Source organism: Kosakonia pseudosacchari, assembly GCF_900184035.1.
In the GTDB taxonomy this organism is placed as follows: Bacteria; Pseudomonadota; Gammaproteobacteria; order Enterobacterales; family Enterobacteriaceae; genus Kosakonia; species Kosakonia pseudosacchari.
Genome location: NZ_FXWP01000011.1, coordinates 172,692 through 277,458, shown reverse-complemented (window position 1 = coordinate 277,458; position 104,767 = coordinate 172,692). Strand labels below are relative to the sequence as shown.

102 protein-coding genes and 3 tRNA genes are annotated in these 104,767 nt (G+C 54.6%); 37 read left to right on the top strand and 68 right to left on the bottom strand.

Annotated elements, in window-relative coordinates:
- Nucleotides 1-196: 196 nt before the first annotated feature.
- The 5 genes from BN2591_RS09915 to BN2591_RS09895 all read right to left on the bottom strand — a co-directional run bounded on the left by BN2591_RS09915 (nt 197) and on the right by BN2591_RS09895 (nt 4,213).
- Nucleotides 197-1,150: a transketolase family protein gene (locus BN2591_RS09915; protein ID WP_086871054.1), complete on the bottom strand. Its 954-nt coding sequence runs from the start codon at nt 1,148-1,150 to the stop codon at nt 197-199.
- Nucleotides 1,143-1,976 carry a transketolase gene (locus tag BN2591_RS09910; protein WP_086871052.1) on the bottom strand — a complete coding sequence of 278 codons (834 nt, stop codon included), beginning with the start codon at nt 1,974-1,976 and terminating at the stop codon, nt 1,143-1,145. Before BN2591_RS09910 ends, BN2591_RS09915 begins: the two co-directional genes overlap by 8 nt.
- Entirely contained in the window at nt 1,973-3,364 is a 1,392-nt protein-coding gene (locus BN2591_RS09905) for a PTS ascorbate transporter subunit IIC (RefSeq protein ID WP_086871050.1), read from the bottom strand. Before BN2591_RS09905 ends, BN2591_RS09910 begins: the two co-directional genes overlap by 4 nt.
- 52 nt (nt 3,365-3,416) lie before the next feature.
- On the bottom strand, nt 3,417-3,689 hold the full coding sequence (locus BN2591_RS09900) for a PTS sugar transporter subunit IIB (RefSeq protein WP_020454540.1): 273 nt from the start codon (nt 3,687-3,689) through the stop codon (nt 3,417-3,419).
- Nucleotides 3,690-3,769: 80 nt separating this feature from the next.
- Entirely contained in the window at nt 3,770-4,213 is a 444-nt protein-coding gene (locus BN2591_RS09895) for a PTS sugar transporter subunit IIA (RefSeq protein WP_086871048.1), read from the bottom strand.
- A gap of 234 nt (nt 4,214-4,447) precedes the next feature.
- Between BN2591_RS09895 and BN2591_RS09890 the strand changes: the two genes are divergently transcribed.
- Complete coding sequence (locus BN2591_RS09890) at nt 4,448-5,467, top strand: LacI family DNA-binding transcriptional regulator (protein WP_086871046.1); 1,020 nt, start codon at nt 4,448-4,450, stop codon at nt 5,465-5,467.
- Here the strand turns inward: BN2591_RS09890 and yfcD are convergent, their stop codons facing one another.
- Genes yfcD through yfcF form a run of 3 tightly spaced genes read right to left on the bottom strand, consistent with a single transcriptional unit; the run spans nt 5,468 to nt 7,319 of the window.
- On the bottom strand, nt 5,468-6,013 hold the full coding sequence (gene yfcD, locus BN2591_RS09885) for an NUDIX hydrolase YfcD (RefSeq protein ID WP_086871044.1): 546 nt from the start codon (nt 6,011-6,013) through the stop codon (nt 5,468-5,470).
- Nucleotides 6,014-6,067: 54 nt separating this feature from the next.
- Entirely contained in the window at nt 6,068-6,619 is a 552-nt protein-coding gene (yfcE, locus tag BN2591_RS09880; protein WP_143468243.1) for a phosphodiesterase, read from the bottom strand.
- 55 nt (nt 6,620-6,674) lie between these two features.
- On the bottom strand, nt 6,675-7,319 hold the full coding sequence (gene yfcF / locus BN2591_RS09875; protein ID WP_086871040.1) for a glutathione transferase: 645 nt from the start codon (nt 7,317-7,319) through the stop codon (nt 6,675-6,677).
- Between the two features lie 138 nt (nt 7,320-7,457).
- Here yfcF and yfcG point away from each other — a divergent pair, with 138 nt between their 5' ends.
- The 4 genes from yfcG to BN2591_RS09855 all read left to right on the top strand — a co-directional run bounded on the left by yfcG (nt 7,458) and on the right by BN2591_RS09855 (nt 10,282).
- Entirely contained in the window at nt 7,458-8,087 is a 630-nt protein-coding gene (yfcG, locus tag BN2591_RS09870) for a GSH-dependent disulfide bond oxidoreductase (RefSeq protein ID WP_086871038.1), read from the top strand.
- A gap of 120 nt (nt 8,088-8,207) precedes the next feature.
- Nucleotides 8,208-9,104: a TIGR01777 family oxidoreductase gene (locus BN2591_RS09865; RefSeq protein ID WP_086871036.1), complete on the top strand. Its 897-nt coding sequence runs from the start codon at nt 8,208-8,210 to the stop codon at nt 9,102-9,104.
- Between the two features lie 68 nt (nt 9,105-9,172).
- Nucleotides 9,173-9,664 carry a GNAT family N-acetyltransferase gene (locus BN2591_RS09860; protein ID WP_086871034.1) on the top strand — a complete coding sequence of 164 codons (492 nt, stop codon included), beginning with the start codon at nt 9,173-9,175 and terminating at the stop codon, nt 9,662-9,664.
- Between the two features lie 51 nt (nt 9,665-9,715).
- Complete coding sequence (locus BN2591_RS09855) at nt 9,716-10,282, top strand: hypothetical protein (protein ID WP_086871032.1); 567 nt, start codon at nt 9,716-9,718, stop codon at nt 10,280-10,282.
- 6 nt (nt 10,283-10,288) lie between these two features.
- Here BN2591_RS09855 and hisP read toward each other — a convergent pair whose 3' ends face one another.
- From hisP to pdxB, 15 genes are all read right to left on the bottom strand, one after another.
- Complete coding sequence (hisP, locus tag BN2591_RS09850; protein WP_086871029.1) at nt 10,289-11,062, bottom strand: histidine ABC transporter ATP-binding protein HisP; 774 nt, start codon at nt 11,060-11,062, stop codon at nt 10,289-10,291.
- Between the two features lie 7 nt (nt 11,063-11,069).
- Nucleotides 11,070-11,786 (bottom strand): ABC transporter permease, encoded by a 717-nt coding sequence (locus tag BN2591_RS09845; RefSeq protein ID WP_086871026.1) that lies wholly within the window; start codon nt 11,784-11,786, stop codon nt 11,070-11,072.
- On the bottom strand, nt 11,783-12,469 hold the full coding sequence (locus tag BN2591_RS09840; protein WP_086871024.1) for a histidine ABC transporter permease HisQ: 687 nt from the start codon (nt 12,467-12,469) through the stop codon (nt 11,783-11,785). The genes BN2591_RS09845 and BN2591_RS09840 overlap by 4 nt, the downstream gene beginning before the upstream one ends.
- Nucleotides 12,470-12,552: 83 nt before the next feature.
- The gene (hisJ, locus tag BN2591_RS09835; RefSeq protein WP_017458619.1) at nt 12,553-13,335 is read right to left on the bottom strand and encodes a histidine ABC transporter substrate-binding protein HisJ; all 783 of its coding nucleotides are present in this window, start codon (nt 13,333-13,335) and stop codon (nt 12,553-12,555) included.
- 265 nt (nt 13,336-13,600) lie between these two features.
- Nucleotides 13,601-14,383: a lysine/arginine/ornithine ABC transporter substrate-binding protein ArgT gene (gene argT / locus BN2591_RS09830; protein WP_017458620.1), complete on the bottom strand. Its 783-nt coding sequence runs from the start codon at nt 14,381-14,383 to the stop codon at nt 13,601-13,603.
- 272 nt (nt 14,384-14,655) lie between these two features.
- Complete coding sequence (locus tag BN2591_RS09825) at nt 14,656-15,237, bottom strand: UbiX family flavin prenyltransferase (RefSeq protein ID WP_086871022.1); 582 nt, start codon at nt 15,235-15,237, stop codon at nt 14,656-14,658.
- 92 nt (nt 15,238-15,329) lie between these two features.
- Entirely contained in the window at nt 15,330-16,847 is a 1,518-nt protein-coding gene (gene purF, locus BN2591_RS09820; RefSeq protein WP_017458622.1) for an amidophosphoribosyltransferase, read from the bottom strand.
- 180 nt (nt 16,848-17,027) lie between these two features.
- Nucleotides 17,028-17,516, bottom strand: coding sequence for a colicin V production protein (cvpA, locus tag BN2591_RS09815; protein ID WP_017458623.1), 489 nt, complete (start codon nt 17,514-17,516; stop codon nt 17,028-17,030).
- A 210-nt stretch (nt 17,517-17,726) separates the two neighbouring features.
- A complete protein-coding gene (gene dedD, locus BN2591_RS09810; RefSeq protein WP_086871020.1) occupies nt 17,727-18,422 on the bottom strand; it encodes a cell division protein DedD in 696 nt (231 codons plus the stop codon).
- The gene (gene folC / locus BN2591_RS09805; RefSeq protein WP_086871018.1) at nt 18,412-19,683 is read right to left on the bottom strand and encodes a bifunctional tetrahydrofolate synthase/dihydrofolate synthase; all 1,272 of its coding nucleotides are present in this window, start codon (nt 19,681-19,683) and stop codon (nt 18,412-18,414) included. The genes dedD and folC overlap by 11 nt, the downstream gene beginning before the upstream one ends.
- Nucleotides 19,684-19,753: 70 nt before the next feature.
- Nucleotides 19,754-20,668 carry an acetyl-CoA carboxylase, carboxyltransferase subunit beta gene (accD, locus tag BN2591_RS09800; RefSeq protein ID WP_086871016.1) on the bottom strand — a complete coding sequence of 305 codons (915 nt, stop codon included), beginning with the start codon at nt 20,666-20,668 and terminating at the stop codon, nt 19,754-19,756.
- 103 nt (nt 20,669-20,771) lie between these two features.
- Complete coding sequence (locus BN2591_RS09795; RefSeq protein ID WP_086871014.1) at nt 20,772-21,431, bottom strand: DedA family protein; 660 nt, start codon at nt 21,429-21,431, stop codon at nt 20,772-20,774.
- A 27-nt stretch (nt 21,432-21,458) separates the two neighbouring features.
- On the bottom strand, nt 21,459-22,271 hold the full coding sequence (gene truA / locus BN2591_RS09790; RefSeq protein WP_086871012.1) for a tRNA pseudouridine(38-40) synthase TruA: 813 nt from the start codon (nt 22,269-22,271) through the stop codon (nt 21,459-21,461).
- Complete coding sequence (locus BN2591_RS09785) at nt 22,271-23,284, bottom strand: aspartate-semialdehyde dehydrogenase (RefSeq protein ID WP_086871010.1); 1,014 nt, start codon at nt 23,282-23,284, stop codon at nt 22,271-22,273. The genes truA and BN2591_RS09785 overlap by 1 nt, the downstream gene beginning before the upstream one ends.
- Nucleotides 23,285-23,348: 64 nt before the next feature.
- Nucleotides 23,349-24,485: a 4-phosphoerythronate dehydrogenase PdxB gene (gene pdxB, locus BN2591_RS09780; protein WP_086871008.1), complete on the bottom strand. Its 1,137-nt coding sequence runs from the start codon at nt 24,483-24,485 to the stop codon at nt 23,349-23,351.
- Nucleotides 24,486-24,596: 111 nt separating this feature from the next.
- On the opposite strand from pdxB, the gene flk reads away from it, so the two are divergent.
- Nucleotides 24,597-25,604 carry a flagella biosynthesis regulator Flk gene (gene flk, locus BN2591_RS09775; protein WP_208616140.1) on the top strand — a complete coding sequence of 336 codons (1,008 nt, stop codon included), beginning with the start codon at nt 24,597-24,599 and terminating at the stop codon, nt 25,602-25,604.
- 31 nt (nt 25,605-25,635) lie between these two features.
- Here flk and BN2591_RS09770 read toward each other — a convergent pair whose 3' ends face one another.
- From BN2591_RS09770 to fabB, 3 genes are all read right to left on the bottom strand, one after another.
- Nucleotides 25,636-27,066, bottom strand: a complete 1,431-nt coding sequence (locus BN2591_RS09770; RefSeq protein WP_086871004.1) for a 6-phospho-beta-glucosidase — start codon at nt 27,064-27,066, stop codon at nt 25,636-25,638.
- Nucleotides 27,067-27,186: 120 nt separating this feature from the next.
- Nucleotides 27,187-28,368 carry an MFS transporter gene (locus BN2591_RS09765; RefSeq protein WP_086871002.1) on the bottom strand — a complete coding sequence of 394 codons (1,182 nt, stop codon included), beginning with the start codon at nt 28,366-28,368 and terminating at the stop codon, nt 27,187-27,189.
- Nucleotides 28,369-28,731: 363 nt separating this feature from the next.
- Nucleotides 28,732-29,946 (bottom strand): beta-ketoacyl-ACP synthase I, encoded by a 1,215-nt coding sequence (gene fabB / locus BN2591_RS09760; RefSeq protein WP_086871000.1) that lies wholly within the window; start codon nt 29,944-29,946, stop codon nt 28,732-28,734.
- A gap of 156 nt (nt 29,947-30,102) precedes the next feature.
- Here fabB and mnmC point away from each other — a divergent pair, with 156 nt between their 5' ends.
- Entirely contained in the window at nt 30,103-32,103 is a 2,001-nt protein-coding gene (mnmC, locus tag BN2591_RS09755) for a bifunctional tRNA (5-methylaminomethyl-2-thiouridine)(34)-methyltransferase MnmC2/FAD-dependent 5-carboxymethylaminomethyl-2-thiouridine(34) oxidoreductase MnmC1 (RefSeq protein WP_208616139.1), read from the top strand.
- 43 nt (nt 32,104-32,146) lie between these two features.
- On the opposite strand, the gene BN2591_RS09750 is transcribed toward mnmC, so the two are convergent.
- Genes BN2591_RS09750 through prmB form a run of 6 tightly spaced genes read right to left on the bottom strand, consistent with a single transcriptional unit; the run spans nt 32,147 to nt 36,683 of the window.
- On the bottom strand, nt 32,147-32,425 hold the full coding sequence (locus tag BN2591_RS09750; protein ID WP_020454568.1) for a YfcL family protein: 279 nt from the start codon (nt 32,423-32,425) through the stop codon (nt 32,147-32,149).
- Between the two features lie 27 nt (nt 32,426-32,452).
- Nucleotides 32,453-32,992, bottom strand: a complete 540-nt coding sequence (locus tag BN2591_RS09745) for an elongation factor P hydroxylase (protein WP_086870995.1) — start codon at nt 32,990-32,992, stop codon at nt 32,453-32,455.
- Nucleotides 32,989-33,801, bottom strand: a complete 813-nt coding sequence (locus BN2591_RS09740; RefSeq protein WP_086870993.1) for a sulfite exporter TauE/SafE family protein — start codon at nt 33,799-33,801, stop codon at nt 32,989-32,991. Before BN2591_RS09740 ends, BN2591_RS09745 begins: the two co-directional genes overlap by 4 nt.
- Nucleotides 33,801-34,625 (bottom strand): penicillin-insensitive murein endopeptidase, encoded by an 825-nt coding sequence (gene mepA, locus BN2591_RS09735; RefSeq protein ID WP_086870991.1) that lies wholly within the window; start codon nt 34,623-34,625, stop codon nt 33,801-33,803. Before mepA ends, BN2591_RS09740 begins: the two co-directional genes overlap by 1 nt.
- A 2-nt stretch (nt 34,626-34,627) precedes the next feature.
- Nucleotides 34,628-35,713, bottom strand: coding sequence for a chorismate synthase (aroC, locus tag BN2591_RS09730; RefSeq protein WP_086870989.1), 1,086 nt, complete (start codon nt 35,711-35,713; stop codon nt 34,628-34,630).
- A gap of 37 nt (nt 35,714-35,750) precedes the next feature.
- Nucleotides 35,751-36,683: a 50S ribosomal protein L3 N(5)-glutamine methyltransferase gene (gene prmB / locus BN2591_RS09725; RefSeq protein ID WP_086871076.1), complete on the bottom strand. Its 933-nt coding sequence runs from the start codon at nt 36,681-36,683 to the stop codon at nt 35,751-35,753.
- A gap of 166 nt (nt 36,684-36,849) precedes the next feature.
- Here prmB and smrB point away from each other — a divergent pair, with 166 nt between their 5' ends.
- Nucleotides 36,850-37,401 (top strand): endonuclease SmrB, encoded by a 552-nt coding sequence (gene smrB / locus BN2591_RS09720; protein ID WP_045513070.1) that lies wholly within the window; start codon nt 36,850-36,852, stop codon nt 37,399-37,401.
- 57 nt (nt 37,402-37,458) lie between these two features.
- Here the strand turns inward: smrB and sixA are convergent, their stop codons facing one another.
- The 4 genes from sixA to BN2591_RS09700 form a co-directional block, all read right to left on the bottom strand.
- Nucleotides 37,459-37,944, bottom strand: a complete 486-nt coding sequence (sixA, locus tag BN2591_RS09715; protein ID WP_086870987.1) for a phosphohistidine phosphatase SixA — start codon at nt 37,942-37,944, stop codon at nt 37,459-37,461.
- A 209-nt stretch (nt 37,945-38,153) separates the two neighbouring features.
- Nucleotides 38,154-40,301, bottom strand: coding sequence for a fatty acid oxidation complex subunit alpha FadJ (gene fadJ / locus BN2591_RS09710; RefSeq protein ID WP_086870985.1), 2,148 nt, complete (start codon nt 40,299-40,301; stop codon nt 38,154-38,156).
- Complete coding sequence (fadI, locus tag BN2591_RS09705) at nt 40,301-41,608, bottom strand: acetyl-CoA C-acyltransferase FadI (protein WP_086870982.1); 1,308 nt, start codon at nt 41,606-41,608, stop codon at nt 40,301-40,303. The genes fadJ and fadI overlap by 1 nt, the downstream gene beginning before the upstream one ends.
- A 162-nt stretch (nt 41,609-41,770) precedes the next feature.
- Complete coding sequence (locus BN2591_RS09700; protein ID WP_017458646.1) at nt 41,771-42,055, bottom strand: YfcZ/YiiS family protein; 285 nt, start codon at nt 42,053-42,055, stop codon at nt 41,771-41,773.
- A 378-nt stretch (nt 42,056-42,433) separates the two neighbouring features.
- On the opposite strand from BN2591_RS09700, the gene fadL reads away from it, so the two are divergent.
- A complete protein-coding gene (gene fadL, locus BN2591_RS09690; protein ID WP_086870977.1) occupies nt 42,434-43,795 on the top strand; it encodes a long-chain fatty acid transporter FadL in 1,362 nt (453 codons plus the stop codon).
- A gap of 58 nt (nt 43,796-43,853) precedes the next feature.
- Here the strand turns inward: fadL and mlaA are convergent, their stop codons facing one another.
- Complete coding sequence (gene mlaA, locus BN2591_RS09685; RefSeq protein WP_086870974.1) at nt 43,854-44,609, bottom strand: phospholipid-binding lipoprotein MlaA; 756 nt, start codon at nt 44,607-44,609, stop codon at nt 43,854-43,856.
- 306 nt (nt 44,610-44,915) lie between these two features.
- On the opposite strand from mlaA, the gene BN2591_RS09680 reads away from it, so the two are divergent.
- Both BN2591_RS09680 and BN2591_RS09675 read left to right on the top strand, forming a co-directional pair.
- A complete protein-coding gene (locus BN2591_RS09680; protein ID WP_086871074.1) occupies nt 44,916-45,857 on the top strand; it encodes a formate/nitrite transporter family protein in 942 nt (313 codons plus the stop codon).
- Nucleotides 45,858-45,932: 75 nt separating this feature from the next.
- Nucleotides 45,933-46,007 (top strand) — tRNA-Arg (locus BN2591_RS09675).
- 18 nt (nt 46,008-46,025) lie between these two features.
- On the opposite strand, the gene hutH is transcribed toward BN2591_RS09675, so the two are convergent.
- From hutH to hutI, 5 genes are all read right to left on the bottom strand, one after another.
- Nucleotides 46,026-47,552 carry a histidine ammonia-lyase gene (gene hutH / locus BN2591_RS09670; RefSeq protein WP_086870972.1) on the bottom strand — a complete coding sequence of 509 codons (1,527 nt, stop codon included), beginning with the start codon at nt 47,550-47,552 and terminating at the stop codon, nt 46,026-46,028.
- Complete coding sequence (gene hutU, locus BN2591_RS09665) at nt 47,549-49,240, bottom strand: urocanate hydratase (RefSeq protein WP_086870970.1); 1,692 nt, start codon at nt 49,238-49,240, stop codon at nt 47,549-47,551. The genes hutH and hutU overlap by 4 nt, the downstream gene beginning before the upstream one ends.
- A gap of 144 nt (nt 49,241-49,384) precedes the next feature.
- The gene (locus tag BN2591_RS09660) at nt 49,385-50,122 is read right to left on the bottom strand and encodes a histidine utilization repressor (RefSeq protein ID WP_086870968.1); all 738 of its coding nucleotides are present in this window, start codon (nt 50,120-50,122) and stop codon (nt 49,385-49,387) included.
- Nucleotides 50,123-50,191: 69 nt separating this feature from the next.
- On the bottom strand, nt 50,192-51,151 hold the full coding sequence (gene hutG, locus BN2591_RS09655; RefSeq protein ID WP_086870966.1) for a formimidoylglutamase: 960 nt from the start codon (nt 51,149-51,151) through the stop codon (nt 50,192-50,194).
- Nucleotides 51,148-52,374, bottom strand: a complete 1,227-nt coding sequence (gene hutI / locus BN2591_RS09650; protein WP_086870965.1) for an imidazolonepropionase — start codon at nt 52,372-52,374, stop codon at nt 51,148-51,150. Before hutI ends, hutG begins: the two co-directional genes overlap by 4 nt.
- A gap of 503 nt (nt 52,375-52,877) precedes the next feature.
- Between hutI and ypdK the strand changes: the two genes are divergently transcribed.
- Nucleotides 52,878-52,949 carry a membrane protein YpdK gene (ypdK, locus tag BN2591_RS09645; protein ID WP_099458783.1) on the top strand — a complete coding sequence of 24 codons (72 nt, stop codon included), beginning with the start codon at nt 52,878-52,880 and terminating at the stop codon, nt 52,947-52,949.
- An 86-nt stretch (nt 52,950-53,035) separates the two neighbouring features.
- On the opposite strand, the gene alaC is transcribed toward ypdK, so the two are convergent.
- Nucleotides 53,036-54,277, bottom strand: coding sequence for an alanine transaminase (gene alaC / locus BN2591_RS09640; RefSeq protein WP_086870963.1), 1,242 nt, complete (start codon nt 54,275-54,277; stop codon nt 53,036-53,038).
- 390 nt (nt 54,278-54,667) lie between these two features.
- On the opposite strand from alaC, the gene BN2591_RS09635 reads away from it, so the two are divergent.
- Both BN2591_RS09635 and BN2591_RS09630 read left to right on the top strand, forming a co-directional pair.
- Entirely contained in the window at nt 54,668-56,353 is a 1,686-nt protein-coding gene (locus BN2591_RS09635) for a sensor histidine kinase (RefSeq protein WP_071925212.1), read from the top strand.
- Nucleotides 56,354-56,365: 12 nt separating this feature from the next.
- Nucleotides 56,366-57,094, top strand: a complete 729-nt coding sequence (locus tag BN2591_RS09630; protein WP_086870961.1) for a LytR/AlgR family response regulator transcription factor — start codon at nt 56,366-56,368, stop codon at nt 57,092-57,094.
- Here BN2591_RS09630 and glk read toward each other — a convergent pair.
- A complete protein-coding gene (gene glk / locus BN2591_RS09625; RefSeq protein ID WP_020454598.1) occupies nt 57,091-58,056 on the bottom strand; it encodes a glucokinase in 966 nt (321 codons plus the stop codon). The genes BN2591_RS09630 and glk overlap by 4 nt on opposite strands.
- Nucleotides 58,057-58,235: 179 nt before the next feature.
- Here glk and BN2591_RS09620 point away from each other — a divergent pair, with 179 nt between their 5' ends.
- Nucleotides 58,236-59,471 (top strand): ion channel protein, encoded by a 1,236-nt coding sequence (locus tag BN2591_RS09620; protein ID WP_086870959.1) that lies wholly within the window; start codon nt 58,236-58,238, stop codon nt 59,469-59,471.
- On the opposite strand, the gene BN2591_RS09615 is transcribed toward BN2591_RS09620, so the two are convergent.
- Nucleotides 59,472-61,130, bottom strand: a complete 1,659-nt coding sequence (locus BN2591_RS09615) for an alpha-keto acid decarboxylase family protein (RefSeq protein ID WP_086870957.1) — start codon at nt 61,128-61,130, stop codon at nt 59,472-59,474.
- A gap of 173 nt (nt 61,131-61,303) precedes the next feature.
- Here BN2591_RS09615 and mgrA point away from each other — a divergent pair, with 173 nt between their 5' ends.
- Nucleotides 61,304-62,302, top strand: a complete 999-nt coding sequence (gene mgrA, locus BN2591_RS09610) for an L-glyceraldehyde 3-phosphate reductase (RefSeq protein ID WP_086870955.1) — start codon at nt 61,304-61,306, stop codon at nt 62,300-62,302.
- Nucleotides 62,303-62,425: 123 nt separating this feature from the next.
- On the top strand, nt 62,426-62,743 hold the full coding sequence (locus BN2591_RS09605) for a DUF2502 domain-containing protein (RefSeq protein ID WP_086870954.1): 318 nt from the start codon (nt 62,426-62,428) through the stop codon (nt 62,741-62,743).
- 40 nt (nt 62,744-62,783) lie between these two features.
- On the opposite strand, the gene BN2591_RS09600 is transcribed toward BN2591_RS09605, so the two are convergent.
- Nucleotides 62,784-64,022, bottom strand: coding sequence for an Nramp family divalent metal transporter (locus BN2591_RS09600; protein WP_086870952.1), 1,239 nt, complete (start codon nt 64,020-64,022; stop codon nt 62,784-62,786).
- A 353-nt stretch (nt 64,023-64,375) separates the two neighbouring features.
- Between BN2591_RS09600 and BN2591_RS09595 the strand changes: the two genes are divergently transcribed.
- On the top strand, nt 64,376-65,563 hold the full coding sequence (locus BN2591_RS09595; protein WP_020454603.1) for a NupC/NupG family nucleoside CNT transporter: 1,188 nt from the start codon (nt 64,376-64,378) through the stop codon (nt 65,561-65,563).
- 40 nt (nt 65,564-65,603) lie between these two features.
- On the opposite strand, the gene BN2591_RS09590 is transcribed toward BN2591_RS09595, so the two are convergent.
- From BN2591_RS09590 to BN2591_RS09580, 3 genes are all read right to left on the bottom strand, one after another.
- Nucleotides 65,604-67,799 carry an EAL domain-containing protein gene (locus BN2591_RS09590; protein WP_086870950.1) on the bottom strand — a complete coding sequence of 732 codons (2,196 nt, stop codon included), beginning with the start codon at nt 67,797-67,799 and terminating at the stop codon, nt 65,604-65,606.
- A 209-nt stretch (nt 67,800-68,008) separates the two neighbouring features.
- Nucleotides 68,009-68,084: transfer RNA gene (locus BN2591_RS09585), tRNA-Ala, on the bottom strand.
- Between the two features lie 40 nt (nt 68,085-68,124).
- Nucleotides 68,125-68,200: transfer RNA gene (locus BN2591_RS09580), tRNA-Ala, on the bottom strand.
- Between the two features lie 220 nt (nt 68,201-68,420).
- Between BN2591_RS09580 and BN2591_RS09575 the strand changes: the two genes are divergently transcribed.
- Together BN2591_RS09575 and BN2591_RS09570 are read left to right on the top strand one after the other, a co-directional pair.
- A complete protein-coding gene (locus BN2591_RS09575) occupies nt 68,421-68,780 on the top strand; it encodes a YfeC-like transcriptional regulator (protein WP_086870949.1) in 360 nt (119 codons plus the stop codon).
- A 1-nt stretch (nt 68,781) separates the two neighbouring features.
- Nucleotides 68,782-69,174, top strand: a complete 393-nt coding sequence (locus tag BN2591_RS09570; RefSeq protein ID WP_086870947.1) for a YfeC-like transcriptional regulator — start codon at nt 68,782-68,784, stop codon at nt 69,172-69,174.
- Nucleotides 69,175-69,214: 40 nt separating this feature from the next.
- Here the strand turns inward: BN2591_RS09570 and BN2591_RS09565 are convergent, their stop codons facing one another.
- Nucleotides 69,215-69,556: a RamA family antibiotic efflux transcriptional regulator gene (locus tag BN2591_RS09565; RefSeq protein WP_086870945.1), complete on the bottom strand. Its 342-nt coding sequence runs from the start codon at nt 69,554-69,556 to the stop codon at nt 69,215-69,217.
- Between the two features lie 38 nt (nt 69,557-69,594).
- Nucleotides 69,595-70,710 carry an MBL fold metallo-hydrolase gene (locus BN2591_RS09560; RefSeq protein WP_162494946.1) on the bottom strand — a complete coding sequence of 372 codons (1,116 nt, stop codon included), beginning with the start codon at nt 70,708-70,710 and terminating at the stop codon, nt 69,595-69,597.
- 176 nt (nt 70,711-70,886) lie between these two features.
- Between BN2591_RS09560 and BN2591_RS09555 the strand changes: the two genes are divergently transcribed.
- Both BN2591_RS09555 and BN2591_RS09550 read left to right on the top strand, forming a co-directional pair.
- Complete coding sequence (locus BN2591_RS09555) at nt 70,887-71,477, top strand: TetR/AcrR family transcriptional regulator (RefSeq protein ID WP_045513910.1); 591 nt, start codon at nt 70,887-70,889, stop codon at nt 71,475-71,477.
- Nucleotides 71,467-71,832 (top strand): MmcQ/YjbR family DNA-binding protein, encoded by a 366-nt coding sequence (locus BN2591_RS09550; protein WP_086870942.1) that lies wholly within the window; start codon nt 71,467-71,469, stop codon nt 71,830-71,832. Before BN2591_RS09555 ends, BN2591_RS09550 begins: the two co-directional genes overlap by 11 nt.
- Here the strand turns inward: BN2591_RS09550 and BN2591_RS09545 are convergent.
- Entirely contained in the window at nt 71,829-72,701 is an 873-nt protein-coding gene (locus BN2591_RS09545; protein WP_086871071.1) for a helix-turn-helix transcriptional regulator, read from the bottom strand. The two genes, BN2591_RS09550 and BN2591_RS09545, sit on opposite strands and share 4 nt — an antisense overlap.
- 108 nt (nt 72,702-72,809) lie before the next feature.
- Here BN2591_RS09545 and BN2591_RS09540 point away from each other — a divergent pair, with 108 nt between their 5' ends.
- Nucleotides 72,810-74,234, top strand: coding sequence for an MFS transporter (locus BN2591_RS09540; protein WP_086870941.1), 1,425 nt, complete (start codon nt 72,810-72,812; stop codon nt 74,232-74,234).
- Between the two features lie 66 nt (nt 74,235-74,300).
- Nucleotides 74,301-75,098, top strand: coding sequence for a PhzF family phenazine biosynthesis protein (locus tag BN2591_RS09535; protein WP_086870939.1), 798 nt, complete (start codon nt 74,301-74,303; stop codon nt 75,096-75,098).
- Here the strand turns inward: BN2591_RS09535 and BN2591_RS09530 are convergent.
- The 4 genes from BN2591_RS09530 to BN2591_RS09515 all read right to left on the bottom strand — a co-directional run bounded on the left by BN2591_RS09530 (nt 75,087) and on the right by BN2591_RS09515 (nt 79,405).
- A complete protein-coding gene (locus tag BN2591_RS09530) occupies nt 75,087-75,956 on the bottom strand; it encodes a DMT family transporter (protein ID WP_086870937.1) in 870 nt (289 codons plus the stop codon). The genes BN2591_RS09535 and BN2591_RS09530 overlap by 12 nt on opposite strands.
- A gap of 74 nt (nt 75,957-76,030) precedes the next feature.
- Entirely contained in the window at nt 76,031-77,011 is a 981-nt protein-coding gene (locus BN2591_RS09525) for a LacI family DNA-binding transcriptional regulator (RefSeq protein ID WP_086870935.1), read from the bottom strand.
- 117 nt (nt 77,012-77,128) lie between these two features.
- Nucleotides 77,129-78,526: a phenylalanine transporter gene (pheP, locus tag BN2591_RS09520; protein ID WP_086871069.1), complete on the bottom strand. Its 1,398-nt coding sequence runs from the start codon at nt 78,524-78,526 to the stop codon at nt 77,129-77,131.
- A 108-nt stretch (nt 78,527-78,634) separates the two neighbouring features.
- On the bottom strand, nt 78,635-79,405 hold the full coding sequence (locus BN2591_RS09515) for a DeoR/GlpR family DNA-binding transcription regulator (RefSeq protein WP_086870934.1): 771 nt from the start codon (nt 79,403-79,405) through the stop codon (nt 78,635-78,637).
- 97 nt (nt 79,406-79,502) lie between these two features.
- Here BN2591_RS09515 and BN2591_RS09510 point away from each other — a divergent pair, with 97 nt between their 5' ends.
- Nucleotides 79,503-79,889, top strand: a complete 387-nt coding sequence (locus tag BN2591_RS09510; protein WP_086870932.1) for a VOC family protein — start codon at nt 79,503-79,505, stop codon at nt 79,887-79,889.
- 38 nt (nt 79,890-79,927) lie between these two features.
- On the opposite strand, the gene BN2591_RS09505 is transcribed toward BN2591_RS09510, so the two are convergent.
- Nucleotides 79,928-81,868 (bottom strand): methyl-accepting chemotaxis protein, encoded by a 1,941-nt coding sequence (locus tag BN2591_RS09505; RefSeq protein WP_065370421.1) that lies wholly within the window; start codon nt 81,866-81,868, stop codon nt 79,928-79,930.
- A gap of 303 nt (nt 81,869-82,171) precedes the next feature.
- A complete protein-coding gene (locus BN2591_RS09500; RefSeq protein WP_017458690.1) occupies nt 82,172-82,432 on the bottom strand; it encodes a DUF2534 family protein in 261 nt (86 codons plus the stop codon).
- Nucleotides 82,433-82,590: 158 nt separating this feature from the next.
- Here BN2591_RS09500 and BN2591_RS09495 point away from each other — a divergent pair, with 158 nt between their 5' ends.
- Complete coding sequence (locus BN2591_RS09495; protein WP_017458691.1) at nt 82,591-83,064, top strand: NUDIX hydrolase; 474 nt, start codon at nt 82,591-82,593, stop codon at nt 83,062-83,064.
- Between the two features lie 122 nt (nt 83,065-83,186).
- On the top strand, nt 83,187-84,605 hold the full coding sequence (locus BN2591_RS09490; RefSeq protein ID WP_086870930.1) for a glutamine synthetase family protein: 1,419 nt from the start codon (nt 83,187-83,189) through the stop codon (nt 84,603-84,605).
- Nucleotides 84,606-84,616: 11 nt separating this feature from the next.
- Here the strand turns inward: BN2591_RS09490 and BN2591_RS09485 are convergent, their stop codons facing one another.
- On the bottom strand, nt 84,617-85,147 hold the full coding sequence (locus BN2591_RS09485; protein WP_086870927.1) for a GNAT family N-acetyltransferase: 531 nt from the start codon (nt 85,145-85,147) through the stop codon (nt 84,617-84,619).
- Nucleotides 85,148-85,243: 96 nt separating this feature from the next.
- Here BN2591_RS09485 and BN2591_RS09480 point away from each other — a divergent pair, with 96 nt between their 5' ends.
- On the top strand, nt 85,244-86,140 hold the full coding sequence (locus BN2591_RS09480) for a LysR family transcriptional regulator (RefSeq protein ID WP_086870925.1): 897 nt from the start codon (nt 85,244-85,246) through the stop codon (nt 86,138-86,140).
- A gap of 8 nt (nt 86,141-86,148) precedes the next feature.
- Here the strand turns inward: BN2591_RS09480 and BN2591_RS09475 are convergent, their stop codons facing one another.
- From BN2591_RS09475 to BN2591_RS24720, 4 genes are all read right to left on the bottom strand, one after another.
- Nucleotides 86,149-88,362 (bottom strand): TonB-dependent receptor, encoded by a 2,214-nt coding sequence (locus tag BN2591_RS09475; protein ID WP_086870923.1) that lies wholly within the window; start codon nt 88,360-88,362, stop codon nt 86,149-86,151.
- A 50-nt stretch (nt 88,363-88,412) separates the two neighbouring features.
- The gene (locus tag BN2591_RS09470; RefSeq protein WP_086870921.1) at nt 88,413-89,498 is read right to left on the bottom strand and encodes a YncE family protein; all 1,086 of its coding nucleotides are present in this window, start codon (nt 89,496-89,498) and stop codon (nt 88,413-88,415) included.
- A gap of 459 nt (nt 89,499-89,957) precedes the next feature.
- The gene (locus BN2591_RS24725) at nt 89,958-90,128 is read right to left on the bottom strand and encodes a hypothetical protein (protein WP_244172995.1); all 171 of its coding nucleotides are present in this window, start codon (nt 90,126-90,128) and stop codon (nt 89,958-89,960) included.
- Nucleotides 90,129-90,203: 75 nt separating this feature from the next.
- Nucleotides 90,204-90,344: a hypothetical protein gene (locus BN2591_RS24720; RefSeq protein WP_244172994.1), complete on the bottom strand. Its 141-nt coding sequence runs from the start codon at nt 90,342-90,344 to the stop codon at nt 90,204-90,206.
- Nucleotides 90,345-90,861: 517 nt separating this feature from the next.
- Between BN2591_RS24720 and BN2591_RS09455 the strand changes: the two genes are divergently transcribed.
- Genes BN2591_RS09455 through BN2591_RS09440 form a run of 4 tightly spaced genes read left to right on the top strand, consistent with a single transcriptional unit; the run spans nt 90,862 to nt 93,827 of the window.
- The gene (locus tag BN2591_RS09455; protein ID WP_086870918.1) at nt 90,862-92,070 is read left to right on the top strand and encodes a SpoIIE family protein phosphatase; all 1,209 of its coding nucleotides are present in this window, start codon (nt 90,862-90,864) and stop codon (nt 92,068-92,070) included.
- A 5-nt stretch (nt 92,071-92,075) separates the two neighbouring features.
- Entirely contained in the window at nt 92,076-92,657 is a 582-nt protein-coding gene (locus BN2591_RS09450) for a SiaB family protein kinase (protein ID WP_244172993.1), read from the top strand.
- The gene (locus BN2591_RS09445; RefSeq protein WP_086870914.1) at nt 92,650-93,066 is read left to right on the top strand and encodes a DUF1987 domain-containing protein; all 417 of its coding nucleotides are present in this window, start codon (nt 92,650-92,652) and stop codon (nt 93,064-93,066) included. The genes BN2591_RS09450 and BN2591_RS09445 overlap by 8 nt, the downstream gene beginning before the upstream one ends.
- Nucleotides 93,060-93,827, top strand: a complete 768-nt coding sequence (locus BN2591_RS09440) for a GGDEF domain-containing protein (RefSeq protein WP_086870912.1) — start codon at nt 93,060-93,062, stop codon at nt 93,825-93,827. The genes BN2591_RS09445 and BN2591_RS09440 overlap by 7 nt, the downstream gene beginning before the upstream one ends.
- A gap of 186 nt (nt 93,828-94,013) precedes the next feature.
- Here the strand turns inward: BN2591_RS09440 and BN2591_RS09435 are convergent, their stop codons facing one another.
- Genes BN2591_RS09435 through BN2591_RS09420 form a run of 4 tightly spaced genes read right to left on the bottom strand, consistent with a single transcriptional unit; the run spans nt 94,014 to nt 96,983 of the window.
- Nucleotides 94,014-94,775 (bottom strand): amino acid ABC transporter ATP-binding protein, encoded by a 762-nt coding sequence (locus BN2591_RS09435; RefSeq protein WP_017458705.1) that lies wholly within the window; start codon nt 94,773-94,775, stop codon nt 94,014-94,016.
- Nucleotides 94,768-95,433: an amino acid ABC transporter permease gene (locus tag BN2591_RS09430; RefSeq protein ID WP_086870910.1), complete on the bottom strand. Its 666-nt coding sequence runs from the start codon at nt 95,431-95,433 to the stop codon at nt 94,768-94,770. Before BN2591_RS09430 ends, BN2591_RS09435 begins: the two co-directional genes overlap by 8 nt.
- A gap of 14 nt (nt 95,434-95,447) precedes the next feature.
- Nucleotides 95,448-96,089, bottom strand: a complete 642-nt coding sequence (locus tag BN2591_RS09425; protein WP_017458707.1) for an amino acid ABC transporter permease — start codon at nt 96,087-96,089, stop codon at nt 95,448-95,450.
- Nucleotides 96,090-96,134: 45 nt separating this feature from the next.
- Nucleotides 96,135-96,983 carry a transporter substrate-binding domain-containing protein gene (locus BN2591_RS09420; RefSeq protein ID WP_020454636.1) on the bottom strand — a complete coding sequence of 283 codons (849 nt, stop codon included), beginning with the start codon at nt 96,981-96,983 and terminating at the stop codon, nt 96,135-96,137.
- 232 nt (nt 96,984-97,215) lie between these two features.
- Between BN2591_RS09420 and pdxR the strand changes: the two genes are divergently transcribed.
- The 5 genes from pdxR (at nt 97,216) to BN2591_RS09395 (ending at nt 103,252) form a co-directional block, all read left to right on the top strand.
- Nucleotides 97,216-98,679: a MocR-like pyridoxine biosynthesis transcription factor PdxR gene (gene pdxR / locus BN2591_RS09415; protein ID WP_086871067.1), complete on the top strand. Its 1,464-nt coding sequence runs from the start codon at nt 97,216-97,218 to the stop codon at nt 98,677-98,679.
- 85 nt (nt 98,680-98,764) lie between these two features.
- Nucleotides 98,765-99,883: a YbdK family carboxylate-amine ligase gene (locus BN2591_RS09410; RefSeq protein ID WP_086870907.1), complete on the top strand. Its 1,119-nt coding sequence runs from the start codon at nt 98,765-98,767 to the stop codon at nt 99,881-99,883.
- A gap of 214 nt (nt 99,884-100,097) precedes the next feature.
- Entirely contained in the window at nt 100,098-102,005 is a 1,908-nt protein-coding gene (locus BN2591_RS09405; protein ID WP_208616138.1) for a methyl-accepting chemotaxis protein, read from the top strand.
- A gap of 73 nt (nt 102,006-102,078) precedes the next feature.
- A complete protein-coding gene (locus BN2591_RS09400; RefSeq protein WP_086870905.1) occupies nt 102,079-102,321 on the top strand; it encodes a DUF1158 family protein in 243 nt (80 codons plus the stop codon).
- A gap of 331 nt (nt 102,322-102,652) precedes the next feature.
- Nucleotides 102,653-103,252, top strand: a complete 600-nt coding sequence (locus BN2591_RS09395) for a nitroreductase family protein (RefSeq protein ID WP_086870903.1) — start codon at nt 102,653-102,655, stop codon at nt 103,250-103,252.
- Between the two features lie 93 nt (nt 103,253-103,345).
- Here BN2591_RS09395 and gltX read toward each other — a convergent pair whose 3' ends face one another.
- Complete coding sequence (gene gltX / locus BN2591_RS09390; RefSeq protein WP_086870901.1) at nt 103,346-104,761, bottom strand: glutamate--tRNA ligase; 1,416 nt, start codon at nt 104,759-104,761, stop codon at nt 103,346-103,348.
- Nucleotides 104,762-104,767 lie beyond the last annotated feature (6 nt).

Sequence of the window (104,767 nt, the reverse complement as noted above, 5' to 3'; positions counted from 1 at the left end):
CCCATCGGGCCCCCCTTTTGATTTCTTGTTGAACTTTTGCAGTTGCCAGACCGCAAGCTGTTTTAACAAATCAAAAGGGGTTTTAATAACTGGCTTAAAGCTGAAAGCTTTCCGGAACCCCCAGCCTAGCTGGGGGTTTTCTATAGACAACAAAAAGGCGACCTGATGGTCGCCTTTTTTATTTATCCCCGCTTATTCACAGTAGCTCCCGAGCCGCCGCCACGATGTCATTCGCCGTTAGCCCATACTCTTGTTGCAGAAAATCCTGTGTTCCCACCTGACCATAGCGCTCTTTCACACCGACACGACGCATTGGCACCGGGCAAGTTTCCACTAACACTTCAGCCACGGCAGAGCCCAGTCCGTTATGAATGCTGTGGTTCTCACAGGTAACAATCCGCCTGGTCTTTTCTGCGTAGTTCTTCACCAGCGCACGATCGATAGGTTTTAAGGTAAACATATCGATCACCGCCGCGCTAATGCCCTCCTGCGCCAGTTGCTGCGAGGCGGTCAGCGCTTCTGCCACCATAATGCCGTTAGCGATTAACGTAATGTCTGTCCCCTCGCGCAGGACATTACCTTTACCGATCGTAAACCGCGATCCCGGCTGGTAGATAGTGGGGGCCTGTTTGCGAATGGTGCGCACCCAGTAAAAGCCTTCCAGATCTGCCAGTTGATGCAGAATATCGGAGAACATCACCGCATCTGTCACCTCCAGCACGACCGAATGCGCCAGCCCGCGCACAATCCCCATATCCTCAAATGACATATGCGTCCCGCCGTTATGGCACGCGGTGACACCCGCATCGGAAGCGATGACCTTCACATTGTTGCGCTGGTAATCTAGCGCCATAAACAACTGGTCGAAACAGCGTCGGCTGGCAAAGGCGGTGAATGTATGCACAAACGGTTTACGTCCGGTCAGTGAAAGCCCCGCTGCCGTGCCGATCACATTGGCTTCCATGATGCCGCAATTTATCACCTGTTGCGGATACTTTTTATGGACACCATCCATCGCCATTGAGCTCATCAAATCGGCTTCCAGAGCAATAATGTTACTGCCCGACTCGATCTGCTCACTGATAAAACCGGCATAAACTTTACGCATCTCAATGCTGTCTTTGCCGCCCGGTTCAGCCACCTTAATCATGCGTCGCCTCCAGTTGTTCGATGGTATCGTTTAGCGCCTGCCTCATCTCATCCGTCAGGCGTAAATGGTGCGAATTGCTGAGATTCTCAAGGTACGGTACCCCCTGCCCTTTAATGCTGTCGAGGATAACCAGCCGCGGTCTGGCATCCGCTGGCGGAACAGGCTTCACCACATCCAGAAGCGCAGCAATATCGTTCCCCTTCACCGTGCAAACATCAAAGCCGAAGGCGCGAAATTTCCCTTCCAGATCGAAGGCGCAAATAATTTCATCCAGTTCGCCATCCAGCTGTTGCTTGTTCCAGTCGACAAACACCGTCAGATTGTTGAGCCGATGATGGGCAATAAACTGGAATGCTTCCCAGCACTGCCCTTCATTCAGTTCTCCATCGCCAACGATGCAAAACACGCGATTAGACCTGCCCGCCAGCTTATGGCCCAGCGCTATTCCGCCCGCGATAGAAATGCCCTGACCAAGTGATCCTGTCGTGGCATCTACACCGCGGGTTTTTAAGCGATCCGGATGGCTTGGCAATCGGGTACCATTTTCGTTGAGCGTCATCAGCGCTTCCTGCGGGAAAAAACCTTTCAGTGCCAACGTACTATACAGTGCCGGGCCTGCATGGCCTTTCGAGAGCACAAAGTAGTCGCGTTCCGGCCAGTCGGGGTCAGACGGATCAACTCGCATGACCTCGCCATACAGCACCGCGAGGGTTTCCACCACCGACATGCTGCCACCATAATGACCAAAGCCGAGATGCGTTAAGGCCTTGAGCGTGGCGACACGAATGTCCCGTGCAAATTGTGTTATTTCTGCAAATGTGCTCATGACTTCGCTCCATTCTTTTCATCTGCATCGCTCGCAGTCGTCTTGCTTTTCGACATCACATTCCAGATCACTAATGCGATGAACAGCGCCACCACCACGCCGGTAATGACCATCGGTGACAGATAACGCGCCAGATTGCCCAGCACAATGCCAATAAAGCCAAAGTCAGCATCGGAGAAAGTGGTATTGGCAAAGCCGAGCGCACCCAGTACTGGCAGCAGCAATACCGGCAGGAAAGTGATCAGCAAACCATTGGCGAAGGCACCGATCATCGCGCCACGTCGACCGCCGGTAGCGTTACCAAACACACCCGCCGTCGCACCGGTGAAGAAGTGCGGCACCACGCCTGGCAGAATCAGCACCAGCTTCATCTGGCCGAGCAGGAACAGCCCCACCAGTCCGCCGAGAAAGCTGAACAAGAAACCGACCAATACCGCGTTTGGCGCATAGGGATAAACCACCGGGCAATCCAGCGCCGGGCGGGCGTTTGGTACCAGTTTTTCGGAAAAGCCGGTAAACGCCGGAACAATTTCCGCCAGGATCAAGCGAACACCTTGCAGGATAATGAACACACCCGCGGCAAAGGTGATGGCCTGAATAATCGCGTAGACGAGGAAGTTCTGCCCGGCGCTCAGTTGGCTTTCAACATATTCGCGTCCGGCGCAAACGGCGAGGATCACGTAAATAATGATCATCGTCAGCGAGATAGAGATGGAGCTGTCACGCAGGAAGCTCAGGTTTTTCGGCAGGTTCATCTCCTCAGTTGAACGTGATCCCTTCCCGCATTTACTCCCAATCCAACCTGATAAGACGTAGCCCAGCGTACCAAAATGACCAAAGGCGATATCATCATTGCCGGTGATCCGCTTCATGTAACGCTGTGCAATCGCCGGGAAAAACGCCATCACCAGGCCCAGGATCAGCGAACCGGTAAACACCAAACCGACACCTTCAAACCCGGCAACGGTAAGGATCACGCCAATCATACAGGCCATATAAAAGGTATGATGCCCGGTCAAAAATATATATTTCAGACGGGTAAAACGCGCCACAATAATATTCGCCACCATGCCGAACGCCATGATCAGCGCTGTTGACGCACCATATTTTTCAAGCGCAATAGAAACAATCGCTTCGTTATTAGGAATAATCCCCTGAATATTAAAAGCATGCTCAAACATGCCGCCCAATGGATTTAACGAGCCGACGAGTACTGTCGCACCACCGCCGAGTACGATAAAACCAAGAATGGTTTTAACCGTGCCTTTTACAACGTCAGAAAAAGATTTTTTCTGCGCGACCAGGCCAATCAGCGCAATTAACCCCACCAGTACAGAGGGGACTTTCAAAATATCAACAACAAAATTGAGCGTTTCAAGGATAAACATATCCACCTCGCTTTATGCATGTCGCACCATGGTGCACTGCATCCGGTTGATGTTAACGGCTGGCGAAGAAAGCGCTGATTTTCGCTTCCAGTTCATTGATATCAATAATATTATTAAGTACCACCAACTGGTTTTCCGGCACGCTGGCGCTGGCGGCGATATCTTTTGCCATCACAAACACATCGGCGGCACCTGGTGTGGCGGAAGAGAGGTCGGAATGCTCAACTTCCGCTTCAATATTTAATTTTTTAAGTACTTTTTTAATATTCATTTCGACCATAAAACTACTTCCCAGGCCGGATCCGCAAATTGCCATTATTTTCATTGTATTTACCTTTTTTGAGTAGAGTACGACCGCATCGCCCATAGCAGGCAATGTCTCATCACTGGTGAAAAAAATAAAAATCAGAAGCGTTGAATAATGTTTTTAATTTCCTCCAGAGTATTTGCACGATGTAATTGCGCCATATCTTCATCGCTGGAGAATAACTCTGCCAGCGCGGCGATCATCTCGACATGGCTGTGTTTATCTGGTGCGGCCAGCATAATAATGATGTCAACCGGATCGGATTCTTCAGATCCAAAATTCACTCCGCGAGACAATTTTAATAATGACAGGCCTAATCCTTTCGCCCCTTCCTCTGGTCTGGCATGCGGCATGGCAAGTCCTGGTGCCAGCACATAATACGGACCCAATTTTTGGTGCTGCGCGACAATGGCTGTCACATACTCCGGCGTAATGGTGCCAGACGCGAGCAGCGGCCTGGCGCAGATTTCCAGCGCTTGCGGCCAGTCTTCGACGTTTTCAAGCATCTGAATGGTCTTCTCGTTAAGCCATTGGTTTAACACTTCGCACTCCTTATCGGGGATGAGATGGGCAAACTTTATGCAACTCAGCAGCGCTTATCCGTGATGGTAGTCTCAAAGATAGCGCTACCAACAAGAATGATCGAAAATTGTGATAGCGCTATCAGATATGAAAACGCAGAGGAATTCGCAGAAAAAGCAGGGATTTCCGGCGTATACTCCCTTGAGATGACTCATAACTCAGCGCCTGAGCTATCAGGGCTGTCAGGAAACGGAATGACAATAACCCGAAAACGTCGGAGCACAGGAAAAGTCACTCTTGCCGATGTGGCGCAACTGGCGGGCGTCGGCACCATGACTGTCTCACGGGCATTACGTACCCCAGAGCAGGTCTCAGATAAATTGCGCGAGAAGATAGAAGCCGCGGTACAGGAACTGGGATACATGCCCAACCTGGCAGCCAGCGCGCTGGCTTCCGCCTCATCGTGGACGATCGCCATGGTGGTGCCAAGCCTTGCCGAATCCGGCTGCTCGGAAATGTTCGCCGGTTTGCAGCAGGTTTTACAGCCTGCTGGCTATCAAATCATGCTCGCCGAATCACAACACCGGCTGGAGCAGGAGGAGAAGCTGCTGGAAACCCTGCTCGCCTCCAATCTGGCCGCGGCAATTTTACTCAGCGTCGAACATAGCGACACGGTACGCCACTGGCTGAAAAACGCCTCCATACCGGTGATCGAAATTGGTGCGGTGCGTGCCGATCCGATAGATATGAATATCGGTATTGATAACGTTGCGGCGATGTTCGAACTGACGCAAATGTTGGTTCAGCGCGGTTATCAAAATATCGGTTTATTGTGCGCCAACCAGGAACAGTGGATTTTCCAGCAACATTTGCAGGGCTGGTATAAAGCGATGCTGCGACATCATCTGTCACCGAACCGGGTGATCAACGCCGCCGCCCCCCCTGTCTTTTCAACGGGCGCGGCACAATTGCCGGAGTTTCTGCTGGCGTGGCCGGAACTGGACGCACTGGTATGTGTCTCGGATGAGCTGGCTTGCGGCGCGCTATATGAGTGTCAACGGCGCAGAATTAAGGTTCCGGATGATTTAGCGATTGTCGGCTTCGGCGACAGCGATGTCAGCCGGGTATGTGTGCCGCCTTTAACGACAATTTCCGTGCCGCATCGTAAGATTGGTATTGAAGCAGGACGCGCACTGCTGGCGCGCCTGAATGATGAAACCTGGGAGAACAAAACGCCGATTGCACCGACGTTTTGCTTGCGTGATAGCTGCTAGTTATTCCGTTTCCTGCGCTATTTCCACGTCATTGCTGGCATTGCGCGTCATCCACAACGCCAGCGCTTTCAGCGAATCACTCGTAAACTCGTCACAGCGGGCGGTGATCTCTTCCGGCGTCATCCAGCAGACTTCGCTAACTTCTTCTTCCTGCAACGCGAACGGCCCATGAGAAACACAGCTGAACAGCCCGCCCCAGACCCGACAGTGTTCATCTTCAAAGTAAAACTGACCATGTTCGGCAAACGGCACCCCGGCGATGCCTAACTCTTCTTCCGCTTCGCGGCGCGCGGAATCCAGCAGGTTTTCCCCTGCCTGCACCACACCACCAGCGGTGGCATCCAGCATACCGGGCATAAAATCTTTGATCTCTGTGCGACGCTGCACCAGCACTTTGCCCATCCCATCATGCACCACAATGTAGGTTGCGCGGTGACGCAGACATTGCGCCCGCATTTGCTGCCGGCTGGCCTGCGCTATCACCTCATTGTCTTCATTGACAATATCCACCCACTCCATGCCTGCAAAATGACTCTGTTCCACCATCGGGAAATCTTCTCTTTAGGGCGCTCTGTTGGCGCGTTTCGGTTGAAAGGTAACTTACGGATTAATCGTGACCTGCGCAATAACCCGCTGATCATTAAGTGTGATAACGCGCAATACGTTCTCTTCCAGCATGCCGTAGCTGGCCGCGAACCCACCTTTTGGGATACTGACCGAACCGGGGTTAAAGTGGAAAATCTCGCCCCGTTTTTCGGCAACCGGAATATGGGTATGACCATAGATCAGCACATCGCCCGCCGCCAGCGACGGCTCGTTATCCGTGCCAAAGAGATGACCGTGCGTCAAAAACAGGCGGCGTTCAGGCAGTAAAACCTGCTGCCAGGGCGCAGTAATCGGGAACTTCAGCAGCATCTGATCCACTTCACTGTCGCAGTTGCCGCGCACGGCAATAATCCGGCTGGCCTGGTCGTTCAAACGGTCCGCAGCCTGCGCAGGCTTGTAGCCTTCAGGTAAGGCATTGCGCGGGCCGTGATTCAGCACATCGCCAAGGATCACCAACCAGCGGGCATCACTTTGCGCGAACAGTTCCAGTACGCGTTCCGTCGCGGGCAACGACCCATGAATATCCGATGCAAACATCAGTTTCATCACTGCACCTCATGTGGAAGAAAACGCCCCATAATAACGGAAGTTGCCGGGCTAATCAGCCCGCGCGCTTAGCGGAAAGTGCAACAAAGCGCTGGACCGATGAGCGTTGCCACTGGAAGGTAGCGTAATCCGCCAGCCGCTCCGGCACGTTGTCGCCGTTCAACACCAGCCGGTTCAACATCAACGCCAGGTCAACATCGGCGATACACCATTCGCCAAACAGATTCGGTTTATCGTGCGCCAGCAGCTCACCGGCAATCGCGAACAGCTTAGCGGCGCTCGCCTGCCCGGCAGCACTGAGCGGCGCTTTTTTGGCTCCGGCAAAGACCACCGTTGTCGAACGCTCTTCGCGAATAGGCATTAAATCGCTACGTAGCCAGGCCTGAATTTGCCGGGCGCGCGCGCGTTTTTGCAGATCCAGCGGATAAATACGCTCCCACTCCGGCGGGGCGAAGCGCTCCTCCAGATATTCATCAATCGCCGTGGATTCACTGAGCTCAAACCCTTCAATCTCCAGCACCGGCACACGTTGCGTCAGGCTAAAACCCGGCCAGCCAGGCGCAAGTTGGGCACCACTGTCAAGATCGACGGTTTTCAGGGTAAAGGGCAGCCCTTTTTCATGTAGTGCGACATAGGCCGACAGCACATACGGGGAAAAATACTCTGCGTCAGACCATAAGGTGATAGCCGGTTCGCTCATAACATCCTCGTTCAGTAGTTGGGATTTTTTTCAAAATATAACGTCCTGTGCGCCCTGTCACTTGATGAAAGTTCACGCATCAGAGGTAACACCTATACTCAAACTCAGACGTTTCTTTTCCGCATAACGGGAGCTTTGATGATAGACCTCTATTTTGCGCCCACACCAAACGGTCATAAAATAACGCTTTTTCTGGAAGAGGCGGAGCTGGAATATCGCCTGATCCGTGTTGATATCAGCAAGGGCGATCAGTTTCGCCCCGACTTTCTGACCATCTCTCCTAACAACAAAATTCCGGCCATTGTCGACCATCTGCCCGCCGATGGCGGCGCGCCGCTTAGCATATTCGAATCCGGCGCCATCCTGCTTTATCTGGCAGAAAAAACAGGAAAATTACTCAGCGGCGAGCTCCGCGAACGCCATCTTACGCTGCAATGGCTGTTCTGGCAGGTCGGCGGGCTGGGGCCGATGCTCGGGCAGAATCACCACTTTAACCACTTTGCGCCGCAGCCGGTGCCCTACGCTATTGAGCGCTACCAGGTAGAAACCCAGCGTTTATATCAGGTGCTGAATAAGCGTCTTGAACGCGTACCGTGGCTGGCAGGCGAGCACTACAGTATTGCCGATATTGCCGCCTGGCCGTGGATCAATGCCCATTCGCGCCAGCGCGTCGAGCTGGAAGATTATCCGGCGGTATTTAACTGGTTTGAGCGTATTCGTACACGTCCGGCAACCGAACGGGCGTTGCAGAAGGCACAACAAGTGTAAGTGTCGCGGATAACCTCTTCACATTGCTGAAAAATTTGATGCAAAATGTGCCCGCCATCGCATGCGGGTTTTGCTGAGTCACATATGCTGAGGAAAGGCATACACATCCTGGAGGGAAGCATGAAGATACTGATTACCGGCGGAACTGGTTTGATTGGTCGTCATCTGATCCCCCGCCTGCTGGAGCTAAAACACAGTGTGACTGTGGTAACGCGCAACCCCGCCAAAGCACAACAGTTGCTTGACGCGCGCGTCAGCCTGTTAAAAGGGCTAAATGAGCTGAATAACCTGAATGATGTTGATGCGGTAATCAATCTGGCCGGTGAGCCCATTGCCGATAAGCGCTGGAGCGAGGAACAAAAACAGCGCCTGTGCAATAGCCGCTGGCAGATAACCCAGCGGATTGTCGATCTGATCAACGCCAGTGACACACCGCCGCAGGTGCTGATTTCTGGTTCAGCCGCTGGTTACTATGGCGATCTCGGTGAAGTAGTCGTTACAGAAGAAGAGCCGCCACACAACGAATTTACCCATAAGCTGTGCGCCCGCTGGGAGCAAATCGCCTGTGAAGCGCAAAGCGATCGCACCCGGGTTTGCCTGCTGCGCACCGGTGTGGTGCTCGCACCGAAAGGTGGCATTCTCGCTAAGCTGCTGCCGCTGTTTCGTCTTGGCCTCGGCGGCCCGATTGGCGATGGTCGCCAATATCTGGCGTGGATCCATATTGATGATATGGTCAACGGCATTCTCTGGCTGCTGGATAACGACCTGCGCGGGCCGTTCAATATGGTTTCCCCCTATCCGGTCCGTAATGAGCAGTTCTCCCACACGCTCGGGCATGTGCTGCACCGTCCGGCCATTATGCGTGCTCCGGCATTTGCGGTGCGCCTGATGATGGGCGAATCCTCTGTGCTGGTGCTGGGTGGTCAACGCGCGCTGCCAAAACGTCTCGAAGCCGCCGGTTTTGCCTTCCGCTGGTACGATCTGGAAGAGGCGCTAGGGGATGTGGTTCCCTCCTAATTTTCGTGGCATCCGTATGTCGTTGGCGGTGGTAAGCTAAAGCGCCTTACCACCGCAAAGGCGATTTCATGACGTTGTACACGCCCCGCTTTACGCTCTCTTCATTTCAGGAATCTGACTGGCCGTTTTTTCTGCATCTGCGTTCAAACGACAGCGTGATGCGCTATATGGCCGAAATCGCCTCCCGGGCGCAAATCCGAACCCTGTTTGACGATCGCCTGCGGGACAGCAACGCCTTTATCATTCGCGATCAACACAGCGCGGTTGGCGATATCGGCCTGCGTATCAGCCAGCATAACCCGCATGAAGCCGATGTTGGTTATTCGGTTGCGCCTGCAGCCCAGGGACGTGGCATCGCCTCCGAAGCACTGCAAACGCTCTGTGATTATGTCTTTTCGCAGGGCAACGTAAATGCGCTTAATGCGTGGGTGCTGGCGGACAATCAGGGTTCAGTACGGGTGCTGGAAAAGAGCGGCTTTACCCGCGTACAGGTGCTGGAAAAAGTTTATCTGCTCCATGGCGAGTATTATGACGACTGGGTTTACCGGCGGGAAAAATAAGGCTTACACGCAGCGCTGACAGGCACGTTAAAAGAGAGGAATAGTGAAGGGATGAAATCCGGCAAAATGCGCTTTTGGCTTTATGTGGTGCTGTTCGCCGCCTGGATTATCTGGATACTTTTTGCCAGCAGACTCAGCCATAAGGTCTACCTGCAAGCGGGCGCGCCTGACACGCTGGTGATGCTGGCGATTGCCGTACTGGTGAGTTTATTAACAACCTGGCACAGCCGGAAAAAAGTCACCCGCAACAAAACCCGGCTGCTGACATTTTTGGGCCTCGTTTTGTTCACAGCAATGACGTTGTGGAATGTGCCGGAAGCCTGGGTGCGCTATAGCGCAAACCAGATGGTGCGCAGTGAAGTGGCTTTCTCGATTGGTCATCCTGGCCCGCCGGTCAGTAAGAGTAAGCACTGTGAAGCAGGGTTACGTTTCTATGACGAGTGGCTTCAACGCCCGATTGAGCTGTGCACGCGCGACGTCATCGTTCCGCCAGGCGCACAGACGGTGCAACTGGAAAAACGCGTCAGCGCCAGAGGTGCCGTGTTTACTCACTATCGTTTTCTCTCCGCGAACGGCATCCCGCAGGGATGGTGGCCTGTCTCGCCACCTTCCCGCTAAGATGTTTTATTTCAGCGAACCTTTAAGGAACTGCTGCAAACGCGGGCTTTTCGGATTGCCGAATACTTCATCCGGTGTGCCTTCCTCTTCAATCTTGCCCTGATGCAGGAAGATCACGTGGGTGGAAACATGGCGGGCAAACCCCATTTCGTGAGTCACCACCACCATCGTTTTTCCCTCTTCCGCCAGCTGTTGCATGATGCGCAGCACTTCGCCCACCAGTTCCGGATCCAGCGCCGAAGTGGGCTCATCAAACAGCAACACTTCCGGCTCCATCGCCAGCGCACGCGCGATAGAAACACGCTGCTGTTGGCCACCGGATAAATGTACCGGGTATTTCTGCTGCTGCATCGTATCAATGCCGACCTTCGCCAGGTATTTCACCGCTCGCTCGCGGGCCTCCTGCTTGCTCAAGCCGAGCACCTGAATGGGCGCCTCCATGACGTTTTCTAATACCGTCATATGGCTCCACAAATTGAAATGCTGGAACACCATCGTCAGGCGGGTACGCAGCAGACGCAGCTGGTTTTTGTCGGCCACTTTTAACTGGCCGTCTTTGTCGCGCACCAGATTGATATTCTGCCCGTTAACCACAATCGAGCCTTCACTCGGTTTTTCGAGAAAGTTAATGCAGCGCAGAAACGTACTTTTACCGGAGCCGGAGGAGCCGATGATGCTAATCACATCACCTGCGTTCGCCTGCAGCGACACCCCTTTCAGCACTTCATGCTCGCCGTAGCGCTTGTGTAGATCGATAACGTTTAATTTATTCTCAGACATCGTGTTCTCAGTGCGTCGAAGAAGGTTTCATATGCTGCAGCCAGCGCTTTTCCGCTTTGCGAAAGAGGCTTATCAGCACATAAGAGATAATCAGATACAGCACTGCGGCAAGACCAAACGCGGTAAACGGCTGGTAGGTCGCAGAGTTAATATCGCGAGCAATTTTCAACAAATCCGGCACGGTGGCAGTGAACGCCAGCGCCGTGGAGTGCAGCATCAAAATCACCTCGTTGCTATAAGCGGGCAGCGCGATGCGCAACGCCGAGGGCAGGATAATGCTGCGATACATTTTGAATGAGGAGAAACCATAGGCGCGCGCCGCTTCAATTTCACCGTGCGGCACAGAGCGGATCGCCCCGGCGAAAATCTCTGTTGTATAGGCGCAGGTGTTGAGCGTGAGCGCCAGCACCGTACAGTTAAGGCCACTGCGGAAAAAGGCGTTCAGCAACTCGGTGCCTTTCACCACTTCCAGCGTGTACATACCGGAGTAGAACACCAGCAACTGCACATACAGCGGCGTGCCGCGAAACACATAGGTGAATAACCAAATCGGAAAGCAGATAAATTTATTGCTGGAAACACGTCCGATAGCCAGAAAAATCGCCATCACGCCGCCCATTACCACCGAGGAGATCAGCAACCACAGCGTGATCGCCACGCCGGTCAGGCGATAACCATCGCTCCACAGCAGGGATTTCCAGTACTCCTGAATAATCTCGATCACAGGTCAGCCCTCTTCACACCCACCGAGTAGCGACGTTCGAGCAGAAGCAGTACGCCATTGGAAGCCGTTGTAAAAATGAGATAAATAACGCCGCAGACAATCGCGAAATAGAACGGCTCCCAGGTGCTTTTCCCGGCGAGCTGCGTGGCTTTGACCACATCTTCCAGCCCCAGCAGCGACACCAGCGCAGTGGCTTTGAGGATCACCTGCCAGTTATTGCCAATGCCCGGCAGCGCATAACGCATCATCGCCGGGAACAGAATGCGGAGGAAAGTCTGGCGACCGGTAAAACCGAAGGCGGTTGCGGCTTCAATGTGCCCCTTCGGCACCGCCATATAAGCACCGCGGAAGGTTTCCGTAAAATAGGCGCCGTAGATAAAGCCGAGCGTGATGATACCCGCCACCATCGGATCAATATCCAGCTGCTCCATGCCCAACGCATCGGTAATGCCATTGAGCGCAATTTGCAGGCCGTAAAAAATAAGCAGCATCAGCACCAGATCCGGCACACCGCGAATAAGCGTGGTATAGCCTTCAAAGATCAGTGCGAGAAGCCGGTTTTTCGAGAGCTTCGCGCCCGCGCCCGCAAGGCCAATCAGCACTGCCAGCACCACGGAGCTGAGAGCCAGCTCCAGCGTGACCAGCGCGCCTTGTAAAATGACTTGAGAAAACCCGTACAGCATGCAGCCAGTCCTGTCGTGTGTGGTGTTGCCGTGTCTCTTCCCCTCCCACAGCGGGAGGGGCCGCACGTTAATCACGCGTGGTATTAACCACCGTAAACATCAAAATCAAAGTATTTCTTCGCCAGCTTTTCGTAAGTCCCGTCAGCACGCATCTCTGCAAAGGCTTTATTCAGCGCGTCGCGCAGTTCGGTATCACCTTTACGCACGCCCATACCGGTACCGACGCCAAACAGTTTTTCGTCTTTGATGGAAGGACCACCAAATTTATAGGCTTTGCCTTGCGGGGTTTTCAGGAAACCTTCGCTGGCAGCCACTTCATCCTGAAACGCCGCGTCGATACGGCCCGCAGTCAGGTCGGAGTAAATATTGTCCTGCCCCTGATAGGAGACAATTTCTACGCCTTTCGGCGCCCAATGGACGTTGCCGTAGGTTTCCTGCGTGGTGCCTTGCAGCACGCCAATGCGTTTGCCTTTCAGTTTGTCCAGCTCCGGCTGAACATCAGAATCTTTCGCCACCACCAGGCGGGAATCCGCCGCGTAGAGCTTGTCGGTAAAATCAATTTCCTGCTGACGTTTTTCCGTTATAGAGAGCGACGACATAATGGCGTCGATTTTTTTCGCTTTCAGCGACGGGATCAGCGCGTCGAGTGGGTTTTCGATAAACACACATTGCGTATTAATGCGTTTACAGAGCTCTTTTGCCAGATCGATATCAAAACCCACTAATTCCCCCTGCGCATTCTTCGATTCGAAAGGCGCATAGGTGGGATCGGTACCGATACGTAATTTTTGTGGAATGGCGGCAAACACGTTGGAAACGCTGGAGAAAGCGAGCACCAGAGAAAGAGATAACACCAGTTTTTTCATCATTATCCTCAACAGACTGTCTTCCCTAAGGGAATTCTCATCACAATACGGTGCCGCTATCGTGCCACTTTATGCCCCGTTAAGGCAAAAAATTATGGCTGTACAATGGCTTTAATTTGCATTCTGGATGCTTAACTATGCACTTACGCACCACCACGGAGCATTAAATGCACCATTCCGGAGCATCCACCGTATCTCTGCACCATGCCGATATCCCGGCATGGCGCAGGTTTCCCTTTTGACCCGCCCAGCGTGTCAGCCAGTCTTAATCGCCGTAGACGTTAAAGTCGAAGTATTTCTTGGCGAGTTTGTCGTAGGTGCCGTCTTTGCGCAGTTCGGCAAACGCTTTGTCGAAGGCGGCTTTCAGCTCGGTATCATCTTTGCGCAAGCCGATACCGGTGCCATCACCGAAGTATTTTTTGTCTTTTACTGACGGGCCAGCAAACGCAAAATCTTTCCCGGCGGGCTGTTTCAGGAAGCCTTCGCTGGCGGCGACTTCATCCTGGAACGCGGCGTCCAGACGACCTGCGGCGAGGTCAGAATAAATCAGATCCTGGTTCTGATAAGCCACAACATCGATGCCTTTGCTGCGCCAGTTGTCGTTGGCGTAACCTTCCTGCGTCGAGCCTTGCAGGACGCCAACATGCTTGCCTTTCAGTGACTCCAGCGTCGGTTGAATCGGCGAGCCTTTGGCGGCAATCAGGCGGGAATCTGCGGCGTAGAGCTTGTCAGAGAAGGCGATCTCCTGCTGACGTTTTTCGGTAATCGACAGAGAAGAGATGATGGCATCGATTTTCTTCGCTTTCAGGGATGGGATCAGCGCGTCAAAATCGCTGCCTACCCAGGTGCATTTCACATGTATGCGCTTGCACATTTCATTGCCAAGATCGATATCAAAACCCACGAAATTCCCTTTCGCATCTTTCGATGAGAACGGCGCGTAGGTCGCATCCGTACCGATGCGTACCGTCTGGGGAAGCGCTGCATAAACGCTGGCCGTCGCCGACAGGCCCAGCAGTAAAGACAGAGCGAGAACCGTCTTCTTCATACATTACCCTCAAGTGTTCTGTTTTTATTTTGTATTACGTTGTGTTGTGTGTTGCTGACAGTTACCTTGCACGTCTTATGCCACTTTCCCGGGTGTTAAAAAACACCGCGTTAAATATGTTAATAAAACGTTGCAAACTTGCTTAATGATGAAAGATAGCAGCTCTGCTGAACGAACCGCAGTGCTAACGCAGCGAAAAGAGGATTAAATGTTGAGGATATGATCGCGCTTGCAGAATTGCCCCAAAAAAGCGCATGACGGTAAGCCGCGCACTATTTTGCGACATCGCTCCCTTGCCAGCGGGTAAAAAGGTCGTGCGGTAATTCAATATCGAACTGATCCAGCACGCGGTTGACGGTCTGATCAACCACCTCCTGCAAACTTTGCGGGCGATGATAAAACGCCGGAACCGGCGGCATAATTACCGCGCCTAGTTCCGCCGCTTGCGTCATCAAACGCAGGTGCCCAAGATGCAACGGCGTTTCACGCACGCACAACACCAACGGTCTGCGCTCTTTGAGCACCACGTCCGCCGCACGCGTCAGCAGACTGTCGGTATAACTGTGCACAATGCCGGAAAGGGTTTTAATCGAGCACGGCAAAATCACCATGCCTGTGGTTTTAAACGAACCGGAAGAGATGCTGGCAGCGATATCGCGTGCGTCGTGCACCACGTTCGCCAGCGACTGCACATCGCGCAGTGAGTAGTCGGTTTCCAGAGAGAGGGTCTGGCGGGCGGCCTGACTCATGACCAGATGGGTTTCTACTTCCGCCACGTCACGCAGCACCTGTAGCAGGCGCACGCCGTAGATAGCACCGCTGGCGCCAGAGATCCCCACAATGAGTCGTTTCATGATTGTTGCCCCTTTTTACACGCACGAACTTTGCCTGATTATAGAGGGCGTTGCAACAGATTGCGCCCCTCAGAGCGAGGGGCGCAGGAGGATCAACCTTCGTTATGCATCTCTAAACTTTCCACTTCGTTCTGAAGCTGCACCGCTTTGGCATCATCATTACGCAGGGAGTCGAGATAATCGAGGTACTGCTGATCGACGTCTTTGGTGACGTAGACACCGTTAAATACTGAGCATTCAAACTGCTGAATATCCGGGTTCTCGGCGCGCACCGCATCGATCAAATCGTTAAGATCCTGGAAAATCAGCCCGTCAGCACCAATTATCTGGCGGATTTCGTCCACTTCACGACCGTGCGCAATCAGCTCATTTGCCGTTGGCATATCAATACCATAGACGTTCGGGAAACGAATTTCCGGGGCGGCAGAAGCGAGATACACCTTCTTCGCACCCGCTTCACGCGCCATCTCGATAATCTGCTCAGAAGTGGTGCCACGTACGATAGAGTCATCCACCAGCAACACGTTCTTATCGCGGAACTCGGCGCGGTTGGCGTTCAGTTTGCGGCGCACAGACTTACGGCGCAACTGTTGGCCCGGCATGATAAAGGTGCGGCCAACATAACGGTTTTTCACAAAACCCTGGCGGTATGGTTTGCCGAGAATACGGGCAATTTCCAGTGCGATATCGCAGGAGGTTTCCGGAATCGGAATCACCACGTCGATATCCAGATCTTCCCACTCGCGAGCAATTTTTTCGCCAAGCTTGGTGCCCATGTTGACACGCGCGCTGTAGACGGAAATTTTGTCGATGAACGAGTCCGGGCGCGCAAAGTAAACGTACTCGAACAGGCACGGGTTGCTGACCGGGTTGTCCGCGCACTGACGGCTGAACAACTGGCCTTTTTCAGTGATATACACCGCTTCGCCCGGCGCGATATCACGCAGGAATTCGAAGCCCAGCGTATCAAGCGCCACGCTTTCAGAGGCGACCATATATTCGGTGCGGCCATCGCCAATCTCACGCTTACCCAGTACCAGCGGGCGAATGCCATTCGGGTCGCGGAACGCAACCATGCCGTGACCGATGATCATCGCCACACAAGCGTACGCACCGCGGATCTGGCGGTTGGTGGCGGCAATGGCGGCAAAAATGTTGTCTGCTTCCAGCGGATAGTGGCGGAAGTTATCCAGCTCGCTGGCAAAGATATTGAGCAGGATTTCAGAATCAGAAGTGGTGTTTATGTGGCGACGCTTCTCTTCGAACAGCTTTTTACGTAGTTCGTGCGCGTTGGTCAGATTGCCGTTATGCGCAAGCGTAATGCCGTACGGGGAGTTAACGTAAAAAGGCTGCGCTTCTGAAGCGCTGGAGCTGCCCGCCGTGGGATAACGTACGTGACCAATACCCATATTGCCCTGCATACGCTGCATATGGCGGGCTTCAAATACATCACTCACCATGCCGTTCGCTTTACGCAGACGGAAACAGTTATTGGCATCAATAGTGATGATGCCCGCAGCATCCTGCCCACGGTGCTGAAGCACCGTCAACGCGTCATAAATCGACTGGTTTACCGGCATAAAACCGGCGATACCGACAATACCGCACATACGTCTTTTCCTCGTTAAGAGTTTGGTTTAGTAGGCGTAATTGTCGAAGACAGTCTGAACACGGACAGCGCGCAACAACCGGAGCGTACACGTAGTACGCGAGGATTGTGAGCACTGCCCAGGTTCAAAATGGCGAGTAAAATAGCCTAATACACCAAACTCTAAGCCACATCTCAGGGTTTATACCCTGGGCAAGAAACTCGACGAGCTTTGCAGATAGTCAAAGAACCACCTGATAATGAAGCTGAATTGCGGGATAAGCTGCGACTTCTGCCAGTCTTCGCTTTTTGACAGGCCTGTAAAGGTATCCAGAAAGAACAGAATGGCGGCGACGATCAGCACGCCGCGTAGCGCACCAAAACAGATCCCCAACACCCTGTCAGTACCCGACAGGCCGGTTTTCTCCACCAGCGCACCGATCACATAGTTAACGATAGCGCCAACAATCAGCGTCGCGATAAACAGGACCGCGATGGCGATGCCATTGCGCACCAGTTCATCTTCAAAGCCCGTGAACCAGACAGACAGGTAAGTGTAGTAATGACTGGCAACAAAGAAAGCACAGCCCCATGTCACCAGCGATAACGCTTCACGAACAAAGCCGCGGATCAGGCTTACCAGACAAGAAAAACCAATCACCGCAATGATGGCGTAATCAATCCAGACCATATGTGTCCCACGATTTTACGCCCTGTCGTCCAGTTCGGGGCGCATTCTAACAGAAAAAGAAAACGTTTGCGTAGGGATTTCCTTCCCGCGCGGAAATAAAAATGGCGCTGAAAAAATATTCAACGCCATCGGAACTTTGGCCTCTTCGGGCGTGTTAATTAATGGCTTCCCCTGCCCTCTTACATCACAAAGTGAGGTAAGGTTTAGCTATTAATTCGCGCTATAGTTCATGACGACGCCGCTTAAGCCTGAAATCTGTTTAAGCTCACCGAGCGAATCTTTTAGCTTGTCCCGTGATGCATCCGGTCCCACCAGAATGCGGGTAATTTTACCCTGAACCGGCGTTGTCGGCGACGTGTAAACGCGATATCCGGCGCCACGCAATTTGCCCACCACTTCATTCACTTTATCGGCATTTTTCAGCGCGCCCAGTTGCACCACATACGCTTTGCCGGTCGGCGCGGATTTATCTTCCTGCGCTTTCGCCGGCGCGTCGCTGGTCGCTGTCTGCTGCTCACGCGCGGCTGGTGGTTGCGCCTGCGGCTGCGGTTTTGGCTGCGGCTTCTCAACCGGTTTTGGCTTTGGCTGCTCTACCGGCGGACTGGTCACTTCCGGGTCCGGGCTGCCGTTCGCCGCCAGGCGCGACGGATCCAGCGATGGCGCTGCCGCATTCCCGGCGCGCACCTCCTCCGCAGCCCCTTCCGGCGGCTGCGCCGGTAACGCTTGCGTTGCCGCAGGCATCATATCGGGCTCATCGCGATCGCCGGGTTTCGGCACCAGCGGAATAGCCGCAAACTCATCCTGGTAATGCTTTTTCTGCCCGTCGAGCAGCCCGGGAAGAATAATCACCCCGAGCGCGACCAGCACAATGGTACCCATCAAACGGTTCTGAAACTTACTTGCCACCGGTTCTCCCCGCTTTTTCCATCGCTTCCATGACATGCGCCACCGTGTGGAACGAGCCACACACCAGCACGGTATCGCAGGCGTCGGCGTCCGCCATTGCCGCCTGCCAGGCCTGCGCGACATCCGGCCATGCATGGCCGGTTTGCAGATGTTCCAGCAGTTGTTCCGCTGTCGCACCGCGCGGCCCTTCCAGAGGGGCACAATACCAGCTATCGACCACCGGCTCCAGACAGGCAAGCGTTCCGGCGATGTCTTTGTCATGCAGCATGCCAATCACCGCCAGCACGCGCCCGGTTTTCGGCTGCGCGGAAAGACGCCCGGCAAGATAGCCTGCCGCGTGAGGATTATGCGCGACATCGAGGATAAGACGCGGCGACTCGCTCACAATCTGGAAGCGTCCGGGTAAAATCGCCCCGGCGATGCCGTCGCGGATAGCCTGCTCACTTACCGCCAGTTTGCTGGCGCGCAGTGCAGCCAACGCCGTCGCGGCATTCGGCTGCGGCACCTGCGGTAGCGGCAATCCGTTTAACTCACCCTGCGCATCGCGAAAACGCCAGCTATCAGCGCCCACGTCATACTGCCAGTCCACGCCGCGACGCAGCAGATGCGCGCCTTTTTCCTGCGCCACGTCGGCAATGGTGTGTGGCATGTCGGGTTCGCCCACCACCGCCGGTTTCCCGGCGCGAAAGATCCCCGCTTTTTCGCGGCCGATGCTTTCTCGATCCGGCCCCAGCCAGTCGGTATGATCAAGCGCAATGCTGGTGACAACCGCGACATCGGCATCGACCAGATTGGTCGCATCCAGGCGACCACCAAGGCCGACTTCCAGAATCACCACATCGAGCTGCGCCTGTTTAAACAGCCACAGCGCCGACAGCGTGCCGTATTCAAAATAACTTAGTGAAATATCGCCACGCACAGCTTCAATTTCGGCAAACGAGTGAGTATGCGCGCTTTCGGCCAGCTCATCACCCTGTACGCGCACGCGTTCGGTGTAACGCACCAGATGTGGCGAACTGTAAACGCCGACGCGGTAACCCGCAGCCAGCAGGATGGATTCCAGTGTGCGGCAGGTTGTGCCTTTGCCATTGGTTCCGGCAACGGTAAAGACAAACGGCGCGGGACGAAGCACATCAAGACGCGCCGCCACCTGGCTTACGCGCTCAAGGCCCAAATCGATGGTTTTACTGTGCAGGTTTTCCAGATAAGAAAGCCACGCGGCCAGGGGCGACGTGGCTTGCGGAATGCGTTTTGTGTCCATGGTGCCCGTTAATAATGTACGGTTTGAAAAGCAAAAGGGCAGAGCCTGCTGGCTCTGCCCTTCGGTATTATCAGGCTTCGCCTTCCTGATCGGTCGGTGACGGCATCACCGTGCCCGTCAGCGTAGCTTCCGGTTCCGGCGCCGGCAGATTCATCAGCTTCGCCAGAATACGCGCCAGTTTAAGGCGCAGTTCCGGGCGGCGGATAATCATATCGATTGCGCCTTTTTCAATCAGGAACTCGCTGCGCTGGAAGCCCGGCGGCAGTTTTTCACGCACGGTCTGCTCGATAACGCGCGGACCGGCAAAACCAATCAACGCCTTCGGTTCAGCGATGTTCAGATCGCCCAGCATCGCGAAGCTTGCGGAGACGCCGCCCATGGTCGGGTCGGTCAGCACGGAGATATACGGCAGACCGCGCTCCTGCATTTTCGCCAGCGCCGCAGAGGTTTTCGCCATCTGCATCAGGGACATCAGCGCTTCCTGCATACGCGCACCGCCGGAAGCGGAGAAGCAGATCAGCGGGCAGTTGTCTTCCAGCGCCTGCTCGACCGCGCGCACAAAACGCGCACCGACAACCGAACCCATGGAGCCGCCCATAAAGGAAAACTCAAACGCCGCCGCGACAACCGGCATGCCATGCAGCGTGCCTTTCATCACCACCAGCGCGTCTTTCTCGCCGGTTTCCTTCTGTGCTGTCGCCAGACGGTCTTTGTATTTTTTGGAGTCGCGGAACTTCAGCACATCTTTCGGCTCAAGTTCGCTACCCAGTTCTACCAGTGAACCTTCATCCAGCAGGCTATGCAGGCGGTTACGCGCTGACATCCGCATGTGGTGGTCACATTTCGGGCAGACCTCAAGGTTACGCTCCAGCTCGGCGCGATACAGCACCTGGCCGCAGCTGTCGCATTTTGTCCACACGCCTTCAGGAATGCTCGCCTTACGGGTGGGGGTAATGTTGCTCTTAATTCTTTCAATCCAGCTCATTGATAACCTTTATACATGAACCTGGTAGCCCATAAATGGTGCACATTAAAACATAACGGTTCGCAACTTGGGATAAAAAAGTGGTCGAACCGCCACTGACTTCTTATTTTGCCTGTCGCGACGCGGCGCGACGATGACGAATCACTTCAAACACTCCGGGAAGTATAGACACCACGATAATTCCCACAATCAGCAGCTTAAGATTCTCCTGAATAGCGGGAATGGTGCCAAAGAAATAGCCTGCGTAGGTGAACAGTAACACCCACAGCAGCGCGCCAGCCACGTTGAACAGCGCGAAATGGCGATAGGACATATGCCCCATGCCGGCGACAAAAGGCGCAAAAGTACGCACGATCGGGACAAAACGCGCCAGGATAATCGTTTTCCCCCCGTGCTTCTCATAAAACTGATGCGTTTTATCGAGATAGCTGCGACGGAAAATCTTTGAATCCGGATTGCTGAATAAACGCTCACCAAACAAACGTCCAATGGTGTAATTCACCGCATCACCCGCAATCGCGGCGATCAACATCAGCACCACCATCATATGGACATTCAAATCGTTGGTGCCAAGCGATGCCAGCGCACCGGCGACAAACAGCAGCGAATCGCCCGGCAAAAACGGGGTGACCACCAGGCCGGTTTCGCAAAACAGGATCAGGAACAGAATGGCGTAAACCCAGATGCCGTATTGCGCTACCAGCTCCGCCAGGTGCACATCAATATGCAGGATGAAATCAATAAGGAAGTGAATTAAGTCCATGTCTGGTTATGCCTTTTTAAAATGCGACTAGTCCGCCAGGAACAGCGGGCCCATTGGCGCAGCGGGAAGCTCAAAGCGCGCGGGATAATCCACCGACACCAGATAGAGCCCTTCCGCTTTCGCCGTTGCTGCCGCCAGCGTTCTGTCCTTTACCGCCAGCAACTCTGCTATCCAGCTCTCCGGCTGGTTGTGGGCGCCTACTTCCATCAGGCTACCGACAATATTCCTGACCATATGATGTACAAAGGCATTGGCTTTGATATCAACCACAATATAAGCGCCGTGACGACTGACGTTGATATGCATCAGGTTGCGCCACGGGGTACGCGACTGGCACTGCACCGCGCGAAACGACGTAAAGTCGTTTTCACCAAGCAGGCACTGCGCCGCACGGTGCATGCGCTCCGCGTCCAGCGGCTGATGATAGTGCGTCACACCATGACCGAGCACCGCCGGGCGTAAGCGATGATTGTAGATGACGTAGCGGTAACGGCGAGCCGTGGCGCTAAAACGCGCATGAAAATCATCCGGGACATCTTTGACCCAACGTACCGCGATGTCACCAGGCAAATTCGCATTTACACCCAGCGTCCAGGCGGCGTCTTTGCGCAGCGCCGTGGTTTCAAAATGCACCACCTGCCCGGTCGCGTGTACGCCTGCGTCGGTACGCCCGGCGCAGAACACGTTAATGGGCTCGTTGGCCACCTGCGAGAGCGCTTTCTCCAGCTTCTCCTGCACGCTGCGCACTTCCTGCTGACGCTGCCAGCCGTAATACTTGCTGCCGTCATACTCAATGCCAAGCGCGATTTTGTAGACCGGCGCTTTCAGCTCGTCCTGCATCAGTACAGATACTCCTGAACCAATTTTTCAGCGACTTTCACCGCCATCAGCGCACCGCCAAAACGCACGTTATCGGCAACCGACCAGAACTGCACCTGCTCCGGCATACCATAATCGTTACGCACGCAACCGACAGAAAGGTGAGTCTGGCCGGAGGCATCGCCGACCTGCGTCGGGAAATCCCCCGCTTCAGAGAGCGCGATATCTTCAAAGCGGCTGAACGCGTCGCGCGCCTCTTCCGCCGCCAGCGGACGAATCGCTTCGAAGCTCACCATCTGCGCGTGGCCGTAAAACACCGGTGACTGTACGAAATTCGCCGAGATCATCAGCCCTTCGTCCTGCAAAATTTTGCGCATTTGATCGATGAGAACCCGCTCTTCGCGCACGCTGCCTTCGCTGTCTGGTAGCAGCGGCAGCATGTTGAACGCCAACTGGCGGCCAAAATAGTCATCGTCGTCAATCGGGATACCGTTTAGCAGCTTGGCGCTCTGCCCGGCCAGCGCGTCCACCGCTTGCTTGCCATTGCGGGAAGCGGACAGCAAGCACGTTACGCTGACGCGTGATAAACCACCTTCATCAATCAGCGGTTTCAGCGCCGCCAGCAACTGGCTGGTGAGGCTGTCCGGCACGGCGATGATATTGCGATTACGGTAATCCGCCAGTACAAATGGGTTAACATCCGGCATCACCAGCGGCACATCCGGCTCCAGAGCAAACAGACCGCTGGTGTCGATCACCAGGCACCCGGCGTTGGTCGCCTCTTCAATATAGGTCGCCGACGCCTGCGCTCCCGCGACGAAAAAGGCCAGTTGCGTCTGCGTCCAGTCAAACCCGGCGGCATCTTCCACACGCACAGTTTTACCGGCAAAACGCAGGTTTTCACCGGCGCTTTCGCTGCTGGCCAGCGCATACACTTCGCCAACCGGGAACTGGCGCTCCGCTAACGTTTCGAGCAAGGCTTCTCCGACAGCGCCCGTGGCGCCGAGAACGGCAATATTCCAGCCTTCAGACATGGTGATTTACTCCAGGAAAAAAGCGTCCCCGCCGCACTATTCGGCAGGGAGCATTAAGATGACATTAACGTGCCGGGTTATGCGTGGCGTTGAAACCAAGCTTTTGCAGCAGCGCGGCGGCGCTGGCGTCATCGCACTGCACATACAGCGATGACCATTCGCGGCGCTCAAGATAATTTTTGCGCAGCTTATCAAATTCACCCGGCGTGCCCGCTACTTTTCGCAGCAGCGCATCGTCGCGGCGCACATCATACACCAAATGCACCAGCCTTTTTAGCGTTGACTGATCAAGCGCGCCATGCAGTGTGATGCGACCGAACTCCGGCGCGGGCAGCAGCGTGTCCAGCGCCACTTGCTGACGCTTGCCGAGAAAATCGCTAAAGGCTTCAAATACCTGCGTAGTGCCGCGCGCTTTGCCTTCCAGCGTGTAACCGGCGATATGCGCCGTCCCGATATCGACGAGGTTAAGCAAATCGACATTCAGGTCCGGCTCCGGCTCCCAGACATCCAGCACCACACTCAGCGCTTGTCCGGCCTGCAAACGTTGCAGCAGTGCGGCGTTATCGACTACCGGCCCACGACAGGCATTTATCAGAATAGTGCCAGGCTTCAGGCGCGAAAGCAGCGCATCATCCGCCAGGTGCAGCGTTTTATACGGCCCGTCTTTAAACAGCGGCGTATGGAATGTCAGCACATCGGCTTCACGCACCAGTTCATCCAGGCTGCGGAAATCCCCGTCATCGCCACGATCGGCGCGCGGCGGATCGCACAACAATGTACGAACACCGAATGCTTCCAGTCGCGCCTGTAAGCGCCCCCCCACGTTACCGACACCCACGATACCGACGGTGCGATCCTGCAATGCAAAGCCGTCACGCTCCGCCAGCATCAGCAGCGAGGAGAACACATATTCGACGACCGCAATCGCGTTGCAGCCAGGTGCGGCGGAAAAAGCAATGCCCGCCTGGCGCAAAAACGCCTCATCAACATGGTCGGTGCCTGCTGTCGCCGTGCCGACAAATTTGATCCCCGTGCCCTGTAATAAACCCTCATTCACCTTCGTGACAGAGCGCACCATTAAGGCGTCCGCATCGGCCAGTTCCGCCACGGGAATCGGGCGACCGGGAACCGCTTTTACCTCACCAAGGCGACTAAAAAGATCGCGGGCATACGGCATATTTTCATCAACAAGGATTTTCACGCTTCAGTACCTGTTTGAGAACGGGAGTTGAGCGCGCAAGTGTGCCATAATCTCGCGGCCGGGCATACCCGCAATGCCGCCACCGCCACGCGAGAGTAAGAGGAAACCATGATTCAACCCATTCAGGGTGCCCCCGCGCGCCCTCCCGGGCAAGAGCCAGCTCAGACCGCCAATACTATCGGCGAGCAACCGTTATCAACGATGCAGCGCACCGTGCTTGAGCGTCTGGTTATTCGCCTGATTGCGCTGACCCAACAGCAGAGCGCGGAAGTCTGGGCGGGCGTTAAGCATGATTTAGGGCTGAAGAGCGATACGCCGCTGCTTTCCCGCCATTTTCCGGCGGCGGAACAAAATCTCAACCAGCGCGTAGAAACGGCCACGCAAAACCACACCACTCGCCAGATGGTGTCACAGCTGACGGAGCTGTTAAGCCAGGGGAATAATCGCCAGGCGGTGAGTGATTTTATTCGCCAGCAGTTCGGGCAGACAGCGCTCAGCCAGCTAACACCGCAGCAGTTGAAAACGGTGCTGACGATGCTGCAAAACAACCAGATAACCATTCCGCAGCCGCAACAGCGCCCTTCCACCGAGCGCCCGCTGCTGCCCGCAGAGCATAACTCGCTCAACCAGGCGGTTATCAAACTGACGGCGGCCACCGGCGAATCCGGCAAACTTATCTGGCAATCGATGCTGGAACTCTCCGGCGTGAAAAGCGGCGAGCTGATCCCGGCGAAACATTTTACGCCGCTGATGACGTGGCTACAGGCGCGTCAGACATTGAGCACGCATCCCGCGCCAACGCTGCATGTTATCCAGACGGTGCTGAAGCAGCCGCTGGATAACAACGAGATGCGCAGCATCACCGAGTACGCGCAGCAGACATGGCAAGCGACGCCGCAGACGGTGTTAACCACCGCCCAGGTGCAGGATATTCTGAATCATGTGTTCTTACGCCGCACCGAACGGGCGTCGGGAATGATTGAAGTGCGCGATATCCAGCCGATTTACAGCCCGTTTGTGGCACCAATTGTCGAGACGGTAAAAGCGATTTCCACCCGTCCAGGTTTCTTCTTTATCGCCCTGCTGATCGTGGCGTTTCTTTTCTGGCTACTCAGTTAAAACAATCCCCTCCGCTGGAGGGGATTCGCTTTTACAGTTTGTCACCGTTGTGTTTGATCACGTCCTGATACCACCAGAACGATTTCTTGCGGCTGCGCGCCAGCGTGCCGTTGCCGTCATTGTCTTTATCGACGTAGATTAAGCCGTAACGTTTCTTCATTTCGCCGGTGCCCGCCGAAACCAGATCGATGCAACCCCACGGTGTGTAGCCCATTAAATCAACGCCATCTTCCACTACCGCTTTTTTCATCTCGCGGATATGGTCACGCATATAGTCAATGCGGTACTGGTCATTGACCACACCGTCACTTTCAGGCTTATCAATCGCGCCAAAACCATTTTCCACAACAAACAGCGGCAACTGATACATGTCGTAAAAGTAATTCAGGGAGTAACGCAGACCCACCGGGTCGATTTGCCAGCCCCAGTCTGACGCTTTGACATACGGGTTCGGCACCAGGCTTTTGGTTTCGTCGTAATCCAGTTGCGGGTTGTCCTCTTTCGCTTTGGTGACGAAGGACATGTAGTAACTGAAGCCGATATAGTCGACGCGGCCGCGCGTGAGGTGCTGCAAATCCTCGTCGGTAATGTCGAGTTTGAAACCGCGGCGAGCGAAGTAGTTGAGCAGATGCTGCGGGTAATAACCACGCACATGCACATCGGTAAACCAGTAGCGGCGATGCATCGCCACCACCGACATCATCATGTCGTCCGGCGCACAGGTTAACGGGTAGATTGGACACATGGCGATCATGCAGCCAATTTTGAAGTCCGGGTTGATTTTATGTCCGGCTTCTACCGCCAGCGCACTCGCCACCAGCTCATAGTGCGCCGCCTGATACATAACCACTTCGCGATCTTCGCCGGGTTGGTACTTCACGCCGGAGTTCGTAAACGGCGCGAAATCTTCGTGGTAGTTGGCCTGATTATTGATTTCGTTAAACGTCATCCAGTATTTCACCTTGCTGCGGTAGCGGGTGAAAACGGCATTGGCGAAGCGGACAAAGAAGTCAATGAGTTTACGGTTGCGCCAGCCGCCATATTCGGTGACGAGGTGATAAGGCATTTCGAAATGGGAAAGGGTGATCACCGGCTCAATGTTGTACTTCAGGCATTCGTCGAACAGATCGTCATAGAATTGCAGCCCGGCTTCGTTTGGCTCCAGCTCGTCGCCTTTCGGGAAAATACGCGTCCAGGCAATGGAGGTGCGAAAACATTTAAAACCCAGCTCGGCAAACAGCTTAATGTCGTCTTTGTAGCGATGGTAAAAATCGATGGCATCATGGTTGGGATAATTTTTACCGGGCAGCACGCCGTCGGTAATTTCACGCGGTACGCCGTGCGCGCCGGCGGTCATCACATCGGCAACACTTACGCCTTTACCGCCCTCCTGCCAGCCGCCTTCCAGCTGATGCGCGGCAACAGCGCCACCCCATAAAAAATCCGCTTTAAACCCAGGCATATCTCTCTCCTTTCGCTCAATGGTGAACAAAGGATAAACAAGCCCGCGAGGACATGACATCATCGCGGGCTTGTTTTGTGAAACCGGTTGCAAAGAGTTTTATTGCTGCGGTTTTCTGCGCTATTTACGTGAGCGGAAAGCGATTAACGTCACGATAATCCCGGTCACCGCCGAAATAGCTCCGGCGAGAAACACCGACGGGTAGCCGAGCGAGGTTGCCAGCAGGCCGGTCAGCGGGCCGGTAAAGGCATACGAGATATCCTGAAACGCCGCATAACCGCCAAGCGCCGTACCGCGCACCTGCGGCGGCACGCGTTTTACCACTTCCACACCGAGCGCCGGGAAGATCAGTGAACAACCGCAACCGGTTAGCGCCGCGCCAAGTAGCGCCGTCCATGCCTCGTGCGCCTGCCACAGTAGCAACAGACCGATGGTTTCAACTATCAGCGAGGCTATCGCTACCCGCACGCCGCCAAAACGGTCCGGCATCCAGCCAAACAGAATACGCATCAACACAAATGCACCGCCAAAGGCGGTCAAGGTAAAGCCCGCCATCGGCCAGCTGTTACTGGCGAAATAGAGCGAAACAAAAGTGCCGATTACCGCAAAGCCGACGCCCTGTAACGCCAGCCCAAGCCCCGGCTGCCAGATAAGCCCAACCACACTCCACAGCGACGGACGCTCACCAGGATGTGCCGGTACTTTGCGCACGCTGCCGTTAAACGCCCAGGCAACAAACGGTAACGCGATAGTGGTCGCGGCAAGCGCAGCAAAACCAAACTGGCTGTGGATCAATAACCCCAGCGGCGCACCGGCCGCCAGCGCACCATAAATCGCCATCCCGTTCCATGACATCACTTTGCCGGAACGCGCCGGACCAACCAGCCCCATGCCCCAGGTCAGCGTTCCGGTCAGTAACTGGCTTTCACCAAACCCGAGAATTAAACGCCCTACCACCAGTAGCGCAAATTTCGCTATCGGTTCAACCGGTAGTAACGCGGCCAAAAGCCATGCCACACCGGCTAACGCACAGGCAAACATCCCCTGCAACGCCGAGCGTTTAGCGCCGAACTGATCCGCCAGCCGCCCGGCGTAGCCGCGCGTTAAGACAGTCGCAAGAAACTGAATTCCGACCGCGATACCGACCATCGTGTTGCCGTAGCCGAGCTGCTGATGAACAAACAGCGGGATCACCGGTAGCGGTAGCCCAACGGTCATATAGGTGAGAAACACCGCGAAAGCGATGCGAAACAGCGAGACATTTGCTGAAGAAGAACGAACAGATTGTGATTCTGCAGACATGCATTACTCCATAACGCAGAGTAAGGCGGGATTTGGAAGTACCACGCCCCCTCTACCTGAGTTTCAGGATTAAGGCGCGTTGGTTAACGTTAAACGCTTACGCATTATCGCAGGGATAATGTTGCGGGTGGAGTTTGCCTTTCAACATAGCGGGTTGTCAACGCGTAAAAGTCCCCGGAATAAAAGCGGAATGGTTTTCGTCGCCTGAGCGCATGCCAGAAACCTTAAAAAAACAGCCTCTGCCCGTTCAGTAAGATGGAAATTGAAAGGCAATCAAAACCCGTTGCTGTACCCGCAGGCGAGGGGTTTAAGCTGGCAATAAAAAAGGGAGCCTCAGGCTCCCCTTCTCGCGGTAAGACAAACTTATTTCAGTTTGCGCATCACCAGCGTGGCGTTCGTGCCGCCAAAACCGAAGCTGTTAGACATCACGGTAGTTAATGTCGCATCCATCGGTTTAGTGACGATGTTCAGACCTTCAGCCTGCTCATCGAGTTCTTCCACGTTAATGCTCGGGGCGATAAAGCCGTGCTCCAGCATCAGCAGAGAGTAGATCGCTTCCTGAACGCCTGCGGCACCCAGAGAGTGACCAGTCATCGCTTTGGTCGCGGAAATCGCCGGGCTGTTGTTGCCAAACACTTCGCGGATGGCACCCAGTTCTTTCACATCGCCGACCGGCGTGGAAGTGCCGTGGGAGTTCAGATAGTCGATCGGGGTATCAACACCGTGCATCGCCATCTTCATGCAGCGCACTGCGCCTTCGCCTGACGGCGCTACCATGTCTGCACCATCGGAGGTCGCGCCGTAGCCAACGATTTCCGCATAAATGTGCGCGCCGCGCGCCAGTGCGTGCTCCAGCTCTTCAACAACCACCATACCGCCGCCGCCTGCGATAACGAAACCGTCACGGTTTTTATCGTAAGTACGGGACGCTTTTTCCGGCGTGTCGTTGTATTTGGTCGAGAGCGCGCCCATGGCGTCGAACTCGCAAGCCATTTCCCAGCACAGCTCTTCGCCGCCGCCGGCAAAAACGATGTCCTGTTTACCTAGTTGGATCTGCTCTACGGCGTTACCGATACAGTGGGCGGAAGTCGCACACGCGGAGCTGATCGAGTAGTTCACGCCGTGAATTTTAAACGGTGTTGCAAGGCACGCGGAAACCGCAGACGCCATCGCTTTGGTGACCACATACGGGCCAACCGCTTTCAGACCACGCGGGCTGCGCATTGCATCAGCACCGAAAACCTGAGATTTAGACGAACCGCCAGAACCTGCGATCAGGCCCACGCGCGGGTTGTTCTGATAAACCTCGTCTTTCAGGCCAGCATCTTCAATCGCCTGCTGCATGGAGAGATAGGAATAGATAGAGGCATCGTTCATGAAACGAACCACTTTACGGTCAATCAAACCAGTGGTGTCCAGTTTAACGTTACCCCATACGTGGCTGCGCATGCCGGAATCTTTAAATTCCTGAGAGAATGTGATCCCTGAGCGTCCTTCACGCAGGGATGCCAGGACTTCCTGCTGGTTGTTACCAATGCTGGAAACGATGCCCAGGCCAGTAATCACTGCACGTTTCATTCAATACCCCTAAAGTCGCACTAATTAAGTTTCGAGTCGCAAGATAGCGTACACTTGTACGCCGAACAAGTCCGATCAGACAATTTCTGAGGAAATTTGCGCCTTTCTTTGTCCCCCGTTAAGATCGTGGCACTGCTTGATGGACGAGTAACTTACGTGAAACAAACCGCTATACAATCCGCCAACCTGGAATTCAACGCTGAGGGTACACCTGTTTCCCGAGATTTTGACGATGTCTACTTCTCTAATGATAACGGACTGGAAGAGACACGTTATGTTTTTCTCGGCGGCAACCGTCTTGAACAGCGTTTTTTGGATCACCCGCGCCCGCTGTTTGTGGTTGCGGAGAGCGGTTTCGGCACCGGTCTGAACTTCCTAACCCTCTGGCAGGCGTTTACGGCCTTTCGCGCAGTTAACCCCGACGCTACCCTGGAAAGATTACATTTCATCAGTTTTGAAAAATTTCCGCTCACCCAGGGCGATCTGCGCAAAGCGCATGCCCACTGGCCGGAACTGGCAAGCTGGGCAGAACAGCTGCAAGCGCAGTGGCCACTGCCTTTTGCCGGCTGCCACCGCCTGTTGCTGGACGGCGGTCGTGTGACGCTCGATTTATGGTTCGGCGACATCAATGAACTGACCGATACGCTGGATGATTCGCTCAACCAGAGCGTGGACGCCTGGTTTCTTGATGGGTTTGCGCCTGCCAAAAACCCGGACATGTGGACACCCAATCTGTTTCAGGCAATGGCGCGCCTTGCAAGGCCAGGCGGTACGCTGGCGACCTTTACCTCGGCGGGTTTCGTCCGGCGCGGTCTGCAGGAAGCGGGGTTTACCATGCACAAAAGCAAAGGTTTTGGCCGCAAACGCGAAATGCTCACCGGGGTGATGGAAAACCCGCGAGCGCCAGCGGTTCGCGCGCCATGGTTTGCCCGCAGCGGCACAGAGGAGCGCGAGGTGGCGTTAATTGGCGGCGGTGTCGCCAGCGCGCTGTTATCACTGGCGTTGCTGCGTCGCGGCTGGCAGGTCACACTGTATTGCGCCGATGACGCCCCTGCCGAAGGCGCATCCGGTAACCGCCAGGGCGCACTCTATCCTTTGCTCAGCGCCCACGATCCGGCGCTGGCACGCTTCTTCCCGGCAGCCTTTACCTTTGCCCGCCGCGTGTACGACGCGCTTCCTGTCGAGTTTGACCATCAGTGGTGCGGCGTGACCCAACTCGGCTGGGATGAAAAAAGCCAACACAAAATCGATCAAATGCTGACGCTGGATCTGCCGCCGGAACTCGCCAGGCGCGTTGAGGCAAATGAGGCCGATGCGCTCTGCGGCGTGGAAACCGGCTGCGGTGGCATCACTTACCCGGCTGGCGGCTGGCTCTGCCCGGCGCAGCTCACGGCGGCCGCCCTCGCGCTGGCTTGTGAACAGGGTTTACAGGTGCACTATGGTTATGATGTCGAGCAATTAACGTCTGAAGATAATCACTGGCAGTTGCATATCAAAGGCGGCCAGTTACGCCAGCATGCCGCCGTGGTGCTGGCCAACGGCCATCGCCTTCCCCACTTTACGCAAACGGAAAAGCTACCGGTGTATCCGGTGGCAGGCCAGGTCAGCCATATTCCCACCACGCCTGAGCTCAGCCCGTTGCGCCAGGTGCTGTGTTATGACGGCTATCTCACACCGCAAAACCCGCACAATCAGCAGCACTGTATTGGCGCAAGTTATCATCGCGGTCAGCAGGAAACCGCCTACAGCGAAGCCGATCAGCAGCAGAACCGCCAGCGGTTGCTTGACTGCTTCCCACAGGCGTCATGGGCTAAAACGGTGGATGTCAGCGCGGGCGATGCACGCTGCGGCGTGCGCTGCGCTACGCGCGATCACCTGCCGATGGTTGGTAACGTAGCGGATTACGACGCAACGCTTAACGCCTATGCCACACTCGCAGAACACGGCGAAACAGCTATAAGCGCCCCCGTCTATGACGGTCTGTTTATGTTGGGTGCGCTGGGTTCACGCGGGTTGTGCAGCGCGCCGCTGGCGGCAGAAATTCTGGCATCACAAATGAGCAATGAACCGATCCCGCTGGACGGTGAAACACTGGCGGCAATGAACCCGAATCGTTTATGGGTCAGAAAGTTATTGAAGGGTAAAGCGGTGAAATGAGATGAATATTTTCCCTCTCCTGTGCGGAGAGGGAAAAGACGGCTTAGTGCGCTTTCGCCTGCTGATAGAGGTTTTCCCACATGCCGAGCACCAGCGCCTGATCGCGCGGCGATAGTTCTCCCGCCTGAATAGCGGTTTGCACACTGGTGGTCACTTTTCCGTACAGGGTTTCCGGCGCATGGTCATCGCCGCTCTCCAGCTCCGCCACCGCCAGCGTCAGGTGGCCGCGCAGATAACCGCCCGCGAACAGCTCATCATCACTGGCGTGGTCCACCATGTTATCTATTAACGCCAGAATGCGTGATTCAAACTCCGCGATCATCTCTCTTCCTCTCTCGAAAATATGGCCTTACAGATCTTCCGGCCACGGGAACTGTGCTGCCGCTAAGGGCGGCGTCTGGTAATAATCTTGTAATGCTTTAATAAAACGCGCCGGACGTGCAGGAATGCCCTGCTCCAGATACGTCATCACCTGTGCATGCACACGGCGCTGGAACACGATGCGATCGGGTTCGAAATCGCCTTCCAGATTGTCGCAGCTGACATTAAACGGAAAACCCGCCGCCACGCAGAACAACCAGTCAAACGCCTGCGGTTTGACTTCAACATCTTCGAATTTCCCCTGCGTCGCCGCATCGCGTCCGTCCGGGCAGTACCAGTAACCAAAATCGACCAGCTTGCGCCGTTCTGCTCCCGCAATGCACCAGTGCGAAATTTCGTGTAACGCGCTGGCATAAAAGCCGTGGGCAAAGACAATGCGGTTATAAGGTGCATCCGCATCAGCAGGAAGATAGATCGGTTCGTCGTCGCCTTTAATCAGACGGGTATTAAAATCGTCGGCAAAACAGCCGTCGAAAATATCAATTAATTGTTGATAGTGATGCGTCATACATTCACCCCCAGATACTGGAGGATCTCCTGCCCGTGACTGTCATAGAGAAGTTTTGCGCTCATCACCGCCGAGACAATCACAATCATCGGACGAATGAGCTTTTGCCCTTTGCTGAGCACCAGACGCGAGCCCATGCGCGCGCCGAGAAATTGCCCGGCCAGCATAACAAAGCCGGTACCCCACACCACTTTGCCGCCAATAATAAATAGCAGCAGCCCGCCGACGTTGGAGGTGGCATTCAGCACTTTGGCATGCGCGGTCGATTTTGCCAGATTGAAACCCGCAAGCGTGACAAACGCCAGGGCGTAAAACGAGCCTGCGCCCGGGCCAAAGAAACCGTCATAAAAACCGACACAGCCGCCGGAAACCAGCGCGAAAGGCAGGCCGTACAAGCGGCGCTGACGATCCTCTTCGCCAAGCCCTGGCATCAGCAGGAAATAGAGGCCAATACAGATAACTAAAATTGGCAGGATCTGGCGCAGCACATCGGATTGCACATGCTGGACCAGCAGCGCGCCGGTGGTCGAACCGATGAAGGTCATCAGAATATTGAGCTTCTGATCGGCGAGATTCACCACTTTGCGGCGAATAAAATAGAGCGATGACGACAGCGAACCGCCGCAGGCCTGCAATTTGTTGGTCGCCAGCGCCTGCGCCGGTGACATACCCGCCGCCATCAGCGCCGGAACGGTTAGCAGCCCACCGCCACCCGCCAGCGCGTCAATAAACCCGGCCAGCAGCGCGACAAAAAAAAGCGTCACCAGCAGCAGCGGTGACACCATAAACAGTTGTTGAAAGAGTTCCATCAGAGTGCGTGTTCATCCAGTAAAGCCTGACAGGACGGCGGCAACGGCGGCGGCGTCTTTTTCTCAGGCGTTGAACTACCCGGCTTCGCCGGTTCAAACCAGCTTTGCAATTCCGCGCCGCAGCCATCGCCAGGCGGCGGCAGCGGTTGATCCTGGCACTCCAGGCTGTCCGCCGGGCAGCGCAGGCGCACATGCATATGCGCACGATGCTGGAACCACGGGCGCACTTTGCGCAGCCAGTCACGATCGCTACCCGCATCAAGGCAAAGCTGCTGCTTGATTGCCGGGTTCACGAAGATACGCGTCACATCGTTATCCTCTGCCGCCAGCTTGATCATGCTGCTGATTTCCGGCTTCCACAGCGCAGGCACTACCTGTTTGCCATCGCGGGAAACCAGATCCAGCGCCTGCGGTTTCAGCAGTTGCGCCGCGCTCCAGCGCGTTTTCGGAAGCTGCAGGAAGATATCGACATCCAGCCCCGACTGGTGGCTGGCGTGACCGCCGTTAAAGCGTCCACCGGCTGGCATTCCCATATCGCCCACCAGCACCGTACCCAGCCCGAGGTTGTACACCTGCGTGCTGAAGCGCTGAATGAACAACACCAGATCCGGGTGGCCGAAATAGCGCCGTTGGTCGGTGCGCATTACCTGGTAGTGATCCGATTGTAGCGGCAGCTCATGCGCGCCAACGATACAACCATTGGAAAACGCGCCGATAGATTGCGGGCTACCGGCGACGGGATGGGTCAGTTTTTGCCATGGCGTCGCCGCCATGGCAGTTGCGCTCGCCAGCAGGGCAAACAGGGCGATTGCCGTTTTTTTCATAATTACCAGCGTGGAATATCGGTTATCACATCAGCGTTTTGCGCGCGCTGACGCAGGAAGTGATCCATCAAAACAATAGCAAGCATCGCTTCAGCGATCGGTACGGCGCGAATGCCAACGCACGGATCGTGACGACCTTTGGTGATCATTTCGACCTCCTCGCCAAAGCGGTTGATCGTCTTTCCGGGCACGGTGATGCTTGAGGTGGGTTTCAACGCAATGTTGGCAATGATTTGCTGACCGCTACTGATACCGCCCAGAATGCCGCCCGCGTGATTGCTCTGGAAACCCTGTCTGGTGATTTCATCGCGGTTTTCGCTGCCGCGCAGTTTTACCACTTCAAAGCCATCGCCAATTTCAACGCCTTTCACCGCGTTAATGCTCATTAGCGCGTGGGCGATATCCGCATCAAGGCGGTCAAACACCGGCTCGCCAAGGCCTGCCGGTACGCCATCGGCGACGACGGTGACTTTCGCGCCAATGGAATCACCCTCTTTTTTCAGGCCGCGCATCAGTTCATCCAGCGCCTCGATTTTGTCCGGGTCCGGGCAGAAAAACGGGTTCTGCTCAACCTGATCCCAGGCTTTGATCGCCAGCGGAATGTCGCCCATCTGCGTCAGGCAAGCGCGAATAACAATGCCGAATTTCTGCGCCAGGTATTTTTTGGCAATCGCACCAGCCGCCACGCGCATCGCCGTTTCACGGGCGGAAGAACGGCCACCGCCGCGATAATCGCGCACACCATATTTTTGCTCGTAGGTGTAATCCGCATGTCCCGGACGGAACAGATCTTTAATCGCACCGTAATCCTGCGAACGCTGATCGGTGTTTTCAATCAGCAGACCAATGCTGGTGCCGGTGGTCACGCCTTCAAACACGCCGGAGAGGATTTTCACCTGATCCGGCTCACGGCGCTGGGTGGTGTAGCGCGATGTCCCCGGGCGGCGTCTGTCCAGGTCGTGTTGCAGATCCGCTTCGGTCAGCGGAATGCCCGGCGGCACACCGTCGACAATACAGCCGAGCGCCAGGCCGTGCGATTCGCCGAAGGTGGTTACGCGAAAGAGTTGTCCAATTGTGTTTCCTGCCATCACGGCTCCGTTGTCGTTGTCTGTGTTGAGCGTCGTTTTAATCTTTATAGATGCTGAAGTGTTCGCGAGCGGCGATAAGCTGCGCTTTGGTCAGCATGAAGACACCGTCCCCGCCGTTATCAAACTCCAGCCAGGTAAACGGTACGTCCGGGTATTGTTCCATCAGATGTACCATGCTGTTACCCACTTCACAAATCAGGATGCCGTTGTCAGAGAGGTAATCCGGCGCACAGGCGAGGATACGGCGCGTCAGTTTCAGGCCATCGCTGCCGGAGGCCAGGCCAAGTTCTGGCTCGTGGCGATACTCGGAAGGCAGATCTGCCATATCTTCTTCGTCAACGTACGGCGGGTTGGTCACAATCAGGTCGTACTGCACTTTCGGCAAGTCGCGGAAGACGTCAGAGCGGATTGGCGTCACGTGATGAATAAGCCCGTGCTCTTCAATATTGTGCTCGGTGACCGCCAGCGCGTCCGTGGAGATATCGACGGCGTCCACTTCCGCTTCCGGGAAAGCATAAGCACAGGCAATCGCGATACAGCCGCTACCGGTACACATATCCAGAATGTGCTTCGGCTGTTCATTGATAAGCCCGGCAAAACGGTTGTTAATCAGCTCGCCAATCGGCGAACGCGGCACCAGCACGCGCTCATCCACATAAAATTCGTGACCACAGAACCAGGCTTTGTTGGTGAGATAAGCGACCGGAATACGTTCGTTAACGCGGCGAATCACGCGTTCAACAATGCGGTGGCGCTCGCTGGAAGTCAGACGCGCGGTGCGCATATCTTCCGGGATATCCAGCGGCAGATAGAGCGTTGGCAACACTAGTTGCACCGCCTCGTCCCACGGGTTGTCGGTGCCGTGGCCGTACCAGATATTGGCGGCGCTAAATCGGCTTACCGACCAGCGCAACATGTCCTGAATGGTGTGCAGTTCGTTCACTGCTTCGTCGACGAAAATTTTATCCATGGTATCCCCCAGGCGCATGCTCGCATTAAATTCGGCGGCTAGTTTGCCACGAAGACGGCGATAAATCAGCATTCTCACGCGCCTGCGCGGGGTAAAAATGCATTTTGCTGCACCGCTGGCGCAATGAGTCGGGTACACTGAAAAAAAGAGAAGATGAGATGCGCAGATGAAAAAGAAACCATCGCTTAGCGAGGAGGAACAGGCGCTGTTCCGGCAACTGATGACCGGTACGCGCCAGATAAAGCAGGACACCGTGGTTCATCGCCCGGCGCGGAAAAAAATCACTGAAGTGCCGGAGAAACGGTTGTTGCAGGAGCAGGCTGATAACAGCCACTATTTTTCTGATGAGTTCCAGCCGCTGTTAAACACCGAAGGCCCGGTAAAATATGTGCGCGACGATGTCAGCCATTTTGAGCTGAAAAAGATCCGCCGTGGCGATTATGCTCCGGAGCTGTTTCTTGATCTGCACGGTTTAACCCAGCTTCAGGCGAAGCAGGAACTGGGAGCATTGATTGCCGCCTGCCGTCGCGAACATGTGTTTTGCGCCTGCGTAATGCACGGTCACGGCAAACATATTCTCAAGCAGCAAACCCCGCTGTGGCTGGCGCAACACCCGCATGTGATGGCGTTTCACCAGGCGCCAAAAGAGTATGGCGGCGATGCGGCGATACTGGTGCTTATTGAAGTGGAAGAGTGGCAACCGCCGGAGTTGCCCTGACGGCAGAAACGACAAGAGCCGCATTATGCGGCTCTTTATCTTTCATGGTCCGGCGAATCAGATAGCTTTTGGCATCTTCAGGTTGCAGGGACTCATTTGCCAGTTAAAGACACCTTTACCGTCTCCATCCAGCGTGACGCTGGCGATGGCGGAGGTGGTAAACATCGGCGGCGCTTCACCCGGGCAGAGCTCGGACACCAGGTATCCGACCAGCGGCAGGTGAGAAATCACCAGCACGGCGGAAGTACCTTCATTTGCCAGCGCCTGTAAATAGGCGCTGACCAGGCCGATATCGCCACAGGGCGTCAGTTCCGGCAGGACATCCACGTTGTCAGGCAGGTTCATACACTCCCCTACCTTATCCAGCGTCTGTTCAGCACGTAAAAAAGGGCTGACCAGAACACGTTCAATATCCACTTTTTGGCCTTTCAACCATGTTGCCATTAGACGGGTTTCGTCACAGCCACAAGGGGTTAAGGGACGAACCGAGTCACTGGCTGCATCGAGGGCAGCGTCGCCGTGACGCATGATAAAAACTTGCATATTGCACCGCTTTTGTTAACCAGAATCATTAATACTTTCACCGCAAAATCATTTCACGACACCGGAAAATATTAATGGCCGGGCATTGTGCCTGATCCATTCGTTGAATGAAACGCTGTTTTTTACCTCAATGGCGCAAGTATAGTCAATTACTGTTTATTAAATAACCGTAAAGCCCATGAGGTATAACAGAATTCCTTTTTTAGACACTAACTGAAACGTTCAGTTTCTTTTGTCGGCCAGAAAGTTACACCTTGTTCCGCCATGCGTAACAGCGGCTCGCAAGGGGTAAAACGCTCGCCATACTGCGCCTGTAAGCGCTGTAGTGTCGCCACCACTTCGCTTACGCCCAGCGCGTCCATATAGTGGAATGGCCCGCCCAAAAACGGTGGGAAACCGATGCCAAACACGGCGCCAATATCACCATCGCGCGCGCTGCGAATCACCTGTTCATCAAAGCAGCGAGCCGCTTCGTTCAGCATCAACATCACACACCGTTCCGCTATCTGCTGAGGCGGTAACTGTGTGCCATCTGAAACACCGATTAAGCGGTAGATCGATGGGTCTGGCTGTTTTTTGCTTTTACGCCCTTTCGCCGGGTAAAGATAGAAACCGCGCTCATTTTTTCTGCCTTTGCGATCGTCATTCAAGATTGCGTTAACCACACTTGCAGGCGCGCTAAAACGTTCCCCGTAGGCAGCTTCCAGCACCGGGACAATTTTGGTGCCGGTATCGATCCCCACTTCATCCAGCAACTGGATGGGCCCCACCGGGAAACCGAATTTCACCAGCGCCTGATCGATCGTTTCAATACGTTGGCCTTCGCTTAACAGACGCATCGCTTCATTAATATAAGGCGCGAGGATGCGGTTAACGTAAAAGCCAGCTTTATCAGCCACCACAATGGGCGTTTTGCCCTGTTTTTTCGCCAGTTTCACCGTCGTGGCAATGGTTTGCTCATCGGTGCCTGCATGGGGAATCACCTCCACCAGCGGCATTTTTTCCACCGGGCTGAAAAAATGTAATCCGATAACTTTTTCCGGACGCGCCGCATTCGCAGCAATATCGCCGATAGGTAAAGACGAGGTATTGGACGCGAAAATGGTATGCGCTGCACAGTTAGCTTCGACTTCAGCGACCATTTTCTGCTTCAACGCAAGATCTTCGAACACCGCTTCAATCACCAGATCGCGGTGGGCGAAGCCACGATAATCGAGCGAACCGGAGATCTTCGCCATCTGGCTGTCGCGCTCGGCGGGTTTCAGGTAACGACGGCGCACTTTTTTATCCAGTTGTTGCCAACTGTATTTCAGCGCATGGTTAATGCCCTTCGCGTTAATATCTTTAATGCGAACCGGCAAGCCGCCTTTGCTGGCCGTGACAAACGCGATACCGCCGCCCATCAACCCACCGCCCAGCACTCCCACACTATTAAGCGGGCCGGGTTCGACGGCGCTGCCAGGATCTTTTTTGATATTGGTACTGGTAAAGAAGAGATGCCGCAACGCCTGCGATTGCGGCGTCATCGCCAGTTGGCCAAACGCGCGCGCTTCAGCGTCATAACCGCTGCTGCGCCCCTGGGCAAGGCCGGTTTCGATCACCGAGAGAATGCGCGACGCAGCAGGATAATTCCCCTGGGTTTTCTGCTCCGTTTTCTTCGCCACCATGCGGAACAATAAAGTACGGCCAAGCGGCCCGGCAAGAATACGCTCGCGCACCGGTAAATGGCGGCTGGCAGGACGCCCCTGCGAAACCAGCCCGACGGCGGCGTCCAGTAAAATGGAAGGCGGAACCACATCGTCCACCAGCCCCACTTTTAATGCCTGCCGTGGGCGTAACGGTTTGCCGGTGAGGATCATCTCCAGCGCGGTACTCACGCCAATCAGACGTGGCAAACGCTGCGTACCGCCGGAGCCAGGAAGCAAACCCAGTTGTACTTCCGGTAATCCCAGTACTGTTTTGGCGTCGTTCGTACAAACCCGGCGATGACACGCCAGCGCCAGCTCCAGCCCACCGCCGAGGCAGGGGCCATTAATCGCGGCAATCACCGGGATCGGCAGCGCATGGATTTCCGCCATCAGTTGCTGTCCCTGGCGGGCAAGCTCCTCGGCCTCTTTCGCCGTCTGGCAGCGGGCGATCATATTGATATCCGCGCCCGCAATAAAGTTGTCCGGTTTTGCTGAGATAAACACCACGCCGCGCAATGATTTGTTATCGCGGATCTGTTTGAGAATGGCGCGCACTTCGGTCGCGAACTCCGCTTTCAGCGTGTTCATCTTCTCGTTCGGTACATCAATCGCGACTACCGCCACATTGTCGGGACGCACACTAAGGGTAAATGCCGATGTTGTGGTCATTACTCTGCCTCCAGAACCATTGCGGCACCGAGACCGCCTGCGGCGCAGGCCGTTACCAGCCCGAAACCGCCACCGCGGCGGCGCAACTCATGCAGGGTTTGAGTGATCATACGCGCGCCGGTAGCGGCAAACGGATGCCCATAAGCGATAGAGCCGCCAAGCACGTTAAATTTACTGTCATCCACTTCGCCGGTTGCCTGTGAACGGCCCAGCACCTCGCGGGCAAAACGCTCGCTGGCCATTAGCTTCAGGTTGCTCAGGGTTTGCGCGGCAAAGGCTTCATGCATATCAAGCAGGGTTAAATCCGCCATTGATAATCCGGCTCTTTCCAGCGCCAGCGGCGTTGCCCATGCCGGGCCAAGCAGCATATCTTCACGCACATCAATGGCGGTAAAGGCATAACTGCGCAGGTATCCCAACGGCACCAGCCCCAGCTCTTTGGCGCGGGATTCGGTCATCAGGATCACCGCCGCTGCGCCATCGGTAAGCGGCGTACTGTTGGCCGCCGTCACCGTGCCGTGTTGGCGATCAAACGCCGGGCGCAGTTTTGCATAATCCGCCAGGCTTGAATTTGTGCGCACGTTGTTATCTTTTTCGACCGGATCGCGAAATGGCGGCGCGTAAGCGGTCATCACCTCTTCTGCCAGTTTGCCTTCTGCCCAGGCTTGCGCGGCAAGCTGGTGCGAACGGTGCGCCAGCGCATCCTGCTGTTCGCGGCTGATACCGTAGGTTTTCGCCATCTGTTCAGCGGTATCGCCCATGCGCAGGCCGGTGGAATACTCCGCCACCGCCGGGGGAACCGGCAGCAGATCGCGCAGACGCAGGCGTGAGAAGAGTTTCAGTTTTTGCCCCATGGTGCGCGCTTTGTTGGCATCCACCAGCGTACGCGCCAGTTTTTTGCTGACACCAATCGGCAGCACAGAGGATGAATCTGCGCCCCCGGCAATACCGGCACGGATGGTGCCTGCCAGCAGGCTTTCGGTGACATTCGCCACCGCCTGAAAGCTGGTCGCGCAGGCGCGGCTAACACTGTAAGCGTCGGTATGCACACTCATGCCAGTGCCAAGCACAATTTCGCGCGCAATATTCGGCGCTTCGGGCATTTGAACCACCTGGCCAAACACCAGTTGTTCAATCACTTCGGGGGGAATTTCGCTGCGTGCCAGCATCTCTCCCACCACCATTTTGCCAAGATCGATGGCCGGCACGCCGTGAAAGACGGTCGCCTGGCGGGCAAAAGGGGTACGTAACCCACTGACAATGGCAATGCGGTCGCCCTGGCGGGTGACAAGCGGTAATGCCTTCATAACACTCCCCTGTTAACAGCGTAATGCATTAAGTGGTCTGACCTGATAACAGTCTTAACCAATTTTTTACATTTAGCCAATGGGAGGGAGAAAAAAATGGGAGCTAAGGCACAGAGATACTTAACAAAACGCTCCCGGTGATCGGGAGCGTTGGCGGGATAATTAACGCAGACCGAGCTGGAAAATCAGCGTTTCGGCTTCGCAAGCGAAGACAAAATCGATATCCAGGCGCACACCGTCGGCCACTTCCGTAAACGTAGAGGTGATTTGGCAAGGATCGGATTCCACGCTGCGAGCTCTGGCGCTCAGCGCAGCCAGGGTTTCGTCAGCGTCGGCGCGGTTAGCGAACACGCGGCTGTAAGAGGCGGTGCAGTCGGAGTTGTCCATAATGGTGCCAACATCCATACAGCAGCAAACCGGGGTTTCATCAGCACTGCATTTACTCATGGTAGATTTCCTCTGAATTCGCACCCAAGGTGCCAGATAAACGTTGCGCATATTTTACGCCGCGAGGGAATGTGGCTCCAGTCGTTAATTCCGCAAGCGGCGATAAGTGACCGAAATCACACTTAAAAATGATCTAAAACAATAATCATCTAATCGGCTGATTAACACCGGGGGCAATTTTGCTGCGCAGATCCCGTTTCGAAGATCACAATTGAAAAATCTTATATACATACTTGCAACATTTCCTCTGGTCAGACCTATACTCTCGCCACTGGTCTGATTTCTCAGATGTACCTCAGACCCTACACTTCGCGCTCCTGTTACCCCGCGTAACAAAGTTTGTATAAAAATAAATCGATTTCGAATGAGGTTATGGTCATGAGCCAGAAAACCCGGTTTACCAAGTCTGCGTTGGCAGTCGCAGTGGCAATCGTTTCTACCCAGGCCTGGTCTGCAGGCTTTCAACTCAACGAGTTTTCATCCTCTGGCCTTGGCCGAGCTTATTCCGGTGAAGGCGCCATTGCTGATGACGCAGGCAACGTCAGCCGCAACCCGGCGCTGATCACCATGTTCGATCGCCCGACCTTCTCAGGTGGTGCGGTGTTTGTCGATCCGGATGTTAACGTGACGGGTCGTTCTGCAATTGGTAACAATGCCAGCCAGGACAACATCGCCCCGACCGCATGGGTGCCGAACCTGCATTTCGTGGCACCGATTAACGATCAATTTGGCTGGGGCGCGTCTGTGACCTCTAACTACGGGCTGGCCACCGAGTTCAACAACAATTACGCCGCCGGTTCTATGGGTGGTAAAACCGACCTTGAAACGCTGAACCTCAACCTGAGCGGCGCGTACCGTCTGGATAGCCACTGGAGCTTCGGCCTCGGCTTTGACGCTGTTTATGCACGTGCGAAAGTGGAGCGCTACGCGGGTGACCTGCCGCAAATCATCGGCGCAGGTCTGCCAGGGCTGGTGCAATCGGGTCGCCTGTCACCACAAGATGCACAGCAACTTGCCGCCCAGGCTGGCGGTATTAGCCGCGATACGCAAATTGCCCATCTGAAGGGCGATGAGTGGGGCTTTGGCTGGAACGCTGGTATTCTTTACGAGCTGGATAAAAACAACCGCTATGCATTGACCTACCGTTCTGAAATCAAAGTCGACTTCGACGGCGATTACAAGAGCAGCCTGCCTGCAGCGTTGAACCCGATCAATGCCGCACTCGATCTTAACCTGCCGTATGGCACTGGCGGCGCCACCACCAACGGTTCGCTCTCATTACATCTGCCGGAAATGTGGGAAGTGTCGGGTTACAACCGTGTTGATCCGCAGTGGGCCATTCACTATAGCCTGGCTTACACCAGCTGGAGCCAGTTCCAGGAACTGAAAGCGACCGGCAACAATGGCCAGACGCTGTTCTATAAAGATGAAAGCTTTAAAGACGCCTACCGTATCGCACTGGGTACCACCTATTACATGGATGATAACTGGACCTTCCGCGCCGGTATCGCCTTTGATGACAGCCCGGTTCCGGCAGCCAAACGCTCCATCTCCATCCCGGATCAGGACCGTTTCTGGCTGAGTACCGGTGCGACCTACGCATTTAATAAAGATGCCTCCGTCGACGTCGGCGTTTCTTATATGCATGGTCAGAAAGTGGAGTTCACAGAAGGCCCGTATACCTTCAAATCTGAAGGTCGTGCATGGCTGTATGGCGCGAACTTTAACTACGCGTTCTGATAAACCATCAGGCATAAAAAAAGGTGAGCGCCGTGCTCACCTTTTTTATTTGCTTCGCTTACTCCGAATCGATGTCTTTCAAATCGCCCTCGATCGCCTGCGCATTCGGGTTTTCTTGCGGTTTCAGCTTACCGCCGTTGGCAATAAAGTCATGGCGCTGGAAGTAGGCTTCACGCACCAGAATATACGGATCGGAAGACTGGCGCAGCAGGCCATCTGAATCCAGCAGTTGCGCGCGCGATTCGATGCCTTCCACCGTCCATTTACCCACCGACAGCGGCCATGTCAGCCACGACAGCACCGGATAGAGCGTATCGGCCATATCACCACCGTCTTCACGCAGCGTGAAACTGCCATAGAACGGCAGTTGCATATAAGGGCCGTAACCTATGCCGTAATGCCCCAGCGTGCTACCAAAACGGTGTGGCTCAACGCGCTGTAATTTCGGGTTCGCCGCACCGGCGACATCCATCAGACCGCCCATCCCCAGCAGGGTGTTCAGGAAGAAGCGCGTAAAGTGAACCATCCCCTGGTACGGATCGCCTTGTAAGAAGAAGTTCACCATCACCGCCGGTTCTTCAAGGTTGCTGGTGAAGTTGCTCAGGCCATTTCGCGCGGGCTGCGGCACGTAATCACGCCAGACAACGGCAACAGGCCTGACAACATACGGGTCCAGAACATTGAAGTTGAAACTGTACATGGTGCGGTTGAACCCTTCCAGCGGGTCTGAACGTCCCTGCGAATCTTTACCGGAACTGGCACAACCGACCAGCACAGTGGTAGCCAGCGCAAGCGCCGACAGGCGGAATTTCATAGGTGTCTCCCTGAAGAAAATGGTCGTCGCTGAATGCCATTTTTGAATAACGCAAACGCGGAAATCCGTTTTGCGCAGACAATGCGCAACGCATTGTATCAGCACGTATTCTGATGTCCATGTAGCGAACGAATCGCGCTCAGCCTAACCGAACTCACCTTTACGGCTCGTTAACAATTCTATACAAACTTCCTCAATATCGTATTGCCATTATTGCTTTTCGCGCAATTTAGGACGATGCCGTCACGGAATAAGCGTGAAAACCGCTACGCTTAAATTTTGCCGCCATTACCAAGCGAGGCCATCGTGGACAATATTAAAGAAGAGAAACTCGACAAACACAGCGATGACATACAAGTGGAAAGCGACGAGAAGAAGAGCGGGAAGAAAATAGAGCTCGATGAAGAGCGCCTGCCCTCACGCGCCATGGCGATTCATGAACATATTCGCCAGGACGGCGAAAAAGAGCTGGAACGCGATGCGATGGCGCTGTTCTGGTCAGCCATAGCCGCAGGCCTGTCGATGAGTGCATCGCTGCTGGCAAAAGGGATTTTCCACGTACAGCTCGACGGCGTTCCCGGCGGTTTTCTGCTGGAGAACCTCGGTTACACCTTTGGCTTTATTATTGTCATCATGGCGCGCCAGCAACTGTTTACCGAAAACACCGTCACGGCCGTATTGCCAGTGATGCAAAAACCCAGTTGGGTCAACTTTGGCCTGATGACGCGCTTATGGAGCGTGGTGCTGTTGGGAAACCTTGTTGGTACTGGCATCGCGGCCTGGGCATTTGAGTATATGCCCATATTCGATGAAACCACCCGCGATGCGTTTGTCAAAATCGGCATGGAGGTAATGAAGAATACGCCGCTGGAGATGTTCTCTAACGCCATTATCTCCGGTTGGATCATCGCCACCATGGTGTGGATGTTCCCGGCGGCAGGCGCGGCGAAAATTGTGGTGATCATCTTAATGACCTGGCTTATCGCGCTGGCCGACACCACGCATATCGTGGTCGGCGCCGTAGAGATTTTCTATCTGGTGTTTAACGGTACGCTGCACTGGAGCGAATTTATCTGGCCATTCGCCCTGCCGACACTCGCCGGGAATATTTGCGGCGGCACGTTTATTTTTGCTCTGCTCAGTCACGCACAGATCCGTAACGATATGATCAATGCGCGTAAAGCCGAAGCAAAAGCCCGCGCCGACGAGCAAAAACAGCAACGCGACGGCGCAGAAAAAGAGGCATAAACGGCCACAGTTTAATCACTTGGCGGCCTGTGAGCTTAACGCGAGACGTAAATAACGTTATACTCCTGCCGCCTTGTCCCCTTAGTTAAATGGATATAACGAGCCCCTCCTAAGGGCTAGTTGCAGGTTCGATTCCTGCAGGGGACACCATCAATGCCTCTCACTTCTTCAATAAGACACAATTCCCGACAACAAGGTTGTCAGATGGCGTTCCGCCAGCAGCGCGATGGCACGTTCAATATCCGGCGCGAAATAACGATCTTTCTCATAATGCGCAACCTGCTCGCGCAGCAGTCGGCGTGCCTGTTCCAGCGGCGGACTGCTGGTTAAGCCTTCGCGCATATCCAGCCCCTGGCAGGCGGCCAGCCACTCAACGGCAATGACGCCACGCGTGTTCGCCGCCATCTCCCACAGGCGACGCCCGGCAGCCGGTGCCATAGAAACATGATCTTCCTGATTTGCCGAAGTGGGCAAACTGTCCACGCTGTGCGGATGCGATAACGCTTTGTTTTCACTTGCCAGCGCCGCCGCGGTGACCTGGGCAATCATAAAGCCAGAGTTAACACCGCCATTTTTCACCAGGAACGGCGGCAGTTGCGACATATGGCTATCCATCAGCAGGGCAATGCGACGCTCGGCAAGCGAACCTATCTCAGCAATCGCCAGCGCAATATTATCTGCGGCCATCGCCACCGGCTCCGCATGGAAATTCCCCCCGGAGATCACGTCATTTTCGGCGGCAAAAACCAGCGGGTTATCGGAAACCGCATTCGCTTCGGTTAACAGCACATCTGCGGCAAAACGCAGTTGCGTCAGGCATGCGCCCATCACCTGCGGCTGACAGCGCAGGGAGTAAGGATCCTGCACTTTATTGCAGTTGTGGTGAGACTGAGAAATGGCGCTGTCATCGGTTAATACATGGCGATATAACGCCGCCGCGTCAATCTGCCCGCGCTGGCCGCGAACGTCATGAATTCGCGCATCGAAGGGACGACGCGAACCGAGCGCCGCCTCAGTGGTCAGCGCACCGCAAACCACGGCGGATGCGAACAGATCTTCGGCTTCAAACAGGCCGCGCAAAGCAAATGCGGTGGAGGTTTGCGTACCGTTCAGCAGCGCCAGCCCCTCTTTCGCCGCCAGCGTGATTGGCGCAAGGCCAGCATTTTTCAACGCTTCACTCGCCGGTAACCATTCACCCTGCCAGCGCGCTTTTCCTTCGCCGAGCAGCGTCAGCGACATATGCGCCAGCGGCGCCAGATCGCCAGATGCGCCCACCGAGCCTTTCGCCGGGATCCACGGATAAACCTCCGCGTTAACCATCGCCACCAGCATCTGGATCACCTGCAGGCGAATACCGGAAAAACCGCGTGCCAGGCTGTTGATCTTCAGCACCATAATCAAGCGAACCAGCGCGTCATCCAGCGGCTCGCCAACGCCTGCGGCGTGAGAGAGCACCAGCGAGCGTTGCAAATTCTCCAGATCTTCCGTCGCGATGCGCGTTTGCGCCAGCAACCCGAAGCCCGTATTGATGCCATACGCGGTGCGACCTTCCGCCATAATCGTGTTGACGCAGGCAACGCTCTCATTAATGGCCGCAAACGCGCCATCATCCAGCGACAGATGAATAGGCTGGCTGTAGATTTCGCGCAGCTGCGCGAGGGTGAGTTGGCCCGGAATAAGGGGGAAATTTTTCATGCTTTGCCCTGCCCCTGCGTTGCAGCAACCATCGGAAGATTGAGCCCCTGCTCTGCGGCGCACTCAATCGCAATCTCATACCCGGCGTCAGCGTGGCGCATAACACCCGTTGCCGGGTCGTTATGCAGCACGCGTGCAATGCGTGCCGCCGCTTCATCTGTGCCATCGCAGACAATTACCATCCCCGCATGCTGGGAAAAACCCATCCCCACACCGCCACCGTGATGCAGCGAGACCCAGGTCGCGCCGCTGGCGGTATTCAGCAGCGCGTTAAGCAGCGGCCAGTCCGATACGGCATCAGAACCATCGCGCATTGCTTCGGTTTCACGGTTTGGGCTTGCCACCGAACCAGAATCAAGATGGTCGCGACCAATCACAATCGGCGCGGAGACTTCACCAGTGCGTACCATCTCGTTAAACGCCAGCCCCAGTTTTTGCCGCCACTCAAGCCCTACCCAGCAAATACGCGCCGGTAATCCCTGGAAGCTAATGCGTTCGCGCGCCATATCCAGCCAGTGGTGCAGGTGCTTGTCGTGCTGAATAATCGCTTTCACTTTGGCGTCGGTTTTATAGATATCTTGCGGATCGCCGGAAAGCGCCACCCAGCGAAACGGGCCGATGCCACGGCAAAACAGCGGTCGAATATAGGCCGGGACAAACCCCGGGAAGTCAAAAGCATTATTGACGCCCATCTCTTTCGCCATCTGGCGAATGTTGTTGCCGTAATCAAAAGTCGGCACGCCCATTTCACTGAACGCCAGCATGGCGCTGACGTGCTCAGCCATACTCTGTTTAGCGGCTTGCACTGTGCCCTGCGGGTCGGATCCCGCTTTGTGCTGGTACTCTTCCCACGTCCAGCCTTTTGGCAGGTAACCATGCAGCGGATCGTGTGCGCTGGTTTGATCGGTGACCAGATCCGGGCGCACACCGCGTTTCACCAGCTCAGGCAGGATCTCAGCCGCGTTGCCGCACAGCGCGACAGAGACCGCTTTGCCAGCAGCGGTGTACTTTTCAATGCGTGCCAGCGCGTCGTCCAACGAAGTGGCTTGTTCATCGACATAACGTGTGCGCAGACGAAAATCGATGCGGCTTTGCTGGCACTCAATATTCAGCGAACAGGCGCCAGCCAGCGTCGCCGCCAGCGGTTGCGCACCGCCCATACCACCAAGCCCGGCGGTTAACACCCAGCGCCCTTGCAGATCCCCCTGATAATGCTGGCGACCGGCTTCAACAAAGGTTTCATACGTGCCCTGCACAATCCCCTGGCTGCCAATGTAGATCCAGCTTCCGGCAGTCATCTGACCGTACATCGCCAGCCCTTTAGCATCCAGATCGTTAAAGTGTTCCCAGTTGGCCCAGTGCGGTACAAGGTTGGAATTCGCAATCAGCACGCGCGGCGCGTTATCGTGGGTTTTAAATACCCCCACCGGTTTGCCGGACTGCACCAGCAGCGTTTCGTCATGCTCCAGCTTTTTCAGCGCCGCAACAATAGCGTCAAAGCACTCCCAGTCGCGCGCCGCGCGCCCGATGCCACCATACACCACCAGCGCGTTCGGGTTTTCGGCCACTTCGGGATCGAGGTTATTCATCAGCATGCGCAACGGCGCTTCGGTGAGCCAGCTTTTCGCATTCAGTTGCGTGCCTCTGGGGGCGCGAACAGTTTGCTGGCGATGGAGGGTATGCGGCATCGGTGTTTTCTCCTGCGGAAATGTCCTGGATATGTAAACACCTATACTTGTCTATACAATTGCATCACGCAAGTATGGATTTAACAAAAAAGATACAATTTTGTTATAGTGCGCCAGCAATCACGCTTTTGCTGACGCGAGCGATCAGGAGCCGAAATGGCCCTGTAAACGGTAACGGCTACCCGGAAAAAGCAGGCTGGCGTGGGAGACAATATGCGAGGTTGACCACGTACGGCGGCGAATAAGCAGGCAGGGATCGCGCTCGTTGATATGCAACAGGCGACACTCTTCAGCCGAAGCACTTACCGCCTCGACGATATGCTCCCCTTCGGTGAGTGGCGCAATCAGCGACAAATAGGCATGCGGCGTCGTGATGGTGTAATCCTGCTGTAAATAGTCAGGCACCACGGCGGCATTGACGCTGCGATCTTCAATCTGCACCGGGATATCGTTTTCGTAATGCACCATGCGGGAATGGAAAATACGCGCTCCCTCTTCCACCTCCAGCGCAGCGGCCTGGGTAAAATCGGCGCGCGTCTCTTCCAGTAGTAACACCTCGCAGCGGTGCTGGTGATGACGAGCAGTAATTTCATCGGCAATGCTACGGATTTCAAACAGCGCCGATTGGCCTTTTGGCTCAGCGACAAACGTACCGACGCCCTGTAAGCGTACCAGCAGCCCCTCGTCCGTTAACTCACGCACGGCTCGGTTAATGGTCATACGGCTGAAACCAAACTGCGCCACCAGCTCCGCTTCCGAAGGGATGCGATCGTGCGGCCGCCACGTACCGTCGTAGATCTTCTCGCTGATAGCCTGCTTCACTTTTTCATAAAAGGGCACCGGCGCACTGGCGGATGCCGAACGGGGACGAGGCGAAAACATAGTGCGCGTGTTCCTTATGTTGTGATGAAGCGCCAGCCGGCGAGTATAACCTGATTTAACGGGCGGCGATCACCCGCGCCACCAGTGCAAAATCTGCCATGCCAGCCGTGCCGCCACTTTGGCACCTGCACCTTGAAGGTCAAACAACGGATTATATTCCACCAGATCCACCGCCTGAAGTTTGCCGCTGCGGCACAATGGTTCAACAATACGCAATAACAATGCCAGCGGAATGCCCAGCGCTGCGGGCGCGGAAACGGCGGGCATCTCCCAGGCGGGCAGCACATCGAGATCGATAGTCAGATAGAGACGATCGTAACTGGCTATGTTGCGTGCAATTTCCGGCATGACCCGATCGTCAAAAGCATGCAACACGGCAAGATCGTCAATCACCGTAACGTTACGGTTTGCGGCTTCATCCCATAACGCCTGGGTGTTCGCCGCGACACTCGCGCCAATGCAGCTATAGTGAAAACCGCGCTGTTGCGCTTCGCAGTGCAGTGCCAACTGGCGAAACGGTGTCCCGGAGCTGGCACGTTGAGCGTGGCGCAAATCGAGATGCGCATCCAGGTTGATAATCCCGATACGCTCATTGGGAAAGGCATCGAGAATGGCGCAACCGTGCGCAAACGCCGTTTCATGACCGCCGCCAAATACCAGCGTGCGCATACGCGATCGCTGGCAAGCCAGTAGCGCATCATGCAGCGCCTGCTGCGCCTCCTCCAGCTTATCTGGCAGTGCGCGGATGTTGCCCATCTCCACAAGTTGCCCGTGCCCCGGCTGGCTTGCCATTCCGGCCAGCGCTTTACGCAGCACGTCGGGCCCCTGCGCGGCGCCCGCGCGTCCCTGATTGCGTTTTACCCCTTCGTCGCACTCGAAACCCAGCAACGCGACTTTTCCACGATGTTGCTGCGGTGAGAAATCACCTGGGCTGGCAATGGTCTGAAAGACGCGCAGCGCATTTGCCGCTTCTGCGCTGTCATCACGCCCCTGCCAGACAGTCGGCTCAACCGGATGCCAGAGAGTCATACGCTTACCTCACCACGGAAAATGCGCTGATAGAGTGGGTTGCGGCCAGGTTCATAGACCATCTCCACCGGGTGCTCAGCATCCCAGACAATAAAATCGGCCATAAACCCTGCGGCCAGTTGCCCGTGCGTCTGCTGGCGACCGAGCGCTTGCGCGGCATGTCGGGTCACGCCTGCCCATGCTTCTTCCGGCGTCAGGCCGAATTTGACACAGGCCATATTCATCGCCAGATGCAGGCTGGCGAACGGGCTGGTGCCCGGGTTGTAGTCGGTGGCAAGCGCCATGGGAACATGTTGCTGGCGTAGCCGTTCAACCGGCGGTTTTTGCGTTTCATTAAGAAAATAAAACGCGCCGGGGAGCAACACCGCCACCGTGCCGCTCGCGCGCATCGCGTCCACCCCTTCTGCGTTTAAATACTCAATATGATCGGCAGAAAGCCCACGATAGCGGCTCACCAGTTGCGCGCCGCCAAGAGAGGATAGCTGCTCAACATGGCCTTTTACCGGGATGCCCAATTCACGCGCCGCAAGAAATACCCGTTCGGTTTGCGCCGGGCTAAAGCCGACGTTTTCGCAAAAAGCATCTACCGCCTCAAACAACCCTTTTTGCCACAGCGCAGGCAGGATCGTTTCACACACCAGCGCAATGTATTCGTCGCTGCGGCTTTTATATTCTGGCGGCGTGGCATGCGCAGCAAGGAGCGTACGGCTGATCTCCACCGGCTGTTGTTGTGCGAGCAGACCGGCAACGCGCAGCATTTTCTCTTCGTTTTCGAGATCCAGACCGTACCCGGATTTGATCTCAATGGTCGTCACGCCTTCATTGATCAACCGTTGTAATCGCTGCTCTGCAAGTCTCATCAGCTCCGCTTCGCTACTCTGTCGGGTGGCCTGCACGGTGGCATTGATACCGCCGCCCTCGGCGCTAATCTGCTGGTAAGACACGCCATTCAGCCGCCGCTCCCACTCCTGCGCACGGTTGCCGCCAAAAATAAGATGGGTGTGGCAGTCGATTAAACCGGGCGTTATCAGCCGTCCGGCGACATCAACACAGTTGGGTATCCTCGCGGGTAGCTCAGCATCCGGCACCACAGCGCGGATGCGCCCGTCGCGCACAATAAGCGCATGCTTTTCCAGTAAACCGTAAGGCTTTGGCTGAGAAGGATCCATTGTTGCAAGGCGCGCGTTGCGCCAGATTCGATCGGCAGAGGTAAAATCAGTCATCGGTTTTGCTTGTCATGGGTTGTATAGACATTTATTTGCATAATGAATGGATTGTCAACCCGCATAACCTGTCGCCCTGGTTGCACATTCATCCACTTTTTTGAGCGGGTTCAGTACAAGCCATCGCAAAGGCACATTGGTCTTGATGTGAGCGATTTGTGACCTGCTTCAAAAAATTAGCCTTATAATTCAAGCGGAAATGAACCGTTTCAGCAGGCCATTTTTATCGTCGCTCAATGGCTATTTATTTAGCAGTGAAAGTATTGTGTCGCCAAAGCCCGACACATTGTAAGTTACTAAAATTAAATAGAAAAAAGGCTCTTGTAAGGCCTGAAAATTAAGCGTACATTAGCCCCGTTTGGTGAGGAATTCACCCGAAATTCTGAGATGGAGCTGTGGCCGAAATAGAGATAATTCTCATTTTCGATGTGGCGTAGTTTCACCTCTCTATACTCAGTCCTGAATGGTCATGAATGCATACTTAGGTGTGCGGAGCGATGAACGTGAAATATTTCTTTATGGGCATTTCGGTGATGGTTATTGTGTGGGCCGGCACATTCGCCCTGATGATCTAACCTGAGCATATCGTGCTGTACAAAAAAGGAGCCAAAAGGCTCCTTTTTTGTTTTGCCCGCCGACCAGGCGGGCGGAGAAGGCACAGTTACGGTTCCAGATCTTCCGCCGCGCTCTTTTGCGCTGCCGGAAGTAGCCCATCGGCGCGGAACATGGCCTTAATACCGCGCACCGCCTGGCGGATACGATCGCGGTTCTCAATCAGCGCGAAACGCACATGCGTATCGCCGTAATCCCCAAAACCGATGCCTGGCGAAACGCAGACTTTCGCCTCTTTCAGCAGCTTTTTGGCAAACTCCAGCGAGCCCATCGCCGCGTACGGTTCAGGGATTTTCGCCCATACGTACATTGACGCTTTCGGCATTTCTACCATCCATCCCGCTTCATGCAGCCCTTTCACCAGCACATCCCGACGGCGTTTATACTGAGCGGCAATATCGCGCACACACTGCTGATCCCCTTCCAGCGCGGCAATCGCAGCCACCTGTAGCGGCGTAAAGGTGCCGTAGTCGTGATAACTTTTGATACGCGCCAGCGCGTTGACCAGCACCGGGTTACCGACCATAAAACCGATACGCCAGCCCGCCATATTGTAACTTTTCGACAAGGTGAAGAACTCAACGGCGACATCGCGCGCGCCCGGCACTTGCATGATCGACGGCGCTTTCCAGCCATCGTACACAATGTCGGCGTAGGCCAGGTCGTGAACAACCAGCACATCGTAGCGTTTTGCCAGCGCGACCACTTTTTCGAAGAACTCCAGTTCAACGCACTGCGCTGTCGGGTTAGACGGGAAGCCTAAAATCATCATTTTCGGCTTCGGGTAGCTTTCGCGGATCGCGCGCTCCAGTTCATTAAAGAAGTCGACACCTTCCACCAGCGGTACAGAACGCACCTGCGCTCCCGCAATCACCGCACCGTAAATATGAATCGGGTAACTCGGGTTCGGCACCAGCACGGTATCACCGTGATCCAGCGTCGCCAGCATCAGATGCGCCAGCCCCTCTTTCGAACCAATGGTGACAATCGCTTCGGTTTCCGGATCAATATCCACTTGATAACGATCCTGATACCAGCGGGAAATCGCCCGGCGCAGACGCGGAATGCCGCGCGACGTGGAGTAACCGTGCGTATCCGGGCGTTGTGCTACGGTACAGAGTTTCTCAACGATGTGCGGTGGCGTCGCGCCATCCGGGTTGCCCATACTGAAATCAATAATATCTTCGCCGCGGCGTCGCGCAGCCATTTTCAGTTCAGCGGTGATATTAAAAACATACGGGGGGAGACGATCGATACGCGTAAAACGGCGTTCAGGACTGAAGTCAGCCATAGATTCCTCGGAGTAACGTTAGCGCCCGGACCGTCCGAGCGACGTCGCCACATTTGCGGCGTGCTTAGAACATAGCCCGAAAAAAATCTCGCTGTCGAGGGGTAAGCGCAAAAATAACGCAACGCCATAAAAGAGGAAGTTTAATTTAGGATAAGGAAAGCTTAATTATCCTCTTATAGAAAAAACCATCATATCTTTTAACAATAAAATAAAGATAAAATTACCTTATAAATTCACCAATTAGTACAATATCGCGTCGCTTCTTTCGGCTCTTTTCAATCCCCTTTTGGAAAAGTGGTCTTTCCCCATTCAGCGAATGAATACTGCGGCTGGTCATCTGCGCCGGGGTTTTTTATCATAGCTTTTTGACGCTATTCATATGAGTCCCCCGTGCACGAAATATTCGACATGCTGCTGGCCGTTTTTGACCGAGCGGCGCTCATGCTGATCTGCCTGTTTTTCTTGATCCGCATCCGCCTGTTCCGCGAACTGCTGCATAAAACGGCGCACTCGCCAAAAGAGCTGCTGGGCGTGACGGCCATATTCTCGATGTTTGCCCTGTTCAGTACCTGGTCCGGTGTGCCGGTGGAAGGCTCGCTGGTTAATGTGCGTATCATCGCGGTGATGTCTGGCGGGATTTTGTTCGGCCCGTGGGTCGGCATTATCACCGGCGTGATTGCCGGGGTGCACCGCTATCTGATCGATATTGGCGGCGTGACGGCGATCCCCTGTTTTATTACCAGCATTATTGCCGGCGTGATGTCCGGGATGATTAACCGCAAGGTGCCCAAAGCGCAACACTGGCGCGTGGGCATTATCGGCGGCATGATTTGCGAAAGCCTGACCATGACGCTGGTGGTGCTGTGGGCACCGACTACCGCGCTCGGCCTGGATATTGTCTCCAAAATTGGCGTGCCGATGATCCTCGGCAGCGTCTGTATCGGCTTTATTGTGCTGCTGGTGCAAAGCGTGGAAGGGGAAAAAGAGGCGATTGCCGGTCGTCAGGCGAAGCTGGCGCTGGATATTGCCAATAAAACGTTACCGCTGTTCCGGAATGTGAATAGCGAGTCCCTGCGCAAAGTGTGTGACATTATCCGCCGGGATATCAAAGCCGATGCCGTGGCGATCACCAATACCGATCACGTGCTGGCTTACGTTGGCGTCGGGGAAAATAACTACCGCGACAGCGACGATATTATCAGCCCAACCACTCGCCAGGCGATGAACACCGGCGAAATCATCATTAAAAACAATGATGAAGCCCACCGCACGCCGGAGATCCACTCGATGCTGGTGATCCCGCTGCGTGAACAGGGCATCGTGACCGGTACACTGAAGATCTATTACTGCCACGCGCATCAGATCACCTCGTCGTTACAGGATATGGCCGTTGGCTTGTCGCAAATTATCTCGACACAACTGGAAGTTTCCCGCGCCGAACAACTGCGGGAGATGGCGAACAAAGCGGAATTGCGCGCTTTGCAAAGTAAGATCAACCCGCATTTCCTGTTTAACGCCCTGAATGCTATCTCGTCGTCAATTCGTCTGAATCCGGACACCGCCCGGCAGCTCATTTTTAATCTGTCGCGTTACCTGCGCTATAACATTGAATTAAAAGATGATGAGCTTATTGATATCAAAAAAGAGCTCTATCAAATCAAAGACTATATCGCCATTGAGCAGGCCCGTTTTGGCGATAAGTTGACGGTGATTTATGACATCGATGAAGAGGTTAGTTGTGTGATCCCGAGCCTGCTGATCCAGCCACTGGTTGAAAACGCGATTGTGCATGGCATTCAACCGTGTAAAGGCAAAGGCGTGGTCACCATCAGCGTGGAAGAGTGCGGCAACCGCGTGCGTATTGCCGTGCGCGATACGGGCAACGGTATCGATCCGCAGATGATTGCCCGCGTTGAAGCCGATGAGATGCCCGGCAACAAAATTGGCCTGCTGAACGTTCACCAGCGCGTGAAGTTGCTGTATGGCGAAGGATTGCATATTCGCCGTTTAACACCGGGCACTGAAATCGCGTTTTTTGTGCAGCGCCAACCGTCGCCTGCCGCATTGTTGCCTTAACAGGAGAGCCGTATGAAAGTCATCATTGTTGAAGATGAGATCCTGGCGCAACAGGAGCTGAGCTGGCTTATAAAAGCGCACAGCCAGATGGAAATTGTCGGCACTTTCGACGATGGTCTCGACGTGCTGAAGTATTTACAGCACAACAAAGTCGACGCCATTTTTCTCGATATTAATATCCCTTCTCTGGATGGCGTATTGCTGGCGCAGAATATCAGCCAGTTCGCCCATAAGCCGTTTATCGTCTTTATTACTGCCTGGAAAGAGCATGCGGTGGAGGCTTTTGAATTGGAAGCCTTCGACTACATTCTGAAACCGTACCAGGAGTCACGCATCATCAGCATGCTGCAAAAACTGGAAACGGCCTGGCAGCAGCAATCAGCCCCCGTTGCCAGCCCGCAGCCACGGGAAAACGCGACCATTAACCTGGTGAAAGATGAGCGCATTATCGTCACCAGTATTCATGATATTTATTACGCGGAAGCGCATGAGAAGATGACGTTCGTCTATACGAAGCGGGAATCATATGTGATGCCGATGAATATCACCGAGTTTTGCAGCAAACTGCCGACGGCGCACTTCTTTCGCTGCCACCGCTCTTACTGCGTCAACCTGGATAAAATCCGTGAGATCGAACCCTGGTTTAACAACACCTATATTTTGCGGCTGCGGGACCTGGAGTTTCAGGTGCCCGTCAGCCGCAGCAAAGTTAAAGAGTTTCGTCAGTTAATGAATCTTTAAAGCACGTAACCCAGCGTCTGGCGCAGATGCGCGCCAGAACCCAACAGCCCCGGGTTATCATGCACGATCAAAAAGACCGGGATATCCTGGACGTAGGATTTGAAACGCCCTTTGTCCTCGAAACCGCCGCGAAAACCGGAAGCGGTAAAGAAATCGAGGAAGCGCGGCACAATGCCACCGGCAATGTAAACGCCGCCGAACGTGCCGAGATTGAGCGCCAGGTTGCCACCAAAACGCCCCATAATGACGCAAAATAGTGATAATGCGCGACGGCAGTCAATGCAGCTATCTTCCAGCGCCCGTTCAGTCACATCTTTCGGTTGCAGGTTTTCCGGTAGACGCCCGTCTGATTTGACGATCGCGCGATAGAGGTTAACGAGGCCGGGACCGGAGAGCACACGTTCAGCCGAAACGTGACCGATTTCCGCGCGTAACTCTTCGAGGATAATCCCCTCTTCTTCGCTGTTTGGCGCGAAATCGACGTGGCCACCCTCGCCCGGCAGGCTCACCCAGCGCTTATCCACATGCACCAGGTGCGAGACACCAAGCCCGGTACCTGCGCCGTAAACGGCGATCGGTTTACCTTCAACCGGCGCGGAACCACCAAACTGAATCAGGTGTTCGGCTTTGAGCATCGGGATCGCCATCGATACGGCGGTGAAATCGTTAATGATTTCCAGATGGGCGAAACCGAGGTTTTTCTTCATTTCGGCAATCGAAAACGCCCAGGTGTGGTTGGTCATTGCCACCCAGTCACCGGTGATCGGGCAGGCGATGGCGATACAGCCGTCTTCTACCGTGACGTCGTGCTCTTTCAGATAGACACGCACTACGTCTTCCAGGCTTGGGTAATCGAGGCCGGAGTAGGTTTTGGCCCGGGAGATGTCACCGCTATCGACATCACACAACGCTAAGCGCGCGTTCGTGCCACCCACGTCTCCCACTAAAGCATACTTTGTCATTCTTTTACGGCTCCGCTAAAGTCAGAATAAATCTTTGGCACACTGTAAATTCAAGGCGCTGTAACGACAACGACCATATCATGAGTGCCCCAGGATTATCGATCTTCATCACAGATTACCTTAAAGGTTTCAGCCCGGTTGCATCCTGAGTGACCAGGCTTCGTTGCAAGGATAAAAAGATGCTCCATCCGCGTGCGAGAACGCTGCTCTTACTGGCGCTGCCTGCGCTCATTATTGGCGTTGCGTCGAGTCTGATCTTAGCGCTGGTGATGAAAATCGCCGCCCTGCTGCAAACCGTGTTGTGGCGCGGCATGCCATGGCGGCTCGGCATCTCACCGGATTCTCCCTTGTGGATCCTGATCGTTTTGACACTCACCGGCGTTGCTGTGGGCCTGGTTATCCGTTTCAGCACCGGTCATGGCGGGCCGGACCCGGCGACCGTGCCATTGATTGGCTCGCCGGTCGCAGTCAACGCGCTGCCGGGGCTGGCGCTGGCAATGATCCTCGGTCTGGCAGGCGGCGTAAGTCTTGGCCCCGAGCAACCCGTCATGGTGCTGAATATCGCTCTTGCCGTCGCACTTGGCGCGCGCATTTTCCCGCGCGTTGCACCCCTGGACTGGACCATTCTTGCCTCGGCCGGCACGCTCGGCGCACTGTTTGGTACGCCAGTGGCGGCGGCGCTTATCTTCTCGCAAACCCTGAAAGCCAGTGAAGACGTGCCACTGTGGGATCGCCTGTTCGCCCCGTTGATGGCTGCCGCCGCAGGCGCGCTAACCACCAGCCTCTTTTCGCTACCCCATTTCACGTTGCCCATTCCTCATTATCCGCAGATGCATATAGTTGATATTTTTAGCGGCGCGGTCGTGACGCTGTTCGCTATCGCGCTGGGAATGGTGGCAGTCTGGTGTTTACCACGGCTGCATCACTTCATGCATCGCCTGAATAACCCGGTGATGACGTTGGGGATTGGCGGCTTCCTGCTGGGTATTCTGGGCATAATTGGCGGCCACATTACCTTATTCAAGGGGCTGGATGAGATGCAGCAACTGGCCTTCGCGCATACCTATACCGTTACCGATTATCTGTTATTTGCTCTGGTAAAACTCGCCGCGCTGGTGATAGCCGCCGCCTGCGGTTTTCGCGGTGGGCGTATATTTCCGGCGGTGTTTGTCGGGGTGGCGTTAGGTTTAATGTTGCATGAACATGTCGACGCCGTTCCGGCAGCAGTCACCGTATCTTGTGCGGTTTTAGGGCTGGTGCTGGTGGTAACGCGCGATGGCTGGCTGAGCCTGTTCCTGGCAGCTGTCGTCGTACCGGACACCACCTTGTTGCCGCTGCTGTGTATCGTGATCCTGCCCGCCTGGTTAGCGCTGGCCGGAAAACCGATGATGATTGTCCCCCGGCGCAGTAAGTAACTACTCACTGTTACGAGTTTCCAGCGCATGCGTGACATCACGCAACAGATCCGGTAAATCGGCTTGCGGCAACATCACCTCAATCAGCGTAAGCCGGTGGTGATGCGAGGCGGCTTCCAGTGCCTCCGCCAGTTGCACCGTTTCGCTAACGCGCCAGCACTCGGCCTGACAGTCATGGCTGAGGGCATGAGGAATATGGGTCCAGTTCCAGCGCGCAATATCGTTATAACGCTGATGCGCACCGTGGATCGCCCGCTCCACCGTGTAGCCATCATTATTGAGCAATAAAATGATCGGTCGCTGCCCGTCACGCAGCATCGACCCTAGCTCCTGAATGGTGAGCTGCGCGGCACCGTCGCCACTAAGCAAAATAACCCGCCGCTCCGGGCAGGCGGTCTGTGCGCCAAACGCGGCGGGCAGGCAATAACCTATCGATCCCCACAGTGGCTGCGTCAACATTTCAACATCGGCAGGCAGACGCAGAGACGCCGCGCCAAAGGCGGCGGTGCCCTGATCGGCCAGTAAAATATCACCGGGGCGAATAAAAGCCTGCACTGTTTGCCAGAATGTGTGCTGATTCAACGTGCCGGCGTGATGCGGCGAATGGGCAGAAGGCTCGGGAACAGCTTCGGGCACGCAGCGTGGGTTATTGCGACAAACCGAAATCAGGATATTGACCGCCTCCTGCATCGTAATCCCGCTGAACCACTCTTCCCCTACCCGCGCAGCAAAGGGCTGGATATCAATCGTGCGCTCTACAGGCAGTTGCTGCGTAAACCCGGCGGTGATGGTGTCCGTAAAACACACGCCGACACAAATTACCGCATCGGCACCCTCAATTGCCTCACGCACCTGAGGCGGGCTGGCGGCACCGCTGTAAGTGCCGACAAACCCTGGCTGTGTTTCATCAAACAAACCTTTGCCCATTAGCAACGTGCCGTGCGGGATGGGCGAATCCTTCATCCAGCACTGCAACATTTTCTGTACACCAAAGCGATGAGCGAGAAAATCCGCCAGCAGCGCAATGCGCGGGCTTTCGCTGAGCATCGCCTGTAGACGGCGGCGAAAGCTATCCAGACGCGCTTCGTTAGGCTGAAGTGATGCGGGAGTGATAACGTTTACAGGCGGTGTTGCCGCCATTTTTGCCACATCGGCGGGTAACATCAGGTAGCCGGGGCGGGATTCACTGAGCATCGTGCGGATCACGCGGTCGATTTCATAACAGGCATTTTCTGCCGTTAACACCGCCTGTGCAGCGCTAAGCGGTTCATACATGCGCCAGAAATGGCTGAAATCACCGTCACCCAGTGTGTGATGCAGAAGTTCACCGCGTTGCTGTACGCTGCGGCAGGGTGCGCCAACGATCTGCAACACCGGTACATATTCCGCAAAGCTGCCAGCGACACCGTTAATCGCGCTCAACTCCCCCACGCCAAAGGTGGTCAGCAGCGCGCCTGCCCCCTGACAACGCCCGTAACCATCGGCGGCATAAGCGGCATTTAGTTCGTTGGCGCAGCCCACCCAATGCACCGCCGGGTGCTGGATAACGTGATCAAGAAACTGCAGATTGTAGTCGCCAGGTACGCCGAAAAGATGATGAATACCGCAGCCGGCAAGCCTGTCCAGTAGATAGTCGGCAACTGAATAATCGTTTTGCATTGCGTTACATCTCCGAATACTGACACTTACCTGAGTATTGGAGAACTGTGATGAGAGTCCAGGATACGCGTTTGAGAGGAAGTGGAAAGCAAGCTTTACGGCATCTGGCGGTGTAAGCTCAGTGCATGTAAACGCATACACTGACGCTACGCTGATAAATAAGGAGTAACGGCATGGTTTATCAGGCCAATCCAGCACGCTATGAAAAGATGCACTACCAACGCTGCGGCGACAGCGGATTGAAGCTTCCGGTCATTTCACTTGGGTTGTGGCACAATTTCGGCGATACCACCTTACTGGAAAACAGCCGCCAGCTGTTGCGGCATGCCTTTGATCTGGGCATTACCCATTTTGATCTGGCCAATAACTACGGGCCGCCGCCGGGCTCCGCAGAGCGTAATTTTGGCCGGATTTTGCAGGAGGATTTCCTGCCCTACCGCGATGAACTGATTATCTCAACTAAAGCCGGTTATACCATGTGGGACGGCCCATACGGCGACTGGGGCTCACGTAAATATTTGATTGCCAGCCTTGACCAGAGCTTGCGCCGCATGGGTCTGGAGTATGTTGATATCTTCTATCACCACCGACCGGATCCCGAAACCCCGCTGAAGGAAACCATGCGCGCACTGGATCATATTGTGCGTCAGGGCAAAGCCCTGTACGTCGGGCTTTCCAACTATCCGGCGGCGCAGGCGCGTGAAGCTATCGATATGCTTAATGATCTCGGCACACCGTGTCTTATTCACCAGCCGAAATACTCGATGTTTGAACGCTGGGTCGAAACCGAATTGCTTGATGTGTTGCAGGAAAAAGGCGTCGGCAGTATTGCGTTCTCGCCGCTGGCGGGCGGGCAACTGACTGACCGTTATCTGCACGGCATTCCACCCGATTCGCGTGCCGCCAGTGGCAGCCGTTTTCTCAACCCGGATCAGCTTACGGATGAAAAGCTGACCACCGTTCGCGCGCTGAATGCGCTGGCGGAACGGCGCGGACAGAAGTTATCGCAGATGGCGCTGGCCTGGGTACTGCGTAACGATCGTGTCACTTCGGTGCTGATTGGTGCCAGTAAAACCAGTCAGCTTGACGATGCGGTCGGCATGCTGGCAAACCGCCACTTCACCACCACTGATAGCGATGAGATCGACGCTATTCTCAGTGGCGCAAAATAACCGCAAATTTAGCAAAAAATGCTGCCATTCATGATTTAGGAGTTCCGCCAATAATACGGGGTTTGGCCGCCCCGTAATATTGTTGTAACAGGCCGTTTCGGCCCGATCGTGAAGGAGAAGAGTATGTTCAGGTCACTGATTCTGGCAGCTGTGTTAATGGCTTCTGCGCCGCTGGTCGCAAATGCTGGCGAAATCACCCTGTTGCCATCTGTGAAATTACACATTGGCGATCGCGATAATTACGGTAACTACTGGGACGGCGGCCGCTGGCGCGACCGTGACTACTGGGGCCGCAACTATGAATGGCGCGGCAACCGCTGGCATAAACACGACCGCGGCTGGCATCGCGGCTGGGACAAACAGAACGCGTATGAACGCGGTTATCGTGAAGGCTGGCGCGACCGCGACGATCATCGTGGCCGGGGACGCCACCACCACTAATTCAAAAAAAGGAGCGTAAGCGCTCCTTTTTCTCGTACTTTTACAGACCCACCGCACTGCCGATTAACAGCCAGCCATTCAAACTGACTACCAGCACTACAATCACCCAGCCAACCCGTTTAATTAATGGCGTGTTGACTAACTCCCCCATTAACTTGCGATTACTGGTGAATATCAGCAGCGGCACCAGCGCCAGCGCGATACCGAAACTAAGCAATACCTGGCTCATAACCAGAATCCTTGTCGGATCCAGACCCAGCCAGATAACGATAAACGACGGCATCATGGTGATGGTGCGCCGAACCCACAGGGGAATATGAAAACGCACAAACCCCTGCATTACCACCTGCCCGGCCAGCGTCCCCACGACCGTTGAGGAAAGCCCCGCCGCCACCAGGCTAAGACCAAAAATGGTCGCTGCGGCATGGCTTAATAACGGCTCCAGCGTCAGGTACGCCTGGTCGAGATCGGCAACACCGGTGTGACCGTTAAAATGGAACGCCGCTGCCGCTGTCGCCATCATTGCCAGGTTCACAAACCCGGCGATAGTCATGGCGATACCCACATCCCATTTCGTAGCGGAATAACGCTCGCGCTGTGTGCCCTGGTGCAGATGCTGCGTCAGAGACGAGTGCAGGTAAATGACATGCGGCATGATGGTCGCGCCCAGTACACCAGCCGCGAGGAACACCGCTTCGCTACTCGGCAAACTCGGGATCACAATGCCTTGCGCCAGTTGAGCCAGTTTCGGCTGAGAAAAAAACAGCTCAACAATATAAGCAGCGGCGACAAACAGCAGCAGGCCGCCTATCACTTTCTCCAGCGGTTTTTGCCCCCGCCGTTGTAACATCAAAATCAAGAACGTCGCCACGCCAGTAAGCACCGCACCTTGCAGTAACGAAACGCCGAGGATGAGTTTAAACCCGATGGCAGCACCGATAAACTCAGCCAGATCGGTTGCCATGGCGATGATTTCCGCCTGAACCCAGTAGAACCACACCAGCGGGCGCGGATAGTGATCGCGGATCTGCTCTGCAAGGTTCTTTCCGGTGGCAATCCCCAGTTTGGCGGAAAGCAGTTGGATCAACATCGCCATAATATTGGCCCAGACCACCACCCACAGCAGTTGATAGCCAAAACTGGCGCCTGCCTGAATATTGGTAGCGAAGTTGCCCGGGTCGATATAACCGATAGCCGCAATAAACGCCGGTCCCATTAAGGCAAACCGTAACTTGCGCGCTGCCCGCCCATTACTATTCTCAACGCGACTACTGTTCATTTATTGCCCCTAAATATAGCCTTTGCTATGTTTTATGCTACCAAAATGAGAATGATTATCAAGTTCATTTAAATGGGTTTACCTGATTTCTCTGATAGCCAGAAACAATAGAAGGGTTGAATGTCAAGGATGGTGACGGCGACAACAGCATTTGCCGCAGCGTTATGTTAAGAGTCTAGCAGTATGACGCAACTTTTCACGCTTTTACTTAACATAACAGAAATGTATGTTGGATCACTAATTTTGAGTCTGGTCACAGGTCATTAATATAGTGTGTGTTTGATCTCGTTTTCTTTTGTCTTGTTACATAGAATGTGCACGAAATTCCTACCCGTCTCATATTTGGAGCAAATATGTCCCGCGTTTTGCACTTTGTCCTGGCGCTTGCTGTTGTGGCGCTGCTTGCCCTGCTCGTAAGCAGCGATCGCAAGAAGATCCGCATTCGTTTTGTTATTCAACTGCTGGTGATTGAAGTTTTACTGGCCTGGTTCTTCCTGAACTCTGATATTGGCCTCGGCTTCGTTAAAGGCTTCTCCGAGATGTTCGAAAAACTGCTCGGTTTCGCCAACGAAGGGACTAACTTCGTCTTCGGTAAAATGAATGATGAAGGTCTGGCGTTCTTCTTCCTGAAGGTGCTGTGCCCGATTGTCTTTATTTCCGCTCTGATTGGTATTCTGCAACACATTCGTGTGCTGCCGATCATTATCCGCGCCATCGGTACGGTGCTGTCCAAAGTGAACGGCATGGGCAAACTGGAGTCGTTTAACGCTGTCAGCTCCCTGATTCTGGGCCAGTCTGAAAACTTCATCGCCTACAAAGACATTCTCGGCAAAATGTCCCGCAACCGCATGTACACCATGGCAGCGACCGCAATGTCGACTGTTTCAATGTCCATCGTCGGCGCGTACATGACCATGCTCCAGCCGAAATATGTTGTTGCGGCGCTGGTGCTGAACATGTTCAGCACCTTTATCGTGCTGTCGATTCTCAACCCGTACCGCGTGGATGAGAGCGAAGAAAACCTGCAAATGGCGAAGCTGCACGAAGGCCAGAGCTTCTTCGAAATGCTGGGTGAGTACATTCTGGCGGGCTTCAAAGTTGCCATTATCGTTGCGGCCATGCTGATTGGTTTTATCGCCCTGATTTCCGGTCTGAACGCGCTGTTCGCCGCCGTGCTGGGCATCTCCTTCCAGGGGATTCTGGGTTACATTTTCTACCCGATTGCCTGGGTGCTGGGCGTGCCGGCTCACGAAGCGCTGCAGGTTGCCAGTATCATGGCGACCAAACTGGTGTCCAACGAATTTGTGGCGATGATGGATCTGCAGAAAATCGCGGCGAACCTCTCTCCGCGCTCAGAAGGCATCCTGTCCGTGTTCCTCGTCTCCTTCGCAAACTTCTCGTCTATCGGCATTATCGCCGGTGCCATCAAAGGCCTGAATGAAGAACAAGGTAACGTGGTTTCCCGTTTCGGTCTGAAACTGGTGTATGGCTCCACGCTGGTGAGCGTGCTGTCTGCGGCTATCGCTGCGCTGGTTATCTGATTGCCACAGGCTAAAAAAAACCGGGGTCTTCCCCGGTTTTTTATTCGGTTTTTGCCAGCGGTAGCGGTTTACCCAACAAATACCCCTGCAAGTAATCGACGCCAGCATTCAGCAACAATTCGCGCTGCGCTTCATTCTCCACATACTCCGCAACAACAGTCAGCGATTTCGCTTTTGCCAGTTCGCATATCGCTTTGACGATCATTGCATCCTGTTTGTCCTGCAAAATATCGCGGACAAAACAGCCGTCGATTTTAATGATATCCGCCTGCAACCCTTTCAAACGTTCAAAGTTGGCATAGCCAGTGCCAAAATCATCAATCGCGATTTTGAAGCCAGCTTTTCGCAACTGCTTCATATTTTGGATACTCGCTTCTGAATTAGAAAAGGCCTGTTCTTCCGTTATCTCAATAATTACCTGCCGCGGAGAGACGTCATAGCGCGCGAAAAGAGCCAGAAATTGTGCAGCAAACTCTCTTTGCATCAGGGTGAGTGGCATTAAATTAACCGAAAAACGTGCAGCATCGCCTGGCTCAGGATGCGCCTGCATCCACTGAAGCAGACACTCAATAACCTGCATATCAAACCGGGCGCCAAGGTTGAACTGGGCGATAACAGGTATAAATAAATCCGGCGTAATCAATTCACCCTGCGCAACCAGCCGGGTGAGGATCTCTTTGTACCCCTTCCCCTCAGCATTCACTATCGGCTGAGCAAACAGAACAATGCCATTTTCCTCCAGCGCACATTTCACCTTGTTTAGCTGTAACACGCGCTCCGTAGTCTGGTCGGTTACCTCTTGCAAACTGTTTGTGAGTGCCAGAACCTGCTGCTCCGCACTGGCCTGTTCTGAAAGCCAGCTTAACTGGCCCAACGTCTGGTGCAGTGCTTCGCCCGAGCCCTGTAACTCCCCCCAGGATGCGCCAAACTCAATATCCAGGGCGGTATTGTTCCAGTAAATTCGGCGGCTGTTCAGGTAATCCAGCATATGGTGCAAGCGCGATAATATTTCCGGCCCATTGAGCATCAACAATAACTCGCTGCCCGGAAGCTGGAAAAAACGTTCGCCTTTATGTAACAGAGGCTGAAGTTCGCGGGTGACGCTACGTTTCACATGGACACGCATCATCAGACCAAAATGGCGGCTGAGGAATTCCAGATTTTTCATATGCAAACAGCACACCACGCTGTTTGGCTGCTGTTCCATCTGCTGTTCCAGCGCGCGCAAATTGGGCAAACCCGTTAAGGGATCGCTCATCGCCTGCACCTCCCAGCGCGCTTTCAGCCACTCACTACGGTTAAAAACGCGCATCATATAAAGCATGCAGATGGTAAAGCTGATAAAAACGGACATGACAAATGCCAGGGGATAATCGGAACGCACGCCATGTAAAAAATTCTCGTTGTATGCCAATAGCATAAACGCCGCAATATCCCAGCTTAATAACAACAACGTTGAACTTAATTTGCTGATACCAAAGGTGAATAGAATAAAAATAACAGGCACTAAATAACCAGCAATATAATCATTTTTATATGGCACACATAAAATAGTCACAATAGCGACCAGCGAAACAATCCAACTTAATGTAAATACACGATTCTTTTTCGAAAAACATGGCCCAATACTTCTTAACCATAATGCACGGGCAAACCGAGGATTGATGATCATCCGTAAAAAGTAATACGCACAAGTGGTAAAAATAACCGCAGAGCAAATCAGACTTTGAATATCGATAATAGAATAAACAACTGATGCAGGGCCAAAATAATTAGACAAACTAAACGGATAGTTAAACCAAACGCCAGCGGTATACATCGAAATTTTTATACCTATGGGGGCAATAACACCTAACCACAGGATACGAGTGCCCATGTCTTTAGCTCTGTTTGTCAGGCTATACCGCCAGCGGGAGCCTAGTTGCCAGCGAACCACACCGCAGAACAGAAACACAAAAAATAACTGACAAACCAGAAGCACGGCTGCCTCGGCATAAGATAAATGAAAAAAAGCCTCATTTACCAGAGCAAAACCAATAATAACAGGCAGTATTCCATGTCGTCCGAATAAAAAAATGATTGCCAGCGATACACTTAACGGTAACCAGGCAAGATAAACCTCGCTGGCGTCAACAAGAGTAACAGGAGAAATAAAACGGGAAACAGGGGTAGCTACCAGGCATAAAATTAACGCGAGGAAGAATTTTCTTATCGCACTGTATCGATTATGTTTCATCAGTATTAATGAAATGCTCTGGGCTGGTCAAAAAATGAAGAGCCGAGATAATAGGTTTATTTATTAAGCGAATCAAGCAATCAGCGGCTCGAATAACCGCCATTACTGACGCCTCACCGGAGGTTTGCTTATTAATGTATAGCAGAAAGAATTAACACAGCGCGGAATAAAACGAAAAAACCCCCGCGTAAACGCGAGGGTTTGAATTTTGGTGGAGCTAAGCGGGATCGAACCGCTGACCTCTTGCATGCCATGCAAGCGCTCTCCCAGCTGAGCTATAGCCCCACAATATGCCTTATGCGCCAATCCCGTTGGGTGCGGAATTTGGTGGAGCTAAGCGGGATCGAACCGCTGACCTCTTGCATGCCATGCAAGCGCTCTCCCAGCTGAGCTATAGCCCCATCGCGTAAAGCGTGTCGTGTTGACGGGCGGCATAATATGAATTCCCTTGCCAGGTGTCAACGGCAAAATCGCGCGGCATTATTCAATCGCTGAAAAAGCATGCAAATGAAAGACATTGCGAACGCCCTCGCAGCCAGTAGTTAAACATGTCACATTTTCCCGTAAAATGGTGCTATAACATAAGCCATTAATTACCCTTACAACAATTCGGGAAATTACATGCTCAAGGAACGAATGACGCCAGAAGAATTGGCCAGCCTTACAGGATACAGCCGACAAACCATCAATAAATGGGTGCGTAAAGAAGGCTGGGTGACTTCACCAAAACCCGGCGTACAAGGAGGTAAAGCCCGTCTGGTCCATATAAATGAACAAGTCCGCGCATTTATTCGCAGCGCACAGCGCACTGAAGACCAACCAAAAACCACGCTTACCGCCAGCGATACCTCACTTGAGGCATTATTAATCCGGCTGGCAAAAGAGATGACCGACGCAGAGCAAAAACAACTCTCTTCACTTTTATTACGCGACGGCATTACCGGCTTGTTGCAACGTCTGGGGCTGCGCGATCAAAAATAATATGATGAAATTACCTAACAAAATGACCACCGAAGAATTAGCGGAGTTTCTCGGTGTCGCCAGACAAACGGTAAATCGTTGGATCCGCCAGCAAGGTTGGGAAACAGAACCGTTACCCGGAGTCAAAGGCGGTCGCGCCAGGCTAATTCACCTCACCAAAGAGGTGCGCAGTTTCATTATGAAAACGCCCTCTATGCGCCATCAAAATTCTTCCTATTCTATTGCCGAACCCGCGCCGGTTTATGCCAGTGGAAATAGCGCACTGCATGAAATTATCAAAGTGCTGCAAAACATGACCGCGGAGGAACAAAAGCAGCTTTCGACGCTGCTGGCGCGCGAAGGTATTAGCGGGCTCTTGAGCCGTTTAGGTATCGAGAAAACACCGGCAGAATAAAAAACGGCCTTACGCAGGCCGTTTTTTTGTCTGTTTTCCATCAATGGGTATGCTGATGATTCTCCCGCCGGTACGCACCCGGCGGCAGATTAAAGGTGCGGGTAAAGATGCGCGTAAACGTCTGCTGCGAATCAAAACCGTACTTCAGGCAGATATCGTAAACCCTCTGATCGGTATTACGTAAATCACGCGCAGCAAGAGATAATTTGCGCGTGCGAATATAGCGCCCCAAACTCTCCCCTTTATATTGCAAAAAAAGCCGTTGCAGATGCCATTTGGAATAGCCCGCATGCGCTGCAATATCATCAATACGTAACGGTTGATGGAGATTGTCGTCGATCCACTCGACGATGGTGTCGATAACCTGAGCGGAAATAGTCATACTGCGCTCCCCCTCTGCTCTTCGATTAATAAACGGGTTTATTCCCACCAGGCGCGGAAAACTTGCGCCGTGTCAGCCGCAAGCACCGGTTCGCCCAGCCTTGGTGTCAGTAAGCGATAGCTTTTGTCCCGGCTTGCTGCCGCCAGCCGTTTGTACGGATCGTCCCAGGTATGTTTTGCCAACACAAAACGCCCCGCATGGCCCGGCAGAACCGCACGAGCATTAAGTTCCTGCGCTGCCAGAGCGGTCTCTTCCGGCATCATGTGAATGTACTTCCAGTCTTCGTCGTACTGACCATTTTCCATAATCGCCAGATCAACCACGCCAAACTGTTCGCCAATTGCTTTGAAATGCGGGCCATAACCGCTATCGCCGCTGTAATAAACGTTTTGCGTGGCGGTAGTGAACATAAAGCTGGCCCACAATGTCTGATTACGTTTCAGACCGCGCCCGGAAAAGTGGCGCGCGGGTAAAACGTGCACCGCCAAATTGTCGCTCACCACCACTTTCTGCTGCCAGTCAGCTTCCTGAATGATTGCCGGATCCATTCCCCAGTAACGCAGGTGCGAGCCCACGCCGAGCGGCGTCACCACTTTTTTGATTTTCGGCATCAGCGCCTTGATGGTGGCGTAATCCAGATGGTCATAGTGATCGTGCGAAATAATCAGCAGATCGATCTCCGGCATGTTTTGCGCCGTCCAGAGATCGTTACCGGCAAACGCCTTATTGAGAAATGAAAACGGCGCCGCGTAATTACTCAGGATCGGATCGATCAGAATGCGCTTGCCCGCCAGGTGCAAATACCAGGACGAATGCCCCATCCACACCAGCGTATCCTGCTCAAGCGGCAGGCTGGCGAGATCGGTGTTCACCGTCGGTAACGGTTGCTGCGGGCGCGCGTTCTCGCGTTTAGTGACCAGAAAATCCCACCATGCTGCCAGCATATTTTTCTTTCCGGTGAAACCCGGCGTCGGCAACTGGTTTTGAAACTTCCCGTCACGATAATGCGGTGATTTTTCGACTTCACTAAGCTGTTCGCCCTGCGGGAGTTGGCCAAATTCGGCATTCAGAACAAAGGGTAAACTTGCGGCAGAGGCAACGAGCATAACAAGAACCACGCTGAAAATGAGACGCTTCATATCCTGACCCGACAAAATCGATCCATTCCGTAGATACGACGCTGGTTAAACTTGATTATGAGTGAGTAAGCACTCATTATAGAAAGCAACGCTCAACCGTCAAGATCATTTTTTTCTTTGACATTCGACGTTGCAGCGGTACAGAGGGCATGTTTCAATCGTGGTTTTTACAATGTGAGAGGAAAAGTGTAGTGGCTCGTCCAAAGAGTGAAGATAAAAAACTGGCGTTACTGGAAGCGGCTACCGAAGCCATTGCACAATCGGGGATCGCTGCCTCCACCGCGTTAATTGCCCGCAATGCGGGTGTCGCGGAAGGGACGCTGTTTCGCTACTTCGCCACCAAAGACGACCTGCTCAACGCGCTTTACCTGCATCTGAAAAGCGATCTGTGCGGCACCATGCTGGCGAATATCGATCTCTCGATCAACGATTCCAGGCACCATACGCAATGCATCTGGAACAGCTATATCGACTGGGGCATCCGTCACCCGAATGGCCACTGCGCCGTGCGCCAGATTGCCGTCAGCGACAAACTCACCGACGCAACCCGCCAGCAAGTCGCCGAAATTTTTCCGGAACTGCATGAGCTATGCCATCGTTCGGTACGGCCAGTGTTTCTGACCGATGAATACTCCCCTTTTGGCGATGCAATTTTCCTGTCGATGGCGGACACCACGATCACCTTCGCCAGCCGGGATGCTTCTCGCATCACCGAATTTAAGCGCCTTGGCTTCGAAGCCATGTGGCGTGCGCTGGCCATTGAGGAAAATAATGGACAGTAAAACGCTGCAAGCGAGCGCGCACCGTATTGCGCTCGAACTGCCGTTCACCGAACATTGCTGGCCGTTTGGCCCGGAACATGATGTGTTCAAAGTGTGCGGGAAGATTTTTATGATGACCACCACCGCACACGGCAGGCCGATGGTGACGATGAAAGCCGAACCGCAAAAATCACTGCTCAACCAGCAGATCTACCCCAGCATTGAGCCGGGGTATCACATGAACAAAAAACACTGGATTTCCGTATTCGCTGGCGACGACATCGACGAATCGCTGCTCGCGTTCCTGATTCAGGAATCATGGGATCGCGTGGTCGACGGCTTACCGCGCAAAGATCAAAAGCGTCTGCGTCCTTAAGCGTTTTCCGCCAGCCAGCTCAACGCCTTTTCACCGGCCTCATCCACTGGCAGATATACCAGCAACCGCGAGCCGTTACGCGGTGCTGAGTACCAGTACATTTGCTGAAGAGAAAACTCGCCAAGCTGCGGATGGTTAAAGATTTTGATCTTATTTTCCACGCCGCGCACGTCCAGATGCTTGCGCCACAACGCTTCAAATTCCGCCGATGCCGCACAAAACCGCGCCAGCTTCGCTTCCCACACCGCATCACCCCGGTGTTCGGCCATGGCCGCGCGGAAATAGGCAACAAAAGTCTGTAATACGCTCTCATCATAGCCAAGCCGGGTACGCCATTGCGGGTGGGTGAGATAGAGATAAATACAGTTGCGATCTTCTTCGGGGATTTCGCTGAAATTAACGCCCATCAGGCGCTCAAAACCGGCATTCCACGCCACAATGTCAAAGTTGGTTTTCTGAATGCTGGCCGGTTGTGGCAGCAGACTATCCAGCAAGCGCCGGGTGCCTTCACTGATGCCTTCACACTGCGGCGTATTCAGCGCTTCCGTCGGTGTTAGCCCGGCCAGCAAAAACAGATGGCGGGTTTCCGTTGGCGAACACTGCAACGCAGCGGCAATCGCCTGCAATACGCTAGCGGAAGGATTGACATCCCTGCCCTGTTCAAGCCAGGTGTACCAGGTGACCCCCACATCCGCCAGCAGCGCCACCTCTTCACGCCGCAGCCCCGGCGTGCGCCGGCGCGTACTGCGCGGCAGCCCCAGTCGCTGCGGATCGAGGCTTTCCCGCCGCGCGCGTAAAAACGCACCAAGCTGTTTGCGGTTCTCATCGAGCACCGTCAGTTCCGGAACCTTTTCGACCATCAGCGTCATAACCATCTCCAGCATGGTAGTGCCAGTACCAGTATAGGCAAGAACTGGTACCCGTTTTTCTGTTAAGCGATGCTACGTCCATCCGATGAATGACGCAATGGAGTTACCATGAAAACGTCTGCTGTTTCGCCGGGCCGGGCAGGCCTGTTCCTTCTGCTGACCGGGCAGATGCTGCCATTGATTGACACCTCAATTACCAATGTCGCGCTCGACTCCATCACCCTATCGCTGCACACCAGCGCCACGCAGCTGGCGCTAATTGTCGCGCTGTACGGCGTGGCTTTCGCCGTCTGTCTGGCGATGGGCAGCAAACTGGGGGACAACTTCGGGCGCAGGCGAATTTTCTTATGGGGCGTGGCCCTGTTTGGTATCGCTTCGCTGCTCTGCGGGCTGGCAAATTCGGTCTCCGCACTGCTTGCCGCGCGCACGCTACAAGGCATGGGCGCGGCGCTGATTGTGCCGCAGATCCTCGCGACATTGCATGTCACGCTAAAAGGTACCGCCCACGCGCGCGCCATCAGTCTCTACGGCGGTATTGGCGGCGTGGCGTTTATCATTGGTCAGATGGGCGGCGGCTGGCTGGTCTCGGCGGATATCGCCGGTCTTGGCTGGCGTAACGCCTTTTTTATCAATGTACCCATTTGCCTGCTGGTGCTGGCGCTCAGCCGCCGCTATGTGCCGGAAACGCAGAGCGAAACGCGCACGCGCATTGACTGGCAAGGCACCGTCGCGCTGGCGATGATCCTCTGCTGCCTGCTGTTCCCGCTGGCGCTTGGCCCGGAACTGCACTGGCCGTGGGAAACGAAAGCCGCGCTGCTGGCACTGATTCCGCTGGCATGGTGGATGCGTACAAGCGCATTAAAACAGCAGCAAGCGGGTTTAATGCCGCTGCTACCACCGCGCTTACTTAAGCTGCACAGTATCCGTTTCGGGCTGCTGATTGCGTTGCTGTTTTTTAGCGCGTGGTCGGGTTTTATGTTCTGTATGGCACTGACCCTGCAAGCCGGGATGGGCATGACACCGTATCAGTCGGGCAACAGCTTTGTCGCGCTGGGCGTCGCCTATTTTGTCTCCGCCTGGTATGCGCCCAAAATGATTGGTCGCTATAACATGCGCACCATTTTGTTAACCGGGTTGGTAATTCAGGTCAGCGGCCTGCTGGCATTAATTGCCACCCTGCAACTCTCAGGTCAAATGGTGGGTGCGCTGGCGCTCGCGCCGTCTACCGCGCTGATTGGCTACGGCCAGGCGCTGATTGTGAATAGCTTTTACCGCATCGGCATGCGTGATATCACCACCCAGGATGCGGGCGCAGGTAGCGCACTGCTCAGCACGTTACAACAAGCGACGCTCGGCCTGGGTCCGGCGCTGCTCGGCGGGTTGTTTTTGCATCTTGTTGGTCAGTCGCAAGGCAACTACAGCACGGCGCTGAGTGGTTTTCTGGCAACAGAAGTGGTGATGATGCTGGTACTGGCGGCAGCGGCAGTGAGCGCACGCCATCAACTGGCACCGCGCTGCCCGGCTAACTCCTGATTAGCGCTACCCGCTGGCGCAAAAAGGGGATAAGGTCATCTCTTTGTTAACAAAGGGAGCGCCGTAGTGGAACTTGAAATTTACCAGGTGGACGCGTTCAGCACGCGTCCTTTTTCCGGTAATCCGGCAGCGGTATGCATTACGCCGCAAGGGCTGGAAGCCGCGTTAATGCAGCAGATAGCCGAAGAGATGGCGGTATCCGAAACCGCGTTTTTAAACCTTGCGGATAACAACCTGCGCTGGTTTACACCACAGGCTGAAGTTGATTTATGCGGTCACGGCACACTGGCGACCGCGCATATCCTGCGCCAGAACGGGCGACTTGCACAGGGCGCTGCGATCACCTTTCACACCCTTTCCGGCCCGCTGACGGCAACCGCCGTGCCCCAGGGCATTGAGCTTGATTTCCCCCTACTGACACCGACCATGCAGCCCGAAGCGCCAGCGGAATTACTGAAGGCGCTCGGGCTGGCACATGCGCAGGTGGGTGGCTACGGTATGTTCGGCGCGAAACAACTGGTGGTGGTAGAGGATGCGCAGGTAGTCTACGCACTCAAGCCTGATTTTGCGGCGCTTCGTGCCTTGCCCGGCCGCGGCGTGGCGGTCACCGCGCCCGGTCAGAATGAGTATGATTGCGTCTCGCGCTACTTCGCTCCGTGGGTCGGGGTGAATGAAGATCCGGTGACCGGCTCCGCACACTGCGCGCTGGCAGCCTACTGGTCTGCAAGGCTGGGTAAGCGCTCGCTTACCGCCTACCAGGCCTCACCGCGCGGCGGCGTTTTAGTGCTGGCGCTCAGGGAAAAGGGACGCGTGCTGATTGGTGGTAGTGCGCATACGGTGCTGGTCGGCACGTTACGGCTTTGAAGGTAGACGCACAATCATCCGCCAGCGGAACCAAATCTGCGCCAGCAGGATCAACACGCCGCCAAGGATTTTTTGCAGCGGTAAGCGCTCCCCGTACCAAATCGAAGCGGCAATCACCGTCAGTAACGGTTCCAGCACCATAATGATGGCAGCGCTGGCGACGGCGGCATATTTTTGCCCTTGAAGTTGCAGGCCAAAGCGCAGGCTTGTGGCAATTAAAATGCTGGCCGCCAGCCACATCGCCGTGGTGCTGGTAAAGGGTTGCGTCCAGGACTCAAACAACGCAGAAATCACCAGCCCGGCAATGCCGGTGATCGCCAGTTGTACCGCCGTGAGCGGCAGCAGCGGCACTTCTCTGGCGCAGCGGCTGGTGTAGCAAAAATAGATCGACTGCACGAACGCCGTCAGCAAAAACCAGCCCTGGCTGGCATGAAACGTGATGGGCATATGCAGGCTCAGCAGCGCTAAGCCAACAATGGCGACCGGCAAACACTCCCAGTAAGCGCGCGCCGGGCGGTTTTTTAGCATAACCCAGGCCACCAGCGGCACGAACAGCATCGACAGGCTCATGATAAATGCCCCCTCGCCCAGCGATGGCGTGGTCGACACCGACCAGATCCACAGGCAGAGGTTGAGCGCCATCCATAAGCCGCTTATCACCACCTGGCGCACTTTTTCCAGCGCGATGCGTTGCCCACGGCAAAACGGCAACAGCACCAGCGCCGCGCCAAAAAAGCGCAGCCCAAGAAAGGCGAAAACCGGCATCCCGCTAATCGCTTCGCGTGAGAAAATCCATCCGCATGCGGCGATCACTGTGGTCAGAACCAGAAATAAATCAGCTTGTCGTTGCCGGGTCATGGCAAGGCTCCCAGGGCAATAAAAAAGCCAGCGCGGCGGCTGGCGAAATCTTTACACACATCATGCCTGAAATATCAGGCGCTGGCGCGGGAAATATAACGCCAGTCCATGATGACGCTTTCTGGCGGGCTATCCGGGTTATCAATGCGGTTCAGCAACAGCCGTACTGCTTCGCGCCCCATCGCCTGCGACGGTTGCTCAATGGTGCTGAGCGGCGGCGTAACCATCTCTGCCAGTTCAGTGCCATCGAACCCGACCACCGCGATATCCTGCGGCATTGTCAGCCCGGCTTCATGGATCGCCAGCAGCGCCCCGGCGGCCAGCGTATCGGAAACGGCAAACACTGCGTCCGGACGTTCCGGCACATTAAGCAGGTGTTGCATGGCGTTTTTCCCGGCGCTGAAACTTAAATCTCGCGCGTATTCCACGTTTTCATAGCGCAGGCGTTTTGCCTGCAAACCGCTCCGGTAGCCGCGTTCACGCAGCCGGGCATACTTATAATTCAAATCGTGGTTAATCATAGCAATGCGCTGGCAGCCGCGCTCAACTAACCGGTCAATCACGCAGCGGGCGGCGTCGACATCGTTAATGCCCACGCAGGAGACATCGCCGTCATCGGCGTACTCGGCGCATTGCACCCAGGGCGCGGCACCAATTAGGGTGGCCAGTTCCGGCAATTTTGCACACGCATCCATGGTGATGATGCCGTCAACAATCTTGCCCGACAGCAGGTTGAGCGCTGAGCGCGAACGCGCCATGTCCGCACCGGAGTTACACAGCAGGATGCGGTAACCGTTTTTTTCCGCCGCTTCTTCAATCCCCTTCACCACTTCGGCGCAAAACGGGTTAGCGATGTTAGAGACTAACACCAGAATCATTGAGCTGCGTGCGGTACGCAACTGGCGGGCTAATAAGTTGGGTTGGTACTGACATTCCTTGATGGCCTGCAGGACACGTTCGCGATTTTTCGGTTTCACCGATTCGCTGTTATTCAGCACACGTGAAACCGTTGCAACGGAAACGCCCGCCATCCTGGCAATTTTTTGAATCGACATAACAACAACATACCCTGCAATAAGCACGTAAGGTTCGAGGCTATCACAGTTACATCATCGACACATCTCAAGCCCGGCGAGCAGCAGCCCGCCGGATCTGGTAGGGGATCGCGCGAGTTACCCGCGCTTCGGCGTACGGCGCAGTACTTTGAACGCCACAAACAGGAACACAATCCACACCGGCAGCAGAACTGCTGACAGGCGCATATCGTCCATGGTGCACATCAATACGAGGATCATCAGCATGAAGCCAATGCACAGATAGTTGCCCGCCGGGAAGAGCAACGCTTTAAACTGCGGATCGCGCCCTTTGCGGCGCATCGCCGCGCGGAATTTCAGGTGCGCCAGCGAAATCATGATCCAGTTCAGCAGCAGCGTCGCCACCACCAGCGCCATCAGCATCGCGAAAGCTTTTTGCGGCAGCAGATAGTTGACCAATACCACCAGCGAGGTGATAGCCCCCGACAGGAACAGGGAATTTACCGGCACGCCACGGCGGCTGACGCGTGTCAAAAACGCCGGCGCATTGCCCTGTACCGACAAACCAAACAGCATACGGCTATTGGAATAAACACCGCTGTTATAGACCGACAGGGAAGCCACCAGAATGACGAAATTGAGCGCAGATGCCACCAGATTGCTGTCCAGTTCGTGGAAAATCATCACAAACGGGCTGCTATTGGCTTTAACGTCAATCCACGGATAGAGCGCCAGCAGCACAACCAGTGAGCCGATATAGAAAAGTAAAATGCGGTACACCACCTGGTTAACCGCTTTCGGAATGGTGGTGTGCGGTTCGCTGGCTTCGGCGGCGGTAATACCGATAAGCTCCAGACCGCCAAACGAGAACATAATTACCGCCAGCGCGAGAATAAGCCCGTGCCAGCCGGTGGCGAAAAAGCCGTTATAGCGCCAGAGGTTATCGAAGCTGGCACGCTCGCCGCCGTGACCGGTAAACAGCATCCACAAGCCAAAGCCAATCATGCCGATAATTGCCAGCACTTTGATTAGCGCGAACCAGAACTCGGTTTCGCCGTACAAGCGCACATTAACGAGATTGACGGCGTTGATGATGACAAAGAAAGTGGCGGCCCAAATCCAGGTCGGCACGTCCGGGAACCAGTACTGCATGTAAATACCGGCGGCGGTCAGTTCCGCCATTCCCACCAGCACAAACATCGCCCAGTAGTTCCAGCCAGAGAGGAAACCGGCGAACGGCCCCCAGTATTTGTAGGCAAAATGGGAAAATGAACCGGACACCGGCTCTTCAACCACCATTTCACCGAGCTGGCGCATAATCAAAAACGCGATAACTCCGGCAATGCCGTAGCCCAGCAAAACAGCAGGCCCGGCCATCTGAATAGCGGGGCCAATACCCAGAAAAAGCCCGGTGCCAATCGCGCCGCCCAGCGCAATCAGCTGAATATGGCGGTTTTTTAAACCTCGTTGTAGTGTCGGCCCTGCTTCCGATGCGGCATCGGTGCTGCTTCCCGCTGCCTGTGACGCGTTTTTCACGTCCTTCCCCTTTGTGGTTTCATTTAAAGGGGCACCTTTTAACATCTCCGCTGTGGGCTGGCAAGAAATGAACCCCTGAGCGGCAACGCGCAAAACGTGCGCTTGCGTTTAAACCGTCAGGATCTCAATATCCTCTGCGCGAAAGGCTTGATGCAGCGCTTTGCTAAGATCGGTTTCGACCACCAGCACATCGATCTGCTGGCTGGCGGCCACAATGTAGCGAGCGACGGCCGGGATCTTATTTGACGTTAATGCCACCACCACCTGGTTGCTGCGGGCGATCACCGCTTTTTTAAATTCGCAGTCGGCGTAATCAAACCCGGTCAGCCCCATCTCCGGCGTCATCGCGCAGCCACCGATAAACGCCTGATCGAAAATGATGCTGTTAAGCTGGCTGATGGCCGGGCCGCTCACGCAACCGCCGGTGCTGCTCTGCACCAGACCACCCAGCATGATCACTTCACAATGCGGATGTTTACACGCGGCAGCGGCGATTTCCGGTGAGTTAGTCACCACCGTCAGCTTTAGCTCTGGCGGCAGCGCTTTCGCCAGCTCAAGATTGGTGGTGCCGGTATCAATAAATACGCAGCTACCGGGCTTGAGCAGTTGCACGCAGCGCTGCGCGAGGATGCTTTTTTTTGCCCGGTCCTGCTCTTTTCTTTCCGTAAAGTTCCCGGCGGTTTCCAGTTGCAGTACCGCGCCGCCATACACTTTTTTGCAGATGCCCGCTTTACTCAGCTCCTGCAAATCCCGGCGAATGGTGTGCTCTGAAACCCGCAATTCAACGGCCAGTTCCGCACACACCACCCGTCCCAGCGCCTGCAGACGCTGGCGGATCAGATCTTGTCGTTGGTCCGGAAAAGCTGCATAATCGAGCATTAATCCTCTTTATAAAATTCTAATCGAGCAACAATGAGCATAATCATGCAAATGAATTACGCTGTCAATTCCCATCCCCTACGCCCTGGAGGTCAACTTGAACATTGCCCATGTCGCACTCTGGACACGCCATCTCGACGCACAGCGCGCATTCTGGCGCGACTTTTTTTCCGCCACCAGTAATGAGAAATATGTCAGTCAAAACCGCGCCGGTTTTGCATCCTACTTTATGTCGCTGCACAACGGGCCAACCATTGAACTCATGACCGTGCCGGAGCTGGCCGATGCGCCGAACGCCGCAGAATTTGTTGGCTGGGCGCACATTGCAATTAATGTCGGAGATGTCGGGGCGGTGGATGAGATGGCAGAAAAAGCCCGTCAGCAGGGCCGGTTAGCCAGCGCTGCGCGATGGACGGGGGATGGTTTTTATGAAGCCGTGATTCTGGACCCGGATAATAACCGTATCGAACTGGTTGCCAGTTAAGAAAGGCAGAGAGCCTGTTGCCAGGCTCCCTGTTGAGGTTACGCTTCGAGGCGGAACTGATGCACCGTCTGCGCCAGTTGCTGCGCCTGATCTTCAAGCGAAGTTGCTGCCGCAGCCATTTGCTGCACCAGCGAGGCGTTTTGTTGCGTAACCCCGTCCATTTCATTGACGGCAATCGTCACCTGGCTAATGCCTTTGGCCTGCTCATCCGAGGCGCTGACAATCTCATTGATGATGGTCTGCACGGAATTCACCGCCTGCGTCATCTCCTGCATGGTGTGACCGGCGTCGTTCACCAGTTGCACCCCGGCTTCGACGCGTTTGCTGGACTCCTCAATCAACGCGCCGATATCTTTCACCGCATCGGCGCTGCGCTGCGCCAGGTTGCGCACTTCAGACGCCACCACCGCAAAGCCACGCCCTTGTTCACCAGCACGCGCCGCCTCTACCGCGGCGTTCAACGCCAGGATATTGGTCTGGAAAGCGATGCTGTTGATGATCGCCGTGATATCGCCGATTTTCTTCGCGCTGTCGTCAATTTTCGCCATCGTTTCCACTACCTGACCGACCAGCGTTTCACCCCGGCTGGCAATCTGCGTGGCATTGGCGGTCAGCGCCGTCGCCTGGTGGGCGTTGGCGGCGTTATGTTTCACCGTGGCGCTAAACTGCTCCATACTGGCGGCGGTCTGCTCCAGCGCTGCAGCCTGCTGTTCAGTACGTGAAGAGAGGTTAATGTTGCCGCTGACAATCTCGCCGGCCCCCTGACGCACTGAGTCACTGGCTTCTTTGATCTGCCCGACAATCTGCCGTAGCTGCGCCTGCATGGTATGCAGGGCATAGAATAGGCTGCTGCGATCGTTACCTTTCACCGGGATGGTGTTATCGAGTTTGCCGTCCGCAACCGCCAGGGCGATATTCGCCCCTTCCAGCGGCTCGCCACCAATCGGTTTCAACACTTTACGGCTGAAGATCAGGCCGAGCAGCGTACACACCAACAGAATGCTGATAACCCCCAGAACAATGGCGTACGTCAGTTGACGGTTGGCCGCCGCCATCACCGAACTCACCGGCGCAACGACGCCGAGATACCAGTTATCGGTACTATTGCCGATAGACACTGGTTGCCAGGTAATCAGCGCTTTTTCGCCGAGGATCGGATCATCTTGTTCCACCACATTACTGGTAAAGCCATCCGTTTTACCGGGGTACGGCTTGCTGGTCAGGTTTTTATCCGGGTAGGAAATCACCTTCCCGGCAGTAGAGAGCAGCACCGCATAGCCGCCCCCTTCCCACGGTTTAATCTGATTCACTTTCTGCTGCAATGAGGCCAGCGAGATATCCGATGTCACAACGGCATGCAGTTTGCCACCGCTGACAATCGGTGCTGCCACTGAGGTCAGCAGCGTCGGCACACCGTTATAGGCATAGCTGTAAGGCTCAATTAACGTGTCTTTCTGGCTTTTTTGCGGCAGCAGATAGTAGTCGCCCTGACCTGGCGTAAAGATCGATGTTAACGGGTGGAGCTTAAAATTACCGGATTGATCGTGATCGACAAAGAAGGCATAGCGGCCTTTGGGTGCCTGATCGGGTTTATCCGCGAACTCGGCATCGCGACCGTCATAAGCGTTGTCTTCAAAAATAACCGAGATAGAGAGATAGTCAGGATTATCGCGCAGGGCGGAGATAAGCAGTTTATCTGCCGCCTGGCGGTCAGTTATCCCGGCTTCTGGCAAGGCAATCATACTGTGACCGAGGTTATGCGCCACATCACGGGCATAATTCAGCTGTTGCTGGATAGTCAGCGCCTGGCTTTCCGCAATTTTTTGCAGATATTGTTCGGCGAGGTGTTTTTGTTCACTGCTGGACTGCCAGCTCAGTACCCCGATGGTTACCACAAAACCGAGGGTGATGGTGATGGCTCCCGTCAGCAACATTTGCGCGCGGGTGCTCATTTTTTTGGTCACAAATTCTCTGGCCATTACGGCTCTCCTGGAGTCAGCCTTTTACGTCATCTTCCTTTCAGCACGAACTCCCTGTGAGATCTCTATCGGCGGTTATTTTTTGATCTTTAATTGTTAGTGAAAGTGTTATTGCGCGGTAAAAACGCTTTTTAAAGCGAGAAACGGCAGCCTGCATGGACCAGGGAATGTAGTGGCAGTTAACTTGTCGGTCGCCGTGGATTACAACAGAGCTTTACGCTGAGGACGCGAGAGATCACGATTTCGATTAAGGCTCAAGAACGCAAGAGAGGCAGCCCCGGCAGCACGCCAGGGCGGGAGGGATTAGCCGCGATCGTCTTTCGGGCCGAGGAAATAGAACCCAAAAGGGAGCGAACCAATGATGGTGAACATCAGACTGTAGATGGCAACCCATGCGCCCTGCATGATAAACATCGTTACCGTCCAGGATTCCATCGGCAAATTGTACTGATCTTCAACGCCCTCGAAGGTCACTTTCGAAATGACGCTCACGGCAACCAGGAATACAATCACCACCGCAATGATAAATTTTTTCCCCTCGCGGGTACGTAATTTTTCCAGCATATAAACCTCCTGTCATGTGGCTTTTCTGTGCCGCGAGTGTAACCGATCTGCTGCCTGGTTGTTGTGAAAAATCAGGAAAAAGGCCATTTGCGCGAAACCATGACAAACCCTTGTGACACCTCATCGTGCTGCTTTTAGCCATTAACACGGAGAAAACAATGAGTAAGGAAATCCCGATACGCTGCTTTTCCATATCCCTGTTTGTGCTGTGCAACTTTGCTGCGGGCTGGCGCGTTCTGCTGCTTAAACGCAGCGGTAACATGCTCAACGGTCAGTGGTGCCAGATTGCGGGCGGCATCGAACACGCTGAAACGGCCTGGCAAACCGCGTTGCGTGAAGCCCGGGAAGAGACGGGCTTGCAACTTAGCGAACTCTATTCCGCCGACTGCTGCGAGCAGTTTTACGAAGCGCACCGCGACGCCATCACCGTCGCGCCGGTGTTTGTTGCGTACGTCGATGAAGCCTGCGAGATAACGCTCAACCACGAGCACAGCGAATACCGCTGGGTCAGCTTTGCTGACGCCCACGAATTGCTTACTTTTCCTGGCCAGCGCAAAACACTCGACTGGGTAAAAACACATTTCGCGGATAGCTCGCCCTCGCCGCTGCTAAAAATGCCTTCCACGCTTTAAGCGCGCCTTTTTTATACTATTTTTATCGCCGCGTATTTCCTTTTTACGCGGCGTTTATATCAAAATAAAAAGCGCTCTTTTATGCTGAGTTCACCGCCAAATGGCCTGACAGAAAGAAAAATATGAACTCGCTGATGACTATTCCACTGCTGAAAAATATCCGCACTTTTTTTACCACCACACCATTTCCAACACCGTTACATTCGCGATCGGCATTGATGGTTGATCAGGAAATCAGGCTACTTCAGCAGAATTTTTCTCACGAAATCAAAGCGTATCTGAACGAACACCCGGAAACAAAACACGTTGATATTTATCTGAACGATACCCACGGCACATTCCGGGGGAAAAGAGTCGCCGTCGAAAACTTATTTTCACTCAGTCAGGGCTGTTATTTTCCGCAATCTGTCTACGCCATGGATCGCGAAGGGAAAATACTCACCTCTTCCCCCGACAGACTTATTAATGAAGAGCCTGATAATTTATGTTTACCCGTTTCCGGCACGCTACGCCCAGGCGCGCACGATCCGCGCCATAACGCGCAATTATTATTAACCATGCTCGACAGCGATAATATGCCCTGGCCGCTTGAGCCAAGAGTCATCCTGCAAAATGTGCTGCGTCAGTTTCATCAACATGGCCTTTACCCGGTGGTGGCTGCGGAAATGGAGTTCTACCTTGTAGACCCCGCCGCAGAACAGAACCGCCCGCAGGGCTGTTTTCATCTGGCCGTGCCGTCGGCCTATTCTGCGTTTATTGAGGAACTGGAAAACATGGCGGCAGCGCAGCGTCTTCCCTTATCCGGCATCGTTAGCGAAGCCGAAGTCGGGCAGTTTGAACTGAATATGTGCCATTCATCCAATGTCGTGGAGAGTTGCGAGCAGGTGCTGGCACTGCGCAAACTCACCGATACCATAGCTGAGAAATTTGGCTATCAGGCCAATTTTATGGCGAAACCCTTCTCAGAACTGGCCGGTAATGGCCTGCATTTTCACGTCAGCCTTAATGACACAAATGGCGACAATGTGTTTGCCAGCCCGGCGGAGGCACCCAATGAGATGGTACGGCTCTCCCTTGCCGGCATGCTGGAACTGATGCCCGCGTCGCTGGCAATCATGGCGCCGGGCGTGAATGGGTTCAGGCGGTTGCGTAAGAATCTGGACGAACCGCTTTTTCACTCCTGGGGTTACAACAAGCGCAACGCCGCACTGCGCATTCCCTGCTCTGATGCTCGCAACCGGCGCATCGAATATCGCCTGGCGGGCGCGGACGCCAACCCCTATCTGGTCATGGCGACATTACTGACCGGTATGTTATACGGCCTGGAACGTATTGATGACGACGCACTGGCAAACTTCACCCACGCCTCGCCCGATCTGCCGTTATTCCAGCAACCCGCGCTGGAGGTGTTTCACCAGTGCGCTTACCTGGCCGACCATTTAGGCAGCGCGTTTTGCGAACAGTGGTACCACGGCAAAATGGCAGAACTGAATGCGTTTGAGCGCATTGTCACGACGGAAGAATTGTCTTTCAGCCACTAATTACCATTGCCTCACAGGAAGTTGTTGCGCGGAAGCGTCACATCCCCCTCCCCCAGCGGGCGCTGCATCAAAACGGTATCCAGCCAGCGCCCGTGCTTCATGCCGACGCTTTTCAGCGTGCCGATAACCACAAAACCGGCGCGACTGTGCAATCGTAATGAACCTTCATTTTCGCTGTTGCCGACATTGGCGATGAGCTGGCGGTAACCGTTTTGCTCCGCCCAGGCCACCGCACGGGCGAGTAGCGCTTTGCCTGCGCCTTGCTGGCGGAAACTGTCATCAACATAGATGGAATCTTCCAGCGTGTACTGGTACGCCCGCCGCTCGCGGTAGCGCGATAAATAACAGTAGCCCCGAACTTGTCCGTCATGCACGGCGACATACCACGGCAATCCATTGCGGCGGGTTTTCGCCAGCCGCGTACGCATTTCATCCACGTCCGGCGCTTCGGTTTCAAACGTGGCGTTACCGTGCGTCACGTGATAAGCATAAATCTGCACAATCGCGCTAAGATGATGTTCTTGCGCGTCAATAATTTCCATAAACTGTTCCCCGTTTGATGATATCAACAGGCTACCGGTAACGCCGCCCGCGCGGCACCAGGCTGCGCTTATCACCGTTATAAGGAAAACTTTGCCATGCCACACTTCAGCTTTGACCAGTTAGCAACGTTTAAGCTGGTGCTCGCCCGGGGAAGTTTTACCGCCGCCGCAGAGGTGTTAGGCATTTCGCAACCCGCCGTCAGCCTGCAAATCCGCCAGCTTGAACAGGCCCTGCACGTCCGCCTGATTGAACGTTCCGGGCGCGGTTTGCGTGCTACTGCCGCCGGAGAAACCTTTCTCGCGCATTGCGCGGAGATCGAAAATGCCGTCAGCGCCGCGGTGCAGTCTGTGGCGCAGCATCAGCATACTGTCAGCGGCAGCGTGACGATTGGCACCGGCGCGACGACCTGCATTCACTTGTTGCCGCCGTTACTGCAAAGGTTGCACCGCGATTTCCCGCACCTGTCAGTCGGAGTCCGCACCGGCAACACCAGCGATATCGTACGCGCGGTGGAAGAAAACCGTATCGATATCGGCCTTGTGACGCTGCCTGCCAGCGGGCGCAATCTGGCGATTTCACCCTTATTTACCGAAGAATTTGTGGTGATCGCAGCCCACGACGTTGACGGCGTTTTATCGCCGACACCGGCATCGCTTGCGCCCCTGCCGCTGATTGTTTTCGAATCCGGCAGCAGCACGCGCCTGCTCATTGAACAGTGGTTTAGCGCAGGCGGTATCGCTCTCGCGCCGGTGATGGAGCTGGGCAGTATTGAAGCGATAAAACGCATGGTACGTGCCGGGTTGGGTTACAGCATCGTACCCGGCGTAGCGGTTCAGGCTGAAGAGGACCGCCAGGGCTTGCGCGTACACCCGGTGCAGCCACCGCTACAGCGCCAGTTAGCGCTGGTGATGCGTCAGGACAAAGTGGTGAGCCGGGGAATGCGGGAAGTGTTGAATAGCCTGCAACAGGCGGGCATCACGCCCGCCGGATAAAACAACGATCAGAAATCGTAACTCATTGAGACTTTAACGGTACGCGGGTCGCCCTGGTAAATATAGGTGCCGTTGTCTTCCACGCTGGCCCAGTATTTCTCATTGGTGACGTTATCCACGCCCACGCGCCAGACCATCTCATTTTTCTCCGCATTGAGCTGCATACGGTAGCGCAGACCGAGATCCAGCGTGGTGTAGCTGTCGAGTTTACGGGTATTGCTGGTGTTCACATATTGTGAACCGGTGTAGTTCACGCGTGCCGTGGCGGTCAGGCCATCGACCGGTTTGATGTCATACTCGGCCCCCATCACCCCATAGAACTTCGCGACACCAATGGGGCGGTTGCCCTGATTGATACCATCTTTGGTTTTCGTCAGTTCCGCATCCAGCCAGGTCGCGCTGCCATTCAGGCGCAGACCGAGCACCGGCTCACCGAACAGATTCAGCTCCACGCCACGGTTACGCTGCTCTCCGTCCAGCCCGTAAACATTGGTCGTGCTGTTAAGAATGCCGGTCGGCTTTTTGATTTCAAACAGCGCCAGCGTACCGCCCATGCGGCCAAAGTCCGTTTTCACGCCGATTTCGTTCTGTTTAGAATGCGCAATTCCTACGCTTTGGTAGCGGTTTTCTGCCGTTTTCGGCGCCACGCCGCCCGGCTGGAGCGCTTCGGTATGGTTGGCGTAGAAAGAGACAACATCCCACGGCTTATAGACCACGCCGTAAGTCGGCATCCAGCGATCCTGGGTATAACGCGCAGTGGTGGTTTCCACACCGGTGGCATTGCTGTAGTTGCGCACCCACAGTTTCTGGTGACGCGCGCCCACGGTAAACAGCAGTCGGTCCTCAAATACGCCGAGGGTGTCGCTCAGGGTATAACCCTGCGAGCGGTAACGCGCGGTTGTCAGCGGGTCACTGTATTTACCGCTATGGGTCAAATTGTCCGGCAGTGGGATCGCCGAGGGATCATAAATATTCACCACCGGCAGATTTTTTTGATCGGACTGGGTCCAGGCTACGCGATCGCGCTTGATGTTCGCCGAATAACCGACGTTCACTTTATGGGAAACAAAACCGGTATCGACGTTACCGCGCAACCCGGTCATGCCGCTCCAGGAGTCGGAAATACGCACCGTATCCATGCGGCTGAAGGTGGCGTCACCGTTTTTATTGAACAGCTTAGGTGCGCCGTACGTGCCGTCTTCATGAGCATGCTGACCGCCGAACGCGCCGTAAACTGTCCAGTCATCGGTCAGATCGTATTCCGCGCGAGCCAGGCCAAATTCGTTTTCAATATCGCTGTGCGCCCAGCGCTGGCTGTAGTTTTTGCGGGTATCCGGCAGCGTCGGAATAAAGTCGACGGCGCTGATATTGACGCCCATTTCGCCGCCATGAACCGTTTTGTTCTGGTAACCGAGATCCAGCGACGTGCGCAAGCGCTCGCCACGATAATCCAGGCCAATGGATGCCGCCGTAGTGCGACGATGGTCATCTTTCACTGCGGCATCCCCTTCGCGGTGCAGCAGATTCATGCGTACGCCAAACTGGTTGTTATCGCCGTAGCGACGCCCGACATCCAGCGAACCGCCTACTTGCGAGCGGGTGGTGTAATCAACACCCACGCGGGTGAGCGGCGTGTCGTCGGCATGTTTCGGTTCGAGGTTAATCATCCCGCCAACCCCCGAACCCGCAGAACCGTTCATCAGCGCATTCGAACCTTTAAAAATCTCCACGCGCTCCAGCATCTGGGTATCGACAATCTGGCGCGGCACAATGCCCGCCAGACCGCCCATCAGCATGTCGTCACCATCAAGCTGAAAGCCGCGAATACGGTACGTTTCGGCGAAGTTGCCGTAACCCTGCCCAACCTGCACGCCCGCATCGTTGCTCACCACATCGGCGATAGTTTTCGCCTGTTGATCCTGCACGAGCTTCGAGGTGTAACCGATGACGTTAAACGGTACATCCATCGCTTTTTGCTCGCCCAGTACACCAAGGCGACCACCATGCGCCACTTGTCCGTCAAGAAACGCGGGAACCAGTTCACTGCCGCCGGGTCTGAAATCGCTGCCGGCGGCGGACTGCACGACAATGGTCTCCTCAGGCGTTGGTTTTACGCTGGCGTCAGCCGTCGCCGCCTGTGCGGTATGCGCTTGCGCGCCAATGGCCAGCGCAAGCAAGGTCTTGCGCAAAGGTATCGACTGTTTTGTGCGGTTTTTCATCATTGTTATCTATTGAAATAAAAAAGAAATGGCCCGTTTCCAGGCCAGTATCATTACTTGTTCAGATCGATCCTGACGACACTATCCGGGCCGTTGGTGGAGTGATCTTTGTTAAACGCCTGCTTGACGGTGACAAACAGGGTCTGACCATCAGCAGAAAGCAGCAGGCTGTTCGGATGCGGTGGCAGATCCCAGCGCTGTTTGACGGCATAGCTGGTTGCATCGAGGCTCAGCACTTTGCCGGACTCACGCTGGGTAAGGTAGATTTCATGACGTTTGGCGTTGAATTTCACCGCCAGCGCATCGCCCGCAAGCTGTTTCACGATTTTGCCGCTATGGATATCCAGCACCAGCGTGGTTTTGGCTTTTGAATTGTCCGTCACCAGCAGGCGGCCGGTGGACTCGTCTTCAGCGATATTCAACAGCAGCGCCGGTTTGTCGCCCAGCGGTTTCCAGCGCTGCTCGATACGGTTATTGCGCGGGTTGACCACCAGAATTTCGCCGCCACCATTCGCCACGTACAAACGCTGCGTCTGCGCAGAGAAGTGCAGACCGGTCACCCATTTACCCGCGTTTTTGATACGCGCTTTTACCTTCAGGGTTTTCGCGTCAACCACCCACACCAGCGCCGGATCGGCAACGGCACCGATATATAAGTTGCCGTTATGCAGCACAATTTCACGCGCGCCGTAGGGCTGCCCTTTCTCGTTACGTTCCGGGAACAGCGTGCGCGAAAGCACTTTGCCGTTGCTGGTGTCGATGGCGCTCACGCCGCCGTCCAGCGAATTGGTGACATACACGGTTTTGCCATCCGCAGAGATAGCCATGCCAAAGTTTTTCAGATCGGTGTGGGTCGCGCCGAGGGTTTTTAGCGTTTTCGGATCCAGTTTATAGACCACCCCGCCCTGCACATCTTTAAAGCCTTCCGCGCTGGAAACATACAGCGCATCGCCCTGCGGGCTGAGCGCCATTTCATACAGGCCACTCGCCAGAGCGCGTTTCATCACGTTATCTGGTAACTGCGCTGGCGCAGTTTGTGGTGCTTGTGCCGTAGGCTGCGCACTGGTGGTGTTATGTGCGCTGCAACCGGCAAGCGCCATCGCTGCCAGCAGAGCCAGCACGGAAGTGTTCATCTTCATGGGAGATCCTTTACCGTTAATGTCATCAAAGCAGACGAGCGCCCTCGCCACGCATCAGGTGCGCGATTGTTTGTAAGGGCTGATTTGGCCCGGCGCAGCTCGTCACGGCTTTTCAGTGTTCCCTGTCAGCCTTCACGCTCACTGTTATTGCGGGGAATATCCTTGCTGCGCCCACAAACACCAAAGAGAATGAGAACTATACGCATTCTTAACTTTCAGGCAAGAATTATCGTTTCACTTCCCTGTCGGGGAAAAAGTGGCGTGTTAAAAAGTGGAAAGCGGCGGACAGCTCTACGGCGTGACAGCAGGAAATAACAGGCAGTGTCGGAATTGCAGAATTATCATTCTGCCTTACGGCCGCGTTTAAACTGCACTTTGGCAGACGTTAATCAAAGGATAAGAGACAGGAGCCATCAATGGCGAGAACCGCGGTATAAATGGCGGGTATTTCACCGCCGCTTAGTAACCGCGCAGTTTTGAACGTTGCCAGGCGCTATCGACCAGCTCAGCGGCAGCCTGCACCTGGTCGCAAAATGGCGCGCCAAAGGTTTCCATCAGCGCAGCGTGCCGGGTCAGAAATCCCATTCCCTCGTCGTTACCGGCAATGCTCTCCAGAAACCAGTCGGGCACCTCTTTTTTCAGGCACAGTTTGCACAGCGAGGCGCTAAATTGCGCACGCCGAGCGACATCGTTTATCCAGGAAGGTTACTGATTATCCATCTCAGCGGCAACGGTCGCCTCAAGCGCGCGCTGCGAACGGCGATAATACTCGCGGATTTTCGCCGAACTCCACGTTTTGCCAAAGAACAACAGCAATATTGGCACTACACACCAGAAGAGGGTCATCGCTTACTCGTTATCTGTTTTAGCCGCAGAGAGAGTACTGACAAAAGCTGACAAAAGCCTTAATCGCGATCACTGTTTGACCGGCAATATCGGCAAAGAACTGGGAACACAACGCGTTTATACCGAGCTTGTCAACGCCGCCAGCAGGCAGGTATTGATATTGATGATGTGAGCTGGCACGAATTTCTTGAACCCGAAACATTAATCCGGTGAAGTCATACTAAATTTGGGGTTGACCGCAAAGATGATAAAGATTATCTTTCGCATTACCGAATAGTTGAGCAAATCACTCAGGTATTCGGTACGACATTGCTCACATTGCTTCCAGTATTATTTGCCCGCCTGACAAGTGCGGGCTTTTTTTTACCGCCTCTCCTCACGCCGCCGCAGATATGACTGTGGTTTTGCTTAGGGAGCAATAATCTCCCGTTATTTATCGGCTTACTTAATTGAAATCAAACCGTCACAAACTCGCCTTAATCTAAGATTATTCTTATAACGGGGTGCTGTTTGAATCATGGATATACCACTCTCTTCGCGACAGCTTAGTGCTGGTATCTTGCGCCTTGCCGTTCCGCACGTGACACCGGATGCCAATAACGTGCAGGTGATGTCGCTGTTCAACGAACATACATCATTGATTGGCCTGCCAGTACTGGAGAATAACCGGCCTATTGGCATGATTAACCGACATATTTTCTTGTCGCAGATGAGCCGCCCCTTTTTCCATGAGCTATATGACCAGAAAAGCTGCATCGCGTTTATGGATAAAAACCCGCTGATTGTCGACGCCGATTCCGGTCTTGAATATCTCTCCGAGCGGGTGATCGAAACCGGCGACAAAGCTGTTACCGAAGGGTTTATCCTCACCCAGCAGGGGCAATACATCGGTATTGGCCTGGGGATTGATCTCATCCGCACCGTCTCGGATTTACAGGCCAGGCAACATCTGCAAATTATGCAAAGCCTGGAATACGCACGCATCATTCAGGAATCGATGCTGAGCCGCTCGCGCAACACCATCGAAAAAACGCTCGACGACTGGTGCCTGCACTGGCACCCGCGCGACTGCGTTGGCGGCGATATCTACGCTTTTCAGCGCGTGGAAAATGGCTGGTTGATGGTGCTGGCGGACTGCACCGGGCACGGCGTTCCCGGTGCGTTTATGACTTTTATTTTCTCCTCGGCGCTGGAAAAAGCGCTCAGCCTCGCGCCGGCGAACGCGCCGGAGAAACTGCTAAGCCTGATTAACCAACATATCAAACAGACGCTCAGCCAGGTGCATCCTTCTGCCGATCGCAGCCAGTCCAACGATGGGTGTGACGCCATTATTCTGTTTGTCGATACGCAAAATGAGCAGGTCAGTTGGGCAAGCGCCCGCATGCACGCGTTTGTACTGCGCCAGGAAGCGGACAGCGCAACCACGCTTGAAAGCTGCCGTAAAGGGGTGGGTTACACCGACACGCCGGTAGATTACCAGTGGCAGCGCTACCAGGCGCCATTGCGCCGTGGCGACACGTTCTTAATTGTTTCTGATGGCGCGACCGACCAGCCAGGCGGCCCGCGCAATGTCATGTTTGGCAAAAAACGTATTCAGTCACTGTTAGCGCAAAACCGCACGCTATCGATGCCTGCGCTTTCCGACGCCCTGCTCGCGGCGCTGAAAGCCTGGCAGGGGCAGCAAGCGTCGCGCGATGACATGACGTGGTTTGGTTTTCGCTGGTGAACAACATGCAAATAAACGACCTGCAGGTCAAAGAAGCTGTTCTGTTACCCCTTTTTACGTTGCAACGGCAAAACGCCGTTGAGCTTTTTTATACGGGCTATTTTTCCCAGCAGCATATTGTTTCGCTGGGTGAAGTCATTCGCACATGGCTGGATAAACACGAATCCTCAGCGGTAACGCGCAGGAAATTGTTCTCAGCTTTTATCGAGATGGGGCAAAACATTGTGCGCTACTCCTCAGACGATCGGTATTTATCGACTGAACAGCACGAGCTGCGCTTCGGTTCGGTCTGCTTTCATATGGATCAAACCCACTACTACCTCGAAACCGCAAACCTGGTGGGGCCGGAAGCGTCCACGTTATTGCAGACAAATCTCGATATCCTGCGCGGCATGTCGCAGGCGGAGATCCGCGACGCCTGGAAACAGGGGCTGCGCAGTGAAGCCCCGGCGACCAGTAAAGGCGCGAACATTGGTTTGTTGACCATGGCGCGGGATACCAGCCTGCCGCTGGAATATCGCATTCACCCTCTGGCGGCGAGTTCTCTGTCCGCCTTTCACTTAAAGGCAACCTTCTGCCATGACTGATATGACACTGACGCCGGCTATTGAATTACCCGCCACCGCCGCGACACCGGAGGTGAAATTTGATTTTGCAGCCCAACGCCTGGTGCTGAAAGGCGAAGCTTACCCGGAGAATGCCGCCGCGTTTTTCCGCCCGTTGATGGATGCGCTGGAAGGCTGGTTACAGAGTGGCCAGCAGACGGACGCGCCGCTCCAGTTGCATGTGGCGCTGAGCTACTTCAACAGCTCCAGCACCAAACTGTTATTTACGCTCTTCGAAAGCCTGAATGATTACGCCAGAGGCGGCGCGGCGTGTGAGCTGCACTGGTACTATGACGCGGAAGACGATATCTCTGAGGAGTTTGGTCAGGAGCTGCGCATCGATTTCCCGTCGCTGACCGTTTTTCTTATCCCGGACATTCATGCATGCTAGATATCAATGAGCTATTCAAGGAGGACTATTCCGTCCTCGAAGATGCTCGTCTGGCCGCTGCCGACGACAGGCTGACGGCGGACGCCTGCCGCGAAAAGTTGTGGGCGGTGGCGAAAAACTACCAGCGCCTGATCCGTGAATCATATCGTCTGATTTCGCGCAGTGACCGCGCCGAGCGCGAACTCAATCGTATGAATGAGCAGTTGCAACAGCTGGCGGCACGCCTTGAATATGAGGCGACGCACGACCCGCTGACCGCCGTGTTTAACCGCAGCGCGATCATCAATCACATAAACCAGGGGCTGACAACCGGGCACGTGGCGCTGATCCTGCTCGATATTGATCATTTCAAACGCATTAACGATGAATATGGTCACCCGATGGGCGACCGCGTGATTTGCGCGCTGGTGGCGCGTATTCGCCGCGCCGTGCCGCCAGGGGCGGCGATCGGTCGCGTCGGCGGCGAAGAGTTCACCATTGTGCTGCCAAAAGCGCGTGTCGAAGAGGCGATGATCACCGCCAGTTATATTCACTCATCGCTAAACGCCTCGCCGCTGGAGGTGCTTCCTCAACAACGGGTGACCGCCAGTTTTGGCGTTAGCCTGGGGCATAAAGGCAGCGATTTTGAGACGCTGTATAGCACGGCCGATGCGGCGCTGTATCAGGCCAAAAAGCGCGGGCGTAACCAGGTGGCGCTGCATGAGGATTTTTTTCGACCGCAAGTAAAAATGGGGCTTTCACCAGGAAATGTTCAGCATTGAGGGGTAAGCGTAGTGCGAAGCACCGATTTCCTGCGGAACCTCAGGGATTAAAAAGGGGCGCGGCAAGCCCCTTTTTCACGTTCACATGTGGGGATGTTCAGATGCCTGCCGAACGTCTGGTGAACGGAACAATTCCCTAATCCCAAACCATCCAACCATCCCACTACCTGAACACGCCTCAGCCTTTTACCGGCTGGATTGCAAAAACTTCCTCACCCTGTCCGAATCCGGGTTGGTGAAAAATTTCTCCGGCGGGGCTTTCTCGATCAATAGCCCCTTTTCCAGAAACACCACTTCATCGGACACCTGGCGGGCAAAATCCATCTCGTGCGTCACCACCACCATGGTGTAGCCCTCCGCAGCCAGATCTTTCATTACCCCCAGCACTTCATTAACCAGTTCCGGGTCCAGCGCTGAAGTCGGTTCATCAAACAGGATCACCTCCGGCGACATCGCCAGCGAACGGGCAATCGCCACGCGCTGCTTCTGCCCGCCGGAAAGCGTAATCGGGTAGACATCGGCTTTGTGGTTCATGCCGACCTTTTCCAGTTGCCGGTGGGCAATTTCATTCGCCTGCTCACGCTTCATCCCTTTTACGTGCACCAGCGCTTCGCTGACGTTGTGCAACACGGATAAATGCGGCCACAGGTTAAAACTCTGGAACACCATGCCAACCCGTTCACGGATGTGCGAGAGATCTTTATGCGACATCGCTTTACCGGTTTTTTCATCCACACCGATGCGCTGCCCGCTGATGCGCACTTCACCGCGATCCGGCTGCTCCAGCCAGTTCATACAGCGCAGCAGCGTCGATTTCCCCGAACCGGACGAACCTAAGATGCTGACCACCGTGCCCTTTTTTACTGTCAGATTGATATCGCGCAGCACTTCCACGTTATCAAACTGTTTGGACAAGTTTTTTATACTTACCGCGCTTGCTTCAGGCATGGGTCATTCCTCTTTTCGCTCCGTAATGGCTCAACCGCTTAATCAGCAACTCCAGCAGAATGCTGATGCCCCAGTACAGCGCAATGGCGACAATAAAGGCATTAAACGGAATAAAGTACGTGGACTGCACACTGTTCGCGGCGGCAGTGATCTCCTGCACAGTAATAATGCACAGAAACGCCGTGTCCTTCAGGCAAATAATCAGCTGATTGCCCATTAAGGGCAGCGCGGAAGAGACAATATTCGGCAAAATAATACGCAGGAAAATTTTATAACGGGAAAATCCTTGCGATACGGCAGCTTCGATATAGCCGGATGAAAATATTCTGCGCTGGCTGCGTAATATTTCGAAAAAATAGGCACCGTGATAAATCACCAGCGCTAATAATCCTGCTGTCCAGGCATCCATGCTGATACCTAACTGCGGCAAACCGTAATAAAGCAGATACGCCAGAATCAAAAACGGAATCGCGCGCATCAGGCTGACAAAGGCAATTATCACCCGGTTAACCACCCGATTTTGATATTCCATCACATAGCAAAAAACCACGCCAATAAATAACCCGACCACGGCGGCAATAATAAATAACTCCAGTGTTGCCAGCAGCCCGTTGAAAAAACTCTCACGCGCGGCCCAAATAATTCCCCACTGATTCATAAATCCTCCGCCTTTTATCGCGCCAGGCGCTTCGCTTTGCGTTCAGCTACGCCCTGCAACTTCAGCAGCAGGCCGATAATAATCACGTATAACAGCGCCGCGGCGAGGATCGGCGACAGCGGTTCATAGGTCACTGATGAGATCCGGTTGGTGACGCGCGTTAAATCCACTACGCCAATCACCGCGATCGCCGGGCTGCCTTTGATCAAAAACGACATCTCGTTAACCAGTGCCGGCAGGCTTTCGATCCACATTTGCGGCAGCATAATATGGCGGAAATAGGTCCAGCGCCGCATCCCTACGGATTCCGCCGCTTCCCGCTGTTCACGGGGGAAATTACGAAACGCGTTACGCCAGATTTCCGCATTAAACGCCGAGGTGTTCAGCGTCAGGGCGACTATCGCCGCCAGTGTTTTATCCAGATTAATGCCAAGCGTCGGCAGGGATAAAAACAGAAACAACACCAGCGTCACCAGCGGCGTAGCTCGCGCCAGGCTGATGTAAACCACCAGAAACTGGTCAATAAACGGGATCTTCATCATGCGGACAAAGGCGATAACCAGGCCGATGACCACCCCGAACGCAATCGCCACGCCTGAGATCCAGAGGGTCGTCCATGCGCCTTCAATCAATAACTGCCATGAGATTAAGTCCATGTTCCCTCCTGTTAAAACGGGCGGCGGTTGCCCGCCGCAGGTGACTTACAAACCGGCTAACTTGTGGAACTGATCGGCGCTGGTAATCGGCTCTTTCGGCAGTTCATAGGTTTCGCCAAACCACTTTTTCTGCAGCTCAGTAAGCTTGCCGGTTTCCGTCATATGATTCATAAAACCGGTCATAAATTTCAGCAGTTCCGGTGAGTTTTTCGGGATTGGCCATGCCATGTAACCCGGACCTGAAACCGCCAGCCCTTTGGCAAAGACCTTCGGTTTGGCTTTCACCAGATCGTTGACGGAAATCACCACGTTAATCACGTAATCCACGCGCTTATTCGCCAGATCGGCATAGGCTTCCGGGTAGGATTGGTACTCCACCACCGGGCCAAGTTTCCCGCCCACTTTCTCCAGCATGGCTTTCAGTTCCGGCAAACGCGCCAGCAGTGCGCTGCCCGCCTGTACGCCCACTTTTTTACCGCTGAGATCGGCAATGGTATTTAAGGTTTTATCGTCGGCGCGTTTGACAAAATAGTGCTGCGCGGAGGCCCACGGCGGGGTGAAATTAAAGACATTGAGACGTTCATCGGTAATTACCGCACCGGTGAGCGCCATATCATATTGGCCGGTGGAGACCGCAGCGAGTAATCCCGTCCACGGTAAGATACTTTGGTTAATATTGAATTTTGCGTATTTGCGTAATTCCTCAAGCATGTCCTTATTAAAACCATCCGTCTGGCCATTATTCATAAAGTTGAATGGCGCGTAATCATCCTCGGTCGCCACTTTCATGGTGCCAGATTTTTCAATTTCGGGTAAATCCGCTGCGACTGCGTGTAAGGAAAATGCCAAAGAGATCATGGCTGCAAGACAATATTTGCCGAATACGTTTTTCATCTCTCCACCCTTATTTAATGTGCCAGACCGGTATATACCAGGTGTGCCGGAAGCGTTGCAAGATATATGCCGAAACACGACATCGTGTGTTTTTCGTGACTGCGTTTTTACAATAGGGAGGCTTGCGCTTTTGTGAATAGAGCCAGTTCTGGCGAATGAGTGTGTCAGTTAACAGGAAGCTGGTATGGAATTTGCTCCACCGCATAACGCGATATATCCGAAGGAGCGCAGCATGATTCGTCACCTGTTGAATGTGAATTTTGACGGCCAGCGTGGGTTGCAGGAGCAAGTCCGCGAATGTTTGATCAACGCCATTCTGAGTGGGATTTTCCCGGCAGATACCGCGCTGCCCTCCTGCCGTCAACTCGCCAGCCAGCTTAACGTTTCACGCAATACCACCGCGCTGGTGTTTGAAGGCCTGGTCAACGAAGGTTACCTGGTGAGCCGCCCGCGCAGCGGTTACTACCTGCACCCGGATTACTACCGCTGTGGGCAAAACCCGATGCCACCTGCACCTGAATGCGAGAGCGCTGCACCACTCTGGGGCAACCGCCTGAAAATCACCCCCAGCCAGCAAGAATCAATCCTTAAACCGGCAGGCTGGATGCACTACCGCTACCCGTTTATTTACGGGCAACCTTACACGCAGCAGTTCCCGCTGGCCAACTGGCGGGCGGCGGCAAACTGGCTGCATGGCGGCGTGCGCGATCCGGCATGGGTGATTGATCATATTGACCAGGATGTGCCGATGCTGATTGAGCAGATCCGCACCCGCGTGCTGCCGAAGCGCGGCATCGTTGCCGCACCGGATGAGATCCTGATTACGCTCGGCTCGCAAAACGCGCTCTATCTGCTGACACGCTTGCTGATGTCGCCCGCGACGCGCGTGGCGGTGGAGAACCCGGGTTTTCGCGAAGCCATTAACACCTTTTTATTAAGCGAGCCGCAGATTGTGCCGCACGCTGTGGACAGCGAAGGGCTGGTGCTTAACGAAACCCCTTGCGACTACTACTATGTGACGCCGGGCCACCAGGTGCCGACCGGCGTGACGATGAGCAAAGCGCGGCGCGCGCAGTTGCTCGATTACGCCACTCGCCACGATGCAGTAGTGATAGAGGACGATTACGACTCGGAAAGCAACTTTATGCAAAACCCGCTGCCCGCGCTGAAAGCCAGCGACCGCAGCGGGCGCGTGATTTATGTCAGCAGCTTGTCCAAAGCGCTGTCGCCGGGATTACGGCTGGGGTATATGGTTGCCGCACCGGAAATCATTGACGAAGCGCGGGCGCTGCGCCGCCTGGTGTACCGTCATCCGCCAACCAATATTCAATATCAGATGGCACATTTTCTGGCGCAGGGGCATTACGAAACTCATTTGCGCCGCTACCATGAAGATTCCGCCCGCCGCTGGGATTGCCTGCACAACGCGCTGAACACGTTTCTGCCGGAGTGTCAGTTGATGCCGGGTAGCGAACATGCCAACGCCTTCTGGCTGCGTACGCCAGAGCAGATCAACACCCAGCAGCTGACCTGGCGCGCCGCCCACGCAGGCGTGTTGATTGAGCCAGGCGCGCGGCATTTTCTTGATACCGCGCCGCCGGATAACTTCTTTCGCATGGGTTTTCACGCGATCAACCCGGATGCCATTGCACCTGGCGTGGAGGTGTTGCGCGGCCAGCTGGCACAGCTGTGTTGATATTTTGAGCGGTTGTTGCCGCCTCGCAGGAAGGAATGAGTAATCGCTTCCATAATGAAGCAAACCCTTTTATCGCGAGAACACTATGCCCCTGCCGGATTTTCATGTTTCTGAACCGTTTACGCTCGGCATTGAACTGGAGTTACAGGTGGTTAACCCGCCGGGTTACGATTTGAGCCAGGACTCTTCACGCCTGATTGAAGCGGTAAAACACCAGATAAGTGCCGGTGAGGTCAAACATGACATCACCGAAAGCATGCTGGAGATTGCCACCGGCGTGTGCCGGGATATCAACCAGGCGGCACATCAGTTTTCCGCCATGCAGCATGTGATTTTACAGGCGGCATCCGATCACCATGTGCAGATATGCGGCGGCGGCACTCACCCTTTTCAGAAGTGGCAACGCCAGGAGATCTGCAATGATGAGCGTTACAGCCGCACACTGGAGACGTTTGGCTATCTGATGCAACAGGCCACGGTGTTTGGTCAGCATGTGCATGTTGGCTGCACCAACGGCGACGACGCGATCTATTTGCTGCATGGTCTTTCCCGTTTTGTGCCGCACTTTATTGCGCTCAGCGCCGCCTCGCCCTATATCCAGGGCACCGATACCCGCTACGCCTCGTCGCGTCTGAACATTTTCTCTTCATTCCCTGACAATGGCCCGATGCCGTGGGTGGCGAACTGGCAGGAATTTGAAGGGCTGTTTCGCCGCCTGAGCTATACCTCGATGATTGAAAGCATCAAGGATTTGCACTGGGACATTCGCCCCAGCCCGCATTTTGGCACCGTTGAAGTGCGGGTCATGGATACGCCGCTGACCCTGTCGCACGCCATAAATGTCGCCGGGTTTATTCAGGCGCTGTCGCACTGGCTGCTGGCCGAGCGGCCATTTAAACACCAGCCGCAGGATTATTTATTGTATAAATTCAACCGCTTTCAGGCTTGCCGCTACGGGCTGGACGGCTTGATTACCGATGTGCATACCGGCGAGCAGTACACTATCGCGGATGATCTCACCCGCCTGCTGGAGAAGCTCGCACCGTCGGCAGATAAACTGAATGCGGGTAGCGCTCTGGATGAACTGGCAAATGTGGTGAAACGCGGGAAAAGCGAAGCACAGATGATGCGTGAATTTATTGCCGATGGTGGCTCATTAATTGGGCTCATGCAAAAACATGCGGAGATTTGGGCGGCGGGATAAGGCGTTAAATTTTTAGTTATTATTCTTAATCACAACGTAAATAACCTGCGAATCAGCAGGTTATTTTTTTCTTATTGCCTAAAAATAATAACTACTAAGTGGTAGATGAAATCAACAGAATTGATAAATATCAACAAGCCCTGCGTTAGAAATAAAGACCCCGCCCCCTACTCCGATAACGAATTAAAGCAAACGAGACAAAGAGGCAATTTGTATGAGATGGATTTACCGTTTATCAATGAAATTTAAATTATTATTGGCTTTACTGCCTTTATTGTTTGCCCTCATCTGGTTAGCAACCAGCGGCATCCTGGCACGCGTGGAGACAGGCCAGCAGATGCGCACCATCATGTCATTAACGGATCTGGCAAAAAATGCCGGTAGCGTGATTCATGAATTACAAAAAGAGCGCGGCATGAGTGCAGGATATATCGGCAGTAAAGGTCAGCAATTTAACGCTGAATTAACTGCACAATATATTCTCTCTGATAAAGCCCTGAGTCAATTAGCCGAGGCGTTAAACGCATTTCCACTCCAGCGGGCGAATAATGATATTCGTCATGCACTCGATCAATTCCACCAGCACCAACAAGGCATAACGGATTTTCGCCAACAAATTCATGCTCTCAACGTCAGTGGCACAGAGTCGCTGACCTGGTACAGCACTATTATTAGCGATCTACTCAATGTGGTGGGTGGTATTAGTCAGCTGACGGATAACGGCGAAATTGTCAATCAACTGGCGGCTTATTACAGCGTGCTGAATGCCAAAGAACAAACCGGCGTTGAACGTGCGCTGATGTCCAATGTGTTTTCCGCCGACCGGTTTACCGACGGGCAGTTCCGTCAGTTGAACGAAGTGGTAGGTAAGCAGCTTTCCTGGCTGGCGGCGACACGCGCGTTCAGCACTGCCGCCGTCAATGAACGGCTGACGGCGCAACTGCAAACCCCGGAGGTAACGCGCGCGCTTGAGATGCGCCAGCGAGCGATTGACCATGTGGCGACCGGCGGTTTTGGCGTCGCGCCGACAGACTGGTTTAACGCCCAGACTGCACGCATCAATACGCTGAAATCCGTAGAAGATGCGGCGGCTAATACCCTGTTGCAAACGGCAAAAGGTCTGGCGGATAACGCCTGGCGTGATGTGATAGTTTTTGCGGTGATAAGCGTCGCGGCCCTGGTGATCGCGCTGTTCTTCGCCCTGCTGGTCGCCAGCAGTATCCATCGCCAGTTGCATCATTCACTGGCAACCATTGAAGGTATGGACGGCGATCTCACCCAGCGGCTGGATGTGCCGGGCAGCGATGAGTTGTCGTTGCTGAACCGCGCTTACAATCAGGCCATTGAGAATATTCAGCATATTGTGAGCGAGATAAAACACGGCGCGGACGTGCTGCGCGGCGCCAGTTCCGAGATTGCCAGCGGTAACCAGGATCTGGCATCACGTACGGATGAACAGGCCGCCTCACTGGTGGAAACCGCAGCCAGCATGGAGCAGATCGCCACGGCGGTTAACCAGACGGCGGATAACGCCAATGAAGCCAAGCGGCTGACGCAAGAGATGGAACAACAGGTGCAGGAAGCAAGCCGGGTGGCGGGCGAAGCCAGCCAGAGCATGATTGCCATTCGCGGCTCCAGCGAGCAGATTTCGAATATCGTCAGTTCAATCGACGAAATTTCGTTCCAGACCAACCTGCTGGCGCTGAATGCGGCAGTAGAAGCCGCGCGCGCCGGTGAGCTGGGCAAAGGTTTCGCCGTGGTGGCGAGCGAAGTGCGTAATCTTTCACAGCGCTGTGCCAATGACGCGCACCAAATCCGCGAGCTGGTGAGCAAAAACATGGAGCAGATCCAGCAAGGCGTCACGCTGGTGCAGGCTTCCGACCGCGCGCTGCAATCGGCAAAAGCCCATACCGGGCAGATGTTGGCGTTTGTCAGTGACATTGCCCGCGCAGCGAGCGAGCAGTCGCTGGGCGTGTCGCAGGTTCATGAAGCGTTGAATCAACTGGAGCAGGTAACCCAGCAAAATGCCGGGCTGGTCGCCAGTGCGGCGACCGCCAGTCATATGCTGGATCAGCAATCGGAAACCATGTCGACACTGGTCGACCGCTTCGTGGTCGCGTAAATGCTGGTCGGGGAACGTTGCACAGCGCGCAGCTTTCCCCGACAATGCGGCTTTTCACCATCGATTGACGCTTATGAAACACTCGCTCGAACCGCTGCTTACGCTGGCAGGCATTCTGCTGATGGCTTTTCTCTCCGTCCTGCTGCTTCCCGCCCCTGCTCTTGGGTTGCAACTGGCGCAAAACCTGGTGCAGCGCTTCCACCTGCTGGATTTGACGCAGCTTTATATCATCCTTTATTGCCTGTGGTTTTTGTTGCTCGGCACGGTGGAGTTTTTTGTTGTGCGCTTTATCTGGAAGCGCTGGCTCGCCGCCTGAAAACGTAATGTCCCTTCCCCGCGCGTGTACGGTGGGGAACACACCCCGCCTTTTCCCGTCGATAACTATTCAAAAGTCATTCTAATTTTTTGAACACTACGCGCAAATAGTTCAGCTTTTCCTTTCCCCATCACCAGCCTATTATTCATTTCATCAGGGCAAAACAGCCCATTACAAACGGAACTGGCCCGCAGGTTGGCCGTAAAATTAATCAAAACTTTCGTTGCAGGCCAGGTTAACCATGAACCCATTACAGAAACTTTTTAGCGCTTTGTTTCCACAGTCCGCGGGTAACAACGTAGCGGATGTGCAGCCAACTTCAGGAGTAACTATGTCAGACAATTTTCTCGCTTTAGCAAAACAACGTCGCACCATTTACGCCCTGGGTAAAGATCTACCGGTGTCGGAAGATGTCGTCATTGAAACCATCAAAGAAGCGATTCGCCAGGCACCTTCGGCGTTTAACTCACAAAGTTCCCGTGCGCTGATCCTGTTAGGGAAAGAACACGTGCAGTTCTGGGAGCTGACTCGCGAGCAACTGAGAAAAATCGTGCCGGAAGAGAGTTTTAAAGCCACTTCCGACAAGCTGGACGGCTTTGCCGCAGCGGCGGGTTCTGTGCTGTTCTTTGAAGATCAGGATGTGGTGAAAGGCTTGCAGGAGCAGTTTGCGGCTTACGCCGATAACTTCCCGGTATGGTCTGAACACAGCACCGGTATTGCACAGTACGCCGTGTGGCTGGCGCTGACCGAGAAAGGCATCGGCGCGAACCTGCAACACTATAACCCGCTGGTTGACGCCGATGTACAGCGCACCTGGGGTATTCCGGAAAACTGGAAACTGCGCGGCCATATGAACTTCGGTTCGATCGTGGCGCAAGCTGGCGATAAAGCCTTTATGGATGACGCTAAACGCTTTGTGGTTGCCCGTTAATCGACACAATTATCGCTGCGCGCAGTAAGCTGACAGCCATAAAAAAGCCGCCTTCAGTGAAGGCGGCTTTTTATTACATACAGCAGGCAAAAATTATTGCTGGCTTTCGCGCTCAGCAATGAAACCCAGTGCTTTATTGATACGGGCGATACTGCGCGCCTGGCCAATCGCGTGAACGGTAACATCCAGCGCCGGAGACTGACCCGCGCCGGTTACGGCAACGCGCAGCGGCATACCGACTTTGCCCATACCCACTTCCAGCTCATCGGCTGTCGCCTGAATCGCGTGATGAACGTTTTCCGCCGTCCAGTCGGTGATGGCAGACAGCTTGTCACGCACCACTTCCAGCGGCTGACGCGCAACCGGACGCAGGTGTTTTTTCGCCGCATCTGCATCGAATTCATCAAACTCTTCATAGAAATAACGGCAGCTTGCCGCCATCTCTTTCAGCGTTTTGCAGCGCTCGCCGAGCAGTTTCACCAGCTCAAACAGCTGCGGGCCGGTATGGGTGTCGATGTTTTCCTGCTCAATGTGCCACTGCAGGTGCGTCGCCACATACTCGGGATCCAGCGTATTGATGTAGTGATGGTTCAACCACAGCAGCTTGTCGGTGTTGAACGCGCTCGCCGATTTGCTTACCGCGCCGAGTGAGAACAGTTTAATCATCTCTTCGCGGGAGAAAATCTCCTGATCGCCGCTCGACCAGCCCAGACGCACCAGATAGTTAAGCAGCGCTTCCGGCAGGTAACCATCGTCGCGATACTGCATGACGCTGACCGCGCCATGACGTTTGGAGAGTTTTTTACCGTCGTCGCCGTTAATCATCGACACGTGCGCATAAACCGGAACCGGCGCGTTCAATGCTTTCAGGATGTTGATCTGACGCGGCGTGTTATTGATATGGTCTTCACCACGGATAACGTGGGTGATTTTCATATCCCAGTCATCAACCACAACGCAGAAGTTATAGGTTGGAGAACCATCAGTACGGCGAATGATCAGATCGTCGAGTTCGAGGTTGCTGAACTCAATCGGGCCACGAATCTGATCGTCAAAAATAACAGACCCCTCCTGCGGGTTGGCAAAACGCACGACGCACGGTTCATCATCACCATGGTGCGAGTGATCGTGGCGGCAGCGGCCGTCGTAACGCGGTTTTTCATTGTTCGCCATCTGCGTTTCGCGCAGCTGCTCAAGGCGTTCTTTCGAGCAGTAGCATTTGTAGGCGGTGCCCGCTTCCAGCATTTCATCGATCACCGCGTTGTAGCGGTCAAAGCGTTTGGTCTGGAAGTACGGACCTTCATCCCACTCCAGGTTCAGCCAGTTCATGCCATCCATGATGGCTTCAATTGCTTCCGGAGTGGAGCGCTCGAGATCGGTGTCTTCAATACGCAGCACAAACTCACCGCCGTGATTACGTGCAAATAGCCAGGAGTAAAGAGCAGTGCGCGCGCCGCCAACGTGCAGATAGCCGGTGGGGCTTGGCGCGAAGCGAGTTTTGATTTTCATGAAATG

Excerpts from the sequence above, each read along its gene's own strand:
- BN2591_RS09915 (WP_086871054.1), bottom strand. The coding sequence starts at position 1,150 with ATGATTAAGGTGGCTGAACCGGGCGGCAAAGACAGCATTGAGATGCGT.
- BN2591_RS09910 (WP_086871052.1), bottom strand. The coding sequence starts at position 1,976 with ATGAGCACATTTGCAGAAATAACACAATTTGCACGGGACATTCGTGTC.
- BN2591_RS09905 (WP_086871050.1), bottom strand. The coding sequence starts at position 3,364 with ATGTTTATCCTTGAAACGCTCAATTTTGTTGTTGATATTTTGAAAGTC.
- BN2591_RS09900 (WP_020454540.1), bottom strand. The coding sequence starts at position 3,689 with ATGAAAATAATGGCAATTTGCGGATCCGGCCTGGGAAGTAGTTTTATG.
- BN2591_RS09890 (WP_086871046.1), top strand. The coding sequence starts at position 4,448 with ATGACAATAACCCGAAAACGTCGGAGCACAGGAAAAGTCACTCTTGCC.
- yfcD (WP_086871044.1), bottom strand. The coding sequence starts at position 6,013 with ATGGTGGAACAGAGTCATTTTGCAGGCATGGAGTGGGTGGATATTGTC.
- yfcE (WP_143468243.1), bottom strand. The coding sequence starts at position 6,619 with ATGAAACTGATGTTTGCATCGGATATTCATGGGTCGTTGCCCGCGACG.
- yfcF (WP_086871040.1), bottom strand. The coding sequence starts at position 7,319 with ATGAGCGAACCGGCTATCACCTTATGGTCTGACGCAGAGTATTTTTCC.
- yfcG (WP_086871038.1), top strand. The coding sequence starts at position 7,458 with ATGATAGACCTCTATTTTGCGCCCACACCAAACGGTCATAAAATAACG.
- BN2591_RS09865 (WP_086871036.1), top strand. The coding sequence starts at position 8,208 with ATGAAGATACTGATTACCGGCGGAACTGGTTTGATTGGTCGTCATCTG.
- BN2591_RS09860 (WP_086871034.1), top strand. The coding sequence starts at position 9,173 with ATGACGTTGTACACGCCCCGCTTTACGCTCTCTTCATTTCAGGAATCT.
- BN2591_RS09855 (WP_086871032.1), top strand. The coding sequence starts at position 9,716 with ATGAAATCCGGCAAAATGCGCTTTTGGCTTTATGTGGTGCTGTTCGCC.
- hisP (WP_086871029.1), bottom strand. The coding sequence starts at position 11,062 with ATGTCTGAGAATAAATTAAACGTTATCGATCTACACAAGCGCTACGGC.
- BN2591_RS09840 (WP_086871024.1), bottom strand. The coding sequence starts at position 12,469 with ATGCTGTACGGGTTTTCTCAAGTCATTTTACAAGGCGCGCTGGTCACG.
- hisJ (WP_017458619.1), bottom strand. The coding sequence starts at position 13,335 with ATGAAAAAACTGGTGTTATCTCTTTCTCTGGTGCTCGCTTTCTCCAGC.
- argT (WP_017458620.1), bottom strand. The coding sequence starts at position 14,383 with ATGAAGAAGACGGTTCTCGCTCTGTCTTTACTGCTGGGCCTGTCGGCG.
- BN2591_RS09825 (WP_086871022.1), bottom strand. The coding sequence starts at position 15,237 with ATGAAACGACTCATTGTGGGGATCTCTGGCGCCAGCGGTGCTATCTAC.
- purF (WP_017458622.1), bottom strand. The coding sequence starts at position 16,847 with ATGTGCGGTATTGTCGGTATCGCCGGTTTTATGCCGGTAAACCAGTCG.
- cvpA (WP_017458623.1), bottom strand. The coding sequence starts at position 17,516 with ATGGTCTGGATTGATTACGCCATCATTGCGGTGATTGGTTTTTCTTGT.
- folC (WP_086871018.1), bottom strand. The coding sequence starts at position 19,683 with ATGGACACAAAACGCATTCCGCAAGCCACGTCGCCCCTGGCCGCGTGG.
- accD (WP_086871016.1), bottom strand. The coding sequence starts at position 20,668 with ATGAGCTGGATTGAAAGAATTAAGAGCAACATTACCCCCACCCGTAAG.
- BN2591_RS09795 (WP_086871014.1), bottom strand. The coding sequence starts at position 21,431 with ATGGACTTAATTCACTTCCTTATTGATTTCATCCTGCATATTGATGTG.
- truA (WP_086871012.1), bottom strand. The coding sequence starts at position 22,271 with ATGCAGGACGAGCTGAAAGCGCCGGTCTACAAAATCGCGCTTGGCATT.
- BN2591_RS09785 (WP_086871010.1), bottom strand. The coding sequence starts at position 23,284 with ATGTCTGAAGGCTGGAATATTGCCGTTCTCGGCGCCACGGGCGCTGTC.
- BN2591_RS09770 (WP_086871004.1), bottom strand. The coding sequence starts at position 27,066 with ATGCCTGGGTTTAAAGCGGATTTTTTATGGGGTGGCGCTGTTGCCGCG.
- BN2591_RS09765 (WP_086871002.1), bottom strand. The coding sequence starts at position 28,368 with ATGTCTGCAGAATCACAATCTGTTCGTTCTTCTTCAGCAAATGTCTCG.
- fabB (WP_086871000.1), bottom strand. The coding sequence starts at position 29,946 with ATGAAACGTGCAGTGATTACTGGCCTGGGCATCGTTTCCAGCATTGGT.
- BN2591_RS09750 (WP_020454568.1), bottom strand. The coding sequence starts at position 32,425 with ATGATCGCGGAGTTTGAATCACGCATTCTGGCGTTAATAGATAACATG.
- BN2591_RS09745 (WP_086870995.1), bottom strand. The coding sequence starts at position 32,992 with ATGACGCATCACTATCAACAATTAATTGATATTTTCGACGGCTGTTTT.
- BN2591_RS09740 (WP_086870993.1), bottom strand. The coding sequence starts at position 33,801 with ATGGAACTCTTTCAACAACTGTTTATGGTGTCACCGCTGCTGCTGGTG.
- mepA (WP_086870991.1), bottom strand. The coding sequence starts at position 34,625 with ATGAAAAAAACGGCAATCGCCCTGTTTGCCCTGCTGGCGAGCGCAACT.
- aroC (WP_086870989.1), bottom strand. The coding sequence starts at position 35,713 with ATGGCAGGAAACACAATTGGACAACTCTTTCGCGTAACCACCTTCGGC.
- prmB (WP_086871076.1), bottom strand. The coding sequence starts at position 36,683 with ATGGATAAAATTTTCGTCGACGAAGCAGTGAACGAACTGCACACCATT.
- smrB (WP_045513070.1), top strand. The coding sequence starts at position 36,850 with ATGAAAAAGAAACCATCGCTTAGCGAGGAGGAACAGGCGCTGTTCCGG.
- sixA (WP_086870987.1), bottom strand. The coding sequence starts at position 37,944 with ATGCAAGTTTTTATCATGCGTCACGGCGACGCTGCCCTCGATGCAGCC.
- fadJ (WP_086870985.1), bottom strand. The coding sequence starts at position 40,301 with ATGACCACAACATCGGCATTTACCCTTAGTGTGCGTCCCGACAATGTG.
- fadI (WP_086870982.1), bottom strand. The coding sequence starts at position 41,608 with ATGAAGGCATTACCGCTTGTCACCCGCCAGGGCGACCGCATTGCCATT.
- BN2591_RS09700 (WP_017458646.1), bottom strand. The coding sequence starts at position 42,055 with ATGAGTAAATGCAGTGCTGATGAAACCCCGGTTTGCTGCTGTATGGAT.
- fadL (WP_086870977.1), top strand. The coding sequence starts at position 42,434 with ATGAGCCAGAAAACCCGGTTTACCAAGTCTGCGTTGGCAGTCGCAGTG.
- mlaA (WP_086870974.1), bottom strand. The coding sequence starts at position 44,609 with ATGAAATTCCGCCTGTCGGCGCTTGCGCTGGCTACCACTGTGCTGGTC.
- hutH (WP_086870972.1), bottom strand. The coding sequence starts at position 47,552 with ATGAAAAATTTCCCCCTTATTCCGGGCCAACTCACCCTCGCGCAGCTG.
- hutU (WP_086870970.1), bottom strand. The coding sequence starts at position 49,240 with ATGCCGCATACCCTCCATCGCCAGCAAACTGTTCGCGCCCCCAGAGGC.
- BN2591_RS09660 (WP_086870968.1), bottom strand. The coding sequence starts at position 50,122 with ATGTTTTCGCCTCGTCCCCGTTCGGCATCCGCCAGTGCGCCGGTGCCC.
- hutG (WP_086870966.1), bottom strand. The coding sequence starts at position 51,151 with ATGACTCTCTGGCATCCGGTTGAGCCGACTGTCTGGCAGGGGCGTGAT.
- hutI (WP_086870965.1), bottom strand. The coding sequence starts at position 52,374 with ATGACTGATTTTACCTCTGCCGATCGAATCTGGCGCAACGCGCGCCTT.
- alaC (WP_086870963.1), bottom strand. The coding sequence starts at position 54,277 with ATGGCTGACTTCAGTCCTGAACGCCGTTTTACGCGTATCGATCGTCTC.
- BN2591_RS09630 (WP_086870961.1), top strand. The coding sequence starts at position 56,366 with ATGAAAGTCATCATTGTTGAAGATGAGATCCTGGCGCAACAGGAGCTG.
- glk (WP_020454598.1), bottom strand. The coding sequence starts at position 58,056 with ATGACAAAGTATGCTTTAGTGGGAGACGTGGGTGGCACGAACGCGCGC.
- BN2591_RS09620 (WP_086870959.1), top strand. The coding sequence starts at position 58,236 with ATGCTCCATCCGCGTGCGAGAACGCTGCTCTTACTGGCGCTGCCTGCG.
- BN2591_RS09615 (WP_086870957.1), bottom strand. The coding sequence starts at position 61,130 with ATGCAAAACGATTATTCAGTTGCCGACTATCTACTGGACAGGCTTGCC.
- mgrA (WP_086870955.1), top strand. The coding sequence starts at position 61,304 with ATGGTTTATCAGGCCAATCCAGCACGCTATGAAAAGATGCACTACCAA.
- BN2591_RS09605 (WP_086870954.1), top strand. The coding sequence starts at position 62,426 with ATGTTCAGGTCACTGATTCTGGCAGCTGTGTTAATGGCTTCTGCGCCG.
- BN2591_RS09600 (WP_086870952.1), bottom strand. The coding sequence starts at position 64,022 with ATGAACAGTAGTCGCGTTGAGAATAGTAATGGGCGGGCAGCGCGCAAG.
- BN2591_RS09595 (WP_020454603.1), top strand. The coding sequence starts at position 64,376 with ATGTCCCGCGTTTTGCACTTTGTCCTGGCGCTTGCTGTTGTGGCGCTG.
- BN2591_RS09590 (WP_086870950.1), bottom strand. The coding sequence starts at position 67,799 with ATGAAACATAATCGATACAGTGCGATAAGAAAATTCTTCCTCGCGTTA.
- BN2591_RS09575 (WP_086870949.1), top strand. The coding sequence starts at position 68,421 with ATGCTCAAGGAACGAATGACGCCAGAAGAATTGGCCAGCCTTACAGGA.
- BN2591_RS09570 (WP_086870947.1), top strand. The coding sequence starts at position 68,782 with ATGATGAAATTACCTAACAAAATGACCACCGAAGAATTAGCGGAGTTT.
- BN2591_RS09565 (WP_086870945.1), bottom strand. The coding sequence starts at position 69,556 with ATGACTATTTCCGCTCAGGTTATCGACACCATCGTCGAGTGGATCGAC.
- BN2591_RS09550 (WP_086870942.1), top strand. The coding sequence starts at position 71,467 with ATGGACAGTAAAACGCTGCAAGCGAGCGCGCACCGTATTGCGCTCGAA.
- BN2591_RS09545 (WP_086871071.1), bottom strand. The coding sequence starts at position 72,701 with ATGACGCTGATGGTCGAAAAGGTTCCGGAACTGACGGTGCTCGATGAG.
- BN2591_RS09540 (WP_086870941.1), top strand. The coding sequence starts at position 72,810 with ATGAAAACGTCTGCTGTTTCGCCGGGCCGGGCAGGCCTGTTCCTTCTG.
- BN2591_RS09530 (WP_086870937.1), bottom strand. The coding sequence starts at position 75,956 with ATGACCCGGCAACGACAAGCTGATTTATTTCTGGTTCTGACCACAGTG.
- BN2591_RS09525 (WP_086870935.1), bottom strand. The coding sequence starts at position 77,011 with ATGTCGATTCAAAAAATTGCCAGGATGGCGGGCGTTTCCGTTGCAACG.
- BN2591_RS09515 (WP_086870934.1), bottom strand. The coding sequence starts at position 79,405 with ATGCTCGATTATGCAGCTTTTCCGGACCAACGACAAGATCTGATCCGC.
- BN2591_RS09505 (WP_065370421.1), bottom strand. The coding sequence starts at position 81,868 with ATGGCCAGAGAATTTGTGACCAAAAAAATGAGCACCCGCGCGCAAATG.
- BN2591_RS09500 (WP_017458690.1), bottom strand. The coding sequence starts at position 82,432 with ATGCTGGAAAAATTACGTACCCGCGAGGGGAAAAAATTTATCATTGCG.
- BN2591_RS09495 (WP_017458691.1), top strand. The coding sequence starts at position 82,591 with ATGAGTAAGGAAATCCCGATACGCTGCTTTTCCATATCCCTGTTTGTG.
- BN2591_RS09490 (WP_086870930.1), top strand. The coding sequence starts at position 83,187 with ATGAACTCGCTGATGACTATTCCACTGCTGAAAAATATCCGCACTTTT.
- BN2591_RS09485 (WP_086870927.1), bottom strand. The coding sequence starts at position 85,147 with ATGGAAATTATTGACGCGCAAGAACATCATCTTAGCGCGATTGTGCAG.
- BN2591_RS09480 (WP_086870925.1), top strand. The coding sequence starts at position 85,244 with ATGCCACACTTCAGCTTTGACCAGTTAGCAACGTTTAAGCTGGTGCTC.
- BN2591_RS09475 (WP_086870923.1), bottom strand. The coding sequence starts at position 88,362 with ATGATGAAAAACCGCACAAAACAGTCGATACCTTTGCGCAAGACCTTG.
- BN2591_RS09470 (WP_086870921.1), bottom strand. The coding sequence starts at position 89,498 with ATGAAGATGAACACTTCCGTGCTGGCTCTGCTGGCAGCGATGGCGCTT.
- BN2591_RS24720 (WP_244172994.1), bottom strand. The coding sequence starts at position 90,344 with ATGACCCTCTTCTGGTGTGTAGTGCCAATATTGCTGTTGTTCTTTGGC.
- BN2591_RS09455 (WP_086870918.1), top strand. The coding sequence starts at position 90,862 with ATGGATATACCACTCTCTTCGCGACAGCTTAGTGCTGGTATCTTGCGC.
- BN2591_RS09450 (WP_244172993.1), top strand. The coding sequence starts at position 92,076 with ATGCAAATAAACGACCTGCAGGTCAAAGAAGCTGTTCTGTTACCCCTT.
- BN2591_RS09445 (WP_086870914.1), top strand. The coding sequence starts at position 92,650 with ATGACTGATATGACACTGACGCCGGCTATTGAATTACCCGCCACCGCC.
- BN2591_RS09440 (WP_086870912.1), top strand. The coding sequence starts at position 93,060 with ATGCTAGATATCAATGAGCTATTCAAGGAGGACTATTCCGTCCTCGAA.
- BN2591_RS09435 (WP_017458705.1), bottom strand. The coding sequence starts at position 94,775 with ATGCCTGAAGCAAGCGCGGTAAGTATAAAAAACTTGTCCAAACAGTTT.
- BN2591_RS09430 (WP_086870910.1), bottom strand. The coding sequence starts at position 95,433 with ATGAATCAGTGGGGAATTATTTGGGCCGCGCGTGAGAGTTTTTTCAAC.
- BN2591_RS09425 (WP_017458707.1), bottom strand. The coding sequence starts at position 96,089 with ATGGACTTAATCTCATGGCAGTTATTGATTGAAGGCGCATGGACGACC.
- BN2591_RS09420 (WP_020454636.1), bottom strand. The coding sequence starts at position 96,983 with ATGAAAAACGTATTCGGCAAATATTGTCTTGCAGCCATGATCTCTTTG.
- pdxR (WP_086871067.1), top strand. The coding sequence starts at position 97,216 with ATGATTCGTCACCTGTTGAATGTGAATTTTGACGGCCAGCGTGGGTTG.
- BN2591_RS09410 (WP_086870907.1), top strand. The coding sequence starts at position 98,765 with ATGCCCCTGCCGGATTTTCATGTTTCTGAACCGTTTACGCTCGGCATT.
- BN2591_RS09405 (WP_208616138.1), top strand. The coding sequence starts at position 100,098 with ATGAGATGGATTTACCGTTTATCAATGAAATTTAAATTATTATTGGCT.
- BN2591_RS09400 (WP_086870905.1), top strand. The coding sequence starts at position 102,079 with ATGAAACACTCGCTCGAACCGCTGCTTACGCTGGCAGGCATTCTGCTG.
- BN2591_RS09395 (WP_086870903.1), top strand. The coding sequence starts at position 102,653 with ATGTCAGACAATTTTCTCGCTTTAGCAAAACAACGTCGCACCATTTAC.
- gltX (WP_086870901.1), bottom strand. The coding sequence starts at position 104,761 with ATGAAAATCAAAACTCGCTTCGCGCCAAGCCCCACCGGCTATCTGCAC.